Annotated in this window: 99 protein-coding genes, 1 tRNA gene and 4 pseudogenes (1 of these 104 running past the window's edge); 46 read left to right on the top strand and 58 right to left on the bottom strand. The window is 63.0% G+C overall.

The window, feature by feature from the left end; translation table 11 throughout:
- Together IPM84_26755 and IPM84_26760 are read left to right on the top strand one after the other, a co-directional pair.
- Nucleotides 1-722 (top strand): hypothetical protein (locus IPM84_26755; protein ID MBK9096292.1); only part of this gene is annotated, 722 nt, incomplete at its 5' end.
- A 31-nt stretch (nucleotides 723-753) separates the two neighbouring features.
- Complete coding sequence (locus IPM84_26760) at nucleotides 754-1,086, top strand: hypothetical protein (protein MBK9096293.1); 333 nt, start codon at nucleotides 754-756, stop codon at nucleotides 1,084-1,086.
- 41 nt (nucleotides 1,087-1,127) lie between these two features.
- On the opposite strand, the gene IPM84_26765 is transcribed toward IPM84_26760, so the two are convergent.
- The 3 genes from IPM84_26765 to IPM84_26775 all read right to left on the bottom strand — a co-directional run bounded on the left by IPM84_26765 (nucleotide 1,128) and on the right by IPM84_26775 (nucleotide 4,162).
- Entirely contained in the window at nucleotides 1,128-1,871 is a 744-nt protein-coding gene (locus tag IPM84_26765) for an ABC transporter permease (GenBank protein ID MBK9096294.1), read from the bottom strand.
- Between the two features lie 124 nt (nucleotides 1,872-1,995).
- Nucleotides 1,996-2,802, bottom strand: a complete 807-nt coding sequence (locus IPM84_26770) for an ABC transporter ATP-binding protein (GenBank protein ID MBK9096295.1) — start codon at nucleotides 2,800-2,802, stop codon at nucleotides 1,996-1,998.
- Between the two features lie 178 nt (nucleotides 2,803-2,980).
- A complete protein-coding gene (locus tag IPM84_26775; protein ID MBK9096296.1) occupies nucleotides 2,981-4,162 on the bottom strand; it encodes a DUF362 domain-containing protein in 1,182 nt (393 codons plus the stop codon).
- Between the two features lie 178 nt (nucleotides 4,163-4,340).
- On the opposite strand from IPM84_26775, the pseudogene IPM84_26780 reads away from it, so the two are divergent.
- Nucleotides 4,341-7,105 (top strand): annotated as a pseudogene (locus IPM84_26780) (cation-translocating P-type ATPase).
- Between the two features lie 155 nt (nucleotides 7,106-7,260).
- Here IPM84_26780 and IPM84_26785 read toward each other — a convergent pair.
- The 33 genes from IPM84_26785 to IPM84_26945 form a co-directional block, all read right to left on the bottom strand.
- Nucleotides 7,261-7,464: a hypothetical protein gene (locus IPM84_26785; GenBank protein MBK9096297.1), complete on the bottom strand. Its 204-nt coding sequence runs from the start codon at nucleotides 7,462-7,464 to the stop codon at nucleotides 7,261-7,263.
- A 244-nt stretch (nucleotides 7,465-7,708) separates the two neighbouring features.
- Nucleotides 7,709-9,568: a hypothetical protein gene (locus IPM84_26790; GenBank protein ID MBK9096298.1), complete on the bottom strand. Its 1,860-nt coding sequence runs from the start codon at nucleotides 9,566-9,568 to the stop codon at nucleotides 7,709-7,711.
- Nucleotides 9,569-9,623: 55 nt separating this feature from the next.
- The gene (locus tag IPM84_26795; GenBank protein ID MBK9096299.1) at nucleotides 9,624-10,475 is read right to left on the bottom strand and encodes a DUF1566 domain-containing protein; all 852 of its coding nucleotides are present in this window, start codon (nucleotides 10,473-10,475) and stop codon (nucleotides 9,624-9,626) included.
- A 121-nt stretch (nucleotides 10,476-10,596) separates the two neighbouring features.
- A complete protein-coding gene (locus IPM84_26800) occupies nucleotides 10,597-11,445 on the bottom strand; it encodes a DUF1566 domain-containing protein (protein ID MBK9096300.1) in 849 nt (282 codons plus the stop codon).
- Nucleotides 11,446-11,531: 86 nt separating this feature from the next.
- Complete coding sequence (locus IPM84_26805; protein ID MBK9096301.1) at nucleotides 11,532-12,416, bottom strand: DUF1566 domain-containing protein; 885 nt, start codon at nucleotides 12,414-12,416, stop codon at nucleotides 11,532-11,534.
- 121 nt (nucleotides 12,417-12,537) lie between these two features.
- Complete coding sequence (locus IPM84_26810) at nucleotides 12,538-13,380, bottom strand: DUF1566 domain-containing protein (GenBank protein ID MBK9096302.1); 843 nt, start codon at nucleotides 13,378-13,380, stop codon at nucleotides 12,538-12,540.
- 64 nt (nucleotides 13,381-13,444) lie between these two features.
- Nucleotides 13,445-14,386 (bottom strand): cysteine synthase family protein, encoded by a 942-nt coding sequence (locus IPM84_26815; GenBank protein MBK9096303.1) that lies wholly within the window; start codon nucleotides 14,384-14,386, stop codon nucleotides 13,445-13,447.
- Nucleotides 14,387-14,722: 336 nt separating this feature from the next.
- A complete protein-coding gene (locus IPM84_26820) occupies nucleotides 14,723-15,931 on the bottom strand; it encodes a hypothetical protein (GenBank protein ID MBK9096304.1) in 1,209 nt (402 codons plus the stop codon).
- Between the two features lie 148 nt (nucleotides 15,932-16,079).
- Entirely contained in the window at nucleotides 16,080-16,694 is a 615-nt protein-coding gene (locus tag IPM84_26825; GenBank protein MBK9096305.1) for an apolipoprotein A1/A4/E family protein, read from the bottom strand.
- A gap of 153 nt (nucleotides 16,695-16,847) precedes the next feature.
- Nucleotides 16,848-17,153, bottom strand: a complete 306-nt coding sequence (locus IPM84_26830; protein ID MBK9096306.1) for a YtxH domain-containing protein — start codon at nucleotides 17,151-17,153, stop codon at nucleotides 16,848-16,850.
- 47 nt (nucleotides 17,154-17,200) lie between these two features.
- Nucleotides 17,201-17,668 carry a YggT family protein gene (locus IPM84_26835; protein ID MBK9096307.1) on the bottom strand — a complete coding sequence of 156 codons (468 nt, stop codon included), beginning with the start codon at nucleotides 17,666-17,668 and terminating at the stop codon, nucleotides 17,201-17,203.
- A gap of 210 nt (nucleotides 17,669-17,878) precedes the next feature.
- A complete protein-coding gene (locus IPM84_26840; protein ID MBK9096308.1) occupies nucleotides 17,879-18,571 on the bottom strand; it encodes a response regulator transcription factor in 693 nt (230 codons plus the stop codon).
- A 60-nt stretch (nucleotides 18,572-18,631) separates the two neighbouring features.
- On the bottom strand, nucleotides 18,632-19,165 hold the full coding sequence (locus tag IPM84_26845; protein MBK9096309.1) for a PRC-barrel domain-containing protein: 534 nt from the start codon (nucleotides 19,163-19,165) through the stop codon (nucleotides 18,632-18,634).
- Between the two features lie 115 nt (nucleotides 19,166-19,280).
- Complete coding sequence (locus tag IPM84_26850; protein ID MBK9096310.1) at nucleotides 19,281-19,547, bottom strand: GlsB/YeaQ/YmgE family stress response membrane protein; 267 nt, start codon at nucleotides 19,545-19,547, stop codon at nucleotides 19,281-19,283.
- A gap of 280 nt (nucleotides 19,548-19,827) precedes the next feature.
- Nucleotides 19,828-22,818, bottom strand: coding sequence for a hypothetical protein (locus IPM84_26855; GenBank protein MBK9096311.1), 2,991 nt, complete (start codon nucleotides 22,816-22,818; stop codon nucleotides 19,828-19,830).
- Between the two features lie 13 nt (nucleotides 22,819-22,831).
- Complete coding sequence (locus IPM84_26860) at nucleotides 22,832-23,392, bottom strand: hypothetical protein (protein ID MBK9096312.1); 561 nt, start codon at nucleotides 23,390-23,392, stop codon at nucleotides 22,832-22,834.
- 30 nt (nucleotides 23,393-23,422) lie between these two features.
- A complete protein-coding gene (locus tag IPM84_26865) occupies nucleotides 23,423-24,736 on the bottom strand; it encodes a DUF3494 domain-containing protein (protein MBK9096313.1) in 1,314 nt (437 codons plus the stop codon).
- A gap of 177 nt (nucleotides 24,737-24,913) precedes the next feature.
- Nucleotides 24,914-25,684, bottom strand: a complete 771-nt coding sequence (locus IPM84_26870) for a phosphatase PAP2 family protein (GenBank protein MBK9096314.1) — start codon at nucleotides 25,682-25,684, stop codon at nucleotides 24,914-24,916.
- A complete protein-coding gene (locus tag IPM84_26875) occupies nucleotides 25,668-26,594 on the bottom strand; it encodes a hypothetical protein (GenBank protein ID MBK9096315.1) in 927 nt (308 codons plus the stop codon). Before IPM84_26875 ends, IPM84_26870 begins: the two co-directional genes overlap by 17 nt.
- Before the next feature lie 40 nt (nucleotides 26,595-26,634).
- Nucleotides 26,635-27,543 (bottom strand): YihY/virulence factor BrkB family protein, encoded by a 909-nt coding sequence (locus tag IPM84_26880; protein MBK9096316.1) that lies wholly within the window; start codon nucleotides 27,541-27,543, stop codon nucleotides 26,635-26,637.
- Between the two features lies 1 nt (nucleotide 27,544).
- Nucleotides 27,545-28,777, bottom strand: coding sequence for an AI-2E family transporter (locus IPM84_26885; GenBank protein MBK9096317.1), 1,233 nt, complete (start codon nucleotides 28,775-28,777; stop codon nucleotides 27,545-27,547).
- Complete coding sequence (locus IPM84_26890) at nucleotides 28,774-30,048, bottom strand: AI-2E family transporter (protein MBK9096318.1); 1,275 nt, start codon at nucleotides 30,046-30,048, stop codon at nucleotides 28,774-28,776. The genes IPM84_26885 and IPM84_26890 overlap by 4 nt, the downstream gene beginning before the upstream one ends.
- A gap of 44 nt (nucleotides 30,049-30,092) precedes the next feature.
- Nucleotides 30,093-30,734, bottom strand: a complete 642-nt coding sequence (locus IPM84_26895; protein MBK9096319.1) for a rhomboid family intramembrane serine protease — start codon at nucleotides 30,732-30,734, stop codon at nucleotides 30,093-30,095.
- Between the two features lie 51 nt (nucleotides 30,735-30,785).
- The gene (locus tag IPM84_26900) at nucleotides 30,786-31,280 is read right to left on the bottom strand and encodes an NAD(P)/FAD-dependent oxidoreductase (GenBank protein ID MBK9096320.1); all 495 of its coding nucleotides are present in this window, start codon (nucleotides 31,278-31,280) and stop codon (nucleotides 30,786-30,788) included.
- On the bottom strand, nucleotides 31,261-32,055 hold the full coding sequence (locus IPM84_26905; GenBank protein ID MBK9096321.1) for an undecaprenyl diphosphate synthase family protein: 795 nt from the start codon (nucleotides 32,053-32,055) through the stop codon (nucleotides 31,261-31,263). The genes IPM84_26900 and IPM84_26905 overlap by 20 nt, the downstream gene beginning before the upstream one ends.
- On the bottom strand, nucleotides 31,997-33,484 hold the full coding sequence (locus IPM84_26910) for an RNB domain-containing ribonuclease (protein ID MBK9096322.1): 1,488 nt from the start codon (nucleotides 33,482-33,484) through the stop codon (nucleotides 31,997-31,999). The genes IPM84_26905 and IPM84_26910 overlap by 59 nt, the downstream gene beginning before the upstream one ends.
- A gap of 135 nt (nucleotides 33,485-33,619) precedes the next feature.
- Nucleotides 33,620-35,389, bottom strand: a complete 1,770-nt coding sequence (locus tag IPM84_26915; protein MBK9096323.1) for an alpha amylase C-terminal domain-containing protein — start codon at nucleotides 35,387-35,389, stop codon at nucleotides 33,620-33,622.
- A 94-nt stretch (nucleotides 35,390-35,483) separates the two neighbouring features.
- A complete protein-coding gene (locus IPM84_26920) occupies nucleotides 35,484-35,633 on the bottom strand; it encodes a lmo0937 family membrane protein (protein MBK9096324.1) in 150 nt (49 codons plus the stop codon).
- Nucleotides 35,634-35,729: 96 nt separating this feature from the next.
- Complete coding sequence (locus tag IPM84_26925) at nucleotides 35,730-36,176, bottom strand: hypothetical protein (GenBank protein MBK9096325.1); 447 nt, start codon at nucleotides 36,174-36,176, stop codon at nucleotides 35,730-35,732.
- Nucleotides 36,177-36,188: 12 nt separating this feature from the next.
- Nucleotides 36,189-36,773: a hypothetical protein gene (locus IPM84_26930; protein MBK9096326.1), complete on the bottom strand. Its 585-nt coding sequence runs from the start codon at nucleotides 36,771-36,773 to the stop codon at nucleotides 36,189-36,191.
- A 138-nt stretch (nucleotides 36,774-36,911) separates the two neighbouring features.
- Nucleotides 36,912-38,591, bottom strand: coding sequence for a HEAT repeat domain-containing protein (locus IPM84_26935; protein MBK9096327.1), 1,680 nt, complete (start codon nucleotides 38,589-38,591; stop codon nucleotides 36,912-36,914).
- 171 nt (nucleotides 38,592-38,762) lie between these two features.
- Nucleotides 38,763-39,026: a YtxH domain-containing protein gene (locus IPM84_26940; GenBank protein MBK9096328.1), complete on the bottom strand. Its 264-nt coding sequence runs from the start codon at nucleotides 39,024-39,026 to the stop codon at nucleotides 38,763-38,765.
- 67 nt (nucleotides 39,027-39,093) lie between these two features.
- Complete coding sequence (locus IPM84_26945; GenBank protein ID MBK9096329.1) at nucleotides 39,094-39,354, bottom strand: GlsB/YeaQ/YmgE family stress response membrane protein; 261 nt, start codon at nucleotides 39,352-39,354, stop codon at nucleotides 39,094-39,096.
- Nucleotides 39,355-39,692: 338 nt separating this feature from the next.
- Between IPM84_26945 and IPM84_26950 the strand changes: the two genes are divergently transcribed.
- From IPM84_26950 to IPM84_27040, 19 genes are all read left to right on the top strand, one after another.
- Entirely contained in the window at nucleotides 39,693-42,023 is a 2,331-nt protein-coding gene (locus tag IPM84_26950; GenBank protein ID MBK9096330.1) for a phage tail sheath subtilisin-like domain-containing protein, read from the top strand.
- Nucleotides 42,024-42,033: 10 nt separating this feature from the next.
- The gene (locus tag IPM84_26955; GenBank protein MBK9096331.1) at nucleotides 42,034-42,552 is read left to right on the top strand and encodes a phage tail protein; all 519 of its coding nucleotides are present in this window, start codon (nucleotides 42,034-42,036) and stop codon (nucleotides 42,550-42,552) included.
- Between the two features lie 29 nt (nucleotides 42,553-42,581).
- Entirely contained in the window at nucleotides 42,582-43,274 is a 693-nt protein-coding gene (locus tag IPM84_26960) for a phage baseplate protein (protein MBK9096332.1), read from the top strand.
- Nucleotides 43,275-43,280: 6 nt separating this feature from the next.
- Nucleotides 43,281-44,030, top strand: coding sequence for a hypothetical protein (locus tag IPM84_26965; protein ID MBK9096333.1), 750 nt, complete (start codon nucleotides 43,281-43,283; stop codon nucleotides 44,028-44,030).
- Nucleotides 44,027-45,283 carry a DUF4255 domain-containing protein gene (locus IPM84_26970; GenBank protein MBK9096334.1) on the top strand — a complete coding sequence of 419 codons (1,257 nt, stop codon included), beginning with the start codon at nucleotides 44,027-44,029 and terminating at the stop codon, nucleotides 45,281-45,283. The genes IPM84_26965 and IPM84_26970 overlap by 4 nt, the downstream gene beginning before the upstream one ends.
- Nucleotides 45,280-47,313: an ATP-binding protein gene (locus tag IPM84_26975; protein MBK9096335.1), complete on the top strand. Its 2,034-nt coding sequence runs from the start codon at nucleotides 45,280-45,282 to the stop codon at nucleotides 47,311-47,313. The genes IPM84_26970 and IPM84_26975 overlap by 4 nt, the downstream gene beginning before the upstream one ends.
- 3 nt (nucleotides 47,314-47,316) lie before the next feature.
- A complete protein-coding gene (locus IPM84_26980; GenBank protein ID MBK9096336.1) occupies nucleotides 47,317-47,595 on the top strand; it encodes a hypothetical protein in 279 nt (92 codons plus the stop codon).
- Nucleotides 47,596-48,401: 806 nt separating this feature from the next.
- Complete coding sequence (locus IPM84_26985) at nucleotides 48,402-50,270, top strand: DUF4157 domain-containing protein (protein MBK9096337.1); 1,869 nt, start codon at nucleotides 48,402-48,404, stop codon at nucleotides 50,268-50,270.
- Nucleotides 50,271-50,523: 253 nt separating this feature from the next.
- A complete protein-coding gene (locus IPM84_26990; GenBank protein MBK9096338.1) occupies nucleotides 50,524-50,874 on the top strand; it encodes a peptidoglycan-binding protein in 351 nt (116 codons plus the stop codon).
- Entirely contained in the window at nucleotides 50,871-51,524 is a 654-nt protein-coding gene (locus IPM84_26995; protein MBK9096339.1) for a hypothetical protein, read from the top strand. Before IPM84_26990 ends, IPM84_26995 begins: the two co-directional genes overlap by 4 nt.
- The gene (locus tag IPM84_27000; protein ID MBK9096340.1) at nucleotides 51,524-51,844 is read left to right on the top strand and encodes a LysM domain-containing protein; all 321 of its coding nucleotides are present in this window, start codon (nucleotides 51,524-51,526) and stop codon (nucleotides 51,842-51,844) included. Before IPM84_26995 ends, IPM84_27000 begins: the two co-directional genes overlap by 1 nt.
- Entirely contained in the window at nucleotides 51,837-52,964 is a 1,128-nt protein-coding gene (locus tag IPM84_27005; protein MBK9096341.1) for a hypothetical protein, read from the top strand. Before IPM84_27000 ends, IPM84_27005 begins: the two co-directional genes overlap by 8 nt.
- 14 nt (nucleotides 52,965-52,978) lie before the next feature.
- On the top strand, nucleotides 52,979-53,485 hold the full coding sequence (locus tag IPM84_27010) for a baseplate assembly protein (protein ID MBK9096342.1): 507 nt from the start codon (nucleotides 52,979-52,981) through the stop codon (nucleotides 53,483-53,485).
- Nucleotides 53,486-53,499: 14 nt separating this feature from the next.
- Nucleotides 53,500-53,817, top strand: a complete 318-nt coding sequence (locus IPM84_27015; GenBank protein ID MBK9096343.1) for a hypothetical protein — start codon at nucleotides 53,500-53,502, stop codon at nucleotides 53,815-53,817.
- Nucleotides 53,818-53,824: 7 nt separating this feature from the next.
- Entirely contained in the window at nucleotides 53,825-54,181 is a 357-nt protein-coding gene (locus tag IPM84_27020; protein MBK9096344.1) for a GPW/gp25 family protein, read from the top strand.
- A 1-nt stretch (nucleotide 54,182) separates the two neighbouring features.
- Nucleotides 54,183-56,600 carry a putative baseplate assembly protein gene (locus tag IPM84_27025; protein ID MBK9096345.1) on the top strand — a complete coding sequence of 806 codons (2,418 nt, stop codon included), beginning with the start codon at nucleotides 54,183-54,185 and terminating at the stop codon, nucleotides 56,598-56,600.
- Nucleotides 56,597-60,172 carry a putative baseplate assembly protein gene (locus tag IPM84_27030; protein ID MBK9096346.1) on the top strand — a complete coding sequence of 1,192 codons (3,576 nt, stop codon included), beginning with the start codon at nucleotides 56,597-56,599 and terminating at the stop codon, nucleotides 60,170-60,172. The genes IPM84_27025 and IPM84_27030 overlap by 4 nt, the downstream gene beginning before the upstream one ends.
- Nucleotides 60,173-60,265: 93 nt before the next feature.
- On the top strand, nucleotides 60,266-61,654 hold the full coding sequence (locus tag IPM84_27035) for a hypothetical protein (GenBank protein MBK9096347.1): 1,389 nt from the start codon (nucleotides 60,266-60,268) through the stop codon (nucleotides 61,652-61,654).
- 42 nt (nucleotides 61,655-61,696) lie between these two features.
- Complete coding sequence (locus IPM84_27040) at nucleotides 61,697-63,997, top strand: hypothetical protein (protein MBK9096348.1); 2,301 nt, start codon at nucleotides 61,697-61,699, stop codon at nucleotides 63,995-63,997.
- Nucleotides 63,998-64,120: 123 nt separating this feature from the next.
- On the opposite strand, the pseudogene IPM84_27045 reads toward IPM84_27040, so the two are convergent.
- The 3 genes and pseudogenes from IPM84_27045 to IPM84_27055 form a co-directional block, all read right to left on the bottom strand.
- Nucleotides 64,121-64,776, bottom strand: a pseudogene (locus IPM84_27045) (response regulator transcription factor).
- A 9-nt stretch (nucleotides 64,777-64,785) separates the two neighbouring features.
- Nucleotides 64,786-65,802 carry a GAF domain-containing protein gene (locus IPM84_27050; protein MBK9096349.1) on the bottom strand — a complete coding sequence of 339 codons (1,017 nt, stop codon included), beginning with the start codon at nucleotides 65,800-65,802 and terminating at the stop codon, nucleotides 64,786-64,788.
- 195 nt (nucleotides 65,803-65,997) lie between these two features.
- Nucleotides 65,998-66,849 carry a phosphatase PAP2 family protein gene (locus IPM84_27055; protein MBK9096350.1) on the bottom strand — a complete coding sequence of 284 codons (852 nt, stop codon included), beginning with the start codon at nucleotides 66,847-66,849 and terminating at the stop codon, nucleotides 65,998-66,000.
- Nucleotides 66,850-67,114: 265 nt separating this feature from the next.
- Between IPM84_27055 and IPM84_27060 the strand changes: the two genes are divergently transcribed.
- The 11 genes and pseudogenes from IPM84_27060 to IPM84_27110 all read left to right on the top strand — a co-directional run bounded on the left by IPM84_27060 (nucleotide 67,115) and on the right by IPM84_27110 (nucleotide 78,041).
- Complete coding sequence (locus IPM84_27060; GenBank protein MBK9096351.1) at nucleotides 67,115-67,417, top strand: hypothetical protein; 303 nt, start codon at nucleotides 67,115-67,117, stop codon at nucleotides 67,415-67,417.
- Between the two features lie 54 nt (nucleotides 67,418-67,471).
- The gene (locus IPM84_27065) at nucleotides 67,472-67,852 is read left to right on the top strand and encodes a hypothetical protein (GenBank protein ID MBK9096352.1); all 381 of its coding nucleotides are present in this window, start codon (nucleotides 67,472-67,474) and stop codon (nucleotides 67,850-67,852) included.
- Complete coding sequence (locus tag IPM84_27070; GenBank protein ID MBK9096353.1) at nucleotides 67,843-68,529, top strand: hypothetical protein; 687 nt, start codon at nucleotides 67,843-67,845, stop codon at nucleotides 68,527-68,529. The genes IPM84_27065 and IPM84_27070 overlap by 10 nt, the downstream gene beginning before the upstream one ends.
- Entirely contained in the window at nucleotides 68,481-69,257 is a 777-nt protein-coding gene (locus IPM84_27075; protein ID MBK9096354.1) for a fused MFS/spermidine synthase, read from the top strand. Before IPM84_27070 ends, IPM84_27075 begins: the two co-directional genes overlap by 49 nt.
- Nucleotides 69,258-69,461: 204 nt before the next feature.
- Entirely contained in the window at nucleotides 69,462-72,050 is a 2,589-nt protein-coding gene (locus tag IPM84_27080; GenBank protein MBK9096355.1) for a hypothetical protein, read from the top strand.
- 567 nt (nucleotides 72,051-72,617) lie between these two features.
- Nucleotides 72,618-73,720: pseudogene (gene icd, locus IPM84_27085) on the top strand (NADP-dependent isocitrate dehydrogenase).
- 295 nt (nucleotides 73,721-74,015) lie between these two features.
- Nucleotides 74,016-74,408 carry a succinate dehydrogenase, cytochrome b556 subunit gene (gene sdhC / locus IPM84_27090; GenBank protein ID MBK9096356.1) on the top strand — a complete coding sequence of 131 codons (393 nt, stop codon included), beginning with the start codon at nucleotides 74,016-74,018 and terminating at the stop codon, nucleotides 74,406-74,408.
- An 11-nt stretch (nucleotides 74,409-74,419) separates the two neighbouring features.
- Nucleotides 74,420-74,839: a succinate dehydrogenase gene (locus IPM84_27095; GenBank protein ID MBK9096357.1), complete on the top strand. Its 420-nt coding sequence runs from the start codon at nucleotides 74,420-74,422 to the stop codon at nucleotides 74,837-74,839.
- A pseudogene (locus IPM84_27100) lies at nucleotides 74,820-76,595 on the top strand (FAD-binding protein). The gene IPM84_27095 and the pseudogene IPM84_27100 overlap by 20 nt, the downstream one beginning before the upstream one ends.
- Nucleotides 76,596-76,632: 37 nt before the next feature.
- Nucleotides 76,633-77,331, top strand: a complete 699-nt coding sequence (locus IPM84_27105) for a succinate dehydrogenase iron-sulfur subunit (protein MBK9096358.1) — start codon at nucleotides 76,633-76,635, stop codon at nucleotides 77,329-77,331.
- 128 nt (nucleotides 77,332-77,459) lie between these two features.
- On the top strand, nucleotides 77,460-78,041 hold the full coding sequence (locus tag IPM84_27110; GenBank protein ID MBK9096359.1) for a hypothetical protein: 582 nt from the start codon (nucleotides 77,460-77,462) through the stop codon (nucleotides 78,039-78,041).
- Nucleotides 78,042-78,387: 346 nt separating this feature from the next.
- Here the strand turns inward: IPM84_27110 and IPM84_27115 are convergent, their stop codons facing one another.
- From IPM84_27115 to IPM84_27130, 4 genes are all read right to left on the bottom strand, one after another.
- Nucleotides 78,388-78,843 (bottom strand): hypothetical protein, encoded by a 456-nt coding sequence (locus tag IPM84_27115; GenBank protein MBK9096360.1) that lies wholly within the window; start codon nucleotides 78,841-78,843, stop codon nucleotides 78,388-78,390.
- Complete coding sequence (locus IPM84_27120) at nucleotides 78,840-79,058, bottom strand: hypothetical protein (protein MBK9096361.1); 219 nt, start codon at nucleotides 79,056-79,058, stop codon at nucleotides 78,840-78,842. The genes IPM84_27115 and IPM84_27120 overlap by 4 nt, the downstream gene beginning before the upstream one ends.
- Before the next feature lie 117 nt (nucleotides 79,059-79,175).
- Nucleotides 79,176-79,538, bottom strand: coding sequence for a tetratricopeptide repeat protein (locus tag IPM84_27125; GenBank protein ID MBK9096362.1), 363 nt, complete (start codon nucleotides 79,536-79,538; stop codon nucleotides 79,176-79,178).
- A 235-nt stretch (nucleotides 79,539-79,773) separates the two neighbouring features.
- Entirely contained in the window at nucleotides 79,774-82,692 is a 2,919-nt protein-coding gene (locus IPM84_27130) for a tetratricopeptide repeat protein (protein MBK9096363.1), read from the bottom strand.
- Between the two features lie 131 nt (nucleotides 82,693-82,823).
- Here IPM84_27130 and IPM84_27135 point away from each other — a divergent pair, with 131 nt between their 5' ends.
- Both IPM84_27135 and IPM84_27140 read left to right on the top strand, forming a co-directional pair.
- Nucleotides 82,824-83,207 carry a hypothetical protein gene (locus IPM84_27135; protein MBK9096364.1) on the top strand — a complete coding sequence of 128 codons (384 nt, stop codon included), beginning with the start codon at nucleotides 82,824-82,826 and terminating at the stop codon, nucleotides 83,205-83,207.
- Nucleotides 83,208-83,304: 97 nt separating this feature from the next.
- On the top strand, nucleotides 83,305-84,333 hold the full coding sequence (locus IPM84_27140; GenBank protein ID MBK9096365.1) for a tyrosine-type recombinase/integrase: 1,029 nt from the start codon (nucleotides 83,305-83,307) through the stop codon (nucleotides 84,331-84,333).
- A gap of 256 nt (nucleotides 84,334-84,589) precedes the next feature.
- Here IPM84_27140 and hflX read toward each other — a convergent pair whose 3' ends face one another.
- The 10 genes from hflX to IPM84_27190 form a co-directional block, all read right to left on the bottom strand.
- Nucleotides 84,590-85,906: a GTPase HflX gene (gene hflX, locus IPM84_27145; GenBank protein MBK9096366.1), complete on the bottom strand. Its 1,317-nt coding sequence runs from the start codon at nucleotides 85,904-85,906 to the stop codon at nucleotides 84,590-84,592.
- 17 nt (nucleotides 85,907-85,923) lie between these two features.
- Complete coding sequence (locus IPM84_27150) at nucleotides 85,924-87,084, bottom strand: LL-diaminopimelate aminotransferase (protein ID MBK9096367.1); 1,161 nt, start codon at nucleotides 87,082-87,084, stop codon at nucleotides 85,924-85,926.
- 9 nt (nucleotides 87,085-87,093) lie between these two features.
- Complete coding sequence (locus tag IPM84_27155) at nucleotides 87,094-88,062, bottom strand: M28 family peptidase (protein ID MBK9096368.1); 969 nt, start codon at nucleotides 88,060-88,062, stop codon at nucleotides 87,094-87,096.
- 45 nt (nucleotides 88,063-88,107) lie between these two features.
- Nucleotides 88,108-89,487: a ribosome biogenesis GTPase Der gene (der, locus tag IPM84_27160; GenBank protein MBK9096369.1), complete on the bottom strand. Its 1,380-nt coding sequence runs from the start codon at nucleotides 89,485-89,487 to the stop codon at nucleotides 88,108-88,110.
- Between the two features lie 20 nt (nucleotides 89,488-89,507).
- Nucleotides 89,508-90,656, bottom strand: coding sequence for a hypothetical protein (locus tag IPM84_27165; protein ID MBK9096370.1), 1,149 nt, complete (start codon nucleotides 90,654-90,656; stop codon nucleotides 89,508-89,510).
- A gap of 191 nt (nucleotides 90,657-90,847) precedes the next feature.
- A complete protein-coding gene (locus IPM84_27170; protein ID MBK9096371.1) occupies nucleotides 90,848-91,729 on the bottom strand; it encodes a TIGR00159 family protein in 882 nt (293 codons plus the stop codon).
- Nucleotides 91,666-92,586 carry an ornithine carbamoyltransferase gene (gene argF, locus IPM84_27175; protein MBK9096372.1) on the bottom strand — a complete coding sequence of 307 codons (921 nt, stop codon included), beginning with the start codon at nucleotides 92,584-92,586 and terminating at the stop codon, nucleotides 91,666-91,668. Before argF ends, IPM84_27170 begins: the two co-directional genes overlap by 64 nt.
- Nucleotides 92,587-92,609: 23 nt before the next feature.
- Nucleotides 92,610-93,443, bottom strand: coding sequence for a fumarylacetoacetate hydrolase family protein (locus IPM84_27180; protein ID MBK9096373.1), 834 nt, complete (start codon nucleotides 93,441-93,443; stop codon nucleotides 92,610-92,612).
- 180 nt (nucleotides 93,444-93,623) lie between these two features.
- On the bottom strand, nucleotides 93,624-94,457 hold the full coding sequence (locus tag IPM84_27185; protein MBK9096374.1) for a hypothetical protein: 834 nt from the start codon (nucleotides 94,455-94,457) through the stop codon (nucleotides 93,624-93,626).
- A 123-nt stretch (nucleotides 94,458-94,580) separates the two neighbouring features.
- The gene (locus IPM84_27190) at nucleotides 94,581-95,480 is read right to left on the bottom strand and encodes a diacylglycerol kinase family lipid kinase (GenBank protein MBK9096375.1); all 900 of its coding nucleotides are present in this window, start codon (nucleotides 95,478-95,480) and stop codon (nucleotides 94,581-94,583) included.
- Nucleotides 95,481-95,783: 303 nt separating this feature from the next.
- Between IPM84_27190 and IPM84_27195 the strand changes: the two genes are divergently transcribed.
- Nucleotides 95,784-95,963 (top strand): hypothetical protein, encoded by a 180-nt coding sequence (locus IPM84_27195; protein ID MBK9096376.1) that lies wholly within the window; start codon nucleotides 95,784-95,786, stop codon nucleotides 95,961-95,963.
- 117 nt (nucleotides 95,964-96,080) lie between these two features.
- A complete protein-coding gene (mgtE, locus tag IPM84_27200; GenBank protein ID MBK9096377.1) occupies nucleotides 96,081-97,439 on the top strand; it encodes a magnesium transporter in 1,359 nt (452 codons plus the stop codon).
- Nucleotides 97,440-97,553: 114 nt separating this feature from the next.
- On the opposite strand, the gene IPM84_27205 is transcribed toward mgtE, so the two are convergent.
- Nucleotides 97,554-97,626 (bottom strand) — tRNA-Arg (locus tag IPM84_27205).
- Nucleotides 97,627-97,741: 115 nt separating this feature from the next.
- Between IPM84_27205 and IPM84_27210 the strand changes: the two genes are divergently transcribed.
- The 5 genes from IPM84_27210 to IPM84_27230 all read left to right on the top strand — a co-directional run bounded on the left by IPM84_27210 (nucleotide 97,742) and on the right by IPM84_27230 (nucleotide 100,768).
- Entirely contained in the window at nucleotides 97,742-98,731 is a 990-nt protein-coding gene (locus IPM84_27210) for an ROK family protein (protein MBK9096378.1), read from the top strand.
- A 77-nt stretch (nucleotides 98,732-98,808) separates the two neighbouring features.
- Nucleotides 98,809-98,973 carry a hypothetical protein gene (locus IPM84_27215; GenBank protein MBK9096379.1) on the top strand — a complete coding sequence of 55 codons (165 nt, stop codon included), beginning with the start codon at nucleotides 98,809-98,811 and terminating at the stop codon, nucleotides 98,971-98,973.
- A 90-nt stretch (nucleotides 98,974-99,063) separates the two neighbouring features.
- Complete coding sequence (locus IPM84_27220; protein MBK9096380.1) at nucleotides 99,064-99,384, top strand: hypothetical protein; 321 nt, start codon at nucleotides 99,064-99,066, stop codon at nucleotides 99,382-99,384.
- 157 nt (nucleotides 99,385-99,541) lie between these two features.
- Nucleotides 99,542-99,742 carry a hypothetical protein gene (locus tag IPM84_27225; GenBank protein MBK9096381.1) on the top strand — a complete coding sequence of 67 codons (201 nt, stop codon included), beginning with the start codon at nucleotides 99,542-99,544 and terminating at the stop codon, nucleotides 99,740-99,742.
- A gap of 192 nt (nucleotides 99,743-99,934) precedes the next feature.
- Entirely contained in the window at nucleotides 99,935-100,768 is an 834-nt protein-coding gene (locus IPM84_27230) for a LysM peptidoglycan-binding domain-containing protein (protein MBK9096382.1), read from the top strand.
- Between the two features lie 67 nt (nucleotides 100,769-100,835).
- Here IPM84_27230 and IPM84_27235 read toward each other — a convergent pair whose 3' ends face one another.
- Nucleotides 100,836-102,143 carry a peptidoglycan DD-metalloendopeptidase family protein gene (locus IPM84_27235; protein MBK9096383.1) on the bottom strand — a complete coding sequence of 436 codons (1,308 nt, stop codon included), beginning with the start codon at nucleotides 102,141-102,143 and terminating at the stop codon, nucleotides 100,836-100,838.
- 60 nt (nucleotides 102,144-102,203) lie between these two features.
- On the opposite strand from IPM84_27235, the gene IPM84_27240 reads away from it, so the two are divergent.
- Complete coding sequence (locus IPM84_27240; GenBank protein MBK9096384.1) at nucleotides 102,204-103,577, top strand: dipeptidase; 1,374 nt, start codon at nucleotides 102,204-102,206, stop codon at nucleotides 103,575-103,577.
- 50 nt (nucleotides 103,578-103,627) lie between these two features.
- Here the strand turns inward: IPM84_27240 and hpt are convergent, their stop codons facing one another.
- Complete coding sequence (gene hpt, locus IPM84_27245) at nucleotides 103,628-104,197, bottom strand: hypoxanthine phosphoribosyltransferase (protein MBK9096385.1); 570 nt, start codon at nucleotides 104,195-104,197, stop codon at nucleotides 103,628-103,630.
- Between the two features lie 78 nt (nucleotides 104,198-104,275).
- Nucleotides 104,276-105,661 (bottom strand): glycoside hydrolase family 99-like domain-containing protein, encoded by a 1,386-nt coding sequence (locus IPM84_27250; protein ID MBK9096386.1) that lies wholly within the window; start codon nucleotides 105,659-105,661, stop codon nucleotides 104,276-104,278.
- A gap of 161 nt (nucleotides 105,662-105,822) precedes the next feature.
- On the opposite strand from IPM84_27250, the gene IPM84_27255 reads away from it, so the two are divergent.
- Both IPM84_27255 and IPM84_27260 read left to right on the top strand, forming a co-directional pair.
- On the top strand, nucleotides 105,823-109,932 hold the full coding sequence (locus IPM84_27255) for a DNRLRE domain-containing protein (protein ID MBK9096387.1): 4,110 nt from the start codon (nucleotides 105,823-105,825) through the stop codon (nucleotides 109,930-109,932).
- A gap of 96 nt (nucleotides 109,933-110,028) precedes the next feature.
- Entirely contained in the window at nucleotides 110,029-111,333 is a 1,305-nt protein-coding gene (locus IPM84_27260) for an AAA family ATPase (protein MBK9096388.1), read from the top strand.
- A gap of 282 nt (nucleotides 111,334-111,615) precedes the next feature.
- On the opposite strand, the gene IPM84_27265 is transcribed toward IPM84_27260, so the two are convergent.
- Nucleotides 111,616-112,884: a hypothetical protein gene (locus IPM84_27265; protein MBK9096389.1), complete on the bottom strand. Its 1,269-nt coding sequence runs from the start codon at nucleotides 112,882-112,884 to the stop codon at nucleotides 111,616-111,618.
- A gap of 310 nt (nucleotides 112,885-113,194) precedes the next feature.
- On the opposite strand from IPM84_27265, the gene IPM84_27270 reads away from it, so the two are divergent.
- On the top strand, nucleotides 113,195-115,343 hold the 5' portion of the coding sequence (locus IPM84_27270) for a S8 family serine peptidase (GenBank protein MBK9096390.1). 812 nt of this gene lie beyond the right edge of the window; only the first 2,149 of its 2,961 coding nucleotides appear in the window; it begins with the start codon at nucleotides 113,195-113,197; its stop codon lies off the right edge, out of view.

Consider the following 115,343-nt stretch of genomic DNA (forward strand, 5'->3'; position numbering starts at 1 on the left):
TCACGACAGATGGCGGCGAGTCATGGCAGGCGCTGAGCTTTAGCGCAGAACTGCGCGAGGCGCGCACCAGCGCGGCCGCGTTTGCGCCAGACTTCGCCCGCAGTCATACCATGGCCGTCGCATGGGGAGTCTACGATCGCGGGCAATTCGGCTATTTCGCGGTGTCAACCGATGGCGGGGCATCTTGGCAACAACACACACACGCCGTGGCCGCGCCCATCGTCATCGCTTTCGACGCAGCCTGGCCGGCTGCACAGACTATCTGTGTCAGCGGTGAGTTGGGATTGGCCTGTACATCTGATCTGGGAATGACCTGGCGGCGGGCCGGCGATCCGGTGGGCTGGCTCAACGTGACCGGCCTGGTGAGCCGCATGGAGGGCGCCACAGGCGCGCTCTACGCAGCGACCAACACCCACGGCGTCTGGCGTAGCGCGGACGGCGGGCAAACATGGACAGCCTTCAATAGCCTGCTGCCCAACGGCCACGCCTGCGCCATCGCCCACGGTGCTGACCTTCTCGCCGTGGGCCTGTGTGATGGCAGCATCTACCTATGGCAACGCCAGCTAACCGCCTGGCAACGCCTGGGCGGCCCAACGCCAGGCGGCGTCAACGCCCTGGTTTTGCGCGATGATGGCATTGTTTGGGTCGGCGCCAGCAGCGGCATCTTCCGCAGCGCCCGCTTGGCGCCGCAACAGCAGTTTCCGCTGATCATGGCAAAGTAGCTAACGCGCTTATCGTTTGTGAGCAGGGCAAATGGTGTGGTATCTGAACGTGCCGTGGGATCGTGTCGTAATCGGCGTGGTGCTGATCCTCTACGCGGCGTACATGCTTTGGGAACACCTGGCGGCCTACGAACGCCTCTATTCGCCCTCGCGGGCGGTGAGCCAGGCCATGCTGAAGACCGCCTATTGGACTGCCTGCTATGGCCTGACGTTCGGCACGGTTTTCTGGGCCGTGTCGCAGTTTCTGCCCGCGGGGAGAAACCGGTACATGGTCGGGGTCGCGGTCTGGTGGCTCGTGTCCAACGTCCTGAGTGCGCTGGTCTGGCAGCCGCTGAGCCGCATGATTGATAACCTGTTGGATTGATGTGGGTCAGGCGCGGGCGCTGGACGAGGGGCAGCTTGCTTCTACTCCCAGCGGAATGTCTTCGCCGAGACGATGATCCCCAGCACGAGCATCCCGGCCAGTACACCGACATCCAGCAGGTGTTTTCCCCAGGCTTCCCCGACCCACAGGCCGCGCAGCAGGTTGACCACGTAGGTCAACGGCATGAAGGCCGAAACCTTCTGGACGGCGGCGGGCAGCAGTTCGACCGTGAAAAAGGCTCCGGAGAGGAGCATCATCGGGTACAGCAGCGCCATCCCGACAGTCCAGGCGGTGCGCGCCGTGGGCATGGTGCCGGCCACGATGAATCCAATCGCAAAGAAACTCAGGCTGCTCAGGACGAAGCCCGCCAGCATGCTGAAGGCGTTGCCCTCGAAGCGCACGTGGTAGACCAGTTTACCGGCGACGATGAGCAACAGCATGCCCAGGCAGGTCATGGCGAAGACCACAATCACCTGCGCGGCCAGGACGACCAGCGGGCTGACCGGCGTGGTCCGCAGGCGGCGCAGGATGCCTTTCTCCCGGTAGGTGGCCATCGTCATGGTGGTGGACATCAGTCCAGTGACGCAGATGATCACGGCGGTAAGGCCTGGTATGGAGGCGTCAATCGTCCTCTGACCGCCGAACTGCGGCGTGGGTTCGTTGCCGGTAATACTGCCGAACAGGAACAGGTACATCAAGGGGAAGACCAGCGTGAAAAAGGCGCTCGCCGGCTCACGCAGGAACAGCTTGGCTTCCATCCAGGTCATTTTCAAAAGGCTTTTCATCTCGCACCTCACTTCCTCATCTCGCGGCCGGTCAGGCTCAGGAAGACATCTTCCAGGGTCGGCTGCTCGGTGCGCAGATCGCGGAACGCCACCCCCTGTTCCGCCAGCAGGCTGACCACCTCGCTCACCAGCGGAACCCGGCGGCCGTTCTTCCCGTGGACGACCACCCGCTCTCCCTGGACCTCGAGCCGGGCCGCCTCGGAAAGGGCTTTTTGAAGCCTGCCGGCAGGGTCCCATCCAGGTTGAAGACGACACGTTCTTCCACCCCCAGGTTGCGGATCAGGGCCGCCGGCGTGTCCAGCGCCACGATCCGCCCGTGGTCAAGGATGGCTACCCGGTCGCACAGGCGTTCGGCCTCTTCCATGAAATGGGTGGTCAGGAGGACCGTCTTGCCCTGGGCGCGCACGTCGCGCACCAGGTCCCAGATGGTGTGCCGCGCCTGGGGGTCGAGACCGGTGGTCAGTTCATCAAGGAAGACCAGTTGCGGGTCCGGAAGGAGTGCCAGGGCGATGAACAGGCGCTGCTTCTGCCCACCGGACAGCTTCGCGAAGAAGGCATTGCGTTTCTCCTCCAGCCCCAGTTGGGCGAGCAGTTCCTTCCAGTCAGCCGCTTTGGGGTAGAACGAACTGTACAGGTCCAGCGCCTCCCAGACTTTCATCCGATCCGGCAGGTTGGACTGTTGCAGTTGCATGCCGGTGCGAAGGCACAGGGTCTGGCCCTCGCGCTGTGGGTCCAGGCCCAGGACGCGGATCGTCCCGTGGTCCGGTTTGCGCAGACCTTCCAGACATTCGATGGTCGTGGTCTTGCCGGCGCCGTTCGGGCCGACCATCCCAAAGATCTCGCCTGCGCGGACCTCGAACGAGACATCATCCACGGCGACGGTTGCCCCGTAGAGCTTGCGCAGTCCTTCAACGTGGACAACAGTGTCCATAGCTTTCCTCACTTCTTTTTCAAGATCGCTTCTGGCACCCATCACTTGTCAATCCCCCTTAGGGAATTTGTCGCGACCTAGGCCGCCAACACCCCCTCGATGCGGGCTACATACGCCTGGCTGGCCTCGTCACCGGTGACAAAGCGGATCTTGGACGGCCTTGACGTGTTTGTGAAAATCAGCCGGCATGCAAATTGATGTAGCCGAGGGGCGCGCGCGTGATCTGCTCGACCGGCATCACGTCAATCAGCTCATAGGTGCGCGAGCCCAGGCCCAGCTTCTCGCCGTACTCGACGACCTTGTACGGATCCTTGAGCGGGCCGTGCAGGTGCTGGAAGGGATGGCCCTCGGTGTACCAGGGCTCCATCGAGAGCGGCACATTTTCCTCGATCAGCCGGCTGTGCGCGATCATGTCCAGGGATGCCTGGTCAATCGCGACGATGTCGTCCGAGCCGAAGATGCCGACGTCAGGCAGGATCGGCAGGCCGGTGAAGCCAAAGCAGTCGCAGACAGGCGTCATATGCGTGCCGATGTTGATGAAGGTGGTCTTGCCCGGCGCAAAGGTGGAGAGGGTCAGGCTGACCGAAATCGCGCACGCCTCCTGAAACGCGTGGAAGTTCACCGGGTCAATCTTCAAGGAGCCGGCCGGCGCCACCTGCAGACAGCGGCCGCACTGGTTGCAGTTCTCGATGTGCAGGTGCAGGCTGTCCGGGTTGTGCTTGTCTTGCACCACGGCGCCATGCGGGCAGGCGGCGATGATGGCCTCGCGCACCAGGGGGTCGGGGCAGCGCTCAGGGAACCAGTACGGATCGAAATGACAGGCATCGTGCATGGCGCCGCGGGTCGGTTGCATCATGCAGCCCAGGGCCAGGTTCTTGAAGGCTCCGCCGAAGCCGCACGAAGGATGCCCCTTGAGGTGCGAGAGGTCAATCAGGAATGTCGCATCCTGGATGCCGCCGCCCAGCATCCAATCGGTCAGGTTCTTGAACGGGTGCGTGTGCCGGTAGTAGTAATGCTCGTCCATGCCGCCGATGGGGAAGATCGAGCAGCCCAGGGTTTCGGCCGTGTAGCCGCGGCCGGCCGCGTCGCCGGCGGACCAATTCAGATCCACGATGAAAGGCCGGCCGCCGCCGTCCTTGACCGCCTGCACCACACGCCGCACGAACACCGGGTGCAAGGTCGAGTAGCCGACGTTACCGCCCAGGTGCATCTTGATCGCGACATTCTCGCCCTTGACCCGGTCGCGGATCCCCAGCTTGTCCACGATCAGGTCCAATTTGATCGGCAGCGTTTCGTTGGCTTCCAGCCGCGTTTGGCGGGGCGAAGCATAATACACAGTGCTTGGCACGGTGCTTGGCATGGTATCTCTCCTTCGATGTGGTAAAATAAGCGCTGCAGGCTAAGGCCGTCATCGGCCCGCAGCAAGTGACGAATTACGCAAAGTATCTCGCGCAGAGGAGAGTTTGTCAAATGGACAACTGGTTGTCAGTTTGACAACTGCATCATCATGAAGTCAATCCCTTGACCCAGGAGAAGCTATGAAAACGCATTGGTACAAACTAGCGGCCGCGGATGCACTCAAGCAGCTCGGCAGCGATCCGGCGCCAGGTCTGACGGGCGCGGAGGCACAACCGCGACTGGCACGGTCGGCGCGAACGAGTTGGTCGCGCGCGGCGGCCGCACGAGCTGGGAGATCATCGTCGAACAGATCACCGGCGTGCTGACGATCCTCCTCTTCATCGCCGCGCTGGTCTCGGCCGTGCTGGGCGACTGGATCGAGGCCATCGTGATCCTGGTCATCGTCGTGCTCAATGCCGTCCTGGGCTACACCCAGGAGGTCAAGGCCGAGCACTCCATGGAGGCCCTCAAGCGCATGGCCGTACCCAAAGTGCGCGTGCGCCGCGACGGCCAGACCCAGGACATCTCGGCCCGCGAGCTGGTGCCCGGCGATGTGGTGATCCTGGAAACCGGCAACATCGTGCCCGCCGACGGTCGCGTCCTGCAGAGCGTCAACCTGCGCGTCGAGGAGGCCGCGCTGACCGGCGAGTCCGAGCCGGTGGAGAAGGACCCGACCCTGGTCTTCGAGACCGACAAGGCCCTGGGCGACCGGCGCAACATGCTCTACAGCGGCACGATCGTCAACTACGGTCGCGGCGAGTTCGTGGTGACCGAGACCGGCATGGGGACCGAACTGGGCCACATCGCGACCCTGATCCAGGATGTGGTGCAGGAGCAAACGCCGCTGCAGCAGCGCCTGGATAAGCTGGGCAAGTGGCTGGCCGGCGCCGCGTTGATCCTGGTCGTCGTGATCTTCATCCTGGGGCTGTTGCGGGGCCAGAGCGACATCAAAGAGCTGCTGTTGACGGCCGTCAGCCTGGCGGTGGCGGCCGTGCCCGAGGCGCTGACTGCGGTGGTCACGATTGCGCTCTCGCTCGGCGCCCAGCGCATGCTCAAGCGCCAGGCGCTGATCCGCAAGCTGCCGGCCGTGGAAACGCTCGGCTCGGTCACGGTGATCTGCTCGGACAAGACCGGCACGTTGACGCTGAACCGCATGACGGTCACCGCGCTTGACATCGCCAACCATGCCTTCGAACTGACGCAGGCGCAGGGCGAAACGGAGTTCGAGCTGGTGCCGACGGGCAGCATCCCCACGCCCGGCGCGCAGCCAACCCTGGACCTGCTGCTGATCGCGGGCGCGCTGGACAACGACGCCGTGCTGTCGTCCGACGAGAAGCAGCCCGGCCGCTATCACGCGGTCGGCGATCCCACAGAAGGCGCGCTGGTGGTGGCCGCGGCCTACGCCGGTATCAGAAAGGATGACCTCGAAGCCGCGTTCCCGCGCGTGGCCGAGGTGCCGTTCGACTCGGTGCGCAAGCGCATGACCACGGTGCATCGCACCCCGCAGTCCATCGCTGAACTGCCCGCCAGCCTTGCGCCCATCTGGGAGCGCCGCGTCAACCAGACCGTGATGCCGCCGTTCGTCGCCTTCACCAAGGGCGCCATTGACGGCATGTTGAACATCTGCGGCCAGGTGTGGGTGGAGGGCGAGCTGCACCCGCTGGATGATGCCTGGCGGACGCGCACCATGGCTGCGCACGATCAGATGGCGGCCAAGGGCATGCGCGTGTTGGGCGTGGGCCTGCGCATCCTGGATCGCCCGCCGGACGAGACGACCGACAAGGCGTTGGAGCACGATTTGATCCTGGTGGGGATGTTTGGGATGATTGACCCGCCGCGGCCGGAGGTGCGGGCCGCGGTGCTGGAATGTCGCAGCGCGGGCATCCGGCCGGTGATGATCACCGGCGATCACCCGCTGACCGCGCGCCACATCGCGCAGCAGGTCAGCATCAGCGACAACGACCGCTTCCTGACCGGCCAGGAGCTGGACCGCCTGTCGGTGGAAGAGCTGGCCGAGGCGACGCGTGACGTCTCAGTCTTCGCCCGCGTCTCGCCGGAGCACAAGCTGAAGCTCATTGATGCGTTCCAGCGGCAGGGAAACATCGTCTCGATGACCGGCGACGGCGTCAACGATGCGCCGGCGCTGAAGAAGGCCGACATCGGTGTGGCGATGGGCATCACCGGCACCGACGTGGCCAAGGGCGCGGCCGACATGGTGCTGCTGGATGACAACTTCGCCACGATCGTGGCCGCGGTGGCGGAGGGCCGGGTCATCTACGACAACATCCGGCGCTTCATCAAATACCTGCTGACCTGCAACGCCAGCGAGATCGCGGTCATGCTGATCGGCCCCATCCTGGGCATGCCGCTGCCGCTGCTGCCGCTGCAAATCCTGTGGATGAACCTTGTCACCGATGGCCTGCCGGCGCTGGCCCTGGGCGTCGAGCCGCCGGAGAAGGACGTCATGCGACGGCCGCCCTACACCGCCAGCGAGAGCATATTCGGTCGCGGCATGGTGCAGTTCATCATCGGCATCGGCGCCATCATGAGCGTGCTGGCGATCGGCGCGGCCTGGGGCCTCTGGCACGCGGGCGACCCGCGCTGGCAGACGGTGCTATTCACAACCCTGGTGCTGTCGCAGTTGGCGGTCGCGGTGGCGACGCGCTCCGAGGAGCACCCGATCTGGAGCATTGGCCCGTTCACCAACCGGGGCATGGTGCTGGCCGTGATCCTGACCGTTGCCCTGCAATTGGCCGTGATCTATCTGCCCGTAGCCAACCGGATCTTCCGCACACAGCCGCTGCTGCCGATTGAGCTGGCCCTCAGCTTCGGCCTGGCCCTGCTCACGCTGCTCATCGTGGAGATCTGGAAGGCCGTGGCCCACAGGCGACACCGCGCGCGATAGCATCTTATCAGTGAAATTCTGGTACAGCGAGCAAGAAATTCTAACGCAAAGTCGCCAAGCCGCAAAGCGTTTTCTTAGCGTCTTCGCACCTTGGCGCCTTTGCATTGAAGCATTTGGCTCCGGGTTAGGGTTTGTCTACGTATCACACGAAATTGTTAGCGGCGGGGAGTCACTTTGATCTCACCGGCCTGCTTTTGCCGCCGCAGATGTTTGCGCTCCCCCTTCGACAGCCGCTTGCGCTCGGACCCGGTCCCAGCGCGAGCCGGCTGGGCCGCGGCCACGCCGAGGGCCGCGGCCGCCGGTGGGGTGATCTCCTTGATGTGAGCAGCCAGTTCTTCGGTCTTAATCTCGTCTACCATTGTCTGAACTCCTTGTACGATCATTGACCCCATGGGTCGCGTTGTCACGAGTGAAAGTATAGCCGAACGGCACGCCCCCGTCGTCAGCACAAACGATGGTGGTCTGTGTAACAAACAAGCGGCCTGTCAAGCCGGCTCCTTCACGTTTGTTGTACGCCATTTGGTGTACGCGCCGGGCGACCAGTTCCAGCCTGCGCAGGCAGACTTTGCAATGGTTGCCGCGGTTTCAACCGCCGGGCATCGCCTAGCAGCCGACCAACCAGCGATTCGCCACAAACTGAATATCCGACACGTTTACCGCGCCGTCCTTGTTGAAATCGTAGGCCGGCACATTCAGGCCAAAGGCGCTGGTCACCAGTTGCACGTCAATCACATCCACCGTGCCGCTGGCGTTGACGTCAATCACGCAGCGCACCTGGACCTGATAAGGCGTGTTGTCGCCAGCGGTTCCGCTGAACTTGATCCAGCCGAGGTTCTCGCTCCAGGCGTGGCCCCTGAAGTTGCCCGCACCATCCACCGTGACCCCGTAGTTGGCATCGAGCGCCACGTCGTCCAGGAAGAAGATCGTGATACCGCCGAAGACCTCCGACTTGAACTCCAGCAGGTGCGCGGCGTCGTCGGCATAGGCGCTGACGTCCACCGTGACCTGGCGGTAGCCGGCGCCGCAACTCGGGTCGGCAGCCGTCGTCACCCACAGCGGGGCGCCGTCCAGGTTGACCTTGAGGTAGTCGTAGTCATAGCCGGAGCAGTAAACGTTGCTCACCCAGAAGCTCAAGGTAGCCGGCTGACCGTAGGGGATGATCACACTCTGTGACACGCTGCCGGCTTCGTAGGGTCCAGCCCCGCCGAACCACACAAACCAGAGGCCGGTGTGCGAAGCGCTGCTGCAGCCAGGGCCGCACAGTGGGGTGCCGAAGTTGGTTGACGCCTCAGTCCAGAAGGGGTTGGGCGTGCCGGTCTCGAAGCTGCCGTCCCGCACCACGTTGCCGGAGGGCGCCTCGCGCAGATCGCGCAGCTCCTGGGCGCTGCGCTGGACCGGGATGGACGGACCCAGGCGGGTGGGGCTGCCGGTGACTTGGGCCGTTGCCTCGGCGTTGTTCGCCCGCGCCACGGACGCGCCTTCCGTGTTCGCGATGCCCAGGGTCAGCCAGGTCGGGTCGAACTTGATCCAGCCCGAGGTGCTGCTCCAGGCATAGCCGGAGAGCGCACCGCCGGTCGGATTGCGGTTCACGCCGTAGTCGGTGGCCGAGCTGTTGGCGTAGGTCCATGCCCCGCCGCTCGTGTGCGTGCCCAGGCGGATCCAGCCGGCGTTTTCGGCCCAGGCGTAGCCCTCCAGATGGTCGGGATAGACTGCGACGCCGTCGGTGAACGCGCCGTTCGGGGCGGTCGGCGCAAAGTTGATCCAGCCGGCGTTGGTGCTCCAGGCCCATTTTTTGGGCGGGACGCCCAATACCACGTTGTCGCTGAAGTCGAGCTGGTAGGCGCCCGTATCGCCAACACCATAGGTCGTGATGATCGCCCAATAGGTTTTGCCTGGCGTCAGCGTCACGTTATCGGCCAGGGTAATGGCGCTCAGGTAGCCCGCGCCATCGTCGTCGTCGGTGATCACACCGTTGACGGTGGGGGTCGCCGCATTGAAAGGCTGGCACGATACGCTCAGGAAGGTGTCGCCGATGGTCGTGCCCGCGGCGTTGACCTCGATCTGGATGGGACTGTTGTTGGTGACGTGGAAGGCGTGGGCTTCGTAGTAGAAGCCGCCACCGAACGGGTTCGGAGTCCATACCGAAGCACAATTGACCGTGACAGCCGCACTCAAATCGGGACGGGTGAAGGTGGGGTCGCTGCCATCCAGGGTTCCATTGACAATCGGTCCCACCAGCGGGCCAACGATTTGAGAGGGCATTCCGGCTGCAGGACCTTTTTCACCCGGGCCTTGAGCTGCGACGTTACCGACGGCCGTCGCCAGCAGCACGAGCAGCACGAGTAAAGCGGAGACCAATCCAGTGCCGGAGCAGGGTAGATGTTCGGTGTCACGGTCGCTGAAAAACAAGGCAATCTTACCGAATAGGTCTCCGGCACTAGGTAGTCGTTTTTTGTCGTTCATGGCATAACCTCATTCGTTAGAGATGAATACGGTCCTACTATTATCAGTCGAAGCCTCATTGTCCGCCACGCACCGGCCACACGCGGATGGTGTTCGTCTTATCGAAGCCGCTCACGTTGCCGACGGACAGGAACACGTACCAGGCGTACGACGAGACCCAGGCGTAGGTGGTACTCGCCCAGTAGCCGTCGGGCTGGACGCCGGTGAACGGATGGCCTGCGGGCAAGGCAGGATTCAATTGCGTCAGATCAATCAAACTGTGCAGCTCATTCACATTCGGCAACCGCCAGTTGCCGGCGACGGAACCGTCGCTGAGACCGCAAGAACCGCTGGCCAGCGCGTTGGCGTCGCTCAGGGCCGTCGCCCAAAGTCTAGTCCCAAAGCAATTCGCGTTCTTCAGCCAAATCAACGCCGTCAGGTTGTCCGTCACCGTCCCATCGCCATTGTCCGTAAACCGCACCCCCGTCCACGCCGGTGTGTTGTACGCATTCGTCGTTCCACAGCACGTCGGCGCCACCACATAATCGCCCACCCCCGCCTGGTATTCTCCGTCCTGGCCCGTGCCCGCACACGGGATTACTGTGCCAGCGATGTCGTAGCACGTCGTCTGTCCCGTCTTCGCCACGCGCTTTGCCAGCGCCCGCGGCTGCGCCTGCGCCATGATCTCGTCCAGCGGGTGCATCGTCCCCGTCCCCGGCCCGCTGGCCGGCTCCATGAACCCGCTCTGCTGCGCAAAGTAGTGGCCCGTCGCCAGCCGCTGGTAGATCTGCTCCAGCGTGTACGAGCTCGTCGTTCCCGGCGGGTTCGGCGGATCCACCGGCCCGTTCCCGGCTGCATTCAGCAGGCCTACGCCCGCCACGGCCAACACGACCACCACCATCAATATCGTCATCAGTCTGTTACGCATGAGAATTCCTCTAACCTTGAACACGAACCTTGGCGGTCGCTTACGCGCCATTGTTTCTACCGCGACGGCAGCCAGTCCACGCGCTGTCGCCGTCTGGATCGCCCGCGGCGGCGCCAAAGCCTCATGGTCCGCCACGCACCGGCCACACGTAGTAGGTGCCCGACTTGCCGTCGCTGCCCACCCAGCCATTGTTCAGGATCACGAGCCAGGCGAACGACGGGTTGACGTCGCGGGTGGTACTCGTCCAGTAGAAGTAGGACTGGACGCCGGTGAAGGGGTGGCCTGCGGGCAAGGCAGGATTGAACTGTGTCAGATCGATCAAACTGTGCAGCTCATTCACGTTCGGCAGCCGCCAGTTGCCGGCGACGGAACCGTCGCTGAGGCCGCATGAACCGCTGGCCAGCGTGTTGGCGTCGCTCAGGGCCGTCGCCCAATTTCTAGTCCCATAGCAATTAGCGTTCTTCAGCCAAATCAACGCCGTCAGGTTGTCCGTCACCGTCCCATCGCCATTGTCCGTAAACCGTACCCCCGTCCACGCCGGTGTGTTATACGCATTCGTGAATGCACAGCACGTCGGCGCAACCACGGGATCGATCCCCCCTTGGTATTCCCCGTCCTGTCCCGTGCCCGCACAGGCTATCGTGCCGCCAGCGGCGTCGTAGCAGAGCGTCTGTCCCGTCTTCGCCACGCGCTTTGCCAGCGCCCGCGGCTGCGCCTGTGCCATGATCTGGTCCAGCGTGTGCATCGTCCCCGTCCCCGGCCCGCTCGCCGGCTCCGTGAACCCGCTCTGCTGCGCAAAGTAGTTGCCCGTCGTCAGCCGCTGGTAGATCTGCGCCAACGTGTACGAACTCGTCGTTCCCGGCGGGTTCGGCGGATCCACCGGTCCGTTCCCGGCCGCATTCAGCAGGCCCACGCCTGCCGCGGCCAGCACGACCATCATCATCAAAATCGCCATCAGTCTGCTGCGCATGAGAATTCCTCCTATCGCGGAACACGAACCTTGTTGGTCGCTTCCGCGCCATCGTCATCTGGCTTGCCGACCGCCGCGCCAAAGCCTCATGGTCCGCCACGCACCGGCCACACGTAGTAGGCGTCCGTCTTGGTGCAGGCGGCGGCGAAGATGCCGTAAACGAAGCCGACTTGCAGGCCCACACACCAGGCCAACGTCGGCCCGGCGGTGATGGTGGTGCTCGTCCAGTAGATATTCGACTGGACGTTGCTGAAGGGGTAGCCGCTTGGCAGCGCAGGGGAGAACCGTTCGTAGTCAACGAGGCTCTGCATCTCGCGCACGTTAGGCAGCCGCCACGCGCCGGCGGCGGAACCGTCAGTGAGACCGCAGGACCCGCTGGCCAGCGTGTTGGCAGCGGTTAAGGCATTTGCCCAGGTTTGTGTCGAAAAGCAGTTTGCGTTCTTCACCCAGATCAGCCCGGTCAGGTTATCCGTCACCGTGCCGTTGCTATGATCGGTAAAGCGCGGGCTCGGCCAGGCCACGCCTTTCTGCAGGGCGCCATCGTCGCCGGCGGCGAAGGATGTGGTTTGCCCAGTCTTGGGAACTCCCGCCTGATACGTGTTACCGAAGCTGGCCGTGCCGGTTCGCAGGCCCCACTGCCCGCTGGTCAAACCCCAGAAGGTCTTGCCGTTGGCCACGGTGGCAGCCGTCGCGCCGTTGGCGACGTCCAACGCCGGCGCCGCCGCCATGATCTCGTTCAGCGTGTGCATCGTCCCCGTCCCCGGCCCGCTGGCCGGCTCGGTAAAGGTGCTCTGTGCCCCGGCCGCGCCGGCGTTCAGCCGGGCCCACAAGTCGTTGAGCGTGTACGAACTCGTCGTCCCCGGTGTGTTCGGCGGATCCACCGGCCCGTTCCCGGCGGCATTTAGCAGGCCCACGCCCGCCGCGGCCAGCACGACTATCACCATTAAAATTGTCATCAATCTGCTACGCATGATAGTTCCTCCAACCTTGAACACGAACCTTGTTGGTCGCTTACGTGCCATCGTTTCATCGGCGACAGCAGCCAGTCCACGCGCTGCCGCCGTCTCAATCGCTTGCCACAGCGCCAAAGCCTCATTGTCCGCCACGCACCGGCCACACGTAGTCGAGGATCGTCTTGACGTAGCCGTTCACGCGGCCATTGTACAGGTACACGCCCCAGGCGTACGACGCGTACTCGGCGTAGGTGGTACTCGTCCAGTAGTCGTCGGACTGGACGCCGGTGAAGGGGTGGCCGCTTGGCAGGGCAGGAGTGTACCGTCCGTAATCAATCAGGCTCAGCATTTCGCGCACGTTGGGCAGCCGCCACGCGCCGGCGGCGGAACCGTCAGTGAGACCGCAGGACCCGCTGGCCAGCGTGTTGGCAGCGGTTAAGGCATTTGCCCAGGTTTGTGTCGAAAAGCAGTTTGCGTTCTTCACCCAGATCAGGCCGGTCAGGTTATCCGTCACCGTGCCGTTGCTATGATCGGTAAAGCGCGGGCTCGGCCACGCCACGCCTTTCTGCAGGGCGCCATCGTCGCCGGCGGCGAAGGATGTGATTTGCCCAGTTTTGGGAACTCCCGCCTGATACGTGTTGCCGAAGCTGGCCGTGCCGGTTCGCAGTCCCCACTGCCCGCTGGTCAAACCCCAGAAGGTCTTGCCGTTGGCCACGGTGGCAGCCGTCGCGCCGTTGGCGACGTCCAACGCCGGCGCAGCCGCCATGATCTCGTTCAGCGTGTGCATCGTCCCTGAGGTCGGCCCGCTGGCCGGCTCGGTGAAAGTGCTCTGTGCCCCGGCCGCGCCGGCGTTCAGCCGGGTCCACAAGTCGTTGAGCGTGTACGAACTCGTCGAGCCCGGCGGGTTCGGCGGATCCACCGGCCCGTTCCCGGCCGCATTCAGCAGGCTCACGCCCGCCACGGCCAGCACGACTATCATCATAAAAATTGTCATCCATCTGTTACGCATGAGGGTTCCCCCTATCGTAGGACACGAACCATGAATCTCATCTCGCTTCGGCATACACGTCGGTGCTCAAGTACCGCAGCCCCGAGTCAACGATGATGGTCGCGACCATCGCGCCTGGGCCTAGTTGCCTGGCGACGCGGATCGCCGCGACGACGTTCGCGCCGGATGATGCGCCCGCGAAGATCCCCTCCTCGCGCGCCAATCGCCGCGCCATCGCCTTGGCCTCCTCACTGGTCACCGTCTCAATCGCATTGACGAGTTCAGGCTGCCATAGCGGCGGCAGGAAGCCAATGCCGATGCCCTCGATCTTGTGGGAGCCTGATGGCCTCCCGGACAGCACCGCGGACTCCGCAGGTTCGACGGCGATGGTCAGGATGCGGTCGTTGTGCTTGCGCAGGGATTTCGTGACACCATGAATCGAGTGCGCCGTGCTGACCGCATGCACGAAGGCATCAATCTGCCCGCCGGTCTGCTGCCAGAGTTCGTCGCCCAGCGGCAGATAGCCTTCGATGCCGTCATGATTGTTGAGTTGGTCGCAATACCAATGGCCGGGCCGCAAACTGATCTCCTCTGCGGTGCGCATCAAGGTTTTGATCAGTTTTTCGTTGATATTCTTGTTGTCGCTTGGCACATCGGTGATATGCGCACCAAACGCCTGCATCGTCCGCCGCTTCTCCAGACTGAATGCGTCGGAAAACACGATCTCCAGGGCGTAACCTTTCGCGGCGCACACAAGCGCCAGCGAGATGCCTGTGGTGCCCGCGGTGTATTCCACCACCGTGCCGCCCGGCCGCAAGCGCCCGTCGGCTTCGGCGCGCTCGATAACCGCTTTGGCCATTCGATCCTTCATACTCCCGGTCGGATTCGCCCATTCCAGCTTGGCCACAATGCGCGCCAGGCCGGGCGGAACGACTTTCCGCAGTTCGACGAGCGGCGTGTTGCCAATCGCGTCCAGTATACTGTGCGTGGCGGTGATCATAATCGGTCCTTTCTGGATTATCCGTGGCGCGTTACATCGCCGCCGGCCTCACGGAGCAGGCCGGCGGCAACTTCATCATTCAGGTGGAGCGGGGTGCGGCATAGGGGGGCGGGGGGGGGGGGGGGGGGGGGGGGGGGGGGGGGGGGGGGGGCCTCCCCTCCAGAAAGCACAACCATTTTATCCCCATCCCCCGCGTGAAGACAGACATAAACTAATCTACTTTTGGGGCAGTTTTGCTACAATAATTTGTAATGGGGGGTGCAGGCTGGAGGTGCGCGGGGGGGGGGCGTCGAAAACTGTCTGAATTCCAGGCCGCCTGAACAGTTTCCCTGCGGCTCAGTGAGGGAGGTGGAAGAGGTTGAGCAGGCTGGTCAGCCCCGGCAGGTTTTTGCCGTCGGGAGAGGGGTAAGGGCCGCGCACAGCAGCCGCCCACACCTGCTCGGCCACGTCATACGCCGCACGGGGACGCCCCAGCCAGCGCGCGTGGCGGGCGCGCTCAGCCAGCAGCTCGCCGTCGTTGTCGAGCCAGCGGCGCATGATCTCCAGGGCTTCCGCTGGACTGCCGGCCAATTCGCTGGCGCCGCCCGCGATGATATACTCGGCATTGCCGGTCTCCTGGCCTTCGATCACGCTGATCAATAAGATCGGCAGCCCGCACGCCAGCGCCTCGGAGACGATCAGCCCACCGGCCTTACAGATGATGCCATCGGCCGCCCGCAGTAGGCTGGGCATATCCTCCGTCAAGTCATAAACATGGGTCGGGGTATGCCAGTCTGTGTCGCACAACTGCCGATACACCCCGTCGTCGCCACCGCTGACAACCACCGTTTGCAGTGGCAATCCGGCTTGATCCAGGGTGTGGAGCGTCTCGACCAGGTGCAAGACGCGCGTGCCGCCAACGGCCAGGATGGTCGTCAAGTCAGGACGCCAGCCCAGGGCCACGCGGATGGCCGCCGGCGTGCGTGCGTCGCTTGACAACTTGGGATTGACCGGGATACCGGTGATCTTGACCTTGTCCGCCGCAAGACCGGACCCGACGTCCAGATCATACGCGTCCTGCGTTGCCACCAGGCAGAGATCACTGCTGTCGTTGAACCACATGCGGTGTACCGTCACCAGGTCCGTGACCACCGTGATGAGGGGCACGTGCTGCCCGGCCAGGGTGAACACCGCGCCCAGCGGCGCGAGATAATCCGGGTAGACGGTCACAATGGCATCCGGCCGGCGGCTGCGGACCAGATCGCGCATGACGTCAAACAAGGCGACCGTCAGCGCGCTCTCGATGACGGCCGTGGGCAAGGGCGCGTCGCTGAGGTCATAGCCGAGCTTGTACAGCTCCGGCATGCGCTGTACGATCTCGTCATAGGCTGTCTGGCTGTCGCGCAAGAAGCCCGGCGTGCGGGCATCGTCCAACGGATTGACGATTTCCACCAGGCATTGTGCGCCGTGCAGTTCCCGTAAGGCTGCTGCAATCGCCTCGGCTGCGCTGCGGTGACCGGAACCCGCCTCAGCCATCAAGACAAGGATACGCTTCGCGTCGTCCACCGTCCGTGACTCCCTATCTACCCATCACCCGTGAGCGACAGGCATCATCTGGTCCGGCTCTACAAGCGGCAGAGCCAGTGGCTCTGCCGCTTGTAGACTTGTAGAATGGTCTTTCATCGTAGAAGAACAGCTATCTCGTGGCCGCCCTTCAGTGTTTCGCGTTGTGAACCGCATCCTTGACGTCGTTTCTCACGTTGCGAGCGCCACCCCTGACGTCGTTTCTCACGTCCTGAGCGGCATCCTTGACGTCGTTCTTCACGTCGTGTGCGGCATCCTTGACGTCGTTCTTGGCGTCGTGTGCGGCATCCTTGACGTCGTGCTTGGCGCCCTCGACCTTGTCCTTCATGTCCTGAGCGGCATCCGTGGCCTTGTCCTTCATGTCGTGAGCGGCATCCGTGACGTTGGTCTTGGCGTCGTGAGCGGCGCCCTCGACCTTGTCCTTCACGTCCTGAGCGGCATCCGTGGCCTTGTCCTTCATGTCGTGAGCGGCATCCGTGACGTTGGTCTTGGCGTCGTGAGCGGCGCCCTCGACCTTGTCTTTCACGTCGTGCATGGCATCCGTGGCGTCGTGCTTGGCGTCCGTGGCGTCGTGCTTGGCGTCATGAGTGACACCCTGGACCTTGTCCTTCACGTCCTGAACAACATCCTCGACCTTGTCCTTCACGTCCTGAACAACGTCCTCGACCTTGTCCTTCACGTCATGAACAACATCCTCGACTTTGTCCTTCACGTCGTGAGCGGCATTCTTAATGTGGGTAAACATACATCCCTCCAGATGGGTGAAATGGCGAGCTGCAATCAGACAGATCTGCCTGACAAAGGCATCATCTGTACTGGTTCTATAAGCGGCAGAGTCAGTGACTCTGCCGCCTACAGAACGATCTTTCATGGTAGATGGACAGCCCAGGGCCGCCCCTCAGCTCTTCGCGTCGTTAGCCGCATCCTTGGCGTCGTTCTTCACGTCGTGAGCCGCATCCTTGACGTCGTTCTTCACGTCGTGAGCGGCATCCTTGACCTTGTTCTTCGCGTCGTGAGCCGCATCCTTGACGTCGTGAGCGACATCTTCGACCTTGTCCTTCACGTCGTGAGCGACATCCTTGATCTTGTCCTTCACATCGTGAGCGACATCCTTGATCTTGTCCTTCACATCGTGAGCGGCATCCTTGACATCGTGCTTCACGTCCTTAACGGCATCCTTAACTTTCTGTGTGTTGGTTGACATACATCCCTCCAGATGGGTGAAATCGTGAACTACCTTATCAAACAGATCTATCTGACACGCGTGTCAATTTGGCTTGATGTCGTGCGCACGCCACGCCGCGTGTCGCCTATCACCAGCCCTATCGCTTTAACGAGCACCCACGCGATCAGTGCATAGACGAGGATCGCCACCAGTGGATTCACCTCGAACACGCTGCTCCCAAAGCGCGTCGTTCCAAACAATCCCACGAACGGGGCGAGGAACGGTTTCGTGACGCTGTAGATGAACTGCGCAAAGCCTGCGGCCGGGTTGGCGCCCAGTAGAGGCAAGACGAAGCGGATAGCGAGCAGCCCCTCCAGAATTCCGAACAGCAGATAAATGCCATTCTGGACTCGGAGTGTCCCCTCCCGCCGCACGGCGTACGGGTCGCTGGTAAAGGTCTCCGTCTGCTGCGCCGTTGTGCGGGCAGAACCGCTCGTGCTTACATTCAGGGGCCTAACATCGGCGGCCTGCTCGTCACGTCGTTCGATTATCATCGTGTACCCTCCAATTGGAGAAGGCTATCTCCGCCAACAACCTGGCGGATCGCTCTTCCTGCTATTCATAGCATACCAGAAGGGGGCGACCCTGTCGTCAGCGCAAACGCCAGGTTTTTCGTAGCAAAAACATTGCCCCCAAGGGCAGCCCTTGATACGTTTGATGTACGGTGTTTGGCGTACAGGTTCCACGAAGAACCTTGTCTGCAACTACGCCTCGGCCCTCATCCCCGCGTCCGTCAACCCTTCCCGCACCGCATAGAGCGCGGCCTGGGTGCGGCTGGCCAGATGCAGTTTGGCGAGGATGCGGCTCACATGGGCACGTACGGTGGACTCACTGATTGCGACTCGATCGGCAATCTCCTGGTTGCTCAACCCCTGGGCAATCAACTGAAGCACCATCACTTCGCGCGCCGTGAGCGCTTCGGGCGTGGGCTGCAGCTCGGCGGGGCGCGCGATCTCTTGCAACAACTTGCGGGCAATGGTCGGATGGAGCGATGGCTCGCCGTGATGCACCTGGAGGATGGCCCGTATGAGTTCGCTGGGAGAGGAGTCTTTGAGCAGGTACCCCAAGGCCCCCGCTTTGATCGCGGGGAAAACCTTGTTGTCGGCCGCAAAGCTGGTCAGCACGAGGATGCGCGTCTGTGGCTGACGGCTGATGATTTGACGCGTCGCCTCGATGCCGTCCATGCCAGGCATCAGCAGGTCCATCAGGATGACGTCAGGCTGGCTCTCCTGCGCACGCAGCACGGCGGCCTGGCCATTGTCCGCTTCAGCCACCACCTCGAAGCCACCGGCTTCAGAGAGCAGGGCGCGGATGCCCTTGCGCACGATGGCATGGTCATCAACAATCAAGACGCGAACGCTTGATTCTTCTATCAATTGAACGGTTTTTTTTGCCATCGTATCATCTTCTTTACTCGCCTGCCCTGGCACGGCGCGCTTGCATACGTCCGTCTGCGCTCAGGCGACCGGCAGGTTCACGAGGTCTGCCGCCCCCTGCAAGCGCTTCACCGAGTCGGCGGCGACAACGAGCACATCTTCCCCGATGGAGAGCATCTTATCGCCTGGGATCGTCAGAATCTCGCCAACGACGTTCATGCCTGGCGGGACAGAGATGGAGGTCAAGGCGAAAGTCACCGGGTCGAATTCATAATCACGCACTTCGCCCAAGCGCTCCCCGTTCTCAGTCATCACTTCGTTGCCAATGACCCCGCGCTTGGCTTTGACCAAAGCGAGGGCTTCGGGCGCGTCGGCGGGAGTTCGGGCGTCGGCTTCTGTATTGATCGTAATGGCATCATCACCTACGCCATGCACGGCGTCGGCCGATACCCACAGCCGCTCGCCACCCAGCATCCCCATCCCACCGCTGCGAATGCGCAGCCATCTCACCGCCTTGCGCTCAGCGTCAACGACCAGGTCGTCAACCTTACCAACTTGTTTGCCCTCTGCCATCGTGATGACAGGCAAACCCTTCACGAATTCGTAGCGCGCCATGTTTCAACCTCCCCAGTTCAATCCGAATGTTAAACTTAGAAACGAGAACTAAATAAGTGTCCGAACATAGCCACCCCGTGGGCCGTTAAACCAGACAATTAAAAATTCTCGTTCCTTAAAACAGCCTGCGGCGACCTGAAAAGGCCCGCAGGATGGCGATCACGATCATCGCGCCGATGAAGGCGACGAGGATACTGGTGACGTTGATGCCGTTCACGGCATTCGGCATCTTGAGCAGCGTCGAGGCCAAGAGGCCGCCCAACAGGGCGCCCACGACACCCAGGACCAGATCGCCGACCAAGCCGGAGCCGCGACCCTTCATCACTCTGCTGGCCAACCAGCCAGCGATCAACCCAACGACGATCCATGCGAGAATACCCATGGTTCTACCCTTCCTTTTCTTGAGAGACGGTTATCTCCGTCAACAACTGAGCGACGGCTCCCGCCGTCAACAACCTGGGGGGATCGCTCTTCCTTCCGTCATAGCATAACAGAGGGGCGCCGCCCTGTCGTCAGCGCAAGCGCCACGTTTTTCGTAGCAAAAGAGTCGCCCAAAGGGCGACCCGTGCGACTTTTGATGTACGATATTTGACAATCAGATGGTTGATCCGGAGGACCAGAGCCATCTGTGCTGCAAGCGGGCACGAATCGTGCCTTTTTCCTTAGGCGGAAAAGTGAAATCTATTTCCGCTTGCAGCATAGATGACCGGAAAATAGACATGGTTGATCCGGGGGACCAGAGTGAGTTGGATGACCGGGAAATAGGCGTTGTGGGTCCAGGGGACGAGAGTCAGGTTCAGGTTCGTGGCTGGGTCGCCCAGCAGGGTGAAGGTGTCCACCAGGTCAAGCGCGCCGGACCCGCTCGCCACCAAATTCAGCTTGCCAGCGAGTGTTCCCGCGCCGATGGTCCCTTCATGGCGTTGAAAGGTTGAGGCCAGGAAACCTTGTGCTAATGGCTGGTGGCCGGTGGCGACGCCCAAACCGGTCGCCCCCCAGACAGCAACCGCGCCGCCCGCCGCCGCGCGCAGCAGGGTTTCATCCAGCGTCGTGCCGCTTGGCTCGTGAAACAGTCCGGTGAAACAGGTCATTTCCAGGACGACGGGCAATTGGCTGGCGTTGTGCAGCGCGGCGACATCGTCGCGGTGAAAAAGGCGCTCGGCGGCCCACTGGCGCACCGACGAGTGGCCGCTGTACAAGATCAGCCCCGCGCCCGCGTTCCAACGCGTGAGGATGGCCTGACGCGTGTCGGTAACGGTCGTGGTTGGCGGGGCATAGTAAATCGGGCGGGGGGTGAATGGCGCTTGAATGAAGGCCGCGGCCAACCGATCGGCATCGGCGGCAAAGTCCCCGGCGTCGTCCGCGTCGTCAGCGACGAAGACGACGTTGCTGTTCCATGCGCCGGGGAATGGAGAGGTTTCGTAACGCACGATCTTGTCCACGACGATGTGTGTCTCCGCAATCGTGTTGACCGGCAGACGGCCCACGAGCAGATCAGGCAGAATGTCGCCGCCGCCTTGCGCGCCGCCATCGAGCAGTGCATACCGATTGTCGGCCGCGGTCTCGCCCATCCACGGATCCACGTCGGCCAGGTAAGGCGGCAGGAACGACTCTTTTGAATCGGTGCGGTAAAGTTTGGGGTCGTACGATCCGTCGCCCACCAGCAAAACGTACGCCGGCCGCGGATTCCACGTCATGTAGGCGTTTTGCAGGTAGGCGTGAATCGCCTGAGGCGTGGGGCGGCCGTCGAACGCGTCGTAAATCGCCTGCAGGTTTTCGACGGCCACTAGCAAACCCTGGCTCTGCCGCAGCGCGATCAAATCGGTCAATGCCGGTATGAAGGGGGAGGGGGAAAGGATCAGGGTGTCGGCCCCGCTCAGCGGCTGCAATTCTGTGGCGAGGCGCATGTCTGCGGGCGGTTGAATCACGACGGCCGAGGTCAGCAGGTAGCGATGGGCGCCGCCGCTGACGGGATCGGTCACTGTGATGCGAGCAGGGACGATCCCGACGAGGCTGATAGGATTGTTCGGGACCGTCACATCGTAGCCGCGCAGGCCAACCGTCGAGGTCAGGCCCAGGCTGTACGTGTGCGGCTCGCCATCCCCCGTGAAGAGAACCGATGATCCGGCGGGGACATTGCCCCGTGCGTAGCGCAGCGCAAACCCATCGAGCCACATTCCTTCGACGATGCTGCCCACCCCGGGCAGACGCAGGCTGAGGACGTTATTGGCCGCGACCAGCACGCCCGGCGCCACAGGAAGAGTGGCCGTGATGGCTTGCCGACCATCCCATTCGATGCGGCCCAAGCCGAACCCGTTGAGAGAAACATCGACGCGGTGATCGGGTGCGAGGTTGGGGAGGTCGGTGTAACTAATGAGCCAGAGTGTGATGGTCGCGGGCTGAGTTGCATCCAGGGCGGGGAACGCGCCGAAGGAATAGGCGGGGTGTGCGCGATCCGGCTGGCGCACATCGTCCCAGGTCCAGCGATCGCCGTCGCGCCCCGGCGGCAGGCGCCCGCAATAACAGGTCGGAGTATAGAGGGCGTTGATTTCGACCGTCCCCGTGAGCCAGGCGGTTCCGGCGGGTTGAGGCGCGGGATTGGCCGGGCGGCTCGTCATGCGCAGACCAGGTTGATCGCCGACGGTGAGGTAGTACACATCGGTGTTCGTCCACCGGCTGAAGCGGGGGTCAGCATAGAACAGCAGGCGTTCACCCGCTTGAAACGAGGGGGCAGCCGAATTCCCATTGCCGTCCCATTGCATCGCGATTTCGGTCCCGGCGCGGGTGAGGTGTAGAAACTGCGGGTCAAGGCCGGCGAGGGGAAAACCGATCGCGGCCAGGCTGGCGTAGGAAATGGCGACGAGTCCGGGCTGTGCCACGGTAAGGGTGGCACGTGGCGACCCGGTTTGCCGTGGGGTCAGGGCAGGGGCGGAAGGTAATGGGGAAGGCTGGACTTGCTCTGGATTGATCACCAGGCGTTTCAAGACCGTCAGGAGCGGATCCACCGGCGCGGGGCCGGGAGGGTGCGGCCACGACGTCTCGCCGGCATTGAATCTCAGCACAACGTGAATGTGCGTGGTGACGCGCAGTTGGTTAGCCATGGGGCGCACCGGAAGGAACGAGAGCCGGGCGAGAGACACGCCGCGCAACGTTCCAAGCAGGGTCAGCGTCACAGGCGGATCAAATTTCTCCGGGCATCCTATCGCTGCGAGACAAGGGGTATCTGTGCTTGCGGCAAAAGCACCGCCGATGACATGGCCTTCCGCATCGCGTTGAACGCCTGCCGGACGCGGCGCAAGCGCCAAAAGGCCGGGCAGAAGCAGATCGGTTGCTTCTACCCGGCCGATTTCTAACGTGGGGTGCGCGCCCGGCGGCAGGGCCACCAGTGCAGACGTCAACGGCAACAGCGGCACGCCGGGCGTATCGGTTTGGGCATAACCGGGGATGTTGACGGCCACGGTCCCGTCGGCGCGGCGGCTGAGGTCAGGCAGCGCCGCGCGCCATTCCAGGCTCAGTCCGTCCGCCAGGGCGCCCACCACGGGGGAGGCGTGCGGGGGATGGAGAGAAGGCGGCAAGGCGCTTGCCAAGCCATCCGCCCCTCCAAACGCCAGTACGAAAACCAGCAGGGTGACGACCCACCGGCGGATGCGGAACATGCCTGGTACGATCCTATCGCCGCGTGGGGCGGTGCGCTCGGTTGTTCAAGCCAAATGCCACGACGCCGAGGCTGCCGACGGCCAAAGCCATCAACACCAGGATCCAGGGAGAAGCTCCGCCCTGGGGAGCAGCCGCGCCGGTGATCGGCAAACCAACGAATACCGTCGGTGTGGCCGTTGGCGCAGTGATGGGCGTGCCCGTCGGCGCTGGGGTGATTGGCGTGTTCGTCGGCGCTGGGGTGATCGGCGTATTCGTCGGCGTCGGTGTGTTCGTCGGCGTCGGCGTGTTTGTTGGCGCCAGTGTCGGCGTGTTTGTTGGCGCCAGAGTTGGCGTGTTCGTCGGCGCCAGAGTTGGCGTGTTCGTCGGCGCCAGAGTTGGCGTGTTCGTCGGCGCCAGAGTTGGCGTGTTCGTCGGCGTGATCGGCGTGTTCGTTGGCGTAAAGGTTTCGGTCAGGCCGACAGGCGCCATCGAGGTGTCGGCTATGGCGAGCGGCAGGGTGCCGAAGACCAGCGAAACTGTTGTCAGGCCAACGAACAGGCTAATGAAAAGGTAGATAAACGTATGGCGGTTCATGGAATCCTCCTTCAGGCGAAACATGGCTGGCTAACGTTTCCCCATCCATGGTAGATAGATCTGGGTCTGGAACTGCACGGCGATGGCGACGGATGGATTGTAGACCGTCTGGATGCCCTGGGTATCAATGTCGGCCAGCCAGTACCACCATGTGCCTTGAACCGGAGGCATGTCGAGATAACGATAGGTCGCGCCGGAACCAGTACCGCCCTGGATGGCCGACGGCTCGAAGTGGATCAATTGGGCCAGCGAGAAGTCGTCTACTGGCGCGCGGTACAGGTTGAAGCCATAGTTGTCAATTTCCTCTGCTGTCGCCCAATTCAGCAAAACAGTCTGTCCATTCCAGGTTACCATGAAGTAGAGCAGTTCCACCGCCGTCGGTGGCGGTGTGTTGGTCGGGGTTGGGGTGCTCGTAGAAGTTGCCGTCGCTGTTGGCGTAGGCGTGGGCGTGCGGGTCGCCGTTGCGGTGGGCGTGCGGGTCGCCGTTGCGGTGGGCGTGCGGGTCGCCGTTGCGGTGGGCGTGCGGGTCGCCGTTGCGGTGGGCGTGCGGGTCTCCGTCGCGGTCGCCGTGGGCGTATCCGTAGAAGTCGCCGTGGGCGTACCCGTAGATGTCGCGGTTGCGGTTGGGGCGACGGGGCAACTCAGGTAGACGTTGTTGGTATCCAACGTCACGGCGCCATTTTGCGCCAGGGCTCGACCGTTCAAGTTTGCGCCGCTCGTCAGCGTGATGGACGCGAAGGCGAGGATATTTCCTCTGAACTCAGAGGCCGTACCAAGCGTGGCGGAACTGCCGACCCTCCACCACACGTTACATGGGTCGCCGCCGGTAACAGATGAACCGGACGATGTAATAAGCGTTGAATCAGATTTGAAAATCCAGACGCCAGATGACCCCGTGAGGGTTAGATTTCCAGTCAGCGCGAAGGAGCCGATGGCGCAGTAGACACCCGGTACGAGAGGAGAGAGTGGCGTTAGGTCCTGCCCGTCCGGGTAGGTGAAATCGCAAGGCTGGTCGAGAAAGCCGAATGCAGCGCTGTTGTCAATCTGAGCCGCAGCCGCGTGCCCATCAGCGGCGTGGAGCACGCCGGGAGGGCCGACGATTCCCGGAGGGAAGCCAGTGACTGCGGAGCCTGGATAGACACCCAGGTCTCCGGTCACAGTGGTCGGGCCAGTACTGGTTACTGTCGAGTAACCCAGAACTGAGTAACTTTCCGCCTCAACGAGTATCGGAGAGGTACCCGACGGGCGCGAAGCCGTGGCCATCTGAGACAAGGGGCTGCCCGTTGCCGTCAGAAGCGCGATCCCCATGAACAGGACCGCTGCCAAACGAATGGGCTTAAGCATGATTGATACCTCCTCGGTAAAACGAACGATTATTCGTCATCATCTCTTCCATACATAGCATAGCACCAGCGCGCCGTCCTGTCATCAGCGCAAACGCCAGGTTTTTTGTAGCAAAAAGGCCGTTCTTTTGAGCGGCCCTATGCCTTTTGTTGTATGATGTTCGTTGTATCTCCTGCCTCACAAGGCATACCCACCGATGATCCCCCCCAGCAGACCCCAGGCGCTGCCCAGGATGGCTCCCGCCAGCACGTCCCGTGGGTAGTGCGCCCCCACGTACATGCGCGTGATGCCCACCAGCAACGCGCTCGCGTAGAGCAGGCACACCGCCCAAACGCCCGCGTGGAGGTACCCGGCCACGAGCGTCGCTATGAAAAAGGCCTGGCTGGTATGCCCGCTCGGGAATGAACGGCCGCCGGCCCGCCGGCCGACGATGCGCGCCTGGGACAGCCGGATGAAAGGTCGTCTCCGGCGCACCAGCAGTTTCACCAGTTCGACCACCAACCACAACGTCAACGTGCCCAAGATAAGCTCGTAAGCCAGCAGACGATCCCCGGCAAAGTACAGGACCAAGGCAAGCGCCGTGGCGACCATGCCGTTGCCGATCTGGGTGAAGCTCCACATCAACGTATCGAGCCAGGGCGGGTGGCGCCCACGCACATTGAAGAACAGGAAAGTCCAGGCGTCCATACGCTGGCCGGTGGACCACAGCAGCGAGAGTGTCAGCAAGCTAAAGCCCACGATCATACTTGCCAGGATGGGCTGGGCCTGCAGGCGGTGCCAAAAAAACATCCGCACGTAGGCAGGCAGCCATGCCAGGAACAGCAGCAGGCCGGCTGTGAGGGCGACCAGCCAGGCAAGCGGGCGATTAAGACTCACCCAAAGGGTCAGGCGCCGCCAGGCGCCAGGATTCTGATCTCCAGGTAAGCGCATGTCATCCGGCGGCGGCATGCGTCTGTGCCTCACTCTCGCTGGGGCCGGGCGCCGGCTGGCCGACCATCACAGCCAGAACGCGTCGCCGCACTTCGATCCGCACCCGCCCTTCTCCTAGCGCGTTCCCATCCGCCATGATCGGCATGGCAGGCTGGGTGTCAATATCCACCCGGCGCACGTGGTAGTGCTCGATGCGTGGGTCTTCCGGCTTACCGGCGCCCACCCCCTGGAAAGCATAGCTCAGCAGGTCCAGCTTGGATAGGTCGGCAAAGAAGAGCACATCCAACAAGCCGTCATTGAACGAGGCTGCAGAGCCAACCTGATAATGGAGGCCGATAAAAGGCATGTTGGAGACCAGGACCACGTGGCCCAGATTGCGGACTTCTTGCTTGTTGTCCAGCACCAGGCGTATCTCGGCTGGCGGGGAACTGACCAGTGTGGTCAGGAAATCGCGGGCCCGCGCCAGATTGCCGTGTTGGACATCGTCGGCCGAGGGGAAGAGCGTCGAAACCAGCCCCACCGAACAAACTTCCAGGAAAGGCGTGTTCATGTTGCCGCACGCGGCCATGCCAACGTCCACTTTGATGCGGCGGCCCGTGCGCAGGATGGCGATGGCGGCCGGTAGATCGGTCGGGATGCCCAGGCTGAGGGCTGTGTTGTTTTGCGTGCCGCTGGGGATGATCCCCAGGGCGCCGCGTGTACCGGCCAGGGTTCTGGCCGCGGCGGAAATGGTGCCATCACCGCCGCAGACCACGAAGAGGCGGATCCCCCGACCGAGGGCATCCTGAATCGCTCCTGGCAGGTCGCAGCCGGCTTCGACCAGGAAGGTATCCGGCACGAGCTTCCAGGTCTGCATCTCGTGGATTACATCCACGAGCTCGATAGGCGATCCTCGGGTTGCCCCCGCACTGGGATTGAAGATCAGCATGACCCTCATGCGGCGTTTACCCGTGGAGCGAGGTCTCTGGTCATGAACTTCTTTCATGTTGTTGCTGCCTCCGCTGGTAATAGGAGACGCTCAAGTAAGCGCCAAAGAGAAAGATAACGCCGCTCAGGTAGGCCCACGTCAGGATCGCGACAATGGCTGCCACCGAACCATAAACCAGGTTCGAAACGGAGATGTAGGTGGAAACAAAGAACAAGAAGGTTTTCTTGGCCAGTTCCCAGAGCAGGCCGGCCCCGATCGCGCCGGGTAAAATCTCGCGCCAGGTCGAAGCTGCATGCGGGAGCATGATGTAGAGCACCATGAATAAGGCCACATCGAGCGAGATAGCCAATACCAAACTGATACTGCCACCGATCGGAATGATGGAGTCAGGCAACCAGGCGCGGAAGTTGGCAAGCAGGCTGCTGGCAAACGAAGCCAGGAAGAGAGCCGGGCCAACGAAGGCGAGGACAAACAGGATGGCCAGACCGCGCCGCTTCCAAATAGGCCGACTTTGTTTATTGCCCCAAATTCCATTCAAGGTTTGGGTAAGCGTGTAAAAAACGGTCGAGGCAGACCAGATCAAGCCAACGAGCGCGACGCTGGTCACTGGCCCGCGCGCCCGAACGATCTCGTCAATATTGGGGCCTACCAACTGGCCGAGGGCAGGTGTAATGAACTCGAGTTTTTGTACGACGAGATGCTGGTCCATCAACGGGCCCAGGGTGAAGCTGGCAATAGAAATGCTCAGGAGGGTGAGGGGAAACAGGGAGAAAAGGGCAAAGTAGGCAATCGCCGCGGCCGTAACCGCCGAGTCAGGCTTCAAGGCTTCCCCGGCTGCGCCCGCCAACATCCCTAACCAGCCGTTCGTCCGCTGATCAAACTGGTGCGCGCGGCGGATGACCCGCTGCCAAAGCAGTGTGAATTCTCTGGGCATTTTGAGTGCGGCCATTTTACGCTCCCTGTTCGGGCTGAGGCGCAACGGGTAATAACAGCTTGGACGGTTCAGCCGGCAGAGCCGCTTGCAGAATCGGTTCGGCTTTCACCATCAGTTGGGTAAGCCGCTCCATGCTGCTGGTCACCAAGGGCAGAGACGGCCCTTCCATGGCCCTTATCGTAGCCCATAGGCGTTCTTGCCGCTCTTTGAGGTCTGAAACCTGGGCCGCCGCCCCAGAAACCGCGCGGCGGCTGACCAGGCGGCTCCACAAGATTTGGCAGACCACGGATAATGGGGGCGCGACGATGATGCCGACAAGGCCGAAAGCGTCTGCCAGGGCAATGAGCAGAACAACGGTTAAAATGGGATTATCCCATCGGTGGTTGAAAAGCCGCGGCTTGACCCATGCGCCCAGGGCAGTCAAGACGACGAGCGCATAGAGAGCCGTAAACAGACTGAGCTGCACACTGGTCAACAGCCCGACCAAAAGTACCGTGATGACCGCCAGGGTTACTCCAACCACGGGTATCAGGCAGACCAGAGCGCCAGCCAGCGCCAAGAGCACTGGGTATGGGGATCCGAGCAGCCAGAAACCAAAGGCTAACAGCAGTCCCGCCAGGAGACTCTGGACGACCTCGCCGCGCAGGTAAGCGCCGATGTCAGGCTCGATGGTCCGCCAAACACCACGCGCCTCTTTGCGCTGGCCAGACGGCAGCAACGAGAGCCAGAGTCGTTCAAAATGAATCTGATTGATCATCCAATAGATGCTCAAGAACAGAATGACGAGTACGCCGCTTACGATGCCGCCAATGCCCTGCGTGAAGCCAAACAGGGCCGGCAGCACGAGCTGCCCCTGGCTGCCGGTCACCGCTTCGAAGAGCGTACTTGGCGGTGGCAACTGCCCCGCCAGCGCCAGTTGGAACGAGCTGCCCTCCAGCCAGACCGGCAGCTTCCACTCATCCTGCACCGACACCGTACGAGCCAACAGTTGAATCTCATTGATCGCGGCCTCACCGGTCAGGAAGAGCAAGAAGCCGAAACTGCCCAGGGCCACCAGGACCAGTAGAATCCAGGCCACGCGCACCACAAAGCCTCGCCCGACCAGGCGCTGAACCAATGGGCGCGCCGCGGCCGCAAGCGTTAGCGAGATCAACACGTAAACGACGACAATACGGAACTGCCACAGCACCACCAGCGCCAGCAGGGTCGTCATAACGGCCGCGCCGAATCCTACCACTTGTTTCGTCATGATGCACCTGAAGGTCGGACCTGCGCCAGCAGCGCGTCAAGGTCGGTCGTAATGGTCTCGATCTCATCCATCACCTGGTCAATCTGCTTGACCCTGAGGTCCGAGCCTCTTTTCTTGAGCCGCGCCTGCTTGCGCAGGTCTTGGGCCAGGTCTTGCGCTTCATAGCGCAGCCGGCTGGCATAATCGCGGCCAGGAGAGACCTCCGGCTCCATCGCTGCTGAATGGAAGACGAAACGCTCGAGTAAGAGCTGCAGAATGGCGGCCATGGGAATCGCCATGAGCGCGCCGGCAATGCCGAGTAGCGAGCTAAAGGCAAAGAACGCCAGCAAGGAGACGAATGGATTAACTCCCACTGCCCTGCGCATGACGCGCGGCACCAGCACGCTGTTTTCAAGCTGCTGAATAATCATCGTGGCGACGATCACCCAGATCAACTTGGAAGGCGAGATGGATAGGGCAATGACGGCCGCAGGAATGGCGCCAAGCAGCGGCCCAACCATCGGTACGGCCTCCAGCACGCCCGCCGCCAGCGCCAGCACCAGGGCATTGGGCAAGCCGATGAGCAGATAGGCAACCAGCGCCATGATGCCAATGACCAGGCAAAGGACGCCTTGTCCGGCCATGAAGAAACCAACCTTAGTTTCCATGGCCGAGATCAGTTCGCTAGTGCTCTTGCGTTGGCCCTTTGGAACCAGCAGCAACAAGGACTGAATGGTTCGCGGCCCATCGAGCGTCCAGTGAAAGGCCAACAGCAGAATGACGATGGCGGTAAAAATGGCTTTGGCCGCCGATGCCACATAACCGAACGCTTGCCCTGCCGAAGCCAGCATTTGCTGTCCCGTTTGTTGTGTCGGCGCCAGGCTTGGTAGGGTCGCCGGCAGGAACTCACTGAGGCGCACGATCAATTGATTCGGATAATGAACCATCCACTCACGCAGGCTTTGGTAGTAACCCGGCACCGCGGCGGCAATCGTTGTCCCTTGCTCGACAATCACCGGGAATAACAGCAGCATGAAGCTGATGACCAAGGCGAGCAGCAGCAGGTAGACAAGAATGACCCCCACCATCCGGGGGAGTCCCCGCCGGTGCAACCAGGTTACAAGCGGCCTGATTACCGTGCCTATCACGATGGCGACAAACAAGATAAAAATGACCTGGTTGAACCGATAGAGAAGCCAGAAGCCAAGCGCGACAAAAACGAGAACAAGAGTCGCCCACATGACGCGGCGAAATGTCCATTGATACGGTTGTGAAGACGGATAGAGTGCCATGCTTTCCCTACCTTTTGTGAATGTCTGAGATACGCCTGGACTTATCAGGCAATTGCATTTTTCGACCGAAACAAGAATGTCAACACAAGCCCTGCGACAAATCCGCCGATGTGCGCCATGTAAGCCACGCCGCCCGTATCTGCCGTATTAGAAATAGAACCGATGCCGCTAAAAAACTGCAGCACGATCCACAGCCCAATGACGATCAGCGCGGGCATTGGCATCACGCGATTGCCCATCAACACCCTCACTTTTCCCTGCGGGAAGAGGATGAGATAAGCGCCGAGCACGCCCGCAATCGCTCCCGAGGCGCCCAAATTCGGCACGTTTGATCCGGCGCTAAACGCCAATTGGGCAAACGTTGCCGCAAGCCCACAGAGCAGGTAGAAAATGATGAACTTGAGGTGCCCGAAGCGGTCTTCGACATTATCGCCGAAGATCCACAAGTAAAGCATGTTGCCTGCCAGGTGAACCCACCCGGCGTGCATGAACATGGCCGTGAAGAGGGTCAGGAGACCGGCGCCGGGATCGGCAAGGAAGCGAGCCGGTACGAAAGCCCACTTCTCGATAAAGGGATCGCCCCCGCTCAGCTCCACGAAGAAGAACAGGACGTTCAGGGCGATCAAAACGTAAGTGACCACCGGAAAAGTCCTGCGAGCGCTATTATCATCACCGATCGGGAACATAGAATTTTCCTCCGTTTACTCTACTTGGACAAAGGACATAAGGAACAACCCTCAGAATTGAGCGGCCGCCCAGCGCACCGCTTCCGCCATCGTCGGATACGGCAGCATCGCGGTAGCGAGCATCTTAACCGTCAGGCCAAAGCGCATCGCGTAGATTACGGGCGCAATCAGATCGCCCGCGTTCGCGCCGAGGATATGCCCGCCGAGCAGCTTGCCATCCGCATCCGCCAGGAGTTTCACGCTGCCGAAGGTCTGATTGTTGGTGATCGCGCGATCGAGTTTGTTGAATTGCACGCGCCCCACGCGGTATTCGATCTTGGCCTCTACCAAGTCTGCCTCCGACAAGCCGACCCGGGCGAGTTCGGGATCGGTGAATGTCACCCAGGGGATGACGCGATCGTCGAACGCTTGCGGCTCCTGGGCAAACACGTTGTGCGCGACCAGTTCGCCTTGATCGGACGCGACATGCGTGAATTGATAACGGCTGGTAATATCACCCTTCCCCGGTCTTGGATTCTCATTGAAACTATCCTCCCAGCGTGACATCCTGCGACTCATACCAACGCAATGCATCGAAGAAGTGCTCCGGTTTGAAGTCCGGCCAGAAGTCATCTATGATGTAGAAATCTGCGTATACTGCCTGCACGGGCAACAGACCGCTCAACCGCCTGCGGCCTCCCCAGCGCACCACAAGGTCAATTCTTGATACTTCCGCCGAACCGATGCATTCCGTAAATGACTTTCGCTTGCCGCCGGTGGCGGCGCTCATTTTTGTCGCAGCCTCGCTCAGATCCCAGCGCCAATCGTAGTTCACCAGGAAATTGACCTTTAGCGTGCCGTCGCCGAGTCCCTGCCGGGTCCTGTAGGGCTTCAGCTCGGGAGGGAAGAGCGGCGAGTCATCATTTCCCACCACCAGTAGCGAAGCGTCCAGCTTAGAAAGCCCGGCTACAGCATCCACGCACGCCTGCCGAAACGCGGCCGTCTGTTCGGGAGGCCGCTTTGTGTTGTCGCTTGTGAACCCGTAGACGGTCAACTCCTCGATTCCGAGGGCTCGGCAAATGTCATAGAGCTGGAACCCTGGCGCCAGACCGGAGGCGTAACCCTCTTCTTTGCGCAACCCTCTGTTTTGTGCCCATCTGCGGTTGCCATCGGGTATGAACGCCACATGTCTCGGAATACGTCTGAATGTCGGCAAATCCACGAGCGCTACCTCCCTTTCACAGCCAACTCTGCACCCCCAACAAGGGGCCCACACTTCATCATCAACGTCTTGATGAACCGACTTTCCTGAAATCAATAAAGCCGCGCTCAACGTCCACATCAACCAGTTGCACGCGAATCCGGTCGCCGACATCCACGCCCTCGAACCCGCTCATCACCTTTCCTTCGACAGGGACGGTGAGCAGCCTGACCCAGGTGCCCTTGTCGGAAGCGCCTGTGGCAATCGCATTGAACTGTTCGCCGATCCTCGATTCGAGGAGGAGCGCCGCGGCGGATTTGCTGACCTGCCGTTCGACCTTGTTAGCGGCGTCCTCTTCTGCGGTGAAATGTTTGGCCAGGACGTCCAGTTCAGCATAGCTATAGGGCGCCGCTCGGCCCGCGATGGCGGCCTTCAACAGGCGCTGCGTGATCAGATCGGGATAGCGGCGATTCGGGGCGGTGGAATGGGCGTAGTCCTTAACCGCGAGACCAAAGTGCCCTGGGGCCGTGTCGCCGGGTCGTTCGGCGACATATTCGCCCGCGCCCAGCAGTTTGATCACCGCGAGGGAGAGGTCAGGGAAGCCTTGTGGATCGGCAGCTCGCTCCGTGACGAGGAATTTATCCAGCGCTGCCGAATCCGGGGTGTCGGGCAGCTTGGCTCCTTGTTCGCGGGCCAGCTCGACAATCCGATCCCAACGTTTGGGCGTGCGCACCACGCGGCGGATCGAAGGGAATTTCTTGGCCGCGAGATAGCGGGCGGTCACGCCGTTGGCTGCGATCATGAAATCCTCGATGAGCTCCTTGGCGCGGTTCTTCTCGTCTACTTCAAGGTCACGGATACGGTCGCCATCGAAGACCGGTTTCGCCTCGATGGTTTCCAGGCTCAGCGCCCCATGGACATGCCGCAGATTCTTCAGGCTCTGGGCGATCCGATCCTGCACGCGCAAGTTCTCCGCCAGGCCCTTGACGGCCGCAATCCCATCGGGGAGAGCGCCGTTCCCCTCCAGCCAGGCCGCCACGCTGTGGTAGGCCAGCTTCGCGTGATTGCGGACGCGCGCCCGATAGATATCCGATCCCAGCAGAGCGCCGTCCGCGCCGACCACCATCTCCACGACCACGGCCAGGCGCTCCTCAGCGAAATTCAGGGAGGTGAGGTCGGTAGAAAGCGCCTCAGGCAGCATCGGGAAAATCTCGGCCGCCGTATAAACCGAGGTCGTGTTGTGGCGCGCGTGTTCGTCAATGGCCGAGCCGTCCTTCACCAGCGCGTCCACGTCAGCCACGGCCACACGAATCTTGACGTTGCCTCCGGGGAGAGTCTCAGCGACTGTCAGCTGATCCAGGTCGCGCGAGTCGTCGTTGTCAATGGATGCCCACAGGAGATCGGTCAGGTCACGAATTGACTCAGCGTTCGTTGCCCCTGCGGCCGCTTGAATCTTGTCCAGTTCGGCCAGCGCCGCGGCCGAAAAGTCGGGGAGTAACCCGCGTTCGATCATTGCCCTGTGGGCAATACTCTGCAGAAGAGCACGGTGCTGTTGGTCATTGCTGTGCATCGAATCAATCTCCTATCACTAATGCATTCCTTCATTCCTTCATTCCTTCATTCCTTCATTCCTTCATTCCTTCATTCCTTCATTCCTTCATTCCTTCATTCCTTCATTCCTTCATTCCTTCATTCCTTCATTCCTTCATTCCTTCATTCCTTGCGAGAAGATCAGCACACTGTAGGGGCCAACCGAAAGCGCCGCGTGGCAGGGAAAACCGTCGTACTCGCCCGGTTCGGCGACCACATCGGCGCTTGAATGATCTCCGAAGGCTTCGCTGTAGCCTCGCCAGTCGCTGTTGAAGCGCAGCTTCCAGATCCCTGCGGCCGGGAAGCCGATGACGTAGCCATCCTGTGGCTCGCGGAAAAAGTTGGCGACGATCACGACGTCATCCGCCGGGCCGCCCTTATCCCAACGGTGGAAGGCGATGACTTTGCGTTCGTCGTGCAAGTGAAAGACCCGGATAGACTGCCCGCAAAGGCCGCGCGTGAAACCGTCGCGGTTGAGTCGCAGCCCGATCAGGTCGCGATAGAGCCGAACGATGCCGCGGAACTCGTCGCTCTGGTCCCAGTCAAGCGGAACCGTGTCGCGGAACCACCCGCCTTCGAGGAATTCCTGACCCTGAAAGAGCATGGGGATGCCGGGGGCCGTAAAAACCAGCGCGGCGGCCAGCGTCGAACGCTTCTGCGCGTACCAGCCTTCGGGGTCGTCCGGGTTGATCTCTTGCGGCACGCGCGCCTGGCCGCTTGCCACCTCGTCGTGCGATTCGCTGTAGATGACCCTGTCAGATGCGTCATCGTTGTAGCGATAACAGATCGCATCGCGAATAGCGGCCAGCGAGCGTTGCTCATCCTGGGGGGTGATCACCGCCTGGCGGATGGGGTGGACGAAGTTGGCATCCCATTGCGAGCCGAACCCGGCGCCGCCGGCATCAACGTCCCTGGTGAGCCATTTGTTATTCTGCAAGTCCTCGGCGATGGTGATCCGGCCGGGGTATTTCTGCTCGACCAGGGTGTTGATCGCCTGGAGCAGACTCCAGCCATCGGGCAGATCCGCACTGCCGGGGCCATGCGGGGTGCGAATGTAGACCGTGCCATCGAAACGGAGGCCGTCCACGTGGTATTCGTCGAGCCACATGCTGGCGTTATCGAGGATAAATTGGCGCACCTCGCCGCGTCCGTAATCGGGCCGGGTATCGCCCCAGGGTGTGCGCGCCCGGTCATCGTTGTAAAAGTAGATGCCGCCGCGACCATTCTCGGACCAGCCGTCGAACTGCCAAAGGTCGAGGTCGCTTGGGCCAAAGTGGTTGTAAACGACGTCGAGGATCACCGCAATGCCGTTCTCGTGGGCGCGCTTGATGAACCGCTTGAACCCCAGGGGGCCGCCGTAATCGGTCTCCACCGAAAAGATGTGCGAAGGGTTGTAACCCCACGACCGTTCTCCTGCGAACTGGGCGATCGGCATGATCTGGATTGCGTTGACGCCGAGCTTTCTCAGATGCTCCAGCCGGGCCGACACCGTGGCAAACTTGCCGGGGACATTGTCGTCTACCTCGTTGAATGTGCCGACATGCAGCTCGTAGACGACGAGCTCGTTCCAGGGGGCGAGCTGAAAGTCGTCCCCCGCCCAGTCGAAGCTCGGGTCGTGGACGATGGCGTTGCCGACCGAATTGGTTACCTCGCGGGCATATGGGTCAATGCGCTTGAACTCGCCCTGCATGGTGGTCAGCAGGAACTTATACTGATCGCCGACATGCGCCCCGGCTACGTTGGCGTACCAGGAGCCGTTCTCCTCGGCCTGCATGGGGTGTTTGCCACCGTCCCATTCGTTGAATGATCCGATGACGGCGACCTGCTGCGCATAAGGGGCCCAGACGCGAAAGGCGACCCCCCCTGCGTGAGGGATCGCGCCCATGCCCTGGATCCTGGTTTCATCGCTCATGGTTGCTCCTGACGTGATGACTGTTCTGTCTGCTCGAAAGGACAGACAGGACAGTCACTTTTCATGTTTACCCTAATGCGCGGCGGCCCTGCAACAGATTCACCGCCATGACGACCAGGGCGACCACTAACAGAATGTGAATCAGCCCACCGCCGATGTTGGCTACCAGACCTAGTAGCCACAGAACCACGAGAATCACTACAATCGTCCATAACATTGGAACACCTCCTTTGTGAAAACTTCGATTTGCCATGCCGCAGACACCGTTTGGCGATGTCCCGCAGCCCGATTCGCGCTAGAGTCCGCGCCCTGGCTAACGCCTGCGGCCGGATATCAAGCGCAGGAGCGCAATTAAGACCACTGCGCCGAGGAAGGTCAACAGGACGCTGGTGACAATGTACCTTGATGCATCATCCGTCGCATCCTGGACTCTGCTCTTCGTATCATGCGCCGCATCCTTGACGGCGATCTTGGCGTCGTGCGCCACATCCTGGGCGGCGATCTTGGCGTCGTGCGCCGCGTCCTGAACCGCGTACTTCACGTTGCGCGCCATGCCCGCATCCTGGACCTTGTCTTCGGCATCGTGCGCCGTGTCTGCATCCCGGACCTTGGCCTTGGCGTCGTGCGCCGCGTCCTTGACAGCGTTCTTCAGGTCGTGCGCAGTGTCCTTGACAGCGTTCTTCACGTCGTGTGCCGTGTCCTTGACGGCGTTCCTCACGTCGTGTGCCGTGTCCTTGAGCTTCTGTTCGGTGTTCGACATACGTTTTTCCTCCTATACCACGGGGTGCGCCTGTCTTAATGTTGACATAATGTCGCTAAAGGCATCCAAATCGCCGTAGCCGACGAATTGCAGGGCCTGTCCGTCCAGGACGATCAGGATGACGCGCGCTGGCTCGCCGCTGAAGGTGACGATGTCGGCGCGCACCGCGGGCACGCCATTAATGGCTGTTTGACGCAAGGCGGGGGGCGCGCCCTCGTGCGCCTGCATCAACTGTGCGGCCAAATGCGCCAGGATGGTCACGCCGGCGCGACCTTCTGCGGAAACGTCGGGTACGGGCACAATCTCGATTTTGCTCTGCGGTGCCTGCACCGTGCCCACCTCAGTCGTGGCCGGGTAGGAGTAGAGGGTCGTCAGCCAGCCTTCGTCCGCTTCCACCCGCCAGCCGGCCGGGTAATCGAGTTCATACCCGGCAATGCCATCGCGCAGCGTCAGCCGAGCCGACGCTGTGTTGATTTCCTGCGCCATGGCTGCACTCGACGTGGCGCTGCTTGCGCGCACGACGGTCTCTCGTACCACCACGCCGGCAAGCACAAGAATTGCGGCCACCAGCCACGGCCAATGGGTCGTTCTCGGCATGGACCGTGGCTTCGTAGATGACCACTCAGTTTTCACCATTTCCCCCAGGCGCCTTGACCTTTGCACATCCCTATGCTCCATAATTCGGCGTTCAACATTCCCTGTAGCAGTTCCGCCAGTTCAAGTCATTACGGCAGATCACGTATGCCCAAGGTGCGATGTCGGCCGCGGTCCCTTCCAAATCAGTACGATGGCGAGCAGCCCGAGCACCAACAAGGCTACCATCGCCGTCAGGGTCCAGGTGTCGGCCGGGACATCGGCAATGGCACGGGGCAACACGGCCGGCAGGACTGGTGCGACCAGCAGTGCAACCGGCGCCGGATTGAGCGCCAGGCGTGCTGGCTCGGTATTGATTTCACCCAAAGCCCAAGCGGCCTGGGCCTGCACCGCGGGATCCGGGTCCGAGAGCAGGCGGGCCAGATCGGCCACAGCGCTCGCAGGTTTCAGCCAACCGAGCATTTCTGCGGCATTCGTGCGCACCACGGCGCTCGAATCATTCAGGGCGGCCACCACTGCGGCCACGGCGGGTTGGCCGGCCCTCTCAAGGGCACCCATCGCCGCGTGACGCGCCGGCGTCATCGGTTGGTCGGCAAGCGGCGCCGTCAGGCCGGCCATCGCCGCAGGGGTCCCGATGGTTGCCAACGCCTCGGCCGCGTGCCGGCTGGCCCAGGGCCCATCGTGTCGCAGCATGGCGCTCAATGACGGGATCGCTTCTTCAGCATGCAGCCAGCCCAGGGCCGTGGCCGCGCGGGCGCGGATGATCTCGTCGGTATCAGACAGGGCAGGCATGAGCAAGGGCACGGCGCTTGCATCGCCTAACCGGCCGATGGCCTCAGCCACCTGATCGCCGGCAAGCAGGTCAGGATCGCGCAGGTCCAGCAGGAGGATAGGCAGCAGCGCGCGATCATGAGAGAAGCCTATGGCGCGAGCGGTCGCGGCACGCATGCCGGGGTCGGGGTCAGACAGCCCGGTCGCGAACGCGAGGCCTACGTCCAAACCAACCACCTGAGTTCCGTGAGGGGTTGGAATCAGGACGGCGAGCAGCGGGCCAACGAGCGGGGTCATTTGCGCGATGGATTGGTCAAGATGTTGTGCCGGCGTCATTTCAAACCAATGGCGGCCGTCGTCAACACTGATGAACGCAAGCTGAATGCTGTGCAGCCCTTGGGGAGTAGCCATGCTGAACGTTGCGGTCGCATAGACGACCTGCTCATCACCAGGGCTTACCGCGAGGGCGTTGATCGCGAGCGAGCCTGCCCCCACCTGAGACAGCCTGCCGCCGGCCGCCTGCCAGGTCTCGCCGCCATTGAGGCTGGTATAGAGACCCTGGGTATCGGTCCCCAGGAAGAGCAGGCCCGATGGGTCGGAATGGCCGGTCATCGCCAGAGCCAGCGGCCGGCCGGGCAGCGAGGCCACGCTTGCCCAGTTGACGCCACCGGTCTCGCTGTGCCAGAGGTTGGCGCCGGTGCGGGCGAACACCACGGTGTCGTTCATAGGGTTGGACACCAACTGCAACACACGCTCAGGGACCATGCCCGCGTCCGCCCAGGTGCGGCCGCCATCGGTACTGCGCTGCACCTGCGTGGTGCCATCTGTCTGGCTGGTGTAACGATACGTGGCCTGTGGCGCATCGAGCGCGGGTGTGCCCGCCTGTTGCGGAACCGTCGCATCACGATGCGAAGCGGCCGCGATTGGCGCCATGCTGCCGATGAGGGCGCAAAGCGCCAGGCAGAACATCACCCGCATGGGTGTTATCTGCCGCGAATCGGCGTGTATCCCAACTATCTTGTGAACCTGCGAAGCATTTTGTACGATCATGATTGCCCTCTCCCGGGGCGTCCTTCACTAGGCACGACCCGTGTACATTCCTATTGATAAATCACATATAGGACGGCCCCTGAGTAGACAGGCAGCGGCATCGGGCCGACGAGGCAGTAGGGCGGGGTTGCTACCACCTCGTCGGGCGTCATAACATAGGCGGGGAGCTACTTAGCGGCTGATTCTGCGCTTGCTGCGATTTGCCGCGGCCTTGACATCGTTTTTGACGTCGTGAGCAACGTCCTCAACCTTGTGCTTGGCGTTTTGAGCGACATCCTCAACCTTGCTCTTTGTGTCGCGTGCGGCGTCCTTGAGCTTGTTCTTCACATCGTGAGCGGCATCCTTGACATCGTTCTTCACGTCGTGTGCCGCGTCTTTGACGGTGTTCTTCGCGTCTTGAACGGCATCCTTTGCCTTCTGTGTGTTTTTGGACATAGTTCCCTCCAGATTGACGAAATGGTGAACTGCAGAATGCAGATTCAACGGCTAATTTTAATTTTGACTAACGCCTGCGGCCGGATACCATCCGCAGAATGGCGATCAGGATCACCGCGCCGACAAAGGCGACGAGAATACTGGTGACGTTGATGCCGTTCACGGCATCGGGCATGTTCAGCAAATTGGCGGCCAGGAAACCGCCGATCAAGGCGCCTACCACACCCAGAATGATGTCACCGATGACGCCGTAACTCCCACCGCGCATCACCTGGCTGGCCAACCAACCAGCGATTAACCCAACGACGATCCATGCAAGAATACCCATAATCCTACCCTTCCCTTCCTACCCTTCCTTTTGCCGAGAGAAGACTAGCTCCGCCAACAACCTGGCAGATCACTTTTCTTTCTGGTCGTAGTCTATCGGAAGCGGTCAGCCCTGTCGTCTGCAATTACGATTGATTTTACATAGCAAAAAGGGCCGCCTGAGAAGGCAGCCCTTGATACGTTTAATGTACATGGTTTGGTGTAGACGTTCCACATTCTCTAGCCTTGGGTGACAGAGGAAAAGCACACGGGTTCTAAAGTAAGAACTATTACACCGCTTGCCTCACCTACGTGAGATACTATGTATACTCTGTTCATTCTTTCCAGGGAGCATAACCTATGCCAAGCACATTGACCTATCCGGGCGTCTATGTCGAGGAAATTGCCAGTGGTGTGCGCACCATCACAGGGGTCAGTACGTCCGTTACTGCGTTTGTCGGTTCGGCGCGGCGCGGGCCGATCAATCAGGCCACTCGCATGTTGAGCTTCAGCGACTTCGAGCGCCGGTTCGGCGGTCTCAGCGCCAATTCGGAGCTGAGTTACGCGGTACGCCAGTTCTTTACGAATGGCGGCAGCGAAGCGTGGGTGGTGCGACTGGCCAAGGATGCCGGCCCCGCCGCGCGCATCTTGCAGAACAGCACGCTGACCAACGTCCTGGAGCTCACAGCACAGGATGAAGGCTTCAGCGGCAACGGCATCGAGGTGCGCATTGACACCAGGACCGCGAACCCGGCCAGCACCTTCAATCTGACGCTGAGCTACACCTCGCAAGAGGCGCCCGATGAGAACCGCAGCGAGACCTTCCAGAATCTCTCCATGAACAGCCACGATGCCCGCTACGTGGAGAATATCTTGCGCACCTCACAACTGGCGATTGCCAAGCGGGTGGCATCCCTCGCCGTGCTGGCGGCGTTGGGCGCCGGCACGAGTCTCAGCGATGACCTGGCTTCGGGTGGCGCGTTGGTGGACGTAGCAACGCTGAAAGATGCGAACCACGACCAGTTCCAGGTTTCCGTCAACGGCTCCCCTCCTGTACCCGTCCAGATCGCCGACGCCGACCTGGTCGGCGCGAACGATGTCGCACGGCTGGCCGCCCTCTGCACCGCGATCACGGCCAAGGTTACCGCCGCGGCAGGCAGCAACCCGCTGGTGGCCGGCTTCACCTGTGCGCCCGACGGCAACCGCATCCGCATGACCTCCGGCGTCGCGGGCGAGGCTTCCAGCGTGCGTGTGCTGCCCGGGGCTCGCAACGACCTTTCGGCCCGCCTGAAGTTGGGCACAGCCAACGGCGGCGCCGAAACCGATGCCGTGGCGACGCTTCGTCCCGTGGAGCTGCCCGATCACGGCACACTCACCGGTGACGTGTTGGTTGCGGCTGATGTGCCCGCCAACGCTGCTGATCCTGCTGCGATCCCCAGTCCAACCCACAACAGCTTCAAGATCAGTCTCGATGGCGATACAACTGCCGTCGTAAACCTGGGCAATACGGCTGTTGGAGGCGGCAGCCTTGGGGACCGGCTGGGCATTATCGCCGACCGGATTCAGACGGCCGTGCGTGCCCTCAAGCCGTCCAAGCCCGCTTATCGCGACTTCACGGCCACAGTGAGTGGCGGCAACCGGCTTGTCCTGACATCCGGCTCACGCGGGGCTGGCTCGTCCGTCGTCGGCGGCGCTGCCGACAGCAGCGACATCGCCGGTAACCTCAAACTGTTGGTCGGGGCCACGACCACGCTACCGCAGAACGTGATGTTGCAGGGCGGTACTGAGAGCGCCTTCACCGCGGACGAGGCCTACAACCTCTTCATTGGCAACCGTTCCCTGCGCAAAGGCATCTACGCGCTCGAGTCGGTTGATCTGTTCAACATCTTGTGCCTGCCAGGGGTGAGCGATGCAGGCATCCTGCAGGACGCGGATGCGTACTGCCAGGAGCGGCGAGCGTTCTTGATCATTGACCCGCCGGAGATCACGACGAAGCCCGACGCCATGGGCACATTGGCCACCGGCAGCTCGCTGCCCAAGTCCAAGAACGCCGCGGTGTACTACCCATGGATCTCGGTCGCCGATCCACTGAACGGCGGCAAACTGCGCAACACCGCTCCCAGCGGCGCCCTCGCCGGTCTCTATGCGCGCACTGATGCCACCCGGGGCGTGTGGAAGGCGCCAGCCGGCACCGAGGCGACCCTGGGGGGCGCACAGGGTGTTGCCTACCTCCTTACCGACGGGGAAAACGGTACGCTGAACCCCCTGGGCGTCAACTGCATCCGCAGTTTCCCCGTCTTCGGCACGATCTCTTGGGGCGCCCGGACATTGCGCGGCGCCGATCAGATGGCCGATGAGTGGAAGTACGTTCCTGTCCGCCGGACCGCGCTCTACATCGAAGAAAGCCTGTACCGCGGGCTGAAGTGGGTAGTCTTCGAGCCGAATGACGAGCCACTCTGGGCACAGATTCGGCTTAACGCCGGGGCATTCATGCACAATCTTTTCCGGCAGGGCGCTTTCGCCGGCAAGACCCCGCGCGAGGCCTACTTCGTCAAGTGCGACAGAGAGACGACCACCCAGAATGATGTCAATCTCGGCATCGTCAACATCCTGGTCGGCTTCGCCCCGCTCAAGCCGGCAGAGTTCGTGATTATCAAGCTTCAGCAGATGGCCGGCCAGATCGAGGCATGAGGGGGACACCATGGCACAATTCACGGTCAACGCGCAACGGTTCGATCCATACAAGAACTTCAAATTCCGCGTCAAGTGGGACGGCCGCTACGTGGCAGGAGTGAGCAAGGTCGGTTCCTTGAAGCGCACCACCGAGGTCGTCAAGCATCGGGAAGGCGGCGATCCCAGCAGCACCCGCAAGTCGCCGGGCCGCACCGAGTACGAGGCGATCACGCTGGAACGCGGGGTGACCCACGACACCGAGTTCGAGCAGTGGGCCAATAAGGTCTGGAATTTTGGCTCGGGTCTGGGCGCCGAGGTCTCACTGAAGGATTTCCGCAAGGACATCCTCATCGAGATCTACAACGAGGCGGGCCAACTGGCCATGACCTATAAGGTGTACCGCTGCTGGGTCTCCGAGTTTCAGGCCCAGGCCGACCTGGACGCCAACGCCAACGCCGTGCTGATCCAGCATATCAAACTGGAGAACGAGGGCTGGGAACGCGATCGGGAAGTTCCCGAGCCGAGTGAACCGATCCTGGCCGCGTGAAGATGCCACGGCCAACTTCAGCATCGAGATTGCTTGACACCTGGGAGCAAGGCCTGGGCCAGCCCCAGGCGCTGCAGGCGCTGGCCTTTCTGCAATGGGCCAGGCCGGACGCCGAGCGGGCCGCCCTGGAGCGCCTGACCATCGGTCAACGCAACGCCGAGCTGTTGGCGCTGCGCCAGCAACTATTCGGCCCCGATCTGGCGGCGCTGGCAAGCTGCCCCAACTGCGGCGAGACGCTGGACCTCAGCTTCCGGACGGCCGATATCCGGACTCCGCCCCCCCCTCTGACAGATGAGCGGGTGGGGGGGGAGATCCTGCATGAGGGCCACCGGGTGCAGTTCCGCCCCCCGGATACCGCCGACCTGCTGGCGGTGGGACAGGTGGCGGATGCGGCGGCTTTCCGCCAGGCGTTGCTGGCACGTTGCGTGGACGCACCGCTCGACACATTGCCAGGGGCCTTGCTGGACGAGATCGTGGCGCTCATGGCCGAGGCCGACCCGGGGGCCGATGTGCAGTTGAACCTGACCTGCCCGGCCTGCGTCCATGCGTGGCAGGCGCCCTTTGACATCGCCTCCTTCTTGTGGCGCGAGGTGGACGACTGGGCCGGACGCACCCTGCGTGAGGTACACCTGTTGGCGTCGGCCTACGGCTGGCGCGAGGCGGACATCCTGGGATTGAGCGCGCAGCGCCGGCAGCATTACCTGGACATGATCGGCGGATGAACAGCGATGAGTGACGACTTCCTGAGCAGCCTGGCCGCCCAAGCATTGGGCACAGTAAGCGCGGTACTCCCCCGCGTGGCCTCCCGCTTCGAGCCGCGCCCGGCCGGCGGCGCCTTGCGCCGAGGCTGGCCGGAGCCGGCAGAGCTTGAGCTCGACACACAAGCCTCTGCGGTTCCGGCCGCGAGGGATGCCCGGCGGGCTGATCTCGCCACGATCAGCCCGTTGGCCGGGCGGGTGATGCGCGACATCGAGACCGAAAGGAGTGCGCCGATGGGCGCGCCGGCTCTCCCGCGCTCAAATCCCACAGGGGCTGTGCCTGAGCACTGGGAACGCCCCGGCGGAGCGGATGGCGTCAGCGTGTCGGCGCCACGCGCGCCAGGGCGAGGACCGGCCCCCGCATCGCCTGCGCCCGCCACGAATGCAGCGGGTCAGAGCCACCCCGCCGCCCCGGAGGTAGTGCCACCGTCAGCGGCTGGCGGTCTTGCCCCGCAGCCGGCGGTGCGGCCGGCCACGGCCGTGCCAGAGGTCAGCTCGACCCGCCCGCGTGTGGTTCCTGTGCAGACGCGGCGCGCGGCTCGGGAGACACCCCCTCCGCAGGCGCCGGCCGATGCCGGGCCGACGATCCAGGTGACCATCGGTCGCGTCGAGGTGCGCGCGACGACATCGCCTGCCGCACAGCCGACCGGGCGTCCGGCGTCGCCGATCATGACTCTGGAAGAATACCTGCGCCGCAAAACGGAGCGAGGGAACCCATGAGCAGCCCACTTGCTATTGCCGCGGTGACGGCCGTTCTGAAGGACCTGCTCAACGACGGCCTGATCAACCACGACCTGGCGGCTCATGTGGGCAGCATCACGGTCAGCGCGCTGCCGCCGGATCGCATCGAGACCGGCGCACAGGAGCCGAACCAGCTCAACCTGTTCCTTTACCAGGTGACGCCGAACCCCGGCTGGCGCAACACCGGCCTGCCCTCGCTCGACAGCCGGGGCGATGGCCGGCTCAGCAATCCGCCGCTGGCACTCGATCTGCACTACCTGCTCACCGCGTACGGCCGTGACGATCTCAACGCTGAAATCCTGTTAGGGTACGGCATGTTCCTGCTCCACAAGACGCCGGTGCTGACGCGCAAGGCCATCCGCAGGACGCTGACCGGTAATTCGCCCGTCACCGCGGCGCTCATGCCGCCCTCAGTGACGGAGCGCACGGCCGCCGACCTGGCCGACCAGATCGAGCAGATCAAGCTCACGCCGCAGACCATGAACACCGAGGAGCTCTCGAAGCTCTGGTCGGCGTTGCAGGCGCGCTACCGCCCATCTATGGCGTACGTTGCTTCCGTGGTGTTGATCCAGGAGACGGCGCCCGTGCCAGCGGCCATCCCTGTGCGCCAGCCTGTCGTCACGGTCACGCCCTTCCGTCGCCCGTTCATTGCCGAGCTGGAACCACAGGCCGTCCTCGCAGGCGGGACGCTGGCGATCAAGGGGTTCAACCTCAAGGGCGCCAGCACGGTGGTGAGTTTCGGCGCGAGCGCAGTGTCCGTCAACCCCACCAGTGACGAACGCATTGATGTATCGCCGCCTGCCAGCCTGGCCGCGGGTGTGAACACCCTCCAGGTTCGCCACGAGGTGAGCCTGGGCAAGCCCCCGACCGCGCACCCAGGCGCGGGGATCGAGTCCAATGTAGTAGCGTTCGTCCTGACCCCGCGCATCACCACTGCCCCGCCCTTGACGGCCGCCCGCGAGGCGACGCTCGTGCTCGATGTGACGCCGCCGGTCGCGAGCGGCCAACGCGTGGCCCTACTGATCGGCGACCAGGCGCTCCCTCTGCCTGCACGATCTGCTGACGACCCGCCGGCAGCGACGCTCAGCTTCCCGATCCCGGCGAGCTTTGCACCGGGATCGTTCCTGCTGCGCGTGCAGGTGGACGGCGCCCAAAGCCCACTGGAAGTGGACACCGTCGCGAGCAGCCCGACGTTCAATCAGTACATCGGCCCGCAGGTGACGATCACATGACAGACCTGGCGCGCTGGCAGCAGAACAACGAAGCCCACCTGGCCGCGGGCCTGGGCTGGCTGCGCGCCCGCCTGGCGTCGCTGGCCGGTGAGGGGCGAGTTGGCAACTCGCCCGCCGAACGAGTTCGGCACTCCGACGAACACCTTCGCGCGATGGTCGTGGCCCGGGCTGCCATGCAGGCTGCCGAAGATGCCTCCTCGGAGGCCGCCGAAATGCCGCCCGCGCTCGCCATCCTGAGCGAGCGGCTGGGGCTGTCGCGCTTCGAGGCGCAGGTGCTGCTGCTGTGCGCGGGGATGGAGCTGGACACGCGCCTGGCCGGGCTGTGCGCCCGTGCCCAGGACGACCCCGCCAGGCCGCATCCCACGTTCGGGCTGGCGCTGGCCGCGCTGGAGGAGCCAGCCTGGGAGGCGCTTGCGCCCGACCGGCCGCTGCGCTACTGGCGGTTGATCGAGATCAACCAGCCCGGGGCGCAGCCGCTCATCGCCAGCGCCCTGCGCGCCGACGAGCGCATCGTCCACTACCTGAAGGGGCTCAACACCCTCGACGACCGCCTCGAGGCGCTGCTGACGCCCATGGACAGCCGCGCTGGTCTGCCTGCCGCAGGCGCGCTGCCGCCATCGCAGCGCGCCGCAGCCGATGAGATCGCCGGCGAGCTCCGCCAGGCCGCGACCGCGGGACGCCTGCCCGCGATCCAGTTAACCGGCCCGCACGCCGCCAGCAAGCGGTTGATTGCCGGGCAGGTGGCCGCGCTGTTGGGCGTGCAACCCCACAGCCTGTCGGCCGAAACCCTGCCGGCGAACCCGGCCGAGCTGGAGACCTTCGCCCGCCTGTGGCAGCGGGAGACGATCCTCCTGCCGCTGGCGTTGTACGTCGACGCGTCCGAAACCGCCCCTGTCGGCCCGCAGATGGCGGCCCTGAAACGACTGCTGGCGCGCAGCCACGGCATCTTCTTCCTGGATGTGCGGGAGGTGATTGCAGGCTTGTCCGAGTCCATACCTGCGTTCGAGGTTGCCCAGCCCACGGCGGCGGAGCAATACGAGCTTTGGGCCGGCGCGCTGGGGTCGTTCGCAGGTGAGGCGCCGTCTGCCCTTGCCGCCGAGGCCCTTGCAGCTCAGTTCAACCTGGATCCCGCAACGATCGCGCAGGCTGCCGCGACAGCGCAACTGGATGACACCGGCGCCGGCGGGGTGGCCGACCGTCTGTGGCGGGCGTGCCGGAGCGCAAGCCGACCCCGGCTGGAGTCGCTGGCCCAGCGGCTGGAGCCGGTGGCGACGTGGGACGACCTGGTGCTGCCCCCGGACACCGCGGCGCTGCTGCGGCAGATCACCGGCCAGGTGCGGCAGCGGCTGCGCGTGTACGATGACTGGGGTTTCCGGGCAAAGATGAACCGCGGACTTGGCATCAGCGCCTTGTTTGCCGGCGAAAGTGGGACGGGCAAGACGATGGCAGCCGAGGTGCTGGCCAACGACCTGCGACTCGACCTGTACCGCATTGACCTGTCCGCGGTGGTCAGCAAGTACATCGGCGAGACCGAGAAGAACCTGCGGCGCCTGTTTGACGCGGCCGAGGACGGCGGCGCCATCCTCTTCTTCGACGAGGCGGACGCGCTGTTCGGCAAGCGCAGCGAGGTCAAGGACAGCCATGACCGCTACGCCAACATCGAGATCAACTACCTGTTGCAGCGCATGGAGGCGTACCGGGGCCTGGCAGTGCTGGCGACCAACATGAAGAGCGCGCTCGATCCGGCCTTCATGCGGCGGCTGCGTTTCATCGTCAGCTTCCCGTTCCCCGCCCTGCCCGAACGCCGGCTGATGTGGCAGAAGGTCTTCCCGCCGCAGGCGCCGGTGGCCGGGCTGGATCTCGACCAGTTGGCGCGGCTCAACCTGACCGGCGGCCTGATCCACAACATTGCGCTCAACGCGGCTTTCATGGCCGCGAGCCAGCAGCCGCCGCTGATCACCATGCCGATCGTGCTGGAAGCGATCCGAGGCGAGATGCGCAAGCTCGACCGGCCGATCAATGGGATCTAAACCATGAAAATTCACGTTCACATCGAGCGCCTCATCCTGGACGGGTTGCCCCTCGGCCCCGGCGGCGGCGCGCGCGTCCAGGCGGTGGTCGAGGCCGAGCTGACCCGCTTGCTGTCCTCGGACAGCCTGGCCGAAGGCGGCATCGCCCAGGCGTGGCCGGCGGGTGGCGCCGTGCCCGATGTGCCGGCCGCGGCCATCCGGCTCAACGCAGGCGCGCGCCCGGCTGAGATCGGCGGGCAGATCGCCCGCAGCGTCTACGGCGGCATCGGGAGGAAACCATGAGCGGCCTCGCCCGCACCCTGATCGCGCAGAAGGCGCAGCAGATCCAGAAGCCGGCGGCCAGCGGCCTGTTGCAGCGCCAGTGCGCGTGCGGCAATCACACGGTTGCAGGCGGGGAGTGTGCCGCGTGTGCGCAGAATCGGCAAGGTGCGCTCCAGCGCAGCCCTAGCAGTTTGGCGATCAATCGCCCAGGCGATCGCTACGAGCAAGAGGCCGACCGTGTGGCCGAGGCCGTGATCAGCGGGGGGGTGCTGCCCGGACGGACGCTTAGCAGCGCGCCGGCGCTGCGGCGCGACGGGCCACCCTCGACTCCATCGCCCCGCGACCCCAGCGCCGAAGAGCGCCGCAAGTACCCTGGCAGTTCACTGCCTGACCTGGGGTTCAACGAGGCAAAGAACGACCAGCACGTACAACAGCCGTCTGAAAAGCTGGAGACGAACGAAGATAGGTTTGGCGCAGCGGGTGAGAAGTGGGCGGAGACGTTCCTGGAAACGACGCTGGGCAAACAGCTAACCGACCAGGCCGAGAAGTTCGGCGAAGGCTTCGTCTCAACCTTGCCCAGTTTGGCCGTCACGCTGGGCATCGCCGCCAGCACGGTCGCCACGATGGCGCTGCGCAACGAAGAATTTCCGTTAAAGGGGCTGGTGATCAAGCTGCCCAAGATCGCTCCGGGCCTGAAGGTGAAGCTGACCTACAAAGGGCCGCTCAGCGCGCCGACTGAGGCCGGTATCACATTTGTCTACGAACCTGAGGCAGCGAAGAAGCCGCAGGCGAGCGATACTGATCGTACTCGCGCCGAAACGGAGCGCATGGCTGCTGATCAGGAGAAGTTTCAAAAGGGAACGAAAACCCCGGCCGCGCGCGCGGCCGAGCAACGGCAGCTTGACGCGATCATACGCGGCCGCCAGGCACAATCGGGCAACATCCTCGGCATTCCGGGCCTCACGCCCCGCCGCGATTACCGGATGCTCCAGCGCGACGCCGCTGGCAGCAGCGACCTCTCCGTGGCCCCGCCGATCGTCCACGATGTGTTGTCCTCGCCCGGCCAGCCCCTCGACCCCGCCACGCGGTCGTTTATGGAGCCGCGCTTCAGCCACGACTTCAGCGGCGTGCGGGTGCATACCGATGGGCGGGCCGCAGCATCGGCGCGGGAGGTGAGCGCCAATGCCTACACGGTGGGACCCAACATCGTGTTTGGTGCGGGTCAGTTCGCGCCGGGGACACATGAGGGACGGCGGTTGATTGCCCATGAGTTGACGCATGTGGTGCAGCAAATTGGTGCAGAGAGGGTCCGTGGTGGCCAAAGCAATGGAAATGGTGGTCTGTCTCCTATTAATGTGCTAGGCTCGCGCGGTAGTGAGGCTGTTATCCAGCGCGACGAGGTCACCGAGTCCGAGGAAGAACGCAGGCGGAAAGCAACCTTCGGCGATCTTCCGCTCATCTCCCCCGAGGTCGCGGCGAGTTGGGGGATGCCCAGTCCCCCGCCTAGCGCCGTACGCAAGGAAATATCCACCAGCCATACGAGCCCGCCCGGACTTGGTCCAAAGCCGGGACCTCGAACGCCTGAAGATGTTATTGCTGCAAGCAATGTCCACCCGCATGGTGGACATATCAAGCCAACAAAGAAGCCGGTACCGCTGGTGCCTGGGTGGCATAAGGTGGTCGACGAGAATGGCGTCATTCTGGGGTATCTCCACCTTTTGGTCGGAGTCACAAGAGTGCTCGATGCAGACGGCAAGTACGTCGGCGGGGACGAGCTAGGTCTCGAGCGTCCATTTATCGATCCAATTGATATCTTTGCTGGCGGGATTGGCGGTGTTGTTCGCGGCTCGCTGCGCGGCGCATTGTCCGCGCTGGCCAGGCGTGCTGCCCCGCGAATTAGAGTGGCCGGGTTTCTCGCGTCGCAGGGACTCAGGAGCACAGTGCCCGTGCTCGCCGGCGACTTTGCGCCGAGCGCGTTCGTAATGGCGGAGACGCTCGCGGCCGAGTCTGTCCCTAGCGCAGTTCGAGGTGTGTCTGGAACAGCGGTCAGAGGTGCCGTGAGTCAGGGCGCACGTGCAGAATCTGCATCGGTGATCGAGGCTACGAGTACCAAAGGAGCGACTGCAGCGGCGTCCCCGGGTGCGGTCACGGCAGTCCCGGCCTCCAGCCCTGGTGCGCAAGCGGTGGCCGGGGCGGCGGGTGCAACCGTCGCATCGAACGTGACGGCACAACAGATGGATCCACGACATGCCCGCGGCTACGGGGGAGAACAAACGATGGGATTCCAGCACTATTCACAGAAGGACGGTTGGGAATTCATCCAGGGACCCAGCGGGTCACAAGGGCACTTCGTCACTGGCTCAAGCTTTGACGGCATGGCCTACAACAAGAAGCTCGATCTATTAGATCTCATCGACAACAAATCGCTCAACAGAGCTGGAAACGTCAGCAGCGCAACCGCGATCGACCCCGCCAAGAATCTTGCGCAGAATCTCGACGCAGAGATCGCGCGGTTGACTGGCATGAGCGACGTTCCCAACAGAATCCGCATTCTCGAACTCTTGCGCGCAAAAAGGGCGGCGCTCGCCACCGGGGCGCCGGGTCCAAGCCAAGTCAGATTGGTGGTAACGCACGAGGGCGGGCAAACGACGGGTGTAAGTGCCCCTCTGCAGAGCCGTGGCGTACAGAGCAGGTGAGAAGTGAATCAATGTGGTCAGACTCGATCAATATCTACCCATCAACCAGCATGAGGCGAAAATGCGATGTGAACCATGACCGGTTTTTCCAACTCACCCAAACTGCTGAAGGGCGGCATTGTGGTGATAGATCTGGGCACGTCGCAGTTACTAAGTAGCATTGCTCTGAAATACAGCCTGGTCACCCCATGGTCGTTGGGGGTGTTTGCGAAGAATCTCAAAGACAATTGGCTAAACTTTTAAGGATACCATCATGCCCAGAACTCTCCGCATCCGTTCGTCTGGTGACGACGTCAAGTTTTTGCAGGAACAACTGAACTCGCGGCCGCCGACGGCGCGGCCGCTGCTGGCCGCCGACGGTAAGTTCGGGGCGAAGACGCGGTCTCAGCTGCAAGAATACCAAGTTAACAACGCGTTGACCGTCGCCAAGACGACCGGCTTCTGTGTTCTCGGTCGAGATTTGTACGACCGGCAAGGCGCCAGGGTCATCCTCCGCGGGGGCAACACGATGTCGGTGTTCGATAACGACGATCCAATCGGCTTTGTATCGTTCCCGGGAATCAAACAAGCGGGTGCGAATACCGTTGGGAGACCCAAGCGATGACCACATTCCCAAACTCTCCCCGCCTGCTGAAAGGCGGCATCGTCCTTTTGGACCCAAACACGGGCGCGGTGCTGCGCATCATCGCGCTGCAATACAACCCGGACACCCTCAGCCGCACCTTGCAGGTGAAGGGCGCGGGCGCGGAGGGCGGCGACCGCTCCGAGGCGCTGCGATTGAAAGGCCCGCCGGTGGAGACGATCAAGCTGGAGGTGGAGATTGACGCCGCGGATCAATTGGAGATGGCAGATCGGCAGACCGCGCAGCTCGGCATCCATCCCCAGCTCGCTGTGCTGGAAACCATCGTCTATCCGACCAGCGGCCAACTGACGGCCAACAACCGCCTGGCCAGGGCGGGCACGCTGGAGATCGCGCCGATGCAGGCGCCGCTGACGCTCTTCATCTGGAGCCGCAGCCGGGTGGTGCCCGTGCGCCTCACCGACTTCAGCGTGACCGAGGAAGCGTTCGACCCTGCGCTCAACCCGCTGCGCGCCAAGGTCAGCCTGAGCCTGCGCGTGCTGAGCGTGGACGACCTGGGCTTCGACCACCGGGGCGGCAGCCTGTTCATGAGCTACCTGCAGGTGAAGGAGCAGATGGCCGCGCGCAACCGGGGTGGCGCCTTCAGCGCCTTCGGGATTACGGGACTACCGTGATGACAACAAACTTTCCGCCTAACAGCCGCTACCACGGCATCGAGACCAGCGAAACCGCCGCGCCCGACGGCCGCAAGATCGTCTACCTGCGGCGCCGCTTCGTGCCCTCGCCGCGGCGTTTCGCCCTGCTGCAGGAGCACACGGTGGAGGAAGGCGAGCGGCCGGACCTCATCGCGGCCGCCTACCTGGGCGACCCGGAGCAGTTCTGGCGCTTATGCGACGCCAACGGCGTCATGCGGCCGGAGGAGCTGACCGAAGAGGTCGGCCGGCGCCTGCGCATCACCTTGCCGGAAGGCATCCCGGGGTTGCCCGATGCTTAAAGGTGTACAACTCACGCTGATGATCGGGCCGGTGGCGCCGATCCCTGTGCCGAAGCTGGTGCTGGACGCGCTCACCAGCGTCGAGGTCACCGTCAACGACACGGGGCCGAGCGTGTTCCAGTTGTCCTTCACGCTGGGCAACCGCTCGCCGCTGCAAACGATCTTCCTGCTCTCCGGCGGCAGCCCCATCCCGCTGGCGCGCGTGGTGATTGTGGCGACAATCAACGGGACACCGAGCGTGCTGATTGACGGCGTGATCACCAACCACCAGGTGGCCCCGAGCGCCGAAGGCGGCACGTCTACGCTGATCATCACGGGCGAGGACCTGACCGCGGTGATGAACCTGCAGGATTTCAGCGGCCTGCCCTACCCGGCCATGCCGGCCGAGGGCAGGGTGGCGCTGCTGATCGCCAAGTACGCCATCTTCGGCATCGTGCCGCTGATCATCCCCAGCGTGTTGATAGACGTACCGATCCCGACCAGCCTGATCCCGACCCACCAGGGCACCGATCTGGCGTACATCAACGAGCTGGCCGAGCGGGTGGGCTACGTCTTCTACATCGCCCCAGGCCCGGCGCCGGGCGTCAACGTCGCCTATTGGGGGCCGCAGATCAAGGTCGGGGCGCCGCAGCCGGCGCTCAACATCAACATGGACGCGCATACGAACGTGGAGAGCCTGAGCTTTACCTTCGACAACCAGTCCAAGGGGCTGCCGACGGTCATCATCCAGGAGAAGATCAGCAAGGCGCTGATCCCGATCCCGATCCCCGATATCACGCCGCTGAACCCGCCTCTGGGGTTGATCCCGCCGATCCCCTTGAACCTGCGGCCGGTGCATGGGGTGGCCAAGTATTCACCGGCGCGCGCCATCATGATCGGCATGGCCCAGGCTGCCAAATGGTCGGATGCGGTCAAGGGTCAGGGCAGCCTGGATGTCCTGCGCTACGGGCGCATCCTCAAGGCACGCAGCCTGGTCGGCGTGCGCGGCGCCGGTCTGGCCTTCGACGGCCTCTACTATGTCAGCAGTGTGACGCACAAGATCAAGCGCGGGGAATACAAACAGGGCTTCAAGCTCGTCCGCAACGGGCTGATTTCGACCCTGCCGGCGGTGACTTCATGAAAGAGATGAAAGAGATGAACAAGTACTACGGCAAATATCGCGGCACCGTGTTCAATAACATCGATCCGGAGCAGTGCGGGCGCATTCAGGCTTTCATCCCCGACGTGTTGGGCATCGCTCCTTCCAGTTGGGCGATGCCCTGCTTCCCGATCGCGGGCAAGCAGATGGGGGCGTATATGATCCCGCAGATCGGCTCGGGGGTGTGGATCGAGTTCGAGCAGGGCGATCCGGACTTCCCGATCTGGGCCGGTTGCTTCTACGGCATCGTGGCCGAGGTGCCGCCGCTGGCGCTGGCAGGCAACCCCGCCAGCCCCAACATCGTGCTGCAGACATCGCTGCAGAACACGCTGGTGATCAGCGACCTGCCCGGCCCGACTGGCGGAATCATGCTCAAGAGCGCCACGGGCGCCACGATCATCGTGAACGACACGGGAATCACCATTCAGAACGGCAAAGGCGCCAGTATCGTCATGGCCGGCCCCACGGTGACCATCAACAACGGCGCGTTGGTCGTGATGTGAGATAGGAGCAAACGATGCCAGGATTCGTGTTACACGTGGGCGCCACTGTCTTGTGCGCGCATGGCGGGCAGGCGCAGCCGACCGTCCCGAACCCTCGCGTGCTGGTGAGCGGCCAGCCGACGGTGACCATGGCCGCGCCGTACGTGGTGGCCGGGTGCGCATTCGCGCCGGGTGCGCCCAGCCCATGCGTCACCGCCCAGTGGATCGTCGGGGCCACGCGGGTGACCAGCAACGGGCAGCCTCTGCTGCTGCTGGACAGCCAGGCGATCTGTGCGCCCAACGGCACGCCGCTGATGATCGTGGCTACGCAGGCGCGCGTGACAGCGCAGTGAGGCAACTATGAACATTGCTTATCCATTCCGCTTCGACGGCGGAGGGCGCACCGCCACTGCTGACGATGACCGCCACATCCGTGACTTGATCGAGGGCGTGCTCTTCACCAATCCTGGCGAGCGCGTCAACCGGCCGGACTTTGGCAGCGGCCTGGGGCAACTCCTCTTCGCGCCCAACAGCCCGGAACTGGCCACCGCCGTGCAGTTCCTGGCGCAGGGCGCGCTGCAACAGTGGCTGGGGGACTTGATTGCGGTTGAGCGGGTGCAGGTGGACGCCGTGGATTCCGCCCTGTCTGTGCAGGTAGATTACGTCGTGCAACGCACGCAGCGGCGCGGGGCCGCGCAGTTCAGCCGGGAAGCGTGAGATGAATACCCAATATCGCTGTGCAAACTCCGTCCGGCGCACGTTGGTGCGCGATACCAAAGGCAGCAACGGCCAGCCAGTGGTCAACGGCATTGACTACCTGGAGGTTGACCCGGCCGATCACAAGAAGCTGCTGGTGTACTTCGTCCATCCCCTGCCCGGCCAGCCGAACGGCGTGCCCGCAGCCCCGGCCCTGGGGGCGGACGCTGTCGTCATCACGGGCGGGGTCCGGGTCACGGCCATCGGCATCCTGAAGGTGGAGCCGGCCGGGAACGTTTTGACCGTGACTGTGGGCAGTGTGGGCGACTTCTCGACCTACGTCCTGCGCCTGGTCTCACCGGTATCGGCCGAAGGGACGCCGCCGGCCGGCTTCGACCCGCAACTGGCCGAGGTGGCGTTCTCGTTCAGGGTACACTGCCCGAGTGACTTCGACTGCGTGCAGGCCGAGGTGTGTCCCGAGCCGGCCCTTCCGTCACCCCCGATCAACTATCTGGCCAAGGACTACGCCAGCTTCCGCCGTCTGCTGCTGGATCGCCTGGCGGTCGTCATGCCGGATTGGCGGGAACGCAATCCGGCTGACCTGGGGGTGGCGGTGGTCGAAGCGCTGGCCTATGCCGGGGACTACCTCAGCTACGCCCAGGACGCGGTGGCTACCGAGGCCTACCTGGGCAGCGCGCGGCGCCGCGCCTCGGTGCGTCGCCACGCTCGGCTGGTGGACTATGTCATGCACGACGGGGCCAACGCCCGCACCTGGGTCTGCTTCGAGGTTGACCGGGACCTGATCGGGACACCCGACAAGCCGGTATTGAAGACTGGGCGGGCCATCACGGCGCAGGCGGACCCGTCGCTGGTTTTCGAGACGCTGCACCCGGTCATTTCGCTCAGGGTTGAGCGCAACCCGATGGCCTTCTACACCTGGAGCGATCCGGACTGCTGCCTGCCCAAGGGCGCCACGCGCGCGCACCTGACGGGCAGCGCCGCCGATCTCGACCTGGCCCAGGGAGACGTGCTGATCTTCGAGGAAGTGCTGGGACCGGATAGTGGGCGCCGCGAGGATGCCGACCCGTCCCACCGCCACGCGGTACGCCTGAGCGCCACACCCCAGGAGCAGACCGACCCGCTGTCTGAAACGAAGGTGCTCGAGGTCCAATGGCACGCTGAGGACGCGCTGCCCTTCCCCCTCTGCCTGCGCGAGTTCCCCGATCCTGCTGGCCCCGGCAAGAGATTGGCTGTCACTGTAGTACACGGCAACGTCGCGCTGGCCGATCATGGCCGGACGGTGGAAGAGAACGAGGCGGCCGGGACGCTCACCCCGACGATCGTGCTTATGGGCCGCCCTTATCGGCCCCGGATCGAGGAAACCGGCTTGACGCACGCGCTGCCCTACGACGATAAGGAGGCGCGTACCAGGCCGGCCGCGGCCGCGCTGCGCCTCGACTTGCGACAGGTGCTGCCGGTCATCAAGTTGCATGGCGAGGGTGCGTTGTGGCGGCCCAGACACGACCTGTTGAACAGCGGTCGCTTTGCGCCAGAGTTCGTCGTGGAGATGGAGGAGGACGGGCGAGCCACGCTGCGTTTCGGCGATGACGCGCTGGGCCGGCGTCCGGTCGAAGGAACAACTTTCCGGGCATCCTATCGCATCGGCAACGGCCCGGCCGGCAACATCGGCGCCGACGCGTTCGACCGGCTGGTCGAACCGATCGCCGGCGTCAAGGTGCGCAACCCCATGCCTGCCGCCGGCGGGACCGCCCCCGAGCCAACGGAGCAGGTCCGGCTGTATGCGCCCCAGGCCTTCCGCTCCCAGGAGCGCGCGGTCACCGAGGCCGACTACGCTGCCGCCGCCGAGCGCCACCCCGGCGTCCAGCGCGCCGCAGCGACACGACGCTGGACAGGTAGTTGGTACACCATGTACGTCACGGTTGACCGGCGCGGCGGCCGGCCCGTGACCGCCGACTTCGAAAATGAGATGCGCCTCTGGCTGGAGCGCTTCCGTCTGGCCGGCTACGACCTGGAGATTGACGGGCCGCGCTACGTAGCTCTCGACATGGCGTTGACCGTATGCGCCGCGCCGGGGTACTTCCGCAGCAGCGTCAGGAAAGCGTTGCTGGACACCTTCAGCCGCAACAGCCTGCCCGATGGCCGCCGCGGCTTCTTTCACCCCGACAACTTCACCTTTGGCCAGGCGGTCTACCTCAGTCAGATCATCGCGGCGGCCATGCAGGTGCCGGGCGTGCAGTGGGTGGATACCGAAGAAGGGCCGGGCAAGTCCAATCGCTTCCGGCGTTTGGGGCAGGACGCCCACGGCGAGGTCGCCGAAGGCCGCATGACGCTGGGCCGCCTGGAGATTGCCCGTCTGGACAACGATCCCAGTGCCCCGGAAAATGGCAAGCTGGAGTTTATCATGGGGGGTGGCCTATGAGCAACACCGACGATGTCCTCGACACCTGCGGGTGCTGCGAGGCGAGCATCCCGGAGCCGACCGTGGTTAACCGTCCTGGACTGCCGGCGCTGGCCTATCGGATCGGCACGCATGGTACGTTTCTGCGGCGCATGCTGGCCCGTCTGCCCAGTCAGCCGATCCCTGACGGCCCGCACGCGGGTCAGCGCCCCCTGGCCGGCCTGACCACGCGGGCGATCGCCGATCCGGCGATCGCGCTGCTGGACGCCAGCGCGGTCATCATGGACGTACTGACCTTCTACCAGGAACGCATCGCCAACGAGGGCTACCTGCGCACAGCTACCGAGCGGCTCTCGGTGCTGGAGCTGGCGCGGGGAATCGGTTATGAGCTAAGCCCAGGTGTGGCGGCAAGCGCCTTTCTGGCCTTCACTGTGGACACGGCCACCGGGGCGCCACCGACCGCCATCATGCCGAAGGGCACCCGGGTGCAGAGTATCCCCGGCCCCGGCGAGCTGCCGCAGACGTTCGAGACAAATGCCGGGATCACCGCGCGCGTCGAGTGGAATGCGCTGAAGCCGCGTCTCACCCGGCCGCAGGAACTGGCGATCCGGGAAACTGATAACAAACTTTATCTGCTCGGCATCAGCACACGCTTCGGCGATCTCTTGGACCAGCCGATGACGGACATGTATGCGCTTGACGCCGGCCTGGCTGCCGAGCTAAAAGACATAACGGAGGCCCAGGCGGCAGAGGTGCAGCGGGTCTTCTTCACCGGCGTCAATACCGGTCTAAAACCCGGCGATATCGTGCTACTGGTGGGCAAGCGGTCCGATCCAGGGGACCTGGTGACGCTCGTGCGCTCGATCGGACAAGTCACGGCCAATCCGGAATTGAACCGCACCCAAGTGGATTTCGAAGATGAAGTGACCGCCGAGCCACCAAAGCCGCCTTCTTTCACACCCCAGGTCCACAAATTCGCGGTAGCCAAGCTGGTTCAGCTTGCTTTCACGGCAGACAAGATCAAGACGTCGGTCGTCCGTCAGAGCTGGCGCGAAAGCGAGTTGAGCGCCTTTGTTGCCGTCCAGGGCTGGAGCCGAACAAAGCTGACGCTCAACATCAACTACACGCCGCCACCGCCTCCTGCGCCGCCCCTCGCGCCGGCCGATCCGGGCGCTTTTGCGTTCCGGTCACGGCTCGGCATCTTCGGCCATAACGCGCCGTATTTCCCCAGCTTGCCGGCCGTTCCCCACAGTAACTACTTCATCCCATGGGATGACGGCAGCGGTCTGTCCATCTGGAAGGATTCCAGGAAACCTGCCGACGCTCCGGCCGTCGCGGTTTATTACACCGGCGCCGATCTCTATCTGGAACGTAACGTGCCTGGCCTGGCGGGCAGCGGCTGGGTGGTTCTGGAGCGGCCGATCAATCACTACGCAGCCTACCGGTTGCGCTCTGCCACCGACGCATCCGTGGCGGGCTTCGCCATGAGCGCCAAATCCGTCGGCTTGAAATTGGGCAAGCCCGATGATAAAGCCACGGAACTTCAAGCGGACACGACCGACAGGCCCGAAGATTTCAGGGTGCGTAACACGACGGCACACGTCCAGAGTGAGCGCCTGGTGCTTGCCGAGCTGCCCATCGAAGATCCGATCGCGGCCAAGAGTACTGAGATCCAGCTCGACCGCATGCTGCTCGGTCTCCAGGTCGGCCAACCAGTGGCGATCACGGGTGAGCGCGACGACCTGCCGGGAGTGACCGTCAGCGAGATAGTGATCCTCGCCGACGTCATCCACGTCGGCGGCTTCACGACGCTGGTCTTCCCCTCGCCGGGCCTGAAGACCACGTACGTCCGCAAGACCGTGACCCTCAACGCCAACGTCGCGGCCGCCAGCCACGGCGAGACCGTGACGGAAGTGCTCGGGGCCGGTAATGGCGCGCAGGCCAACCAGCGCTTCACCCTCAAGAAGCCGCCCCTCACCTACACATCGTCCGCCGATGCGAGTGGTGTGCAAAGCTCGCTGGAGGTGCGCGTGGACGGGGTGCGGTGGGAGGAGGCGCCGCGGCTGTATGGCCTGGCGCCCACCGACCCGCGCTTCAGCGCCCGCGCCGGTGACGACGGCAAGACGACGGTCGTCTTCGGCGACGGCGTCACCGGCGCGCGGCTGCCCACCGGGGTCGAGAACGTCACGGCAACCTACCGCAGCGGCATCGGCCTGGGCGGGATGGTGGGCGCCGGCAAGCTGACGCTGCTCCAGTCGCGCCCCTTGGGCATCCGGTCGGTGATCAATCCGACCCCTGCGACGGGCGCCGCTGACCCGGAAAACCGCGACAGCGCCCGGAGCAACGCGCCGCTGACGGTGCTGACGATGGATCGCATCGTCTCGCTGCGCGACTTCGAGGATTTCGCGCGTGCCTTCGCCGGCATCGGCAAGGTAAAAGGCGTGGCGCTCTGGCGCGGCGAGACGCACTGGGTGCATGTCACCGTGGCGGCCGAGGCGGCGGTCGGCGACGATCCCGATGCGGCCGCCTCACCCCTGGCCAGCCACCGGGTGGATACGACGTCGGAGCTGTATACCTACCTGGTAGAGGCCATGGCGGCAGCGAGCGACCCGTCGCAGCGCTTCCGCGTCGATACTTACCAGCCCGTGTTCTTCGACCTGCGGGCGCGGATCGTGCGCGACGCGCGCTACCGCTGGGCCGATGTACAGGCGGCCGTCACGACGGCCCTGCAAGCCGCCTTCGCCTTCGGCGCGCGCACGTTCGCCCAACCGGTGACCGCGGCCGAGGTGATCTCGGTCATCCAGCGGGTGGCAGGCGTCGTGGCCCTGGATCTCGAACAGCTCTACCGGCTGGACGGGCCGCAGCCCAGCCCCAGCACGATCCTCGAGGCGGCGCTGGTACGTTGGGAGGCGCAGGAGGAAGCTCCGCAGCCTGGCCGAGCTGCTGCTGATCAACCCGCTCGGCATTGGACTGGAGGAGATGCTGCCATGAACGACGCGACCCAAGAACGCCTCTACGGCCTGCTCCCTGCCATCTACCGCCTGCGCGATGCGGCTGAGGGCGAGCCGTTGCGCGCCCTCCTGGCGGTCATCGGTGATGAGCTGGGGCTGGTCGAAGACGACATCTCCCGCCTGTACGACAACTGGTTCATTGAGACGTGCCAGGAATGGGTCGTGCCGTACATCGGCGACCTGCTGGGCGTCCAGGGGCTTTACCCGATCCAGGCGGCGGGCTTCACCCAGCGGGCGTATGTGGCCAACACCGTCGCCTACCGGCGCCGCAAGGGCACGGCGGCTGTGCTGGAGCAGTTGGCCCGCGATGTGACCGGTTGGCCGGCCGTGGCGGTCGAGTTCTTTGAACGGCTGGTTACGACGCAGAACGTCAACCACGTGCGGCCCCACGCCCCTGCGATGCCCGACATTCGAGACGCAAATCAGCTCGGATTCCTGGGTGGGCCGTTCGACCGTACGGCGCACACCGCGGACGTACGGCATATTGACAACGGCCGCGGCAAACACAATATCCCAAATGTTGGTTTGTTCCTGTGGCGCCTTCAGGCCTATCACATTGATGGCGTCACCCGCGCCAGGTAGCCTCGAACGACGAGCGCCGGTACGCCTTCCAGCCCGCCAGGCAAGAATCAGTCGCTTTATCATCTCGCCAGGACGGAGGATAGCATCACCCAAATGGCGCAGCCGCTGGACGTCCCGCTGGCCCTTAGTCGGCGCTTCCTGCTGCGCAACCTGGATGCCTGCTACGGCACAGAGAACGAGCCTCGAAGCCTGCTGATTCGCGCTGGAGGCCAGGTTCGGCCCATTGGCGATATCCTCGTCTGTGACCTATCGGACAAGCAAGGCGGAGGATGGGCGCATTCACCGCCGGCCGGCAAAGTGGCTGTTGACCCGGAACTGGGCCGGATCGCGTTCGGGAGCGATCCCGCCGGCGCCATCGAGGTGGGCTACACCTATGGCTTCGGGGGTGACCTGGGCGGCGGACCATACGACCGCCGCGATTCTGTCGAAGACTTCCTGCGGGACTTTGCGGCCAGTCAGAACACCTGGCAGATGGGCGTAACACAGCAGCCGCCCGTCGGGGCTGGAACACAGATCGTGACAACCCTGGGCCAGGCCGTGCAGGCCTGGAACGACCAGCCCGCCGGCGCCCAGGGCATCATCGCGCTCATGGATAGCCGCACCTATCGGGAGGATCTGGTTGGTGCGCTGGCGATCCGCATCCCGGCCGGCAGCCGGCTGCTGCTGGTCGCCGCGGGGTGGCCCGAGGAGCCGGACGCGTCGGGGCAGCGCATCGCCGGGCGCATTGCTCCCGCCGACTTGCGGCCCCATCTGCACGGCGCGCTTGAAGTAATCGGCACGGCGCCGGCCGGCGCCCTGCAACCAGGTGCGTTCGCACTGAACGGCCTGTTGGTGGAAGGGACTGTCACCATGTTGGCTGGCAACCTGGCTGAGCTGCGTCTGGCACATTGCACACTTGTACCCGGCAGCTCCAGCCTGGCGATCAAGATGGAAAACCAAGCGGGGCAGGGGAACGAGAACCTGACTGTGAGGCTCAACCGCAGCATCTGCGGCCCGCTCAGCCTGCCGGAAACTATCCGCGCGGCCAGCATCACGGCCAGCATCGTTGGCGGCGATCTGAGCGGCCCTATGTTGGATGTGCAGGCAAGCACGGTGTTGGGCGCGACCCAGGCAGCGAGCCTGGAGGCATCGAACAGTATCTTCGATGGTATGGTGATCGTCGAGCGCCGCCAAATCGGCTGCACCCGCTTCTGCTACCTCCCGTTCGAGTCGCTGGCGCCGCAACGGTATCGGTGCCAGCCCGCCGATGCGGCGTCGGCCGGGCGCATCTTCCCGACCTACGCCTCCACAACCTACGGCGAGGCGGATTACGGGCAGCTTGCCGGCACAGTTGACCCTGAGATCGGCACTGGCGCCGAGGACGAAGGCGAGATGGGGGCTTTTCACTTTCTGCAAGCGCCGCAGCGGCTCAAAAACCTACGCGTGAGCCTGGACGAATACCTGCGCTTCGGCCTGGAGGCCGGCGTTTTCTTCGCTTCCTGACAGGGAAGCGCACTTGTATGTAGAGGAGATAGAGGAGATAGTATGAAAGGCGATTTCTCACGTCTGACCTTCCGACGGGATAAACACTATAGCAGCGTGCGTATGCAGCAAGGCAGCGTTCTGCTTGACGCAGAATGGAACGAACAAGCCGATATCCAGGCGCAGCGCGATCAGGCAACCACGCGCGACGTGATCGGACCATCCGGGGCGCCTGCGTCCCCGCTGGGGCAATTCAGGAACTTCCAGGTCAGGATCGCAGGGAGCGCCTTTGAGATCGCCGACGGCCAACTCTATGTGGATGGCATCCTCTGCGAAGCCACAGAGATCGTCCCGTACGATGCCCAGCCCGACTACCCAGGCGCGCCCGCGCTCGTCTCGGGCCAGGCTTACCACGCCTACCTGGACGTCTGGGAACGTCATCAGACCGCCCTGGAGCAGTCGGGCGACGACCAGCCACAGATTCGCGAGGTGGCGCTCGGTGGGCCTGACACGACGACCCGCCTCAAGACCATCTGGCAGGTGAAGGCGCAGGCGTTGGCCAACGCGGCCGCTACGTGCGCCGACTTTGGCCCGGATTGGATCCCTGACGGGGTCGCGGGCGCCGGCAGGTTGCGCGCCGATGCTGCGCCGGCGCAGCCTGCCGCCAACGACTGCCTCGTCCCGCCGGGCGGGGGCTATCGCCGGCTGGAGAACCAGCTCTACCGGGTGGAGATCCACGAGGCTGGCGCGCCCGGGACCGCCACCTACAAATGGTCACGCGACAACGGCAGCATCCTCACGAAGGGGGTCAAGGTTGACGCAACGACGCCGGCCGCGCCAGTCATTACGGTGTCCGATCCGGGCAAAGACGCCGTGCTCGGCTTTGCGGCGGCCGCGTGGGTGGAGATCAGCGACGAAGAGCGCACCTTGCGCAACGAACCCGGTGTGTTGCTCGAAGTCACTGCGGTCAAGGGGGACAGAATTACGCTGAAGAACCCGGCCAATTTGGCGCTGGCAACGGGCACCCGGCCGACCGTACGGCGTTGGGATGGCATCGGAACGGTCCAGATCGGCACACCCGAGGCGCCCAAGTGGGTGGAGCTGGAAGATGGCGTCATGGTGGAGTTTAGCGACGGAGCTTATGTGTCGGGCGACTACTGGACGGCGCCAGCCCGCAGCTTGACGGGCCAGGTCGAATGGCCACGAGGGGCAAGCGGCCCGGTCTTCGAGGGGCGTCATGGGCCTACGCATCACTACGCTTCGCTGGCGCTATTGATCCCCGCGGGGGATACCTGGACGGCGACGGACTGCCGCAAGCTATTCCCGCAGTTGACCGCGTTAACGACCCTGCTGTACGAAGGCGGCGACGGCCAGGAGGCGCTGCCGGGCCAGCCGCTGACCCTGCCGCTGCGCGTACGCGTGGTGAATGGCCAGGCGCCGGTGATCGGCGCGCCGGTGCAATTCGCGCTGATGGCGGGCGGCGGGAGCCTCTCTGCCAATGCGCCGGTGGCTACGATTGCGCCTGATGGCATCGCCGAGTGCATCTGGACGCTGGGCTTAGACGGTCCGCAGCAGGTGCAGGCCGTGCTGTTGGACGCCGGCGGGAACGCGGCGCCGGGTCAAGTCCTGGACTTCAACGCCACGGTCAGCGTCGCCAGCCAGGTGGCCTACGACCCGACACAGTGCAACAACCTGGGTGGCGTCAGTACAGTCCAGGAGGCCATTGACAAGCTCTGCGGGCTCCTCGGCGTCGGGCCGCAGGACGAAGTGGTCCACATTGTGGAGGTGCTGGCGCGCGCGGACGGGGGCCCCATCGAGAATGACGGCGACCTGCCGGTCGAACGCCTGCTCGCCGGGATCGAGATCGTCTGCGACCGGGATATTTTCCCGGAAAGCGTCAGCAACCGCGTCGATCGGTTCCAGAACGCTGTCTGCTTCGTGACCCTCGACCTGCCCTTCCCCAGCCGGACGCAAAGCCAGGACTGGCGTGCTGCCCCATTGACTGTACTGGGTTTTCAGACCATCACCCTGGCAGCCGAAGTGAGTTCGGAGGGCAACAACGTCATCCGTTGGCGGCCCACAGAACCTGCAAGTCAGTGGCTGAGGACATCAATGTTCAGTGCAATAGAGGGCAATACTCACGGCCAGATAGGGGCAGTCCTGACGCGGCTCACCCTGAAGGGCAACTTCATCTGGTCGCGTGACACCGATCCGGAGAAGCCCGAGATCTACCTTGACGGAAACACCTTCGGTGCGTTCGTCAATGGCCGCACGGCGGCCAGACTGCCCCGCGGCGACGGGCGACGCGGCGGATCTCGAAATGTGGTTCTGGTTGCAGGCCGGGATAGCATGACGACTACCTGATCTGGGGCGTCGCCACGCACCGGCACTTATTGGCGCTTGAGCACGACCTGGTCCCCTTGCGATGACCAGGTTCCACGAGGAATGTCGTCGCTGCGGCTACGCCTCTTCCGTCATCGCCGTCCGTCAACCTTCCCGCACTGCGCAGAGCGCGCCCTGGGTGCGGCTGGTCAGGTGCAGTTTGCCGAGGATCCGGCTTACATGGTGCGCACGGTCGGCTCGCTGACCGCGATCCGGTCCGCAATCTCCGGTTGCTCAGCCCCTGGGCAATCAATTGAGCACCATCATTTGCGCGCCGTGAGCGCTTCCGGGGCAGGTTGTTGCTCGACTGGGCGCGCGATTCTTGCAGGAGCTTGCGGGCAATGGTCGGATGAAGGGATGGCTCGCCGCGATGCACCTGGCGGATGGCCCGCACGAGTTCCTCAGGCGAGGAGTCCTTGAGCAGGTACCCTGGGCGCTCCCGCTTTGATCGCGGGAAAACCTTGTTGTCGGCCGCAAAGCTGGTCAGCACGAGGATGCGCGCCCGTGGCTGACGGCTGATGATTCGGCGCGCCGCCTCGATGCCGTCCATGCCAGGCATCAGCAGGTCCATCAGGATAACGTCAGGGTGGGTCTCTTGGGCACGCAGCACCGCTTCCTGGCCGGTATCGGCTTCCGCCACCACCTCGAACCCGTCGGTTTCCAGAGAGCAGGGCGCGGATACCCTTGCGCACGATGGCATGGTCATCAACAATCAAGACACGAACGCTCGGTTTTGCCAACCGAGCGCCTTCTTCCGTCATATGGTCACCTCAACCTTTACCCGCGTGCCCTCGCCAGGCATGCTTTCGTACGTCAGTTTCCCACCGACGCGCAGCGCGCTCGGCGATGGTACGCAGCCGCCCCGCCCTCGACGGGCACCGCTTGCGGATCGAAACCCACGCCATCATCCACCACTTCGAGGGAAAGGGTCGCGACGGTGAAGTGCAGATGCACGGCCACATGCCGGGCCGCCGCATGTTTGCGCACGTTGTTGAGTGCCTCTTGCGCGATCCAGTAGAGGTCGCCCTCGATCGCGATGGGCAACCGCCGCTCTCGACGCGGGTTTCAGTTTGCAGACCCGCGCGACCTCGACGGCCGCCAGGCGCAACTGCAATGCGGCCACCAGCCCTTCCGTCTCCAGCACTGGCGGGTGCAACTGGAAGATGAGGAGCCGCATGTCGCATCCTCCTGCGCGGTCTCCTGCAGATCCTGCAGATAGCCTGCCGTGACCTTCTTTGTTTGTCGGCCGCCAGCGCCAGGGCCGCGGCGTTGGCATACAGGGTCACGCTATAGAGCGATTGTGTGACCGAATCGTGCAACTCACGGGCCAACCGTTGCCGTTCCGCCAGCACGGTTAACTGCTCCGCCTGCTCTTGCAGCCGGGCGTGCTCGATGGCCATCGCGGCTTGGTTGGCGAATACGGACATGATAGGAACGTCGTCCTCAGTGAAGCCGCCCACCTTATTCACCACGTCGAGCACGCCGATGACCGCGCCGTTGACGTGCAAGGGCACGGCGAGCAACGCCGTGAGATCCGAAGGCCACTGGTAGACCTGGACCTGCGCGAAGGAAGCTGGATCATTCAGCCGCACCGGCGCACCCTGGCGCACGACCTGACCCGCCACGGAGCCGTCCACCGGCACCGGTTCGGCCGCTGCCAACGGCTTGCCCAAGCGATGCTTGACCTCCAGCCAGGCCTGGTCGGTCAGCAGCAGGACCGCGTTGCTCGTCGCCCCGACCAAGCCCTGGGCCTCGGCGCAGACGATGTCCAGCACTTGTTCCAGCACTGTTTTTTTGGAGCAAGCTCACCAGAAGGCGGTTGAAGCCCGCCTCGGCCAGCCGCCGTTGCAGTGCATCATTCAGTTCGGCGTTCTTGCGCGCCAGCGCCGCGCGCGCTCTCTCGCGCTCGTCAATCTCGGCCTGCAGCCCATTCAGAATTTGGCGTAGGCGCAAGATGACTACAGGATCAGAAATCTGGTAGGTCATGATGCTACCTCCTGTGCTGATTTTACCCGATCTGGCATTTTTTTCAACATACGTAATTGAACATCGAAGACATCAATGAAGACATCAATGAAGACATCAATGAAGACATCAATGAAGACATCAATGAAGACATCAATCACCCTCATCCGGATGGCAACGACGGCCCATAGCCACAGGGAGGCGAAGGTGATCGAGCCCAGGGTGTCGCTGGGGTAGTGTACGCCCAGGTAGATACGGCTGACAGCCACGACGAGTACCACGCTGCGGCGCAGATGGCCCCGGCGCGGTGACCCTGCCGCCATAGAAAATGGCCAGGAGGCCGTAGACGCGCACCGAGGTCGTGACATGACCGCTGGGAAAGCTGAAACCGCTTTCGACGACCAGGGTGGGAAGAGCGCAGGTCGCGGGCGCGCGAACAGCAGTTTCAGCACCATGTTGAGTGCGGTCGCGCCGACGAGGCTGATGGCGACGGTCGCGGCATCAAGCGCGCGGCGCCGCCAGAGAAACCAGCCGGCGAGGACCAGCGCCAACCCAATGGCCCCGGCCTGCCCGGCCTGGGTAACGACCCGCATGACCGTATCGAGCCACGGTCGGCTGAACTGGTGCAGCGCCAGGATCAACGGTGCATCCCAGGCAAACCCCTCGCGGAACCAAACGTCCTCGGCCAGCTCCGTGAAGACGGCGACCAGCGCTAACAGGATACCTAACCCGACGAGCCAGCGCAGCACCATGCCCCGCGGCGGGGATGCTGCCCCAGGCACGCAGCGTTGCATCTTTGACATCCCTTTGATCAGGGAGAGGGCCAGCGGACGCCGGGCGGTCGGGCGCACGGTACTGATAGTATACATGGCTTCCGGCTAATGAGGCAAACGATTGACTCACCCCCACCTCCGTGCAATCCCCGCGTCGCCACTGGGCTGAGGTAGAGTGGCCCGAACCAATCACTTGTCAATCCACTTGGGGAACTTCCCTCACGCTCGATTTTGCGAGTTGTACAGTCTCGCAAAGATGACTATAATGAGAGTGACGCCTCGACATGGGCAGTTGCAGCTTGCATCCGCGCCGGTTTTCAAGAGGCCGCCAATCGAATTCCACGCTTGAGGTTCATCGTCCGTGCCATCCTACTACGCGCTCAGCATCCTCCTTTCCGCCTTTCTGCTCTTCCAAATCCAGCCGATGATCGGCAAGACCATCCTGCCCTGGTTTGGCGGCACCCCAACCGTCTGGTCAACAGTCCTGTTGTTTTTTCAGGTGCTCTTGACCGCCGGTTATGCCTATGCCTATTGGCTGCTCGGCCGCGTCCGTGGCCGCTGGCAGGGAACAGTCCACCTGGGCCTGCTCGCCCTTTCGCTCGTCTTGCTGCCAGCCACGGCGTTGCTGTGGCGTTCACCGCCGCCACCGCCCGCCAGTTGGTGACCGCTGGACGGTGATTTCCCCGTCTGGGACATTTTCAGAGTCCTGGCTGTCTCGGTGGGCATCCCCTATTTCCTGCTGGCCACCAACAGCACCCTCATGCAGGCCTGGTTCAGCCGCGACCACGCGCAGCAAACGCCCTATCGCTTGTACGCGCTGTCCAATGCCGGCTCGCTCGTGGCCCTGGTCAGCTATCCCCTCATCTTCGAGCCACTGCTGACGCTGCGGACGCAGGCCTATCTGTGGACTGCAGGGTACACGCTCTTTGTCGCCGTGGCAGCCTGGCTGGCCTGGGCGAATCACTGGCCGGGCGCGCGGTCGCAGAGCAGCCGGGGACGCCGGAAAGTCAGCTTGGCGCGGAAAAACGCTCCCGACTCGGCGTCTATGCCCTGTGGCTTGGCCTGGCCGCATGCGCCACCACGCTGCTCATGGCGGTGACCAATCAGGTTACCCAGGAAGTGGCCGTCATCCCCTTCTTATGGGTGCTGCCCTTGACGGTGTACCTGCTGACCTTCATCCTGGCCTTTGCCGGCGGGCGTTGGTATTCCCGCCGGCCATACCTGGCCGCCTTTTTCATCCTCAGTCTCATCAGCCTGTGGATGCTCGTGAAGTCTCCGCCGTTCAGTATCAGCGCCCAACTCATCGTCTACACACTGCTCTTGTTCAGCGCGTGTATGCTTTGCCATAACGAGCTGTTCAGGCTGCGCCCCTCGCCCCGCGGCCTGTCGTCGTTCTACCTGATGGTGGCGCTGGGCGGCGCGCTAGGCGGCATTTTCGTGACCCTGGCCGCGCCGTTGCTGTTCGCCACCGGCTTCTGGGAACTGCAATGGGGATTGGTCGCCTGCGGCATCCTGCTGACCCTGGTTCTCCAGGCTGACAGCGCGCCGGTCGTGCGCAAGCGCGGAGTCAAGGCCTCTGTGCGCCACGCCGCGCCACGCCGCTTCAAGCCGGCGGTGTTCGCATCCGCGGCTGCGGTGTTCGTGCTGGGTCTCTTGATCGTCCTCATCATGCGCGCCATCTCCACCGACACCCTCGTGGCCACGCAACCTTCTACGGCGTCCTCCGGGTGTGGGAGATCAACACCGCGCAGCCCGAGCTGCTGGCCTATCAACTGACGCATGGCAGGACCGCGCACGGCTTTCAATTTGCCGCCAACGAGATTCGCAAAGTGCCCACGGCGTACTACAGCGAGCCGAGCGGTGTGGGCCTGGCGATCGCCAATCACCCGGCCCGCCCCGGCCCCTTGCGGGTGGGCGCGCTGGGACTGGGCATCGGCATCATCGCCAGCTATGGCCAGCCGGGTGACGTCTATCGCTTCTACGAGATCAACCCCGACATCATTCGTATCGCGCAGGGCGAGGATGGCCGTTTTTCGTTCTTGCGCGATTCGGACGCCGACATTCAGATCGTCCCCGGGGACGCGCGCGTTTCACTCGAACGTGAATGGGCGGCCGGCGGTTCGCAGCGCTTCGACCTGCTGGTGCTGGACACCTTCAGCGGCGACACCATCCCGCTGCATCTGCTCACTCAAGAGGCCTTCGCCATCTACCAACAGCACCTCAACCCCGGCGGCGTCATCGCCATCAACGTGTCCAACCGCATCTTCGACCTCAGCCAGGCGGTCTACCGGTTGGCGGATGAATTTCCAACTTGGCGCGCCCTGATCGAGCATCCAGGCGACAGGCTGCAAAGCTACGACTCGCTGTGGATGCTGCTCAGCCGCGAGCCGGACTTCCTGCAATTGCCTGCCATCGCCAGCCGCAGCACACCCCGCCCCGCCTCACAGGCAGCCGCACGCCTGTGGACAGATGATTACAGCAATCTACTTCAGATCATTCGGTGAGTAACGCTTTAAATCAACCCATTCTCGTCAAGCAAACGCCTAAAGTTGCAGCCAGGCGCTTTTTCATTGTTCGACAATAAGACACCCTGGATCGAGCTGAAAAAAGTTGGAAGAGATTGACAGGAAGATGGAAGACCAGTGAGAGAAGAACTCAGTTATACTAGGTGCGCTACGTCATACTCTTGATTCAATGTGGAGGAAGTCATGAAAAAGCACGCGTATCTGTTGATTCTGATGATCATCATGTTGGTTGGCACTCCCATTGTGCCGGCTGCTGCCCAAGACGGCCCACCGGTCATACCGGGAGCCTTCGAGGCAGGTGACAAAGACAAAATCCTCCAAGGCGCATCATTTCAGCACGATCAGGCAGCGCCGACACCGATGCCTCCTGGTCAGCAAACCGACAACGCCATACCCTTAGCTGAGGGAGGCCCCGATGATTTTGGCTATCGCTGGAGTGAGTTGAGTCAGGCTGACTGGTTCGATGCCACAACCGGGACTAATACAGGGATCACAGGCGACGATGTCTCCAGCCTTGTAGACATTGGGTTTTCCTTTCACTTTTATGAACAAACCTGGAGCCAGGTGTACGTCAACACCAATGGTATTCTCATTTTTGGGCAGTCACACCATGGCTGTTGCGGTTCGTCCCCTATCCCTTCACAGAATGCACCCAACAACGTGGCTGCCGCCCTCTGGAATGATCTCACCGTAGGTGCTGCTTACAACACAGGGGCGATCTATGTCTTGCGGGGCGGTTCAGCGCCGAATCGCTTCATGGTCATTGAGTGGTTGCGCGCAACCTATTGCTGTGCGCACGGCGCGACTGATTACAAAACGTTCGAGATTATCCTGTACGAAAATGGCAACATGGATACGCGCTACCTTGATCTGATTGGCCTCCAAAGAGCGCGTGTGGGAATTGAAGACAGCACAGGCACTGATGGGCTTGAGTACACCGAGCAAGCAACGAACGGCAAGGGTGTGCGATTCACGCGGCCGATTCCAGCGGCGCGCGCACATGTATCCGCAATCGCCCAGGGGCAGTTTGTTTTTCCTGGCAAGGCAGCCGCGTTCCCTGTCTCTATCCGAAACACGGGCGATCTAGGCAGCGACACGTTTGATCTGACAGCCTCTTCAGGCTGGCAGGTTTCGTATTTTCAGCAAGATGGCGTGACGCCCCTGGGTGATACGGACGGAGACAGCCTGGCAGACACGGGGCAGCTGCAACCAGGTCAAGCGATCGCAATCAGTGTTGCCGTGCAAACGCCGCCGAATGTCGGTATCGGGGTCTATAACCAGGCCGCACTTTTCGTCACATCGTCGCGCGACACGAACGTGAATCGCACCGCTGCCCTCAGGACCTCTGTGCCGGCGCCGTTCCGCCACGCCTACCGTGACTATGGGGCAGGTAATGGCGTCCGCTTATACCTGGCAAGGCCGGGAACTCAGACGACCCGCAGGCAAAGCCCACGACAGTACGATGGGTATAGCGAAGGGAGCCTGGCGCTGAGCGCAGGCCCTTCTGGTGGGTTGTTTTATGCCTGGGTCAGGGGACGTTGCCTGGATCTGGTGTGCAGCCACACGACGAATGAGATCAAGTATGTCAATGTCAACGGTTTTGGCGAGCCAACCACACTCCCGCGAACGTTGGTGGACCACAGCCAGGCGCAGATGGACACTTACGACCAAACCCCCGCGCTCGCAACACTGTCCAACGGAACTATAGGAATCGTATGGGTCAGGACCCTGTACAATGACCAATTTCAGTTCAATTCGAATATGTTCTTCGCGATCTTGGCTGCCGATGGCAGCGTGACGGTTCCACCAATCAGACTTACCAATAACGCAACCTGGGGAACCTGGAATGATCTGAACGTGCCGCGTTTCAATGTGCCTCGCATTGCAGGAACTGATGATGGGCGGTTTGTCATGGCCTGGCAGCGTGCTCACCAGGAAACGGGTGGCTGGGTGAGCAACATCTACATTGCCGTGCGCGACGCCGTGGGGCAGCAAGTCAAACCGGTCTCAGCCGTGACCGCTGACACGCCAGGTGATTCGAGTTTTGAACGCCCAGTGCTGACCCCCTTGGCCAACATCGCTACATTTTTGTCCTGGCTGTCCAAACGCAATGGGGATGATGACATCTACTTTATGGCCCTCAATAGCTATGGCGACCCCGTGAAGTCGGCTACCAATCTTTCCGTAGACGAAACAGTCGTCGAGTGGAATAACCACGATGCTGTCCAACTTTCGGACGGTCGTATCGTCGCCGTGTGGGAAGCATGGGGATGTTTTCCGGGAGAATGGAAGCCCCGGCTCCGTTTTGCTGTGCTTGACGCCAATTACGACCGCGTGGGCAATCCGGTCTGTCTCGGCATCGCTCCTGGCGCCTCCGGCGGCGATGGTGAGGCATCCATTGCCGCCGATCCGTACGGGCACGGAATCATCACCTGGATGGATTGGGGCACGCTCACGAAACTCTATTATGCGCTCATAGATGGTAACCGTAACGTACTAACACCGCCGATGATCTTCCTCACAAGCGCATCAGAAAATTCCTACATTTTCTCCAGCTTCGAGGGTCACGGTACAGCGGCCTATGACTGGGCGCCGCCCGGCGGGGTTGATGGCGCGGTACGACTCGAGAACAACCAGCCAGAGGTCGCTGCCGGCGCCACTGCCGACGTCACGGTGCATTATGCCAATCATGGTTCAACTATCGCGACCGGCGTTAAGCTGGCGCTGACTCTGAATGGCGGTATGACCTATGTCAGTGACACATCGGGATAGGTACCCACTGTCATAGGGAATCAGGTGTCGTGGCCCTGCGCCAGACCTGCGCCTTTTGGGAGGCGGCGAGTTCGACGTTGTTCTCAGGCTTCCGACCGGATCTTATGGACACCAATACACAGTAACGGCGGCCATCAGTTCCAATGGTCCGGACACCACCCCAAGCGACAATGTGGCAACCACTCAGTTTGTGGCGTTGGACCGAGTTCGTGTCCCCGGAATTCGTATCTCCATCCCGTAGGTGACAGCGTGAGTGCTGATCGGAAAAAAGCTCAGTCAAATCTTGAGATTGATGTACCCCAGGGGCGCACGCGTGATCTGCTCAACCGGCATTCCGCCGGCAGGCGCGCGACTCTACAGGCAGCCGCGCAAAATTTAAGGGCTTGACCCATTCGGTGGTAAAATGGCGCCCATGAAGGAGGAGCTTTTCATGGCTTACGATAAGATTGTTATCCCCTCAGAGGGTGCGCGCATCAGTGCGCGAAGGGAAAATTGCTCGTGCCCGATCATCCCATCCTGCTGTTCATCGAAGGCGATGGCATCGGCCCGGACATTACGCGGGCCAGCATGCGTATCTGGGATGCGGCCGTGCAGAAGGTCTACGGCGGTCAGCGCAAGGTGGCCTGGGCTGAGATTTACGCGGGCGAGAAGGCGTTCAATACCTATGGCGACTATTTCCCGCAGGAATCGCTCGCTGCGATCCGTGAGTTCTACGTCGGCATCAAAGGCCCGCTGACCACGCCGGTCGGCGGCGGCTTCCGCAGCCTCAATGTGGCCCTGCGCCTGGAACTCGATCTTTACGCCTGTGTGCGCCCGGTGCGCTGGTTCCCCCACGTGCCCAGCCCGGTGCGCCACCCCGAAAAGGTGGACGTGGTCATCTTCCGTGAGAATCCCGAAGATGTCTACGCGGGCATCGCGTACAAGGCCGGCTCGCCTGAGAACGACAAGCTGGCGCGCTTCCTGCGTGAGGAGATGGGCGCACACTTCTTCGAGGGCGCGGGCATCGGCATCAAGCCGATGAGCGCATTCGGCACCAAGCGCCTGGTGCGTAAGGCCATTCGGTACGCCATCGAATACGGCCGCAAGAGCGTCACCTTCGTACACAAAGGCAACATCCAGAAGTTCACCGAAGGCGCGTTTCGCAATTGGGGCTACGAGTTGGCCAAAGAGGAGTTCGGCGACATCACCATCACCGAGGATGAACTGTGGCAGGCGCCTACAACGGCCAGGCGCCGGCCGGCAAGATCGTCATCAAGGATCGCATCGCGGACATCATGTTCCAGATGATGCTGCTGCGGCCGGATGAGTTCGATGTCATCGCCACGCCTAATCTCAACGGCGACTATCTGTCGGACGCCGTGGCTGCGCAGGTGGGCGGCGTCGGTATCGCCCCCGGCAGCAACATTGGCGATCACATGGCCGTCTTCGAGGGCCACACGGCACCGCTTCCAAACTCCAACCTGGACAAGGTCAACCCCGGCTCGCTTCTGCTCTCCGGCGTCATGATGCTGGATTACATCGGTTGGAAAGAAGCCGGTCAGGCCATCATTGAAGCCTACGTCAAGACGGTGGAGCAGGGGATCGTCACCTACGACTTCGCTCGCCAGATGCAGGGCGCCACTGAGGTCAAGACCTCCGAGTTCGCCTCGGCCATCATCGCCAATCTGTAGTAGTGCAAAGTGCAGAGTGCAAAGTGCAAAGCCCTCCCAACGTTCTGCATTTTGTACTCTGTACTTTGCACTTTGTACTTTACTCGTTCTGCCTGTATAATCACTTATGTGTGACTTTCTGAACAAACTGCGCTGCGTCATAGCCCGCGTGGCGGTGAAGGTTTAGGATGGCACATCGTTTACTGGCCTTAGGAGTTTTCGGCATTTTGACCTGAGGCCTGAACTCAGGCCGTGGCTCGCAGCTTCGTTGTTGAAGCTGCGATGCAGTTCAACCACACTAGGAGGCTAACTCGTTATGGCGGCGCTCATTAAGTCGTTTTGGCGGGGCATCACCTACCGGGGCAGTGACGGTCACTGGGCCTGGATGATGCATCGCGTCGGCGGATTAGGTATTTTACTTTTCCTCGTTCTGCACGTATTCGACATCTACCTGATGAACCTGGGTGAAGAGACCTTCTCCAAATTCCTGTTCCTCTACAGCGGCCCCCCCTTCAAGGTCATGGAAGTCTTCCTGATCTTCGGCGTCATCTATCACGCGATCAACGGCCTGCGCATCATCATCGTTGACTTCTGGCCCTCCTCCACGAAGTATCAACGCTTGATGTACCGGATCGCACTGGTTATCGTCTTACTCATCTTCGTGCCCACGGCCATCATCACCCTGAGCACCATTTTCAACCCCGCCTAGGAGGAGCCATCATGAATGCACTGTCGCAATATCGTGTGCGCGGCCGCCGCTTCGAGGCGCTGTCCTGGTTTTTCATGCGCTTTTCTGGCCTGGTGCTGCTCTTCCTCGCCATGTTCCACCTCCTCTATATGCATCTGTACCTGCGCGTCGAGGAGATCACTTTCGATGTCATCGTGCAGCGCTGGACTGGGCCTTCCGGCTGGTTCTGGAGCCTTTACGACCTGGCGCTGCTTCTCTTCGCCATGCTCCACGGCGCCAACGGCGGGCGCTGGGTCATTGACGACTACGTGCGCCGCCCTGGCTGGAACATGGTGGTCAAGAGTGTGGTTTACCTCTTGAGCGGCCTGCTGATCCTGATGGGCGTCATGACCATTTTCGCTTCCAGGTTGCGGCCTGAGACGGAGATCAACTATGCCAACCCATCAATTTGATGTCGTCATTGTCGGCGCCAGCGGCGCCGGTTTGATGGCAGCCCTCTACGCATCCCAGGGCGCCAAGACTTGCGTGGTCAGCAAGCTCTATCCTACCCGTTCCCACACCGGCACGGCGCAGGGCGGCATCGGCGCCGCGCTCGCCAATCTGGAAGAAGACCACTGGGAATGGCACGCCTTCGACACCGTCAAGGGCAGCGACTACCTGGGCGACCAGGATGCCATTGATTTCATGTGCCAGGAGGCCGTCAATGTGGTCTACGAATTGGAGCACATGGGCCTGCCCTTCGACCGCACGGCCGATGGCCGCATTTCGCAGCGGCCAGTTCGGCGCACACCAACAATACCACCAAGAAACCGGCCGATCGCACCGGCCACATGATCCTGCAGACCCTCTACCAGCAGTGCATCAAGAACAACGTCACCTTCTTCGACGAGTTCCACGTGATTGACCTGCTCGTCACTGACGGCAAGGTCAACGGCATCGTGGCGCTGGAAATTGACACCGGCGAGTGCCACGTCTTTCAGGCCCAAGGCGGTTTGCTTTGCCACCGGCGGCACAGGCGCGTCTGGCAGATCACCAGCAACGCGCACGCGCTGACCGGCGACGGCAACGCCATCGCCCTGCACCGCGGCATCCCGCAGGAGGACATGGAATTCTTCCAGTTCCATCCCACCGGCATCTGGCGCATGGGCATCCTGATCACCGAAGCGGTGCGCGGCGAGGGCGGGGTGCTGATCAACGGCAAGGGCGAACGTTTCATGGAACGCTACGCGCCGACGGTCAAAGACCTGGCCTCACGCGATGTCGTCTCACGCCATCTACCTGGAAATCATGCAGGGCCGCGGGTGGAGGGCAAGGACTACGTCTATCTCGACGTGCGGCCGGAGACGATCAACAAGTACGCTGAGTTAGATGGTCGCAAGGGGCTGGACGGTCAGCCGATCCGGGTCACGGCCGAGCAGATCGAGAGCAAACTGCCCGACATTGCCGATTTCTGCCGCACCTACCTGGACGTGGACCCGGTGAAGCAGCCGATGCCGATTCAGCCGACCGCACACTACGCTATGGGCGGCATTCCCACCAACCTGGGCGGGGAAGTGGTGATTGACGACAAGGGGACGGTGCTGCCCGGCTTCTACGCGGCCGGCGAGTGCGCGTGTGTCTCGGTTCACGGCGCCAACCGCCTGGGCACCAACTCCCTGGTTGACATCGTGGTCTTCGGCAAGGTGGCCGGCGTGCGCATGGCGGCTTACGCCAATCAGGTTGACTTTACGCCGCTGCCGCCCAACCCGGAGGCTGAGATCAAGGCACGGCTGGAGGGGATTCGCAACGCCGCGGGCAAAAAACGTGGCCGACATCCGACGCGACATGCAACTGCTGATGATGGCGAATGTGGGCGTCTTCCGCACAGAGCAGTTGTGCCAGGAGGCGTTGGACAAGCTGGCGGAGCTGAAGCGGCGCTATCAGAACATCGCCATCATGGACAAGGGCAAGCGCTACAACACCGAGCTGCTGGAGGCGGTCGAGCTGGGCAACCTGCTCGACCTGGCGCAGGTCACGGCCGCGGCCGCGCTGGCGCGCGCCGAGAGCCGCGGCGGCCATGCGCGGGACGATCATCCCAAGCGTGACGATGCCAACTGGCTCAAGCACAGCCTGGCGCTCCTGAAGGACGATGTGGAGGGGACCGGCGTAGAATTGACTTACAAGCCGGTGACGGTGATCAAGTACCAGCCGAAGGAGCGAGTTTACTAAGCGCTGAACGCTGAATGCTGAATAAGGAATGCTGATGATGCAAGTCAATATCAAGATTCAACGCTTCAATCCTGAGCAGGACAAGAAGCCCTACTGGAAAACGTATCAGGTTGAGGCGGCGCTCAATGACCAGATCCTTGACGTGTTGCACCAAGTCAAATGGTATCAGGACGGCACCCTGACGCTGCGTCGCTCCTGTGCGCACGGCATCTGCGGCTCGGACGCGATGGTCATCAACGGCCGCAACCGCCTGGCCTGCAAGACGCTGGTCAAGCATGTCGGCGCCAACATCACCGTGGAGCCGATTCGCGGCATGAAGGTCGTCAAAGACCTGGTGGTGGATATGCGGCCCTTCTTCGCCAAGTATCGCTCCGTCCTGCCTTTCCTGATCAACGACAGCGCGCCGCCGGACACCGAGCGCCTGCAGACCATCGAAGCCCGCGCGCGCTTCGATGACACCACCAAGTGCATCCTGTGCGCGTGCTGCACCACCGCCTGTCCGAGCTTTTGGGCCAACGAGGACTACGTCGGCCCCGCGGCCATCGTGCAGGCGCACCGCTTCATCTTCGACGACCGCGATCAGGGCACGATGCAACGCCTGGAAGTGCTCAACGAGCGCGACGGCGTTTGGCGCTGCCGCACCGTCTTCAACTGCGTCGAAGCCTGCCCGCGTGATATTGACATAACAAAAGCCATTGGCGACATCAAGAAGGCGCTCCTCTACAGCAACTTCTAAGCCCCAGTCCACGCAGGTGGACTTCGCATTCGTTGCAGCGACCTCGGTCGCCCGACGGCGGTCGCCCGACGACAAACACATCCTGCCAGATAGCGCCTGGCAGGATGGTTACTTTGTGGGGGGATTCGATGACGATTTCTCTTTTTCTACCGACCGCCGGTCGTCAGGTGCCCATCAATGACCTTTCACTGGGCGCTTTCCGCTCCGCCTTCGCCGCGCTGACCGCGCCCAGCCTTGACAGCCTGATCGGCGACTACCGGGCGGAGTTCGTGGGACCGGCCTGGCTGCGCCGCTTTGCGCCTCCTGGCCTGGCCATCACCCCGCTGGCCGGCTGGCTGGGCAAGTCCTTCGACGGCCAGGGAAACGGCATCAACCTGGTGCGGCGGCGTGGGGTGGTGCAGCGCGTGCTGCCCATGCGCGCCCAATGGCTGCCCTCGGCCGTAGATGGCCGGCCCGGCGTCACGTTGACCTACGCGCCTGGCTCGCCGTTCCCCTTCGCCTACGTGGTGGACGAACTTCGCACCATCGAAGCCGACACCCTGCTCGGCCTCAGCTTCGCGACCGTGCCCGGACTCAGACATCTGTCCATGCCTTTCTTGCTGCGCCGTCAAGCAGGACTCTCGGCGTTCTTTGGCAATTCGCCGCTGGCCGGCGCCGGTCTTGATCTGACACGAGACATGAGCACACCGCGTGACGAGGGAGCCTTGTGACGCCGCTCCGCCGTCACCGGGGACGACCCGGCGCACCATTCGTAAATCAGGCTCGATTTGCCCACGCGGCGCCGCCCGTAGAGCACGGCAAACTCCGCGCCCGGTCGGGCATAGCGGGCATCGAGATAGGAGAGTTCAGGCTGGCGGTTCAGAAACATACCCACCTCCACAAACGTCGCTCAGTGAGATAGCTTTGTGAAGTGTAGCCCCGCAAGATACGCTTCACAAGAACGCGGTGCTGATTCCTGGCGGGCGGCAGAGTCTTATCACGAATCGAATTTTCACGAATTCACAAAAACCAATTCGTGAAAATTCGTGTAATTCGTGGCGAAATTCCTGGCGGTCCTCACGCCGATGCGATGATGAGCGCGAGGGCCAGTGCCAGGGTGATGGCGCCGAGGCCGAAGAAGGCGCCGGCGATCGTCAGCCAGCGCGCCTTGACCGCGAGCAGGGCATCCAACTCCTGGCGCATGAGGGTCAGGTTGTACGCATAGCGCTTGAGGCGCCGCGGCGCGGTGGTGATCGCGGCCGCGACCAGGGCCAGCACGTAGCAGACGAGCGCAGCCGCGGCCAGGCCCTTGACCCCCGCGTGGCCGGCCAGGTAAGCCGGAGGAAACTTGTCGCCAAGGGCCAGCAGCGCCACCAGCACACCCAGCAGCGCGGTGACCAGCTCGATGATGCGCTTGGCCGCACTGTCGAAGAAGTCGAGCTGCTGCTTCTCGATCTCGTCGAAGGTCGCGAGCAGCCGTTCATCGGCCGCGTCGAGCGGCTCGGAGGGCAGCAGGGGGCCGTCCGCGCTCACGTCGCGCCGCCGCAGTTGACCTGCACCTTGACCACCAGCCCGCAGCCGGGCGAGCGGCAGGGCAGGGCCAGGGTGTTCAGCCCCTTCTCCCCGCGGTAGACGACGCGATACTTGGCGCACGCGTCCTGGCGGTTGTACCAACTGATGTGCCCCTTGGAGCACTTGAACGCAAACCGATCCTCGACCGCGTCCGGGGTCGTCGTCGTTTCATCCATGGTTGCATCTCCTGTTGTTGTCTCTGCGCTTCGCCGCGCCGTAATTTACCACAGAGAACGCAGAGAACACAAAGAACACATAATTTGTTAGCTACCAAGACACTCGCGTGTTTGGCGTCACCACAAGGGCTTACCCGCACGCATCGTCGCCAGCGCGGCCTGGAACTGCTCGACCGTAGCGCCGCTGGCATCACGCGACAAACCGGTGCGCTCCAGCACCGTGATCGCCTCAACCATGCGGCGAATGCCATCCGCCGTGCGGTCGAGCTGTTGATACAGCAAGATCGCCATGTTGTTCAGCGTGATCGCTTCCCCGGCGCGGTGGCCCACCGCGCGCCTGATCGGCAGCGCTTCCTCATACAGCGCCAGCGCCCGCTGCGGCTGCCCGATGGCGTCGTACACCCCTGCCATGTTGTTCAGCGTGGTCGCTTCCCCGGCGCGGTCGCCCACCGCGCGCACTGATCGGCAGCGCCTCCGCATACAGCGCCAGCGCCCGCTGCGGCTGCCCGATGGCGTCGTACACCAACGCCATGTTGTTCAGTGTAGCCGCTTCCCCGGCGCGGTCGCCCACCGCACGCCTGATCGGCAGCGCCTCCTCGTACAGCGCCAGCGCCCGCCCCGGCTCCCCGATGGCATAGTACACCGCCGCCATGTTGTTCAGCGTGGCCGCTTCCCCGGCGCGGTCGCCCACGGCGCGCAGGATCGGCAGCGCCTCTCACAGCGCCAGCGCCAGCGCCCGCCCCGGCTCCCCGATGGCGTCGTACACCAACGCCATGTTGTTCAGCGTGGTCGCTTCCCCGGCGCGGTCGCCCACCGCGCGCCTGATCGGCAGCGCCTCCGCATACAGCGCCAGCGCCTGGTCCCGCTCCCCGATGGCATAGTACACCAACGCCATGTTGTTCAGCGTGGTCGCTTCCATGGCGCGGTCGCCCACCGCGCGCAGGATCGGCAGCGCCTCCTCATACAGCGCCAGCGCCCGGTCACGCTCCCCGATGGCATAGTACACCGCCGCCATGTTGTTCAGCGTGGCCGCTTCCCCGGCGCGGTTGCCCACCGCGCGCATGATCGGCAGCGCCTCCTCAAAAAGCGCCAGCGCCCGCGCCGGCTGTCCGATGGCAAGATACACCCCTGCCATGTTGTTCAGCGTGGTCGCTCCCCGGCTCCACCGGTCGCCCACCGCGCGCAGGATCGGCAGCGCCTCCTCAAAAAGCGCCAGCGCCCGGTCCCGCTCCCCGATGGCATAGTACACCGCCGCCATGTTGTTCAGCGCTTCCAGCTCCAGCCGCGGGTAGTGACCGCGGGCACGGTCGAGGGCTTGCGTGGTCAAGGCCAAGCCCGCTTGGTGGTCGCCCAGGCGCTGGCTGATCCAGCCCCAGTGCAGCCAGAAGTAGCCTTGCGCCTCGCCCTCGACAAACGCCATGCCGCGGCGCAAGTCATCGGCCGCCTGTTGTGCGAAGGTGACGCTGCGCTCCTCGCCGCCAATAATGCCGTCATACAGCGTGCGCGCCAGGCCAGCGGTCGCGGCGCCAAAGCGCGCCTGCAACACGCCGGCCGCGGTGGCCGCGGGCAGGTAGGCTTCCAGGTAGGCGCGCACCACCGGCAGCAGGTGATAGAACAGCACGTCGCCCTCGCGCACCGCGTAGACGCGGCGTTCGAGCAGGCCGCGCTGCCAGAGGGTGTAGAGACGGTCAAGGATGGTCTGCTGCGCCGCCGCCTGATCATCCGGCGCGAGGATAGCCGCGGCCGTCTCCGGCAGGAAGGGTGCGTGGAAGATCCACAGGTCGCTGAACAGGCCGGTCAGGTCCACATTCAGCATGCGCACGCTGGTCTCCAGGCAGGCGTAGAGGGTGGATTGGCGGTGGTCGGCGCCTTTATAGCGGTCGGCCGCGGCCAGCAGGTGCTTCTCGGTTGCCGCGGCAAAAGCGGCCAGTGGAATCTGCCCGGCGTTGAACGCGCCGCCCAGCAGGCGCAGACTGAGCGGGTGCCCGTCGACGCGGCGGCTGAGGCCCTCGGCCAGGGGCAGGTCTATCTCGTGCTGGCGCTGCGGCGCGCTCTGTGCAAAGAGGCGGCCGCCCACGGCCGGCTCCAGCCCGCCCAATTCCAGGCTCTCCTCGCCCGGCCAGCCCAGGTGACGCCGCGAGGTGACGAGCAGCCCTGCGCCGGAACCGGCCAGGCCGCCGCGCAGGAAATCGGCCAGGTCGCGGGCAGCCGCGTCATTGGCCTCCACGGCCTCCACCAGGGTCTCCGCGTTGTCGAGCACGAGCAGGGTGCGCGGCTGGCCGACGCGCACCGCCACCCGGCGCTCCAGCTCCGCGGGGTCGGGATGGTCGTCGCCGGCCACGGCGAGGAAGCGGCCGAGCTGGGCCACGAACGCGGCGCGCGTGGGCAGGTTTTCCAACGCGATGCCCCAGGCGCCGCCCGGCCAGGCAAAGCCAAAGCGTTCCACCGCCTCGCGCGCGAGCGCGGTTTTGCCCAGGCCCCCGCCGCCGTGAATCGTCAACAGCCGCGGCCGGCGGTCGCCGGTCAGCGCCGCGCCCAGGGTGCGCAGCTCGGCCGTGCGCCCCTGGAACCCACCCTCCGCGCGCGGCAGCGCACCCACGGCCAGCGGCGGCTGGTTTTCCAGCACGCGTGGGATGCCGGCGGCGGTCGCCTGACCGGGCGCGGGCGCAGCCAGGCTGGTGTAGAGCACCGGCACGCCCACCGCCCAGGAAAAGAGGCTGCTGGCGGCGACGGCCAGCCGCGCCTGGTAAACCGCCTCCTCGACAGAACTGCCCGTGGTCAGCTCGTCGTAGAGCACGCGCGAGAACGTGCGCGCATCGTCGTCGCTGACGTTGAACTGCATGCCCAGGGCGTAGGGGATGCCCTGGTTCACCAAGAGGCCGGCCAGGTTGCTGAAGATCGTCGTGCCCGGCCGGGCGCTCACGCACGCGTTGAGCGTCACCAGGAACGCGGCGCCACGCACACGGCGCACAAAATCGGCCGCCGTGACCGCATCGAGGCGGCCGTCGTCCTTCTCGAATAAGAGCCGCGCCTGCCCCTCATGCTGACCACCGTGGCCCATGAAGTGGATGATGCGGCCATGCTGGCCCGCCACCAGGCGCCGCGTCTGCTCCAGGGTGGGGGGCCGCGTGCGCTCCAGCGTCACGGCCGCGGGCGCTTCGCGCACCACCTCGGCCAGGCGCCGCCATTCGCCCTCGATGTTGAGCGGCGGCAGGTCGTCCTCCAACGGCTGCGATGGCACCGCGACGATGTGCAAATTGCCGTCGCGGGCGGGTGGGGGGAGGCGGCGATCCGCGGGCAGGCCGCGCAGCAGATGATGGTCGCACACCAGGAAGCCATCCGACCCGTAGGTCAACTCCCACGGCACGGCCTGGACGGCGTCATCGGTGGTCACCAACAGCAGGTGGCCGGGCAAGGGGAGCGCGGTCAACGCCTGGGCAGCCGGGGAGCCGGCAGGGAAGAGGGCACGGTAAACCAACTTTCCATAAGTAATTGGGTCATGCAGCGGCTGCGGCGGCCGGCCGGGAATCGTCTCGTCCGGCGCCAGCGTGCGCAGGTCGAACGCATGGGAGGATACGCCGTCGCAGGTGACGGTCACGTGGGAATCAGACGTGCGGGTTAGGGTGAGTTCCATGGGACAGAAATTCTGAATGATGAATGCTGAATGATGAATAGGAGGGGGATGATCGTTTACAGTGTAATGGGAGAGAGAAGGATTGTCAAATCAATCAGATATTGCGCCATATCTCAGTATGATTGTTTGTTTTGGCAGAACATTTGTTTTGTTTCATAATAGATGTCATCACAGATGATGCTTCGGCAGTCATTGATTTGGAGCCTGACTCAATGAGTAACATGCATGGCTATCACGGACGATTGAACCGCCTGGTTGATGACATTCTCGCCGCGAATCCAGATGAAGCGCCGACATATTATCGTTACCTGGCAGCTCTGCGAAGCGGCGGCTTCGAGGCCTGGTATGTGGACATTGTTGGATTTGTCTCCATGACAACGATCGTGCAGCACCTACGGTATGCCCGAGGTGTGGCCTGTTGGCCGTATGGCAGTCGCTATTTGACGATCTTGTATCGGGAGAACCAGACACGTTGGCCAGCAATGGACTGGTCTGTAGGTGACGAAAGCGCTTGACATCTCGATTCATCCCGGCTATACTATACGTTGTAAAACTTACATTTTACAACGTATAGTATAGCCGGAGTGAAGAAGGGAAAATGAGGTGACAATAATGGCAGACACGGCCAGCGGCGCAACCATTGCTACAACCATTGAGCGCTTTCTGAATGATGCGATGGTAAGTACGCGCGGCACGCGTAAGACGTATCGCACGGCGCTCAACGCCCTCATGGAGTACGTGCAGGACAAACATGAACTTGATCCTGCACAAGCCCTGGTAACTGACCTGACCGTTGAACGACTCCTTGCGTGGGCAACGTGGCTTATTGACAGACGCGCCCTCCAGCGGCGCACAATGCAAACCTATCTCGCCGCGCTCACTTCTTACGTCAAGTTTCTGCATGTCAACAATCTGATTGACTTGCCAAGCAACCAGGCTGTCCGCCTCACGGAGGGACAGCGTCAAATACGCCGGGCCCAGCGGCCGCCACAAAGCGTACCCCACCCCCCCACCGCGGAGCAAATCGAAAAAATCCTCAAAGCTGTTCGTGAACGCGTCATCGAACCTGGCAACGAGCGCCTGGAACTGGCACGCCTGCGCAACATCGCCATCGTGGAAACACTGCGTTCAACCGGCTTGCGCGTCGCAGAACTGTGCAATTTGCGTCGCAAGCAGTTACGTCAAGACAAATCTGCCTGGGTCATCGGTAAAGGCGGCAAGGAACGAGAGGTGTTTTTTGACAACACGGCATGGCGCGCGATCCAGACTTATGTCGAAGCTCGGCGCATGTTGGACGGCGCCAGCGGTCGTCCTCAGGGCGAATTGCCGGTGTTCGCTCGTCACGATAAGCGTGCCAGCAACAAAGTATTGAAGATCACAACCACGTCGGTCGAGCGGTTGTTCGTTGAGATCATGACCGCTGCAGGCCTGAACGACGCTGGGATTACGCCACACTCTCTACGCCACTATTTTGCCACCAAGGTCTATCAGGCCACGCACGATCTGGGTGTGACACAAACCATCTTGGGCCATAGCTCACCCGTCACCACTCGAATCTATGCCAAGTTGGAAGATGGGGCTTTACGCGCTGCGCACGAGGCTGCGTTTGGGCGAAGCATTCGCATCGAATCGCAGGAATAGTCAGAATACGTCAACTGGCCCCAATCTCAGGATACGCAGCAACTCATCAGTTGGAACAAATTCAACAAGCACTTCATTGCACCATCCCTGGGCCAGGTAGTCTGTACACCAGGGCCGCAGGGCCGCTGAATGAGGAGCGTTGAATGGAGACCAGAGATCTGAGACCGTCAGAAACGGAATATGCAGCGCACTCTGCTCTCTTCCTCATTCAGCATTCAGCCTTCCTCATTCAGCATTCAGCATTCAGCCTTGCCACCTAGCGCCGATAGCGCGCAAACAGCGGCGCGACTCGCTCCGGCAGCCGCCCCACCAGCGTGGTGCCGGTCGCGTCGTGCTTTTCCTCTTCGATCAGCCCGCGTTGGTGAAACAGCGCGACCAGCTCTCCCTCGCGGTACGGGATGTGAACCTTGATCGCGGTGAACGACTCGGTCAGGAGTTCTTCGATGACCACGATCAGCTTCTCAAGCCCCTCCCCCGTCAGCGCCGACACCGGAATGCCGTCTGGAAAGCGCGCGCGCAACTCATGCGTGCGCGCCGATTCGTCTGGCAGCAGGCGGTCTATCTTGTTCAGCGCGGTGACAATCGGCTTGTCGGTCGCGCCGATCTCCGCCAGCACTTCCCCCACTGTCTCGGCCTGCTCCAACGCATTCGGATGAGTTATGTCTACTACGTGTAGCAAGAGGTCGGCTTCGCTGACCTCTTCCAGCGTCGCCCGAAAAGCAGCCACCAGGTCGGTCGGCAGCTTCTGGATGAAACCGACCGTGTCGGTCAGCAAGACCTCGCGACCGCCCGGCAGCACCAGCCGTCGCGTGGTGGGGTCGAGCGTGGCAAACAGTTGGTCGGCCGCGTAGACCGCCGCGCCGGTCAGCGCGTTGAGCAGCGTGGATTTGCCGGCATTCGTATAGCCAACCAGGGACACCACCGGAATCGCGGCCTGACGTCGGCGCTGGCGATACTGTTGGCGGTGTTTGCGCACCTCTTCCAGTTCGTGCTTCAGGTGCGTGATGCGCCGGACAATCTCGCGCTTATCCACCTCCAACTGGGTTTCGCCCGGGCCGCGCAGACCCACGCCGGCGTTGCCCCCGCGGCCGCCGCCCCCACCCGCCTGTCGCGCCAGGTGCGTCCACTGTCGGGTCAGGCGCGGCTTGCGATATTCGTACTGCGCCAGCTCCACTTGCAGCGCGCCCTCGCGCGTGCTGGCGTGCTGGGCAAAGATGTCCAGAATCAGCGCGGTGCGGTCGAGCAGTTTGATCTCCAGGCCGAGCAGTTTTTCAAGCACACGCTGCTGGCGCGGCGACAGCTCTTCGTCGAAGATCACGATGTTGGCCCCGCTGGCTGCACACAGGGCGATCAACTCCTCCACCTTGCCTTTGCCGATGAGCGTGGCCGGGTTGATCTCATGCAGCGTTTGGGTCAACGTCGCGACCACCTCCACATCCACGGTGCGCGCCAACTGCGCCAACTCGGCCATCGAGTCCTCAAGCGTCCAGGGCGTGTCCTGATTCGGTAGTTCGACACCAACCAGCAACGCCACATCACGGGGTTTATCGGTTTCAATCAAATGCGTAGAAATAGTAGTTCTCCTATTCGTTACCAGCGAAATGCGCCCACGCGGCGCATCGCTTCCTGAATGCGTTCGGTATCGAGTCCCAGGGAAGCACGCACAAAGCCCTCGCCGTGCGCGCCGAAGGCCGAGCCAGGCGTCAGACTGACGCCCGTTCCCTCCAACAGCAGGGTGGCAAAGGCGGCCGCGCTGAAGCCGGGCGGCACGGCTGCCCAGACGTAAAGGCCGGCTTGGGGCGCTTCCGCCTGAATCCCGGCCGCGGCCAGTCCTGCCAGCACCAGGTCGCGCCGCGCTTGGTAGATGGCGTTGCGCGCCTGCAGCCAGGACTGATCGCCCGTCAGCGCCGTGATAGCTGCTTCCTGAATGGCGGTGAAGATGCCCGAATCAGCATTGCTTTTGACCAGGGTCAGCGCCTTGATGGCCGTCGGGTTGCCCAGCGCCATGCCCACGCGCCAACCGGCCATGTTGTGCGACTTGCTCAAGGAGTTGAACTCCACCGCCACCTCCCTGGCGCCCGGCACGGACAGCAGGCTGGGCGCCCGATAGTCGTCGAAGGTCACGTCACAGTATGGGGCATCATGGCAGAGCAGAATCTCATGGCGGCGGGCAAAATGGACCGCCCGCTCGAAGAAGGCCAGGTCGGCCGTGGCGCCGGTCGGATTGTTCGGGTAGTTCAGCCACAGCAGCCGCGCGCGCTGCGCCACCGCGGCCGGGATGGCGTCCAGGTCAGGCAGGTAGCCGTTTTCCGCGGCCAATGGCAGGGTATAGACCTCTCCGCCCGCGATGAACGCGGCCATCTGGTAGACCGGGTAGGCGGGGTCCGGCACGAGCGCCAGGTCGCCCGGATCGAGCCAGGCGACGGTCAGGTTGACGATACCCTCTTTGGAGCCAATCAGCGGCAGGACTTCCTGGTCAGGGTGCAGACTGACGCCGTAGCGACGTTCGTAATAGGCGGCGATGGCGCGGCGCAGGGCGGGCGTGCCGGTGTAGCTGGGATAGCCGTGCAGATCGGGCCGGCGGCTGGCCGCGGCCAGCGCCTCGATGATGAAATCGGCCGGTGGCAAATCCGGGCTGCCGATGTCCAGGCGAATGATGTCCAGGCCCTGGGCTTCCAGGGCACGGACGCGCGCGGCCAGGGCGGCAAAGACATAGGGGGGAATGCGATCAAGGCGATGTGCGGGGCGCAGAGTCATGCGTTACCTCGTCTCTTCGAGCCAAACCTCCAGCACGCGCCCCACTCGTTCCAGGCTGTCCCCGCTGAGTTTGTCGGTCGTATCCTGGGTCGTGTGCCAGTAGGGGTAATCGAAATCAATGATGTCCACGGCCGGAATTCCTGCTTCCTTGAAGGGGATATGGTCATCCACCATGGTCCACTTGGGCTCGGGGATGAATACCGTCTCGAAACCGAGCCTGGCCGCGATTTGCCAGAGCTGCTGCTGGTACTTCTCGTCTGAGTTGCGCTCCAGGTAGATCTGCTGATCGGCGTCGCCAATCATGTCCACAACAATCACCACCTCGGGCTTCGTCGGCATCGGCAGATTCTGCGCCATGAAGCGCGAGCCGGCGATGAACTCCCAGCCGTTGATGCGGCCGTTGTCCTCTGCGTCGAAGAAGGCCAGCCAGATGTCATCCCCGATGGCCGCCGCGTCCAGGCTGCGCGCCAGCTCCAGGAGAACCGCCACGCCGCTGGCGCCGTCGTTGGCGCCCGGCACCGGTTCATCACGCCGGCTGACATCCGGGTCGTTGTCCGCGTACAGCCGTGTGTCGTAATGCGCGCCCAGCAGCACGACCGGGCGCCTGGCGCTGCTCCGCGTTGGCCCTGGCGTCGGCCCGGCCGCTGATACAGCGGCACGGTGGGCCAGGATATTGCGCGCCGGGGTGTCGCGATAAGTGAAGTCCTGAATGGTCGTCTGCCAGCCGAGCGCTTGCAAGGTCTGGGTGATGGCGTCGCCCAGGCGCAGGTTGGCCTCGCTGCCGGTGGGGCGCGGGCCGAAAGCCATTTGGGCATCAACCTGCTCCAGCGCCAGCGCGCCGTCGAAGGTCAGGCGGGGAATCGGCGTCGGCGTCGGTTTGGGAATGGCCTCATAACCAATGTAGCCAAAGAAGGTCAACGCGGCCACCAACGCGACGAGCAGGGTTATTTCAATAAAGCGAATACGCGACATGAATCCTCAACTGAGGGGGGATAAAAATCCGAAATCCGAAAATCATCACACCTCTGCATCGTCGGCGCCGACTTTGCCGCGGAACACCAGCTTGATGGGCGTGCCCTCGAAGGGGTATTGCGCGCGAATCTGGTTCTCCAGGTAGCGTTCATACGAAAAGTGCAACAGCTCCGGGTCGTTGACGAAGATCACAAAGGTGGGGGGGTTGATACTGGCCTGGGTGGCAAAGTAGAAACGCAAACGCCGCCCGCCCTTGAAACGCGGCTGGTTTGCGTCCACCGCGCTGCGCAGCAGACGGTTCAACTCACCGGTGGTGATGCGCAGCCGCCGCGCTTGCACCACGCGCAGTGCGGTGGGCAGAACCGTGTTGACGCGCTGGTGCGTCTTGGCGCTGATGAAGATCACCGGGACATAGTCCATGAAACGCAACTCGCCGCGCATCTGGTCGCGGTACTCGTTCATGGTATGCTCATCTTTCTCGATGGCATCCCATTTGTTGACGATGACGACCGCGCTCTTGTGCTCCTCCAGGATGAAACCGGCGACGTGGGTGTCCTGGGCCGTGACCTTCTCCACGGCATCCACCAACAGCAGCACCACATCGGCCCGTTCGATGGCCTTGAGCGCGCGCAGGACGCTGTACTTTTCGATGCCCACCTCGACCTTGCCGCGGCGGCGGATGCCGGCGGTGTCAATCAGGGTGATAGTCTGCCCTTCATAGGTCAGCGCGGTGTCAATGGCATCGCGCGTGCTGCCGGGCAGCTCGCTGACGATGGCACGATCATGGCCTAACAGCGCATTGAGGAGCGAGGACTTGCCGACGTTGGGCCGGCCCACGATACCGATCCGGATCGAATCGTCGGTCACTTCTTCGACCGCGGGCGGCAGAAGCTCGACAATGGCATCGAGCAAGTCGCCGGTGCCGGTGCCGTGGATGGCCGACACTGCCAGCGGCTCGCCCAGCCCCAGTTCCCAGAACTCCACCGCGGCCTGGCGCCGCTCTGCGTTGTCGGCCTTGTTGGCGCACAGCACTACCTTGTCGGCCACGCGGCGCAGGATCTCGGCTACGTCACGATCGCCGGCGGTGATGCCTTCTTCGCTGTCCACCACGAAGACGACCACGTTGGCCTCCTGGATGGCGATGAGAGCCTGCTCACGAATCTCGCGCACATAGCCTGACGAAGCCGTCGCGAGGGCAGCCGGCTGTTCCGGTGACGGGCGCGCGGGCTGGGTGAGTGCTTCCAGGCCGCCGGTGTCCACCAACGTAAAGGGAACGCTGGTCCATTGCGCTTCGGCATAGATGCGGTCGCGCGTGGTGCCCGGCAAATCCTCGACGATCGCCAGGCGTTGCCCCACCAGGCGGTTGAACAGGGTAGATTTGCCTACATTAGGTCGCCCGACTAAGGCGACAATTGGTTTTGTCATAGCTTCTCTCTATTATTCTCTCAGCGCCTCGGCGGCACCACCGGGGTGGATAGCGGCCTGGGCGTGACCGTGATGGTGACTGTCACTGTGACTGTGACCGTCACCGTGGGCGATGGTATGAGTCGCACTTCCACCGGCACCGTGCGCGGCACGACGCTCTCCGCGCGCAGCCCCTCCGGCACAATGACTTCTGGTTCCAGACTGTGCAGTCCCGGCTCCAGACCGACCAGGTTGAGCACGACCCGCACATCCCCCGGCGTCAACGCGTTGAGGCGCGGCACCGGGCCGGCCAGCACGATCTCTACAATTTTCAGATTGGTCGTCGCGGTCAGGCCCTCGCCCAATCCCAGGAAGACCGGCGAGCGACTGACCGTGATGCTGTCCTCCAGCGGGGTGATGTGAATGCGCACCAGGACGCTCTGCGTGTCGCCGACGACCGAGACATTTTCAGGCAATTCCAGGGCCACGCGCTCGCTCACATCACCCACTGCGCCCTCGATGGGCACCTCGGCCGTTCCCACATAGCCAGGCAGGGTATCAATGGTCGCGGGGCTGCCATAGACGACTACCTCTGACGGTTCCACATCAATGCTCGTATAGCGATAACCGGGCGCGGGCTGACCGGTGCGCTTGGGCACCACGGGTAATACGCGATAGCCAGGGCGCTGTTCGACGGTCGCCGAAACGACCACCGTCGGCGGCTCCACCGTCAGACCGTTGCTGATCTCCCCGCCTTGTAGATCCAGCAGAATGACCGGGCGACGCACGGCCACCGGCGCGGTGACGTTGGCGAGGGAAACCTGCGCGACGGCCGAGGCCACCTGCTCTACCAATTGCTGCGCGCCGCCCACCGTCACTGTCATCGGCGTTATCACCAGCGGCGACGGCATGTGGTAACTGAACGACGGCTGCGCGGTGATATTGACCAGCACCTGCATCTCGAGTTCGATGAAAGGCTCCAGCACCACCGACACATCTTCGGGCTGGCGGCTGACAATCGTCACACGGGGGTCACTGCTCGTAACCAGCAGGGGGATGTTGTATGAGCCGGCCGCGAGGCCGCGCAGGTCCAGCTGCGCCGCGAAATTAGAAGCCGCCAGGGTGGTCCAACTCGACTGCGGCGCACGGATGCGAATCTGCACACGCTCCAACAGGCCGCCAAACGGCACGACGCCCTGGTCCGGGCCAATGCGGGTGATGGGAATCGTGCGGTCATAGACATTCTCTACCAGGGGGTCCTTGCTGCTGCACCGCGACGACCCATACGATCAGGGCCAGGATGAGCGCCAGCAGGATGGAGCCTATGTTGTTGAAGAACCCGGAGACTCTGTTCATCGTTTTTATCGCGTTTTCGTCGTTCTCAGCGCTCATTTTGCGGCTGCAGCCGCGGTTCGTAGAAACCCTGCAGGATCTTCCGCAGCCGTTTTTCGTCCAGCCGGCGCACGATGCGGCCATGGCGCGAGACCGAGATGATGCCTGTTTCTTCCGAAACGACGATGGAGAGGGCATCGTTTTGCTCGGTGATGCCGACCGCGGCCCGGTGCCGTGTTCCCATCTGCGTGTCTGCAAACTGCCGCTGTGTCAGCGGCAAGACGCAGCCAGCGGCCAGGATACGGTCGCTGCGCACGATGACTGCGCCATCGTGGAGGGCCGTGTTAGGAAAAAAGATCGTCAGTAACAATTCATGCGAAACGGTTGAATCGAGCCGCGTGCCGGTTTCGATGTACTCCTCCAGGCCGGTCGTGCCTTCCAGGATGATGATCGCGCCATGCTTCCGCTGGGAGAGCGTGTCCACGGTGCGAATCAACTCACTGACCAGGAATTCGGTCGCGGCCTGCGATGCGCGCCGGCCGAAGAGCGGCGTTGTGCGGCCTAGCTTTTCCAGCGCGCGGCGCAGCTCTGGCTGAAAGATGACCGGGATCGCCACTAACACGACATTCAGCGAATTGCTGACCAGCCAGCGAAAGGCGGTCAGTTCCACCATGTTGGTGACAAGCACTACTCCGAAAGTCAAGACCAGGATGCCGCGCAACAGTTGCACGGCCGCGGTGCCCCGGAACAGGCGCAGTAACGCGTAGAAGACCGCCGCCACGAGTAGTATGTCGACGGCGCTCTGGAACGTGAAGCGACTTAAAATTCCGGTGATCGCGCTCAAGACGAACGAACTCCCTGGATGAGTCAGGCCAACAAGAGGGCCAGGATGGCCTTCTGGCAGTGCATCCGATTCCCGGCTTGGTCCCATAACACCGAGTGTGGACCATCCGCGACGTCATCGGTGATTTCCTCGCCACGATGCGCGGGCAGACAGTGCATCACGAGTACGTCGGCGTTGCCGCTGGCCTTGAGGAGCGCGTCATTGACCTGGTAGGGGGGGAAGACCAGGCGCCGCTGGCCGGCCTCAGCCTCCTGGCCCATGCTGGCCCAGGTATCGGTGTAGATGATGTCGGCGCCGGCCACGGCCGCGAACGGGTCAGCGGTCAGGGTGAGGCTGCCCCCCTGCCGGAGCGCCTCGGCCGCGGCGGCCTGCCCCACGGCGGCGGCAATCTGAAAGCCGGGCGGCGCGGCTATGGTGATGTGCATGCCTGTGCGCGCGCCGGCCTGCGCCAGTGAGACAGCGACGTTGTTGCCGTCACCGACGTACGCCAGCTTCAGCCCGGCCAGACGCCCGTGCTTCTCATAGATGGTGAACAGGTCGCTGAGGGCCTGGCACGGATGACTGAAATCAGACAGGCCGTTGATGACGGGTATGCCGGCGACTTGAGCCAACTGCAGGATGTGCTGATGATCGAAGACACGGGCCATGATGGCATCCACATAGCGGGCCAGCACCCGCGCGACGTCTGGCACACTCTCACGTGCGCCCAGGGAGATCTCGTTGGGCGCGAGGTAAATGGCGTGACCGCCCAGGTGCTGCATGGCCATTTCGAATGAAACACGCGTGCGCAGCGAAGGCTTCTGAAAGATCATGCCCAATGCCTTGCCGGCCAGGATGGGGGCATTACCGGCCTGACGCCACTCTGCTTTCAGGGCTGCGGCTGTGTGCAGAATCTGCCATACCTCGGCGGGTGACAGGTCGCTGATATCCAATAGGTGACGCATGTGAAAAACTCTCCTCGAAAATCCTAGATGACCGCATTGCGCAGCTCGCCGATGCCGCTGATACGCACGACGACCTCATCGCCGGCGTGCAGCGGGCCTACCCCGGCTGGTGTACCTGTCATGATGACATCGCCCGGCTCCAGGGTCATGGCCTGGGTGACGTAAGCGATCAACTGTGCGACCGGGAAGATCAGGTCTGCGGTGGAGCCGCGCTGGCGTTCGGCGCCGTTGACCAGGCAGGTGACCTCGACCTGGGTTGGATCGAGGTCGGTTTCGATCCACGGGCCAAGCGGGCAGAAGGTGTCGAAGCCTTTGGCGCGCGCCCACTGGCCGTCCTGGCGCTGCAAATCGCGCGCGGTCACGTCGTTGCCGCAGGTGTAGCCCAGGACCATCGCCAGCGCCTGCGCGGCGGGCACATGGCGGCAACGACGGCCAATGACCACCACCAGCTCGGCCTCATGCTCGACCTGCGCGGATAGCGGCGTCAGCTCGATGGCGGCGCCGGGCGCGAGCAGTGCGCTGGGCGGCTTGAGGAAGATGAGCGGCTGGGAGGGCACCGGCGCTTGATGCTCGGCCGCGTGGGCGGCGTAGTTGCGGCCAATGCACACGATCTTGCTGGGTTCGCAGGGCGCGAGCAGCCGCACCTGGGCCAATGGCACAGGCGCGCCCATTGTTTCCCACGCGCCATGAAACGGAGACGAAGCCAGCCTCAGAATGTGCTCGTCCTGTTGCAGCACACCATGCGCCACACATGGCGCAGAGCCGATGACATCCTCTGCGCCATAATGGCGCACTGCGCCATAATGGCGCACTGCGCCACGCAATGGCGCCTGATATGCATAGCGTACAATTCGCATGGGTTATCCTTGCGCCATAATGGCGCAGTCCATTCGTAACTGCTCAGCCAGGCAGTGAGAATGGTCTCGGTAGCGCCCGGAGTGCCCCCCTGCCCCCCAATCCTGGGGGAGCCGAATGCTTTCCCCCCAAATTGGAGGGCAGGGGGGCCGCCTGAGCAGTTACGTTCATTCAACATTTTTCTACGCGCCAGCTGCCACCAGCAGGGTAGCGAGCAGCCACGGGTACACCTGCGCCCAGTGTGCGGCCGAGATGGTGGCCGGTTGCCCCAATCCGTACCAGTATGGAATCAGACCCAAGAAACCGGTCAGGCCGGCCGCGACCGGCGCCGGTTGCAGGATGAGCGTAACGACCACCACTATCGTCCCGAGCGGCGTCAGCCACACCAGGGGCGCTTGTTGTTGACAGCGCAGCAGGCCCCACACCAACAGCGTGAATCCCGCGATCAAACCCAGCGTCGTGACCGTCGCCGGACCCACCAGCGCCTGCCCCAGCAGCCAGGGCAGCGTCACGCTGAGCAAGGCCAGCAGGCTGGCCGGCGCCCGGCGCGTGCGGCGAATCCAAACCAGGCCCAGCAGGCTCACCAGGATGACAGCCAGGGTCAGGCCGACGGCGGTGCGACCGAGGGGGAAGGCCACGAGAACCGACAAGAGTAACGCCAGGGGCCAGCCCTGCAGGGCATAGCCTGGTTGCGCTTCGTCTGCCAGCCAACGCCACAAGCGCGCGGCCGGCGCGTCCGTCAGCGCGTACGGCAAGCGGGCAGGTCGCTTGCGCGCGGCCGGCGCGATACTGACTGCGGCCGGGTCATAGCGCAACACCTGCCAGAAGATGCCCCAGATCGCGTCGGCCAGCACGACTGCGCTGAGCAGTTGCAGCAGAAAGGCCGCGTTCCAGGCGGCCGGCCGCGCATGCCACGCGGCCGCCGCGACTACCCAAGCCGGCCCGATGCGCCAGAGACTGGAGCTGATCCCGCCCCGTACGGAGATCAACGGCACAGCGAGCGGGGACAGACGCACGCGATCCCCGACAGGTGACCAGGAAGCAGGAGGGGGGGAGGCTGGCGTGTCACGATTGAGCTGAGTCGTCGTTGAGAATTCCATTGGGGAAGATTATACCACAGCGTATGCCGGATGCCCGTATCAGACAATCATCTCCAGGCGGGCAGGTTGAATGGAAATGTCCAGGCGTTTGGCGTCGGTGTAGATTATCTCGCCGTCGGCATGCACCGGCAGGGGGTAGTCTGACTCCACCGTGATGTGAGTCGAACGGGTTAAAAAGATGGCGGGGTCATTCTTGTGCGTGCCGCGCATCACCTTGGGCAGCAGTTGCAAAATTTGCAGGCGCGGCAGGGCATTGGCCACGCCCAGATCGAGCAGGCCATCGTCCTGAACGGCGTCCGGTGTCACAAAGAAGCCGCCGCCGGTGCGTCGGCCATTGCCGATGGAGACCATGAGCAGAGAGCGCTGCAGTTCGCCGTCGTCCCAGGTGATGCGCATGGTGGGTGATGGGTAGTGTGACAGTGCCCGAAACACGGCGATCAGATAGAGCAGGGTGCCACGCAGGAGCTTGATCTTGCGGCTTTCGATGGTGACCTGCGCCTCGAAGCCGGCGCCCACGTTGTTGTCAAAATAGCGGCCATTGACCACGCCCAGGTCAATGCGGCGCGTGCGCCCGCGCTTGATCGCCTCACAGGCCGCCCGCAGCTGGATGGGAACGCCGGCAATCTCGGCCATGTCGTTGGCCGAGCCAATCGGCAGCACGCCCAGGATGCCAGCCGTGGGCTTGCCCAGGGCATCAGCCGCTAAGGCCAAGCCGTTGACCACTTCACTGACCGTGCCGTCGCCGCCGGCAGCCACCACCACCGGAAAACCATCCAGGCTGGCCTGGCGCGCCATCTCAATGCCTGTCCCCGGCTTGGTTGTGAGCTCCAGCTCAAACGGAATGTCCAGGGCCGTCAGCGTTTCCTCGATGACTGGGCGCAAACGTGAGGCCAGCCAACGGCCTGCATAGGGGTTGAGAATCACCTTGATCTTATCCATCGCTCCTCCTTCTCACTTCTTACTTCTCACTTCTTACTTCTCACTTCTTCTTCTCAGTCACTGCTCATCTTGCCTGCCAGCCCCAACAGGATGGCTGCGCAACGAATGAAACCCGTAGTCGGCACAAAAGCTACGTTTGACAAATCGGCAATTACGGGCGTACAATAACAATCAGAGCCCCGGATGCGCCCACGGCGCGTCATTTTGAACGCACGAACGAGAGGAACACTACCTGCCCTGGTATGTCGTTATGCCGACGACGAACCGTTATCCCTTGCGCGGGTTACTGGGGAGGCAACATGTATGCAAGACGATAATTTACCCTCGCGTAGCCAGTCTGATAATAGGCAGTTCGATGGCGGCAACGTTGTTGGTTTGCTCATCTTGACGATGCCCTTTGCGCAAATCCCAATCGTTGCACCAAGAGAAGCCAGCAACCAGGAGGTATGCAACGTCACCCTGACTGACCGCGCCATGCCTTGAATTTTGCGGGCGGCACGCTGTGTTGCAACCCGCTCCTGTTGTCTGACTTCGCCGCTTGACCTGTGGAAGCAGCCTTGCGCTCCGGCGCATAGTTAAACCAAGCAAGAAGGAGGCAACATGGAGCGGGTTTTTGATTTAGATGAGACCCTGGCTTCGGTGCGAGCGGCACTCGAAGTCGGAAATTTCCAGGCCGCGGTAGGCGTCCTGGAGCAGCTACGGCCGGCCGACCAGGCGGAAGTCTTCTCTGAGTTGGACGAACAGGATCAAGAAGAACTCCTACCCCAGATGGACGAAGAGGATTCAGCCGATATCCTTGAATGGCTGGACGACCAGGAAGCGGCTGACCTGGCCGAGTCGTTGAGCGATCAGGACCTTGTGCGCATCATTGATGAAATGGAGCCTGACGAGGCGGCCGACCTACTGGGCGATTTGCCGCCCGAGCGCACTTCTGCCATTCTGGCCGCCCTCGAAGATCCCGATGAAATCAGGCCGCTCCTGGTACATCCGGAAGACACAGCTGGCGGCATCATGACCAGTGAATTCATGGCGCTGCGTCGCCGCATGACCATCAGCGACGCACTCACCGCTGTGCGCCTGTGGGCGCCCGATCCGCGTGCGGAAACAGTCTACACCTTGTACGTGGCTGATGCCCAGGGCCTGTTGTGTGGCGTGGTAACGCTATACGAACTGCTCAGCGCCCCGCCCGACGCGCTCGTGCGCGACATCATGCGCTCAGACGTGATTGCCATCGAAGCCAGCGCCGACCAGGAAGAGGCCGCACGGCGGATGACCCGCTATGAACTCCTGTCCTTGCCGGTGGTCAACGCCGACGGGCGCTTGCTCGGCATCATCACCCACAGTGACGTGGTCGAGGTGATCGAGGCGGAAGCCACCGAAGACATCCAGCGCCTGGGCGGTGCACAACCGCTGACCCGCGCGTATTTATCAACGTCGGTCATGCAGGTGGCGCGCAGCCGCGTGGGCTGGCTGCTGCTGCTGTTCCTGACCGAAACCCTGACCGGAACCGTGCTGCGCGTGTTCGAGGGCGAACTAAAGGCCGAAGTGGCATTGGCTTTCTTCGTGCCGCTGCTCATCGGCACCGGCGGTAATGCCGGGTCACAATCCACCAGTACGATCATTCGCGCCCTGGCCATCGGCGAAATCGCGCTGCGCGACGCCTTCCACACCCTGTGGCATGAGCTGCGCACCGGTATTGTGCTCGGCGTCGTCATGTCGGCGGTGGGCGTCGTTCGCGCCTTACTTTGGCACACCAATCCCGGTGTCGCGCTGGCCGTGGGCGTCGGACTGCTGCTCATCGTCATCTGGGCCAACATCGTCGGCTCGCTGCTGCCACTGCTCGCCACGCGCCTGAAGGTGGACCCGGCCATCGTTTCCGGTCCGTTCATGAGCACCCTGGTGGATGCAACCGGCCTCTTCATCTACCTCAGTGTGGCCAAGCTGATCCTGGGTCTTTGACCGGTAAGTCGTTCGGACAGGATTGACAGGATTGACAGGATAGAGCGAAACCCCATCCTGTGCATCCTGTCAATCCTGTCAAAATCGTTCCTGCTTTGTGCAAAAGCGCTTGAGTACCCCCGGCAGGACTCGAACCCGCGACCCGCTGTTTAGAAGACAGCTGCTCTATCCCCTGAGCTACGAGGGCGCTGATCTGAATTCTACCAAAGCCCTTCCCGGTTGACAAATCGCACTGGCGTTGGTATAGTCAATTAAGAGATAATGACGCCTGCCATCAGGCGCAAAAGGGAGCGCAGCAAGCTATGCACGCGTATGTGATTGGGGTTGATTTGGGCGGCACGCAGGTGCGCGCGGCCCTGAGCGACGCCACGGGCCAGATCTACCGGCGCGTGGCTACCGCCACCAAGGCCGATGAGGGTCAGGATGCCGTCATCGAACGCATCAAATCCCTGGTTGACCAAGTTTGGCCCAAGCCAGATCAGGGCACTGTCAAGGCGATTGGGTTGGCCGCGCCTGGCCCGCTCGATCCAACGTCTGGCGTGATCGTATTTGCGCCAAACCTGCCCGGTTGGGACATGGTGCCGTTGCGTAACATCATCGCCGGGGCTTATGGCCTACCGACATTCCTGGGCAACGACGCCAACCTGGCCGCCCTGGCTGAGAACCGTTATGGAGCCGGGCGTGATATTGCCGACATGATCTACATCACGGTAAGCACCGGCGTGGGCGGCGGTATCATTACGCATGGTGGGATGCTCCTGGGCAGTCACGGCTTCGCAGCCGAGGTGGGGCACATGACGGTGGAAGCGCAGGGCGCGCGCTGTCTGTGCGGCAATAGCGGTTGCCTGGAGGCCTATGCCAGTGGGCCAAGCATCGCCCGCCATGCCGTGGAGGCCCTGCACCAGGGCGCCACCAGCATGGTCACGGACATGGTGGCCGGTGATCTCAGTCGTATCACGGCCAAAGAACTGCATGATGCGGCCAAGGCCGGTGACCGCTTGGCGCAAGCCGAATTTCGACGCGCGGGGTTCTACCTGGGCGTCGGCATCACCAGCCTGCTGCATCTCTTCAACCCGCGTATGATCGTGCTTGGGGGCAGTGTCATGAAGGTGGGCGCGCTGCTGACCGACGCCATTTGGGAAGTTATCCGTGCCCGTGCGCCACATCAGTATTGGGAGGGCCTCTCCATCGTTTCCGCTGCCCTGGGCGATGACGTGGTCCTCATTGGCGCCATTGCACTGGCGGAGGCCGAAAGTCAGCGGCGGGGTCAGACTATGGCGCGCGTGCCATAGCTCACCGCTATGCGCCCGCCGGTCGGCGCCTGTGGAACGAACTCCTGGCGCCCCCAGCAAACAAAAAAGGGGAACACGTGGTTTTTTATCTGACCTTCTGGGAGATCATCGGTTTCGTCCTGATCGCGTGCCTGATTGTTCTGACCATCTTCGCGATCGTTGAGCCAGGCCCTCTCCAGCGTCGCTCACGCGACCGGCGCGGGCAACTGGCAAACACCGACACGCCGCCCGAAAAGAAGTAACTGGAAGTAGCTGGAAGTAGCTGGAAGTAGCTGGAAGATTCAAACTGTGCAATCCTCGGCACCATACCGTGCGCCTGCCGAGGCGAAAAAATGTGGGAGATCACCGTGTTGATTCAAGCCTTACGCGACGTGTCGCTCATTATTCTCTCGATTCTTTCCTTCATCATGTGTATCTTGCCGCTCGTCGCCATGTTCTTTGCCGTGCGTGGCACACTGGCCCTGAAGCGCAAGACGCACGCCCTGGCGCCACAGGCCCAGGCCAAAGTGCGCTGGGCACAAACGATGGTGGATCAGGGCGCCAATAAGGTAGTCACACCCGTGGTTCGCGCCCACCTGGTTTACACCCGATGGTCAACCACCGGGCGCGTCCTGCTGCGGTCACTGCGACGCCAGACGCATCATTCCAATTGACTTGATTTCACTGATTTCACTGATTTCACTGATTTCATTGATTTCATTGATTTCATTGACTTCATTGACTTCATTGACTTCATTGACTTCATTGACTTCATTGACTTCACTGACCTCTTGTCTCGTAAATCATTCTCACTCAGGGAGCAAATAAGCGATGGACAGAAAACAACAGCGATTAGTCTTTGGCCTTGTCATCGGCGCCATCTTTGGCCTGGTGCTGGCGTGGATTGCCACCAACCGCGATGAGCCGGCCAACAGCGCCGTCGCCCGCCTCAAGCCCGGCGATTGGGTCAAGTTGGGCATTAGCCTGCTCGGCGTTGCCCGTCAGATGAGCGATCTGATCGAGACCGTATAAGCGCTGGCGATCTCACCAGGCCGATAGTGTCTTGTCACGCTTCCACGCGGCACTTTCTCTGTCGCTGCAACGTCATGACTTCTGTTCATTGGCCGCGCAGCCACCGGCGGGCCGGAAACCCTTAGAAACTCCCGTGACACCAGGCTCAAGTCACAGGCTGGGCCGCAGAAGAAATGGGAAGGAGAACGTGCCGTGAAGAAATCCATGCAACTGTTGTTGATCGTTGTTCTGACCAGCTTGCTGCTGGTCACACCGTTGGCCGCGCTGGCCGCACCGACCGATGGTGCGCCGGCCGCGGCCAGTTGTACCTATTACACCGTGCGTGCGGGCGACACACTGACCAAAATCGCAGCCCGCTATCACACGGATGTCTGGACCATCGCCCGCGCCAACGGCATCACCAATCTGAACCGCATTCACATCGGCCAGGTTCTGTGCATACCCGCGGCCAGTACGCCGCCCGCGTGCCCGATCAGCTATGTGGTGCAGCGTGGTGATACGCTCACCAAGATCGCCAGCCGTTTTCGGGTGAGCGTTCTGGCTTTGCGCAGCGCCAACCAGATCGGCGACATCAACCGTATCTACGTGGGCCAACGCCTGCGCATCCCCTGCAATCCACCGCCGCCGCCCACGCCACCGCCACCCAGCAGCGCCGCGTGGACAGCCAAGTTCTACAATAACGAAGACTTGAGCGGCGCGCCGGTGCTGACGCGCCGCGATACCGGCATCAACTTCAACTGGGGCTACGGCTCTCCGGCGCCCAGCAGCGTGCAGGCGGATCACTTCTCCGCCCAGTGGAGCCGCAGCGCCGCCTTCAGCGGTGGCACCTATCGCTTCTACGCACGCAGTGATGATGGCGTCCGCCTCTGGGTGGATGGGGTCAATCAAATTGACGAGTGGCGCGAACAAGCCATTGCGGGCTTCTACAAAGATGTGGTGCTCAACCAGGGTAGCCATACCGTCGTTGTCGAATACTTCGAACGAACCGGCCTGGCTGAAATCCACGTCTGGTGGGAAAAACGCTGAGCAGGCGTCAGATCAACTCACAGAAACCCGTTTTTTCTAAAGAAACGGGTTTCTGTACCTCCAACTCTCACGGCAAAATCCTCTGTAACCACGTCAACGGGTCCACCGGTATGAGGCCCACGCGCATCTCCCAGTGCAGATGTGCGCCGGTGGAAAGACCGGTGGTGCCGACCTCGCCCAGTTTATCGCCCGCCTTGACCTGCTGCCCCACCGTGACCTCGATCTTGGACAGATGCCAATAGCCGGTGTGCAGGCCGGCGCCATGGTCGAGAATCACGGCATTACCGCGCACCGCCAACGTCTCTGCCAATACCACCACGCCGGGCGCCGGCGCCGTCACGATCGTGCCGGTCGGCGCGCTATAATCCTGGCCTTCATGAAAACTGGTCACCGGCCCACCGTTGTAGCTGCGCCGCGTGCCAAACGGCGAGGTGGTCTGAAACGCGCTGCCCAACGGTGACGTGAAAACCCCGGTCCACTGTGGAGACAGCTCATGCTGCGGCCAGATGATGTTCAGCTTGACCCGCTCATCGGCCAACAACGTGGGCGCCAGCAGGCCTCCCTTGGCCGCGGGCAATACGATGTGCTGCGTCTCGAAACTGCCCGCCTGCACCGGCACCGGCCAGCGCAGATGCAGGGTCAAATCATCCGGCTCCGAGCGCAGGCGAAACGGCAAGGCCAGGCCTTGAATATCCACATCCAACCAGGTGAGACCCGGCGGCGCCAACGGATGCACACCAAACAAGGCCCACGTCTGCCCCTGCCCCGCCACCAGCGCCAGATTACTTCCGGCGTAGCGGGCCGTGACCGTCAGCGGATAGTCGGCAGCCAACGCCAACGCAGCCGCCTGCCCCTGCTGCGGCGCCGCCGGCGTGATCTCGAACCGACGCACGCCCAGGGCCACCCAATTCGGCGTTACCGGAACCTCGATCTCCTGACCTGGCTCCAGCCTTCCTTTTGAATTGGACGGATTGGCTGAAATTAATAGTAATTTGACTATGCGAAATTTTGATGCCAGGCCGGTCCACGTATCGCCCGGCTGCACCAGGTAACGCAGGCGTGGCTGTGTCCTGGTGTCGGAGGTCCGCGCCGGAATCAGCAGGCGCTGACCGATTGCCAGCCGATCAGGGTTCTCCAAACGGTTCGCCTCTACCAGGGCTGCGACAGTGGTATCATAGCGCGCGGCAATCGCGCCCAGCGTTTCGCCGGCCTGCACCACATGCACGATGGCCCCGCTCTGCCGCACCGGCTGGATGTGATCGGCGGCTGCTGGCGCCGCAGCCAGCGGGTCAGCCGGTAGGGTTAGGCTCAGCCAGAGAATCAGGCCAAGCAGGCCCTGGCTCAGCCTTGCACGCCTCATAATTAGTTTTGACACGTCTCGCACCTCATGCGATAATCGCCCGGAGATCAACCTGTTTGTGGAGGAGCCTACCTGATGGCATTGACCGACGCCCTGTCTGCAGCTCAGCAGTACGAGCCGCAACTATTGCATGATCTGCTCGAACTCCTGCGCATCCCCAGTGTCAGCACCGTGCTGACTGCCCAGTCCGAGGTGCAACGCGCCGCGGACTGGGTCTGCGCCTATCTGCAAGAGATCGGCCTGGAACATGTGCAAACGCTGGAAACCAACCGTAACCCCATCGTGTATGCCGACTGGCTGCACGCGCCCGGTCAGCCCACCGTTCTTTGTTACGGGCATTATGATGTGCAGCCGGCGGACCCCCTGGAGCTTTGGCGCACACCGCCCTTCGAACCGACCATAGATGGGGGCAATGTTTACGCCCGCGGCGCGGCCGACGACAAGGGCCAGTTCATCATCCACCTGGCAGCCATCCGCGCCATCTTGCAGGCCGACGGCCGCCTGCCGGTCAATGTCAAGTTCCTCATCGAAGGTGAAGAAGAAATCGGTAGTCCCAGCCTGGACGCGGTGCTCGACACCTACCACGATCTCTTCCAGGCTGACGCGTGCCTCATCTCTGATTCCCACATGCTGGCGCCCGACTGCCCCGTTATCATCACCAGCGTCCGCGGTTTGGTGGCCGTGCATGTGGAAGTAACCGGGCCGGGCAGGGATCTGCACTCCGGCACGTTCGGCGGCGCCGTCCACAACCCGCTGCAGGCGCTGTGTACCATCCTGGCCCGCCTGCACGACGCGGATGGCCGCGTGGCGGTTCCTCATTTCTACGACCGCGTGCGCCCGTTGACCGAGCATGACCGCGCCGCCCTGGCACAGATTCCTTTCACACGCGCCGCCTGGCTGGCCGATGCCGGTAACCCGCCCGATGATTGGGGCGAACCGGAGTACACCATTAGCGAGCGTACCAGCAGCCGGCCCACCCTCGAAATCAACGGCCTGGCCGGGGGCTTTGCCGGCGATGGCCTCAAGACCGTCCTGCCGTCGCGTGCCATTGCCAAGATCTCCTGTCGCCTGGTGGCCGACCAGGACACGGAGGAGATTCGCAGCCTGCTCAGCGCGACCATCCACGCGCTGGCGCCACCCACGGTGCGTGTCGAGATCAAACCGATCCAGTCTGGCCCAGGGGCCACGGTCAACCTCGATCATCCGGCCATCCAGATAGCCAGCGCCGCCTACGCGGCCGTCTACGGCGTGGCGCCCCTCTTCGTACGCGAGGGCGGCTCCATCCCCATCGTCGCGCTTCTCCAGAATAAGTTCAACATGCCATCGCTCCTGATGGGCTTTGGCCTGCCGGACGATGGGCTGCACAGCCCTAACGAAAAGATGAGCCTGGCTCAAATTCGCCGCGGCGTTGCGACGATTGTCCACTTCTTCTATGGCATGGCGCGCTGACAACAGCCATCCGAACCCTGTTCCCGGCCGGTCACGTGATCGGCCAGGAACTAGGCCTGATACTTCTCCGGCTTCAACACTCCGATGAACGGCAGATTGCGGTACAATTCATTGAAGTCAAGCCCGTAACCCACGACAAACTCATTCGGAATGACGAAGCCCACGTAATCCACCGGCACGTTGGCCTCGCGGCGTTCTTTCTTGTCCAACAGTGAGCAGATACGCAGCGACGCGGGGTTGCGGGCCAGCAGCAGGCGCCGCAGATACGCCAACGTATGCCCGCTGTCAATGATGTCTTCCACAATCAGCACATGACGGCCTTCGATACTCTCTTCCAGATCCTTGATAATCTGCACCGCCCCGGTGGATTGGGTCGAAGCGCCGTAGCTTGACGTGGCCATGAAATCAATCCGATGCGGAACGGTGATCGTGCGGATCAGGTCGGCCATGAAGACCACACTGCCCTTCAAAACGGCAACCAAAAACAGATCGCGTCCTGCATAGTCCTGGCTGATCTGCGCGCCCAGCGCCTGCACGCGCTCGCTCAGGGCGTCACGTGCAATCAAGACCCGCAGGATGTCGGCTTCTGTGCCCACCGGGGTACTAACTGCATCTCCCATCATCCAATTCCTCCCCTCTCGATCCCTTGCTTCATTGAACTCCCGTTGCTGCGCTCCCCAGGCAGAGCGATTGAAATCTTACCCTTCAGGTAGATTCCAGGGGCGCAGCGGCCGCACGGGCGGCTGCGCAAGCGGCACCTGCGCCAACGGGCCGTGGGCCTCGACCACATTTGCCGCCACCCAGCCCGCGCCACCGCGGGCGGCACAACAGACCCGCCACCAGCCCGCATCGCCAGCCTGCGCGATGGACCGACCCACGATCAGTAACCGGCGACCAGGAGCCAACTGCTCCAGCACACGATAGGTGACACCCGGCCCTGCGCGCAGGTTGACTCCGCCGCGCGGCACAACCACCTGCGGTGCGGACGGCGTGGGAGCAGGGGTGGCTGTGGGGCGCGGCGGCGAAAGCGGTGCCGGCGCCGCACCTTCCCCATTCTTGTAACGCGCCGCCCATTCCCGCGTCAGGTCAACATAGCGGCTGCCGTAGGCCTGGCTTGGCTCGATGTAGGTTCCTTCGGGCCATTCGTTCCACGACGTGATGATCACCCAGTCCGCGGCGCTTGCCAGGGCGCCATTCCAGGTCTTGGCATAGTAGGCGCCATCCTCGCGGCCACGAATAAAGGCATCACTGCGGCCTGTGCGCGTATCGTTGTAACCAGGCATCACCGTGGCCACCCAAATTTTGCGTCCCCAGGTTTGACTGGCTGCCCGCACACGCTGCCCCCACTTGAGCAACTGCGCGCCAGGATCGGCCGACCAGGCCACGCTGTAGAGATGATGGCCGTCGAAGACCTGCTGAAAGCCAATATCCACCCCCTCGGCGATCCAGAGCGTCTGCCGGCCGGGGTCAACCTCGTCGCGCATTGCCTGCCAGGCCCCCACCCCAAAGCGCTGCTGGCGCCAGAAGAAGATCACGGGGCGCCCGTCCACGCGTAGATAGGCCGGATGGTTGGCATGCGTCGCCAGCAGTGTACGCAGCGCCTGCGTCACATCACCGCTCGAACCAAAAAATGGCCCCTGCGTCTCGAAGTCAATGGCTATGCGAAAATTTCTTGCGGCCGCCTCATCCAGCAACACGCGCAGGTTGGTCTCGGTCTGGTTGTTCTCGGTGCGCGGGCCGTACCAACTGACGACAAACGCATCTATGCCGGCGCTCTGCGCCTGCTCGATCTGCCGCGCCATTGCCCCGCGATCGCGCGAGGTGTAGAGCGTGGTTGGAAAATCTGGAACTTTTTCATTGCGCCAGGTGTTTTCATCGAACCAGTTATAATAGAAAGCCAGCACCAGGCGCTCTCCGCCCAGCGCGGGCGGGGAGGCCGCCGCGGCCGGGTGTCCAGCCAGGGCTGAGGGTAGAATCAGGAGCAGCGCCAGCAGCCAGGGCAAGGCGTGGGCCGGGCGCGCGCCTGCAAAGAAGCGGGGAAACAGGCAGGGGTGGCGGGGTCTGTTGGTCATTAGTTTGTGCATGATCCTCGTCGTTTGAGTATTGCGAAAACGCTTACGCAATCATTCTACCAAAGGTGACCCAAAGCCCAAAACCGCACGCTGGCGTCGTATGCCGCGGTTTCTGGTTTTCGGTAGGTATCGGGTATAATCTCCTCCCAACCACGCGTGAGGTGAGAAAAAAGATGACGAGGCGTCTGTCAACTCGTGTTGCCCTGTTCGCCATGCCCGTCGCCCTAACTGCTGTCTTCATGGCTCTGATGCAAGTCGGTGTCCTCTCCCCTGGGGCTACCGCCGCCCCTCAATGGATAACGTCCGTCTTCCAACAGGGCCTGTTTGGCTACAATGGGACGCGCGACGCGACCATGAACGCCCGCGACCCGATTACGCCCGACGGCACGCGCGGCACAGTGACGTTGGAATGGCAGGACTACGAGGAGAACACCAGTCGTGCTCTGCTGTTCTTCGACCTGGCTTCGATTCCGGCAACCGCCACTGTAAGCAGCGCAACCCTGCAATTGACCTTCACCGACCTGACGGTCGAGCGCCCCATCACCGTCACCGCCGCCCCCATGCTGCGCACCTGGCTGGAGTATGAAGCCACCTGGCTGGAGTCCGAAGTGGGCCTGCCCTGGAACAAGGCCGGCGCGGACGGCATTGGCGACGATCGCGGCGAAGCAGGGCCGCTGACCGTCGTACACACCCAAACCTTGACCGTGACTCTCGACCTGCTGGACTTCGTCCAGCAATGGGTCGCGGACGACGCCAGCAACACCGGCCTGATCCTCATGGTCAGCGGCGAACCTGACGAGTATGCCCGCCTGGAACTCGCCAGCCGCGAGCACAGCGTGCAGGGCCTGCGCCCGCGCCTGGAAGTAACTTACAGCACCGATCCCCTGGAGCCAACCTTCACCCCGACCGTAACCGACGCGGCCACGGATACCCCCACCCCGACCGATACGGCTACGAATACGCCCACCTCAACGGACACCGCGACGCCTACGCCCACCCCAACGGACACGGCGACGCCTATGCCCACGCCGAGCCTCTGGGTCACCACAACCCTGGTGCAGGGCCAGGATGGTTTCCGTGGCTTCTACGACGCGACGATCACCAGCGGTACTCCCAACACGAACTACGGCGCCCGGCCCGAAACCACGCTGAGTTGGATCAGCTATTGGCCTGGCCCCGGTGACCGCACGCTGCTGCGCATGGACCTCTGGCAGATTCCTTCCAGCGATACCGTAGCCGAGGCCACGCTCAGCCTGTACGTGACACAGCGCAACCAGGCCACGCCCGCCCGCCTGCGCGTGTGGGGCCTGCTGCGCCACTGGTCCGAAGCCACCGTCACCTGGACGCGCCCCCACACCGAAACCGTGGGGAGCTGGGTCGCGGGCGGCGCGGCCGGCCTGGGCAACGACCGCGAAGCCACCGTCGCGGCCGAGGTCAACATCAACCAGACGAGCGGTTGGGTGCATATCCCAATCACCAATCTGGTCCGCAACTGGGTGGCGTCGCCAGACCGCAATTTCGGTCTGGTGCTGGAGGTCGAGGGCCTGAACTGGGAGAGCGTCTACTATTCCTTTGCCTCTGCCGACAACCCGTCGCCAGAGCTGCGCCCACGTCTCACCGTGCGCCATGCCGATCCGGGGTCGTGGCAGGTCAAACTGGTGCAAGAGGGGCGCTATGGCGAAAGTGTGGCCGACGACGCCTCCATCAGCTATTGGCAACCAACCGTACCCCTGGGCGGCGACTCCAACCTGGTCATGCAATGGCGCAGCAGCCCCAACGACCGCCCAGATACCCAACGCGCGCTCGTCCGCTTCGACCTGGACGATGTGCCCACCACCGCGCGCGTGCGAGAGGCGCAGATGTTCTTCTTCATCCCGCCGGCCACCCAGGCTGAACCGGTGCAACTGCGCGGCTGGCGCCTGCTGCGGCCCTGGAACGAAAGCGAAGTCACCTGGCTCAGCCCGGTCAGCGGCGCACCGTGGGGCCTCCCCGGCGCTGATTCCATCGCCCATGATCGCGCCGGTGAGACCAATGCCGACCTCTCGTTTACGCAATCCGACGGCTGGATCGTGCTCGATGTCACCGACCTGGTGCAATTTCAGGTCGCCAACCCTGAGGAGAACTACGGCCTGCTCCTGGCCATCGCCAGCCTCAACGGCACCGATGTGGCCTACGCGCCGCTCAGCTCGCAGAACGGTCAGGTCAATCTGCGCCCGCTGCTGCGCCTGATCTATTCCACCGATCGCCAGCAGCCCACACCGACGCCGACCCCTGCGTCCACCTTCACCCCCTGGCACGAAGTGACCTTGCGCCAGGGCCTCTACGGCTTCACTGACACGCAAGACACGACCATCATCCGCTGGCAGCCCACCACCAACCGCGGCACCTTTTCGCTGCTCACGGCCGGCTGGCGGGACGACTTCACCAACCCCGCTGAGGACCAACGCGCCTTGCTGCGCTTTGGCCTCGATACCATCCCCTGGAGCGCCCCCGTGCGCGACGCCACGTTGTCGCTCTACTTCCAATACAGCTCCAATCCGCATCCTGTCCGGCTCAAGGTCTACCGCATGACGCGGCGCTGGTGGGAACAGCAGGCCACCTGGCTGCAGGCCAGCACCGGCGGCCCCTGGCAACAGCCCGGCGCTGATGGCCTCGAAACCGACCGCCTGACCGATCCCACCACCACGCAGGGCATTCTCCAGCCCAATGGTTGGGTCAATCTCGACGTGACTGCCCTGCTGCAATTCTGGCTCGACAATCCGGGGCAGAACTACGGCGTCATGCTGATGATCGAAGGGCTGGACGGCCAAACCGTCTATTACGACATGCGCAGTGGCACGCACTGGCAGGTAGATACCCGCCCCACGTTGCGCTTTGCCTACACCACCGACCCCGCCGTGCCCACTGCTACCAGCACGCCCACCTACACCCCCACGCCGACACCGCTCAACACCCCGACGCCGGACTACTGGCAGACCCTGGTTCTACAACAGGGCAGCGGTTTCAGCGGCATGCACGACGCGGACATCGAGATGTATGCGCCTGACACCAACAATGGCAGCGGCGCCTACCTGGACGTGCGCTGGTCCAACGACTTTTGGCCGGCTGCCGCCGACATGAAGGCGCTGATTCACTTCGACCTCAGCGCTCTGCCGTCAGGCGCTGTGGTCCAACAAGCCACCCTGAAGATGTACCAGGTCAGCCGCAGCAACGTCACCCCCATGAACCTGTCAGTCTACCGGGTCTTGCGCGCCTGGTGGGAAACCGAAGTCACCTGGAACCGCGCCATGCAGGGCGCCGAAGGCCCGCAGCCCTGGGCCAGGCCAGGGGTCGGCGGTGTCAACAGCGACCGCGAACGCGAGCCAAGCGGACACACGCTCATTGACAGCTATGCTGGCTGGCGCGTCTTCGATATGACGAACATCGTGCAGTTGTGGGTCAATCAACCGGCCACGAACCGCGGCCTGCTGTTGGAGGGCAAGACAGACAACAACGACACGGTTCTGGTCAGCTTCGCCAGCAGTGAGTATGGCCGCGATGTCACCTTGCGCCCGAGCCTGAGCCTGGTCTACACCACACATGGCTCGGTGCCGACCCCGACCGCCACGGCTACCCACACATCCACCCCGCTGCCCACCGCGACCCCAACTGCCACGCCGTCGGCCACCCCCATCTACAATCCCGACGCCCACACGTTGACCTTGCAGCAGGGCGTGCGCGGCTACTTTGGTACGAACGATTTCTGGATGGGCGCCGGTTCACCGTCTACCACCCATGCGCTTGAGCCGATCCTGCGCATTGGCTCAAGTTCGCATGACACTGTCGCCCGCGCAGTGATCTCCTTCAACCAGGAACTGTTGCCGCCCAATGCCGACATCCTGGGAGCCTGGCTTGAGCTCTACCTCAACGATCGTTCCAACGATGCGCCCCTGGCGGTCAGCGTTCACGTGATGCGTCGTGGCTGGGCCGCGGCCGCCGCCACCTGGCAGCAGGCCAACGCCGGTCAGGCCTGGAATCTTCCCGGCGCCAGCAGCCCAGCCGACCATGACCCTCAGCCCCTCGACATCCAAAATCTACCCTCACAGCCCGGGTGGCTGCGCTGGGATGTCACTCAGGCCATCAGGCGCTGGCTGGTCGAACCAACCGCCAACTACGGATTTCTGTTCAAGGGTGATGGGCCAACCAGCGTCCAGGTTGGCTTCAACAGCGCAGAGCGCATCTGGTCCGGCGCGATACCTACGGCAGGTCGCCCGCGGCTAGTCATTGTGTACCGCACACCATAACCTGAGAACGAGCGATTTCGTCAGCATGTGTACCCCGCCGTCACCTCGCAGAGGAGAAGAGGAGAAGAGGATGAAGAAGATGAGAGGAGAGAGGTAGTGGCTATTGCAGATGATTTGAAACAACTGCTGACCCAGCCCACGCGGCTTGAACAACTAGGCATCCCTGCATCCATCATCACAGACCTGATCTATCGTCTGTTGTTCAATGAAGGGGAGGTCAACGTCGGTCGTTTCGTAGAGATTCTGCGCGTGCATCCGCAAATCGTTGACCAGGTGCTCTCGGAACTGTCGCACGAACACCTGGTTGAAGTGGTACGCGCCGGCGCCCTCCGTTTCAGTTACACCTATCGTCTAACCGACGAGGGCGGCAGGCGCGCCCGTGATTCCGTGGATCGCACCCAGTACGTCGGGCCAGCACCGGTGGACGCAGAAGCCTACAAGCGCTCAGTGTTGCTCCAAACCACCAACAAACAGCGCGTCAACCAGGCCCAGGTCAAACAGGCGCTCAGTCATCTCATATTGCCAGAAAGCTTTCATCGCAAAATTGGCCCGGCCATCAACGCCGGCTCATCGCTCTTTCTCTACGGGCCACCTGGTAACGGTAAGACGACCGTGGCCCAGGCCGTCGCCAAGCTGATCGCCAATACCGAGCCGATTTGGATTCCCTACGCCATCTGCATGGGCGGCCAGATCATCCAGGTGTTCGATCCGCTCGTCCACGTGCCGATCAAAGCCGACCCCAACGACCCGCAGGCCGCACGCCTGAACGCCGGTGTAGATCGGCGCTGGGGCCTCTTTCAACGGCCCTCCGTCATGGTCGGCGGCGAGCTGCGCATGGAAGCCCTCGAACTGCGCTACGAGCCGGTCGCCAAATTCTACGAGGCGCCCCTGCAGCTCAAAGCCAACGCCGGCATGTTCTTGATTGACGACTTCGGCCGCCAGCAGATGAGTCCGCAAGAGCTGCTGAATCGCTGGATCGTGCCGTTGGAAAGTGGGATTGACTTCTTGCGTCTGCGCTCCGGCCAAACCATGGAAGTCCCATTCCGCCAGTTGATCGTCTTCTCGACCAACCTGGACCCCAGTGAGTTGGTGGATGGCGCATTTCTGCGCCGCATTCAGATGAAGGTTGAAGTGGCAGGTCCCGATGAAAAAACCTTCCGCCAGATCTTCATCAAGGTTTGCCAGGTCTTCGACGTGCCCTTCGACGAAGCCGGATTCAATCACATCCTGCAAAAGTGGTATCGGGATGCCCGCCGCCCCATTCAGTCTGTTCATGCGCGCGACATCATCAAGACCATCCTCTCCATCTCTGATTACACCGATTCACCCCCGCGCCTGGTGCCGGAGATGATTGACGAAGCCTGCAGTTCCTACTTCGTGGACAACCACAGCGCCGATTGACGCCCTGCGGACGGACCGGGAGTCCTCACCTCAACCCCCGACCCCTTCTCCTCTCCGCGCGGCGGAGAGGAGAAGGGGGGAAGAGGGCGGCTGTCTTTGTAGGTCTACCGCCGCCGCCTGTCAGGCATTGGCTCGCCTGGGAAGAGAAGGGGGGAAGAGGGCGGCTGTCTTTGTAGGTCCGGCCTCCTGGCCGGACGGCTTTGGGGCAGGAGCGTGTGATCTGGTGCAGAGAGCGCCGTCACGCCGGAGACGTGACCTACGGGCGACGATGCTATTTTCAGGTTAGCGTTGCCAGGGCCAGCGTCGCGGCCTGGCCGCGTCCTCCGCGGCGGTGTCTTCTTCTCGCTCTTCCGACAGTGGGATTGACTCCTGCGGTTCCGTCCCCATCGGCGCCTCGCTCATCCCCATCACCGGCAGATCGTCAAGGTCCAGGGGCCGCGTAGCGTCCTCCCGCGCCGGCTCCAACGTGGCCGTCGCTACTGGTGCGGGCAGGGCCAGCGGCGGCGCAGCATCTTCAGGCGAAGGCAACTGCGCCGCCCCGCGCTGGTAGATGTTCATGAAAACCGGCGCGGCCACGGCCAGCGGAATCGTCCGCCGCACCGGCACCACGCTGGTTTCCCACAACTGGCGCAGGGCCACGTAATCCCACGCGGCCGAGATGATGCCCTCGGTCGTTTCCGCGCCCACTTCGGCCATGATGCCCGTGTAGCGGTTGGTGAATTCCAGCGGCGCGCAGATGGCGCTGCGCCCGATGAACGGTTCGGACTCGCCCGGCGTGAATGGGTTGTAGCCAACGATGAAGCTGATCGCACCGTACAGATGGTTTTCCTGCACCCGTGCCAGCAGCCCGGCGCGCATGCGGTGGTAAAGGGCCGGTTCGCTGCAAGCTCCCAGGCTGATGATCATCTCTGCGCCCTGGTAAGCAAGCAGGCGCCCCGCCTCCGGATAAAGCACATCTGGCCCCAGGAGCAGGCCCAGGCGCCCGACCGGTGTGGCAATCGCCGTCCAACCGTCGCCTGCTTCGGCCAGCGCCGTATTTTCGGCCACCATCACCACCCGTGACTGCTGCCCGAGCACCGTGCCTTGCGGCCCAAACACCGTCGCCACATTACGAATACCACCATCGGTGCTGTCCACGGCGTACAGACTGCCGGCGACGATGGTCGCACTGAACTCCTGGGCCAGGCGTCCGAACAAATCGGCATAGCTGTCCCACAGGGTGTGGCTGTTCTGGTCGAGCAAGCGGCCCAGCTCACGTTGAAAATCGGAGCCAAGCAGGCCGGCCGTGCCAGAAGCCATCTTGCTGCGCGCGCGCTCCCAGAATCCGGCGCGGTTCTGGCGGCCGCGATCCGCCTGCTTGAGCAGGCCGGCCCGCAGGCTGTTCAGCAGCGGCGGCGCCGCCATCATGCCGGCCAGTTCGGGAAAAATAATCAACTGCGCGCCTTTTGCCTGCGCCACGCGCAGGAAGCGCCGCAGCTCATGCTCGAAATCGGCCAGATCGGCCGGCAGCCGCATCTTCTGTTGAACGACACAAACGATTACGTTATCCATCGGATTGAACCCCGCACGTCAAGAACAGGCTTGCGCCTCACGGCCCAGCGCCAGGCCGGCGTCAAAGGCCCTCTGCCACGAATTGTAACATGCCCCCATGCACAATCAAAATGTCACCGCTTGACATTCACCCCAACGCCAGCCATACTTGACGCTGACGCGCCCCTGGATGTATGATTAGCTTCCTGCACTCTACAGCCGGACCAGTTAGAATTGGTTGATCCCCAGATGATTGTGCTGACCTCCTGACCGGCGCGGTCGCCAATCCCCCTTTCCCCCAATCCCCTATCCCCCAAAAAAGGAGATTACGATGGACGACAGTTTTGCAGCACCTTCCACCCATTCGCCAAGTAGTTCCCCGCCCAGGTTCTATCTCTTCCTGATCGTCGTGCTCCTGCTTGGCGCGGCGCTGGTGGCAACCACGCGCATCCGCGCGCAGGAGACAGGCAGCAGCCTGTTGCGCCTGCAATGGGCCACCTTCGATCCGCGCGAGGTTGAGCAAAAGATGCCCGCCGGCGCCCTCGGCCTGGTGGACCCGGAGAAAGCGCCCTATCAGATCGTGCAGTTCCGCGGCCCCATCGAAGAGGCGTGGAAAACCGAGCTGGCCGGCGCCGGACTGGAACCGCTGATCTACATCCCTGATTATGCGTTTGTGGTACGGGTGCATGGCGAGGCCAGCCTGGCGCAGGCGCGCCAGATGCCGCAGGTGCGCTGGATCGGGGCCTACTACCCGGCCTTCAAGCTCAGCCCGGCTCTGACTGCGGAAGCAGCGTCAGCCAACGCCGCGCTCGATCTGCGCGTGCTCGGCTTTCCCGGCGAAAATCAGGACAGCCTGCTCGCAACCCTCAGCGGACTGGGCGCGCAGGTCAGTACAGCCTCTGACCACGGCTGGGGGCCTGTGCTGCGCCTGCGCCTGAACGCCGATGCGCTGCCCGCCCTGGCCCAGGTGGATGCGGTGCAGTGGATCGAGCCGGTTTACCCCGTGACGTTGAGCAATGATGTCGGTCGCGGCATCATGAACGTCAACCTGGCCTGGCAGCGCATGACCGCCCAGGGCGTCAACCTCTTCGGGCAGGGTCAGATCGTGGGTGTGGCCGATTCCGGTCTCGACACCGGCAGCCTCGGCACCATCAGCGCCGATTTCGCCGGCCGCATCGTCAGCACCTATGCCCTGGGGCGCACCAACAACTGGAGCGATCCGAGCGCGCACGGCACGCACGTGGCCGGCTCGGTGCTGGGCAATGGCGTCAATTCGGGCAGCAATCCGGCAACTCATACTTACGCTGCATCCTTTGCCGGCGTCGCACCTGAAGCCCAGCTCGTCTTCCAATCTCTGCAGGACTCCAGCGGTGGCCTGGGCGGCATTCCCGACGACCTCAACGACCTCTTCCAGGTGGCGTACAACGACGGCGCACGCATCCACACCAACAGTTGGGGCGGCCCCACCGGGTCAGCAGGCAATCCATATGGCGGTTATACCGCGAACGCGCAGGAGGTGGATCAATTCACCTGGACGCACCAGGACATGGTGATCCTCTTCGCCGCGGGCAATGAAGGCACCGACCAAAACGGCAACGGCGTGATTGACCCCGACTCCATGGCCTCGCCGGGCACGGCCAAGAACGCGATCACCGTCGGCGCCAGCGAGAATCTGCGCAGCAGCGGCGGCTACAACCCCGGCGGGGCGTGCAGCCTGTGGGGCAACTGTTGGCCGGGCGATTTCAGCGCCAGCCCCATCAGCTCTGACCGCCTTTCGGACAACGCCGAAGGGCTGGCCGGCTTCTCCAGCCGCGGACCAACCGACGATGCCCGCATCAAGCCTGACATCGTCGCGCCCGGCACCAACATCGTCTCGGTGCGCTCACACGGCGCCGGCGCGGGCACAGGCTGGGGCGTGTACGATAGCAATTACCTCTACGAGGGCGGCACCAGCATGGCCACGCCGCTGACCGCCGGCGCCACCGCGCTGGTGCGCCAGTGGATCATCAGCGTGCGCGGCATCGCCAATCCCCTGGCCGCGCTGGTCAAGGCCGCGCTGATCAACGGCGCGCACAACATGGCGCCCGGCCAATACGGCGGCGGCGCCACCCAGGAAGTGCCCAACGGTCGGCCCAACAGCGTCACCGGTTGGGGCCGCGTGGACGTGGCCGCCAGCGTCAAGCCTGATTCGCCGATCCAAATTGTGCTGAAGAACGACACCGCCGGCCTGGCGACAGGCGGCGTCAGAACCTACCAGATGACCATCAACAACGCGGCGGCCGCCGCAGCTGATGTGGCCGCAGTTGACAGCCGTGGCGGAGCACGCCCCGTCGCCTATGCACCGGCCGCCGAGATGCTGATCAACGGCGGCTTCGAGCAGTATCACAACGGCTGGACCGAAACCACCCAGGTGCCTACGCCCATCATCAACCATGCCAATGACCTGCCTGTGGCGCCGCACAGCGGCAGCTACGCGGCCT

Origin of the sequence: Candidatus Amarolinea dominans (genome assembly GCA_016719785.1) — a bacterium.
Taxonomy (GTDB): Bacteria; Chloroflexota; Anaerolineae; order SSC4; family Amarolineaceae; genus Amarolinea; species Amarolinea dominans.

Bases quoted from the DNA above. Each gene is read 5' to 3' on its own strand.
- IPM84_27155 (MBK9096368.1), bottom strand. From the start codon at position 88,062: ATGTCGCGTATTCGCTTTATTGAAATAACCCTGCTCGTCGCGTTGGTG.
- IPM84_26940 (MBK9096328.1), bottom strand. From the start codon at position 39,026: ATGTCCAAAAACACACAGAAGGCAAAGGATGCCGTTCAAGACGCGAAG.
- IPM84_26915 (MBK9096323.1), bottom strand. From the start codon at position 35,389: ATGGGCGCGATCCCTCACGCAGGGGGGGTCGCCTTTCGCGTCTGGGCC.
- IPM84_27190 (MBK9096375.1), bottom strand. From the start codon at position 95,480: ATGGATAAGATCAAGGTGATTCTCAACCCCTATGCAGGCCGTTGGCTG.
- IPM84_26845 (MBK9096309.1), bottom strand. From the start codon at position 19,165: ATGGCGCGCTACGAATTCGTGAAGGGTTTGCCTGTCATCACGATGGCA.
- IPM84_26850 (MBK9096310.1), bottom strand. From the start codon at position 19,547: ATGGGTATTCTCGCATGGATCGTCGTTGGGTTGATCGCTGGCTGGTTG.
- IPM84_26955 (MBK9096331.1), top strand. From the start codon at position 42,034: ATGGCACAATTCACGGTCAACGCGCAACGGTTCGATCCATACAAGAAC.
- IPM84_26830 (MBK9096306.1), bottom strand. From the start codon at position 17,153: ATGTCAACCAACACACAGAAAGTTAAGGATGCCGTTAAGGACGTGAAG.
- IPM84_26840 (MBK9096308.1), bottom strand. From the start codon at position 18,571: ATGGCAAAAAAAACCGTTCAATTGATAGAAGAATCAAGCGTTCGCGTC.
- IPM84_27020 (MBK9096344.1), top strand. From the start codon at position 53,825: ATGAACATTGCTTATCCATTCCGCTTCGACGGCGGAGGGCGCACCGCC.
- IPM84_26760 (MBK9096293.1), top strand. From the start codon at position 754: ATGGTGTGGTATCTGAACGTGCCGTGGGATCGTGTCGTAATCGGCGTG.
- IPM84_26795 (MBK9096299.1), bottom strand. From the start codon at position 10,475: ATGCGTAACAGACTGATGACGATATTGATGGTGGTGGTCGTGTTGGCC.
- IPM84_26880 (MBK9096316.1), bottom strand. From the start codon at position 27,543: ATGGCCGCACTCAAAATGCCCAGAGAATTCACACTGCTTTGGCAGCGG.
- IPM84_27225 (MBK9096381.1), top strand. From the start codon at position 99,542: ATGGACAGAAAACAACAGCGATTAGTCTTTGGCCTTGTCATCGGCGCC.
- IPM84_27080 (MBK9096355.1), top strand. From the start codon at position 69,462: ATGAAAAAGCACGCGTATCTGTTGATTCTGATGATCATCATGTTGGTT.
- IPM84_26870 (MBK9096314.1), bottom strand. From the start codon at position 25,684: ATGCCGCCGCCGGATGACATGCGCTTACCTGGAGATCAGAATCCTGGC.
- der (MBK9096369.1), bottom strand. From the start codon at position 89,487: ATGACAAAACCAATTGTCGCCTTAGTCGGGCGACCTAATGTAGGCAAA.
- IPM84_26980 (MBK9096336.1), top strand. From the start codon at position 47,317: ATGAAAATTCACGTTCACATCGAGCGCCTCATCCTGGACGGGTTGCCC.
- IPM84_26925 (MBK9096325.1), bottom strand. From the start codon at position 36,176: ATGTCGAACACCGAACAGAAGCTCAAGGACACGGCACACGACGTGAGG.
- IPM84_26985 (MBK9096337.1), top strand. From the start codon at position 48,402: ATGGCTGCTGATCAGGAGAAGTTTCAAAAGGGAACGAAAACCCCGGCC.
- IPM84_27015 (MBK9096343.1), top strand. From the start codon at position 53,500: ATGCCAGGATTCGTGTTACACGTGGGCGCCACTGTCTTGTGCGCGCAT.
- IPM84_27170 (MBK9096371.1), bottom strand. From the start codon at position 91,729: ATGGGACCAAGCCGGGAATCGGATGCACTGCCAGAAGGCCATCCTGGC.
- IPM84_26860 (MBK9096312.1), bottom strand. From the start codon at position 23,392: ATGAACCGCCATACGTTTATCTACCTTTTCATTAGCCTGTTCGTTGGC.
- IPM84_27055 (MBK9096350.1), bottom strand. From the start codon at position 66,849: ATGTATACTATCAGTACCGTGCGCCCGACCGCCCGGCGTCCGCTGGCC.
- IPM84_27095 (MBK9096357.1), top strand. From the start codon at position 74,420: ATGAATGCACTGTCGCAATATCGTGTGCGCGGCCGCCGCTTCGAGGCG.
- IPM84_27030 (MBK9096346.1), top strand. From the start codon at position 56,597: ATGAGCAACACCGACGATGTCCTCGACACCTGCGGGTGCTGCGAGGCG.
- IPM84_27210 (MBK9096378.1), top strand. From the start codon at position 97,742: ATGCACGCGTATGTGATTGGGGTTGATTTGGGCGGCACGCAGGTGCGC.
- IPM84_26800 (MBK9096300.1), bottom strand. From the start codon at position 11,445: ATGCGCAGCAGACTGATGGCGATTTTGATGATGATGGTCGTGCTGGCC.
- IPM84_26990 (MBK9096338.1), top strand. From the start codon at position 50,524: ATGCCCAGAACTCTCCGCATCCGTTCGTCTGGTGACGACGTCAAGTTT.
- IPM84_27070 (MBK9096353.1), top strand. From the start codon at position 67,843: ATGGCGGTGACCAATCAGGTTACCCAGGAAGTGGCCGTCATCCCCTTC.
- IPM84_26785 (MBK9096297.1), bottom strand. From the start codon at position 7,464: ATGGTAGACGAGATTAAGACCGAAGAACTGGCTGCTCACATCAAGGAG.
- IPM84_26905 (MBK9096321.1), bottom strand. From the start codon at position 32,055: ATGTGGACGTTGAGCGCGGCTTTATTGATTTCAGGAAAGTCGGTTCAT.
- IPM84_26895 (MBK9096319.1), bottom strand. From the start codon at position 30,734: ATGTTCCCGATCGGTGATGATAATAGCGCTCGCAGGACTTTTCCGGTG.
- IPM84_26810 (MBK9096302.1), bottom strand. From the start codon at position 13,380: ATGATGATAGTCGTGCTGGCCGTGGCGGGCGTGAGCCTGCTGAATGCG.
- IPM84_27250 (MBK9096386.1), bottom strand. From the start codon at position 105,661: ATGCACAAACTAATGACCAACAGACCCCGCCACCCCTGCCTGTTTCCC.
- IPM84_26920 (MBK9096324.1), bottom strand. From the start codon at position 35,633: ATGTTATGGACGATTGTAGTGATTCTCGTGGTTCTGTGGCTACTAGGT.
- IPM84_26885 (MBK9096317.1), bottom strand. From the start codon at position 28,777: ATGACGAAACAAGTGGTAGGATTCGGCGCGGCCGTTATGACGACCCTG.
- sdhC (MBK9096356.1), top strand. From the start codon at position 74,016: ATGGCGGCGCTCATTAAGTCGTTTTGGCGGGGCATCACCTACCGGGGC.
- IPM84_26775 (MBK9096296.1), bottom strand. From the start codon at position 4,162: ATGCCAAGCACCGTGCCAAGCACTGTGTATTATGCTTCGCCCCGCCAA.
- IPM84_27000 (MBK9096340.1), top strand. From the start codon at position 51,524: ATGACAACAAACTTTCCGCCTAACAGCCGCTACCACGGCATCGAGACC.
- argF (MBK9096372.1), bottom strand. From the start codon at position 92,586: ATGCGTCACCTATTGGATATCAGCGACCTGTCACCCGCCGAGGTATGG.
- IPM84_27010 (MBK9096342.1), top strand. From the start codon at position 52,979: ATGAACAAGTACTACGGCAAATATCGCGGCACCGTGTTCAATAACATC.
- IPM84_27125 (MBK9096362.1), bottom strand. From the start codon at position 79,538: ATGCGGAGGCGCTGCCGATCAGTGCGCGCGGTGGGCGACCGCGCCGGG.
- IPM84_26765 (MBK9096294.1), bottom strand. From the start codon at position 1,871: ATGAAAAGCCTTTTGAAAATGACCTGGATGGAAGCCAAGCTGTTCCTG.
- IPM84_26930 (MBK9096326.1), bottom strand. From the start codon at position 36,773: ATGCCGAGAACGACCCATTGGCCGTGGCTGGTGGCCGCAATTCTTGTG.
- IPM84_27025 (MBK9096345.1), top strand. From the start codon at position 54,183: ATGAATACCCAATATCGCTGTGCAAACTCCGTCCGGCGCACGTTGGTG.
- IPM84_26835 (MBK9096307.1), bottom strand. From the start codon at position 17,668: ATGATAATCGAACGACGTGACGAGCAGGCCGCCGATGTTAGGCCCCTG.
- IPM84_26950 (MBK9096330.1), top strand. From the start codon at position 39,693: ATGCCAAGCACATTGACCTATCCGGGCGTCTATGTCGAGGAAATTGCC.
- IPM84_26855 (MBK9096311.1), bottom strand. From the start codon at position 22,818: ATGTTCCGCATCCGCCGGTGGGTCGTCACCCTGCTGGTTTTCGTACTG.
- IPM84_27105 (MBK9096358.1), top strand. From the start codon at position 76,633: ATGCAAGTCAATATCAAGATTCAACGCTTCAATCCTGAGCAGGACAAG.
- IPM84_27265 (MBK9096389.1), bottom strand. From the start codon at position 112,884: ATGGATAACGTAATCGTTTGTGTCGTTCAACAGAAGATGCGGCTGCCG.
- IPM84_27255 (MBK9096387.1), top strand. From the start codon at position 105,823: ATGACGAGGCGTCTGTCAACTCGTGTTGCCCTGTTCGCCATGCCCGTC.
- mgtE (MBK9096377.1), top strand. From the start codon at position 96,081: ATGGAGCGGGTTTTTGATTTAGATGAGACCCTGGCTTCGGTGCGAGCG.
- IPM84_26815 (MBK9096303.1), bottom strand. From the start codon at position 14,386: ATGATCACCGCCACGCACAGTATACTGGACGCGATTGGCAACACGCCG.
- IPM84_27220 (MBK9096380.1), top strand. From the start codon at position 99,064: ATGTGGGAGATCACCGTGTTGATTCAAGCCTTACGCGACGTGTCGCTC.
- IPM84_27130 (MBK9096363.1), bottom strand. From the start codon at position 82,692: ATGGAACTCACCCTAACCCGCACGTCTGATTCCCACGTGACCGTCACC.
- IPM84_27040 (MBK9096348.1), top strand. From the start codon at position 61,697: ATGAAAGGCGATTTCTCACGTCTGACCTTCCGACGGGATAAACACTAT.
- IPM84_26970 (MBK9096334.1), top strand. From the start codon at position 44,027: ATGAGCAGCCCACTTGCTATTGCCGCGGTGACGGCCGTTCTGAAGGAC.
- IPM84_26910 (MBK9096322.1), bottom strand. From the start codon at position 33,484: ATGCACAGCAATGACCAACAGCACCGTGCTCTTCTGCAGAGTATTGCC.
- IPM84_27140 (MBK9096365.1), top strand. From the start codon at position 83,305: ATGGCAGACACGGCCAGCGGCGCAACCATTGCTACAACCATTGAGCGC.
- IPM84_26945 (MBK9096329.1), bottom strand. From the start codon at position 39,354: ATGGGTATTCTTGCATGGATCGTCGTTGGGTTAATCGCTGGTTGGTTG.
- IPM84_27180 (MBK9096373.1), bottom strand. From the start codon at position 93,443: ATGCGAATTGTACGCTATGCATATCAGGCGCCATTGCGTGGCGCAGTG.
- IPM84_27035 (MBK9096347.1), top strand. From the start codon at position 60,266: ATGGCGCAGCCGCTGGACGTCCCGCTGGCCCTTAGTCGGCGCTTCCTG.
- IPM84_26805 (MBK9096301.1), bottom strand. From the start codon at position 12,416: ATGCGTAGCAGATTGATGACAATTTTAATGGTGATAGTCGTGCTGGCC.
- IPM84_26975 (MBK9096335.1), top strand. From the start codon at position 45,280: ATGACAGACCTGGCGCGCTGGCAGCAGAACAACGAAGCCCACCTGGCC.
- IPM84_27120 (MBK9096361.1), bottom strand. From the start codon at position 79,058: ATGGATGAAACGACGACGACCCCGGACGCGGTCGAGGATCGGTTTGCG.
- IPM84_26865 (MBK9096313.1), bottom strand. From the start codon at position 24,736: ATGCTTAAGCCCATTCGTTTGGCAGCGGTCCTGTTCATGGGGATCGCG.
- IPM84_26935 (MBK9096327.1), bottom strand. From the start codon at position 38,591: ATGATCGTACAAAATGCTTCGCAGGTTCACAAGATAGTTGGGATACAC.
- IPM84_26770 (MBK9096295.1), bottom strand. From the start codon at position 2,802: ATGGACACTGTTGTCCACGTTGAAGGACTGCGCAAGCTCTACGGGGCA.
- hpt (MBK9096385.1), bottom strand. From the start codon at position 104,197: ATGGGAGATGCAGTTAGTACCCCGGTGGGCACAGAAGCCGACATCCTG.
- IPM84_26965 (MBK9096333.1), top strand. From the start codon at position 43,281: ATGAGTGACGACTTCCTGAGCAGCCTGGCCGCCCAAGCATTGGGCACA.
- IPM84_27240 (MBK9096384.1), top strand. From the start codon at position 102,204: ATGGCATTGACCGACGCCCTGTCTGCAGCTCAGCAGTACGAGCCGCAA.
- IPM84_26995 (MBK9096339.1), top strand. From the start codon at position 50,871: ATGACCACATTCCCAAACTCTCCCCGCCTGCTGAAAGGCGGCATCGTC.
- IPM84_26825 (MBK9096305.1), bottom strand. From the start codon at position 16,694: ATGTTTACCCACATTAAGAATGCCGCTCACGACGTGAAGGACAAAGTC.
- IPM84_27110 (MBK9096359.1), top strand. From the start codon at position 77,460: ATGACGATTTCTCTTTTTCTACCGACCGCCGGTCGTCAGGTGCCCATC.
- IPM84_26890 (MBK9096318.1), bottom strand. From the start codon at position 30,048: ATGGCACTCTATCCGTCTTCACAACCGTATCAATGGACATTTCGCCGC.
- IPM84_27195 (MBK9096376.1), top strand. From the start codon at position 95,784: ATGCAAGACGATAATTTACCCTCGCGTAGCCAGTCTGATAATAGGCAG.
- IPM84_26900 (MBK9096320.1), bottom strand. From the start codon at position 31,280: ATGTCACGCTGGGAGGATAGTTTCAATGAGAATCCAAGACCGGGGAAG.
- IPM84_26790 (MBK9096298.1), bottom strand. From the start codon at position 9,568: ATGAACGACAAAAAACGACTACCTAGTGCCGGAGACCTATTCGGTAAG.
- IPM84_26875 (MBK9096315.1), bottom strand. From the start codon at position 26,594: ATGCTGATCTTCAATCCCAGTGCGGGGGCAACCCGAGGATCGCCTATC.
- IPM84_27005 (MBK9096341.1), top strand. From the start codon at position 51,837: ATGCTTAAAGGTGTACAACTCACGCTGATGATCGGGCCGGTGGCGCCG.